Consider the following 109321-nt stretch of genomic DNA (forward strand, 5'->3'; position numbering starts at 1 on the left):
GATGGGCAGATTACGAAACAGGGCAAGGCCGATGACGAGCCAGACCACATGTTCAGCTGGCAGCTTGCGCCTGCGGATTGAGGCTTTACCGGACGATGAGAGGGCTTGTTCGATCCAGTCGGGGTCGATCAGCGTACTGAGTCGATCCAGATTGGTGGGGATCCGGCTCAGGGTATGTGCGAGTTCGTGGTGCAGGGGGGTCATGTAAAAAGAGGGCGTGAATCACGTCCTCTTTTTAACTCAATACCAGCGGCTAGCGCTTAACTGACTGGCATTAGGCCATGGCCGGGTTTTTTGTTTGCTGGGACAGCGTCCTGCGTGATTCATTGCGTCGCCAGCCCCGGTCGCTTTGCATGGGGTTGCCAGGCAGGGTTGCCCACTGAGTATGGTAAATGCCTTTGTCATGAAAGTGGGCCGACGAACGGTAGGGGTGCGAATGGGGTCAATGCGTAGTTCAGCAGGTCGACTTACACACAATGGTGCAAGTTAACGCTGACGCGAGCCAGTAAGGTGCACGACCGCCGTAGCTGCCAGGGCGACAAACGGCGCCCATTTTAATACCACTGACATATGTGGGTGCACCGCAATGGTGCGGCTCAGTCAGCCTCGACGATGACGAAGTCGTGGGTGATCTCGGCCGTCTTGGCCAGCATGATCGATGCCGAGCAGTACTTTTCGGCCGACAGCTTGATCGCGCGCTCCACCTGCTCGGGCTTGAGCCCGCGGCCGGTGACCGTGAAGTGCATGTGGATGCGGGTAAACACCTTGGGATCGGTCTCGGCGCGGTCTGCGTCGACGTCCACCACGCAGTCGCGCACATCGGCACGACCTTTTTTCAGGATGTGAATCACGTCATAAGTCGAGCAGCCGACGGTACCCATCAATACCAGTTCCATCGGTCGCGGGCCCAGGTTGCGGCCGCCGCCCTCGGGGGCGCCATCCATCAAAACCGCGTGGCCAGAGCCCGATTCGGCCAGAAAGCTTACAGCCTCGACCCACTTCAAACGTGTTTTCATCATTGCATCCTCTCGTAAGCAGGGCCGCATTGTAGCTCGCTGAAAGCGCCTACAGCCATGCTGGTTGGTTAACTTGTGTAGAAGGGCTTGCTTAATTGAATAAGCTTTGGGAGAATGAAAGCTGGCAACGGGGCTCACGCCTTGTTGCCGTCTCCTCCATCCTCCTTCTTTGGTGGAATTCAGCGCAATCCGTACGGGTTGCGTTTTTTTTTGTACATCGTTTAAGCATGGTTTGACACGGCCTTGTCGGCTGCGATAGACTTTGCGACTTTCTCAAAATCAGAAACGTGGATTAGCAGTCATGAAAACCTTTTCTGCCAAGCCGCACGAGGTAAAGCGCGAGTGGTTCGTCGTTGATGCGACGGATCTGGTGCTGGGTCGTCTCGCGGCTGAAATCGCCAAGCGTCTGCGCGGCAAACATAAAGCCGAGTACACTCCGCACGTCGACACCGGCGATTACATCGTTGTAGTGAACGCAGACAAGATCCGCGTGACCGGCGACAAAGCACAATCGAAGAAGTACTACCGCCACACCGGCCATCCGGGTGGTATCTATGAGCGCACCTTTACCGAGATGCAAGACAAGTTCCCGGGTCGTGCGCTGGAAAAAGCGGTCAAGGGCATGCTGCCCAAGGGCCCGCTGGGCTACGCGATGCACAAGAAGCTGAAGGTTTATGCCGGCAGCGAGCATCCGCACACAGCGCAACAACCGAAGACGCTAGCTGTCTAAGCGGCCGAACTAAGGAATTGCAAAATGGTAGGTAAATACAATTACGGTACCGGCCGCCGCAAGAGCGCCGTTGCTCGCGTGTTCCTGAAGAAGGGCAGCGGCAACATCGTCGTGAACGGCAAGCCGGTTGACCAATACTTCAGCCGCGAAACCAGCCGCATGATCGTGCGCCAGCCGCTCGTCCTGACTTCCAATCTGGAAGGCTTCGACGTACTGGTGAACGTGGTTGGCGGTGGCGAAACCGGCCAAGCCGGTGCAGTGCGCCACGGTCTGACCCGTGCCCTGATCGACTACAGCGCAGACCTGAAGGGTGCTCTGAAGTCGGCAGGTCTGGTGACCCGCGATGCACGTGAAGTTGAACGTAAGAAAGTCGGTCTGCGCGGCGCCCGTCGTCGCAAGCAGTTCTCGAAGCGTTAATCGCCCGGGATTTGCCGCAACAGAAGCCGCCTTCGGGCGGCTTTTGTGCTTTTTGCGTGCCAAATTGTCGCCAGCGACCAGTGCCGCATTCAAACGCCCGAATCCGGGCGTTTTTCCTTTATGATTGAGCCCTTGTCTCTAGGGGGAATGGAACATGATCAAGGTTGGCATCGTCGGCGGCACGGGTTACACCGGCGTTGAATTGCTGCGTCTGTTGGCAGGGCACAAAGGCGTCAAGGTGCACGCCGTCACGTCGCGCAAGGAAGCCGGCATGCCGGTGGCCGACATGTTCCCCAGCCTGCGCGGCTGGGTCGACGTGGCCTTCTCCACCCCGGAAGAGGCCGACCTGAAGTCGTGTGATGTCGTTTTCTTTGCCACCCCGCACGGTGTGGCCATGGCGCAGGCGCCCGAGCTGCTGGCTGCCGGCGTCAAGGTGATCGACCTCGCAGCCGATTTCCGCCTGAAAGACCCGGCCGAATTCCAGAAATGGTATGCCATGGAGCATAGCTGCACCGATCTGCTGGCCGAGGCCGTCTATGGCCTGGCCGAGGTGAACCGTGAGCAAATCAAGTCGGCGCGCCTGATCGGCATGGCTGGTTGCTATCCCACCTCGGTGCAGCTGGGCCTGTTGCCGCTGCTGGAAGGCGGCAAGCAACTGATCGAAACCAATACCTTGATTGCCGACTGCAAGTCGGGGGTATCCGGTGCTGGCCGCAAGGCCGAGGTTGGTACGCTGTTCTCCGAAGCAGGCGACAATTTCAAGGCTTATGGCGTCAAGGGCCATCGCCACTCCCCGGAAATCAATCAGGGCTTGAGCGCGATCCACGGTGCGCCGGTATCGTTGACCTTCGTGCCGCACCTCACGCCGATGATCCGTGGCATCCACTCCACCATTTACGCACGCATCAAGCCGGAAGGGCGTGATACCGACTTCCAAAAGCTGTTTGAAGAGCGCTTTGTCGATGAGCGCTTTGTTGATGTGCTGCCGGCTGGCTCGTGCCCGGAAACGCGCTCGGTGCGTGGCTCCAATATCGCGCGCATTGCCGTGCACCGCCCGGGCAATGGCGATCTGCTCGTCATTTTGGTAGTCGAAGACAATCTGGTGAAGGGCGCCTCCGGCCAGGCCGTGCAGGTGATGAACCTGATGTTCGGCCTGCCGGAATCGCAGGGCCTCGAAGTCGTACCGCTGCTGCCCTAAGCTGCGATGCCGCTGAAACGGCTGTACCGCATGCAGCGGGCGCGCTTGACGTCGCGACCGCTGAGCCTGAGTCCATCCCTGGGTTGGCGTGCGTATCTGCTGCGCCTGCTGGCTGCTTTGCTGCTGCTGGCGGGGGCCGCTGCCGCTGGCCTGTGGTTTGGCTACGATCAGGGTCTGAAAGCGGCGGGCGAGCGCCTGCGTGCCGAGACACGCGGCCTCGGTGCATTGCAGGAAAAACTCGAGAAGGCCGGCACGCAGGAAGAAAGCCTGCGCCAGCAGCTGATGGTGTCCGAGTCTGCCCGCGCCGCGCTGGCCAGCGCCGTGGCCAATGCCGAGCGCGAAGCCGCGCAGGCGCGCCAGTCGCTGAGTTTTTTTGATTCCCTGCTGACCAGCAATGATCGCAGCCGGCCGGTCAGCTTTGCCGCCTGCGATCTGCTGCCAGGCGACACCGCCGGACGCTGGCACTGGCGGCTGCTGGCCGTGCAGGGGGTGGATCGTGCAACCGAGTTCAGCGGCCAGCTGGCGCTGCAGATTGCATATGCCGAGGGCGGCAAGCCCAAGCGGCTGGACGTGAAACCCATGCCGGTGCGTTTTCGCCACTATGGCCGGCTGGAAGGCGATATCGAATTGCCGGCGGGCGTACGCCCCAACTTGCTTGAAGCCGGCCTTACCATAGACGGGCAGCCGCAGCCGGCCGCCCAGTGCAACAAGAAACCATGACGGGGAGTGCGATGTTCAAGAACAAGAAAGGTAGCCAGAAAATCGACAGCCTGATCGGCCACGGCAGCGTGCTCTCCGGCGACATGAAATTTGCCGGCGGTCTGCGCGTGGATGGTAGCGTGATCGGCAACGTCACCAGCGCTGATGAAAAGAACGGCACCCTCGTGGTCTCGGAAAAAGCGCGTATCGAAGGGCGTGTGAAGGCCAGTCACCTGATCCTGAATGGCGAGATCGTCGGCCCGCTGGAGGTGACCCAGTATGTCGAGCTGCAACCCAGGGCGCGTGTGGTGGGCGATCTGACCTACAAGGTGCTGGAAATGCACCCCGGCGCGGTGATCGAGGGCCGTTTGCTGCCGCTGGCCGGCGCCCGCGTGGTGACGCCGGAAGACAAGCCGGCAGACGCCAAGGATAAATAGGACGGGGGTTGTATCGGGCCTGGCCGGTAAAATGTGCAGTGCGCCTGTGCATTGACCCGGCGACGCATCGGCGCGATAATCCTACTATCTTAGTCAACTATTCAGCGGGAGCCCGATATGACCACGGCCACCATGACCGAAATGCCCAGCCCGTTCAATTTCAGCGATTCCGCCGCCAGCAAGGTGGCCGAGCTGATCGCGGAGGAAGGCAATCCGGACCTGAAGCTGCGTGTATTCGTCACCGGCGGTGGCTGCTCGGGCTTTCAGTACGGCTTTACCTTTGATGAAATCGTCAACGAAGACGACACCACGGTTGAAAAGGGCGGCGTGCAATTGCTGGTCGACCCGATGAGCTACCAGTATCTGGTTGGCGCTGAAATCGACTATGTGGAAAGCCTCGAAGGCTCGCAATTCACCATCAAGAACCCGAACGCGCAATCGACCTGTGGTTGCGGCTCGTCGTTCTCGGTCTGAGTACCGGCTCGGCCCGTCGGCCCCGTTACGGGGCAGGTGAAAAAGGGGAGGCTCATGCTTCCCTTTTTTCTTGCCGTTCATCCCCCCAAGTACCTGTCATCCCGCCATAATGAAGCCGACAGGCGCGGCTTGCAGCCGTGCCATTGCTCACCCTGCTGCCGCCGGCAGCCACGCAGGAGTCCTGGATGTTTGAATCCGCCGAGCTGGGCCATGCCATCGACAAAACCACCTACAAAGAGCGTGAGGCTGCGTTGCGCGAAGCCCTGCTGGCGGCGCAGGTCGAGCTGAAGCGGCGCGGTGATTTTCCGGTCATCATCGTGCTCGCCGGCATGCCGGCCGCCGGCAAGGGCGAGATTGCCAACCTGCTGGCCGAATGGATGGACCCACGGCACATCAGCACCCTGGCGTTCGATCCGCCCAATGATGAAGAAGCGGCCCGCCCGCCGTTCTGGCGTTTCTGGCGCGCGCTGCCACCCAAGGGCACCATAGGCATCGTGTTCGGCAGCTGGTATGCCGACCCGCTATGGCATTGGGATAGCGAGCGGCACCAGGTGCAGATCGAGCGCCGTATCGAACGCATTCTGCGGCTGGAAAAACTGCTGACCGACGACGGCGCACTGGTGCTCAAGTTCTGGCTGCATCTGTCGGAAGACCGCCTGAAAAAGCGCCTGAAAACGCTGGAGGCCGATCCGCTGACCGCGTGGCGCGTCAGCAAGGAAGACAAGCATTTCCTCAAGCACTACGAGCAGAATGCCCAGCATGCGGAACAGCTGCTCACGCGCACCAACCAGGCCGATTCGTCGTGGCGCGTGGTGGAGGGCTGGGATGCCAATTACCGGGCGCTCAGCATCGGCCAGCAAGTGCTTGATGCCGTCAATCATCATCTGGCGCGTGATTCGATCAAACAGCGTCGTGCCGATGCCGCACCATTGCAGCCGTCGATCGATGGTGTACGCCTGCTCGATACCCTGCCGCTCGGCCATGCACCCATCAAGGACTACAAGCAGCAGCTCGAAGCGCTGCAGGGCCGGCTGAACGGGCTGGTGCGTGATTCGCGTTTTGCCCGCCATGCCGTGGTGGCCGTGTTCGAGGGCATGGATGCCGCCGGCAAGGGCGGGGCCATTCGCCGTATTACCGGCGCACTGGATGCGCGCCAGTATCGCGTGGTCCCGATTGCCGCGCCGACCGATGAGGAAAAAGCCCAGCCCTATCTGTGGCGCTTCTGGCGCCATGTGCCATCCTGCGGCCGGCTGACCATTTTCGATCGCTCCTGGTATGGCCGCGTACTGGTCGAGCGTATCGAAGGCTTTGCCACCCCGGCCGAATGGCTGCGTGCCTATGGCGAGATCAACGATTTCGAGGCCCAGCTCGATGATGCCGGGGTGATCGTGGTCAAGTTCTGGCTGGCCATCGACAAGGATGAGCAACTGGCGCGCTTCAAGGCGCGCGAAGCCATCGACTGGAAGCGCTTCAAGATCACCGAGGAAGACTGGCGCAACCGCGACAAGTGGGATGATTACATCGCTGCCGGTAGTGATATGGTCGAGCGTACCAGCACCACCATCGCACCCTGGCACCTGATCGGCGCCAACAACAAACAACACGCACGCATCGCCGTCCTTACCGCACTGTGCGACGCCATTGAATCCCGTCTCAAACGCAAGGATTGACCATGACCACCGCCCTCGACGCCCAGGCGCTCGACCAACTGTTCCGCACCGCCCGCACCTACAGCCATTTCCTGCCGCGCGAGGTCAGCGATGACACGCTGCAGGCGCTGTACGACCTGCTCAAGTGGGGGCCGACGTCGGCCAATGCCTCGCCGGCGCGTTTCGTGTTCGTCAAGTCGGCAGCGGCCAAGGAAAAGCTCAAGCCGGCGCTGTCGGCAGGCAATCTCGACAAGACCCTGATTGCGCCGGTGACGGTCATCGTGGCCTACGATCTCGAATTCTATGAAGAGCTGGACTATCTCTTTCCGCATACCGATGCCAAGAGCTGGTTCGTCGGCAACGAAAAGTCGATCCAGACCACCTGCATGCGCAATGGCAGCCTGCAGGGCGCCTATCTGATGCTGGCCGCACGCGCGCTGGGCCTGGATTGCGGGCCGATGTCGGGTTTTGACAATGCCAAGGTCGATGAGGCTTTTTTTGCTGGCACCAACTGGCGTTCCAACTTCCTGATCAACCTGGGTTACGGCGATCCGGCCCGTTTGCACGCACGCAATCCACGGCTGGATTTTGCCGATGTGTGCCGGATCGAATAAGCTGCGACATCGTACGTAACCATCGGATCGGGAAACCAGCAGGCAATGGCGGAGTGGAGCATCTGGAGGGCCCTGGAAGAGTGGCGCAGCAAAAAGCACGAGCTCAATCCGGTCTTTGCGCGGGCCGGCATATTCAGCGACTTTGAAACGCAGATTAACCGCATCGCGCTGGATCTGCGCCGCGCACCGCCCACGCCGCCGCTGTTCAGCGGTGACGAGCATCGCGACCGTGAAGAACTGGGCCGCTTTCGCGATGGTTTTTACCGCCACTATGACGAAACGCTCTACAAGGTAGAGACGCTGCTGTCGCACGCCTGGGTGCCCGAGGCCGAGCCGATTGCCGGCGAGGTCCGCATGGAGCTGCTGCAGCTGCGCGGCCAGCTGCGCAGCGCGGCGGGCAAGGTGCCGGATTTCTCGCGGCTGGAGCAGTTGTTGTGGCATTACGCGCGGCTGGATCATCCGCAGCACCCGATTCCATCCGAGCTGCTTGCAGAGCGGCGGCGCATGCTGATCGACATTGCCGGCTATCCGCTCACCGTGCAGCATGCGGTCAGCGAACCGTACAACGACACCGTGCCGCCGCTGGCCAGCGATGATTTCCGCCAGCAGTATGCCGAGCATTTGCAGGCTTATCTGGACACACCGTGGCTGCATTGCCAGATCGTGACCAACTGGTTTGTCACACTGGCGCTTGATGCGGCATTGGCCAGCAAGAAGCGTGATGTGGCCGACGAAATGCGTCTGGCGGCCATGCTGCCCAATCGGTGGCCATCGCTGTCACGCTGGGCGAGCTTCGAGCATGCCGATCAGGTGTGGTATCTGCTGATTGCCTGTGTGGCCATCGGCGCATTGTTTGTGGAATGGTGGTGGCTGGCCATTCCGGGCATGGTCTGGCTGGCGCTGTCCAAGGGCGCCCACCGGCGCGAGCGCAAGCAGATCGAGCTCAAGCGCGAGCAGATCGCCTCACGCGCGATGCTGATCAAAAAGGTGCGTGATCGTTTCAAGACCGGCCACACCTCGCTGGAAAAGCTGGCCTACCAGCTCAAGCAGCTGGATGAGCGTGGCGAGTATTTTGACGACAACGTCTACGCCGCACTCAAGCTGCACCATCACGACGCGTGAGCGTTGGCGGGCAGCAAGGGGCGCGGGTGGCCGTCCACGAACATCAACAGCTCGCCCGAAGTCATGGGGCGCCAGTATTCGTTGTCGGTCAGCGGCTGGGTGGCAATGATGGCGACCTGATCCTGCGGCGTGGTCACGGTGGCAAAGTCGATCTGCACGTCGGCATCGGACAGATGTGCGGTCGAGAACGGCGCCTGCCGCACCACATAGTGCAGATTGGTGCTGCAATGCGCGAACAGCGCGCGGCCATCCGACAGCAGGAAGTTGAATGTGCCAAGTGCGGCCAGCTCCCGCGTCAGTTCAACCAGGCGGCGATGCAGTACCGCCAGCGCAGGCATGGTCGGGAATTCGTCTGCCAGATGATTGAGCAACCAGCAGAATGCATGTTCGCTGTCGGTGCTGCCCACCGGCAGGAAGCGGCTGCCGGTGAGTGGCGGCAGCGCGGTCAGGTTGCCGTTGTGCGCAAAAATCCAGTAACGCCCCCATAGCTCACGCTGGAAAGGATGGGTGTTGGCCAGCGAGGTCACGCCCTGCGTGGCCTTGCGGATGTGCGCGATCACGTTGCGGCTCTTGATCGGATAGTTGCGCACCAGATCGGCAACGGGCGAGGTGGCCGAGGCCTGGTAATCGAGGAACATGCGGCAGCCGTGCTCCTCAAAAAATGCGATGCCCCAGCCATCGGCGTGTTCATCAGTCAGCCCGCCGCGACGACGGAAGCCCTCGAACGAGAACACGATGTCGGTCGGCACATTGCAGCTCATGCCCAGCAACTGGCACATCGTCGGCTTTCCCTTTTCAATCATTGACTTGGGGCGTAAAGTGAAAGCGTGGCACGTCAGACTGACGGAGGTTTGCCATGGCCGCTTCCTTGAGCCCTGTAACTGGATTGTACGGCGATCAGCGCGTTTATGCTGCGCAGTCTCAATCTGCAGTGGGCAGCAATCTGGACAGCGTATACGCGCTGCTGGGGGCGGGGGCTGTGCGCTCGGTTTCTCAGTCGGTTGCGCCCGGCAACATCGATGTTGGCCAGCTCTCCAGCCGGTATATCGACAACGTCAGCCTGTCCAGCCTTGGCAAGGCGCGGCAGGCGCTCAGCGACTTCCGCCAGGCCCTGCAGCCCTATGCCGGTGATGCAGCCCGTTATCCGGTGAAGGTGAGCAGCAGTGATGACAAGATCGTCAGCGCCACCGGCAATGCACAGACCACGGTACCGGAGCAGCAAACGGTGATCGTCAACCAGCTGGCAACGGCCCAGCAGGTCGAGACATCCCCTAGCAGCAATGCCGTCGTCGGCACTGGCCGGCTCACCATACAGCTGGGGCGGGTCAGTGCCAGCGGTTTCCAGCCGGCGGGCGATGCCAAATCCATCATCATCAACCCGGCCGATGCCAGCCCGAGCGGTATCGCCGCGCGCATCAACCAGGCCGGCGCGGGCATCAGTGCCAGCGTGGTCAGCGACAGCAACGGCAGCCGCTTGCGCATTACCGGCACGCAGACCGGCGAGCAGGCCGCCTTCCGCATCCAGGTCAGTGATGACGACGGCAGCAACGCCAACAACAGCGGACTCTCGCAGCTGGCATTCACGCCAGGCGCCGCTGCCGGCGGAGCAACCCAGACACAGGCCGCGCAGAATGCCAGCGTGACCGTGGACGGCCGCACCATTGTGGCCGCCAGCAATACCGTCGCCGACAAGGTTGGCGGTACGGTGCTGACACTGAATGACACCGGCAGCGCCAGACTGGACCTGAATCGCGATACCGCCGCGCTGTCCGCTTCGCTCAAGGGTCTGGTGGCGGCTTATAACACCGCGCAAAAACAGCTGGCGCAGGCAGGCGGCGATCAGGCCGGACAATCGCAGGCATTGCTTGCGCAGGCGGCAGGGCAGTTGAGCGGCCTGTCGGCCATTGGTGTCAGCCGGGCGGCAGACGGCAGCTTGCAGGTGAACGAGAAAGCGCTGGCGAGCGCATTGGCCGGCAACCCGGATCAGGTCGGCACGCAACTGGCCACGGCCGAACAAACGCTGGATCAGGCTGCGCAGCGCGCGCAGGGTACCAATCTGGGCATCAGCCTGCGGCCGGTCAACAGCCTGCTGCCGGCCAGCCTGCAAGCCCTGAACGACAGCATCGGCCCGTACTCGCTGCTGCGCGTGGGGGGCTTCAACTTCGCGCTGAACAGCCGCACCCTGTACGGTCTGTCGCAGTACCTGACGGTAGCCGGACTGTAGCGTTGTTGTGCTGCAGGCAAGAAAAAGCCCCGCGTTGCGGGGCTTTTTCGTGGTGGCCTGCCAATCAGGCCGATTCGCCCAGCGACAGTGCGCCGATGCTGTAACCGGCATCGACGTGGACGATGTTGCCGGTCATGCCCGAGGCCAGCGGCGACATCAGGAAGGCGGCGACGTTGCCCACTTCTTCCTGGCTGACGTTGCGCTTGAGCGGTGTGGCGTCGGCAGCGGCCTTCAGCAGCTTGCCAAAGCCCGAGATGCCGGCAGAGGCCAGCGTCTTGATCGGGCCGGCCGAGATGCCGTAGACGCGGATGCCCTTTTCCGAGCCGAGCGATGCCGCCATGAAGCGCACATTGGCTTCCAGCGATGCCTTGGCCAGGCCCATCACGTTGTAGTTGGGGATGGCGCGCTCGGCACCCAGGTAGCTCAGCGTGATCAGGCCGGCGTTTTCGTTCAGCATCGGGCGGGCGGATTTGGCCAGCGCGGCGAAGCTGTACGAGCTGATATCGTGCGAGATGCGGAAGTTTTCGCGGGTCACGGCATCGAGGTAATCACCCTTGAGCGCATCGCGCGGGGCGAAGGCAATCGAGTGCACCAGGCCGTCGAGGCTGTCCCAGTGCGATTTCAGCAGTACGAACAATTGCTCGATCTGCTCGTCGCTGCCTACGTCGCAGGGCAGCACGATATTCGAATCGAAGTCGGCAGCCAGCTTGGCCACGCGGTCTTTCAGGTCTTCGCTCACATAGGTAAAGGCGAGTTCAGCGCCTTCGCGCTTGCAGGCGGTGGCAATGCCGTAGGCGATCGAGCGGTCGGACAGCAGACCGCAAATCAAAATCTTCTTGCCGGCGAGAAAGCCCATCTGTTTCATCCTTGCTGATTCAAAGTGTCGCGCGATTATAGCGAAGCCGGCGCAAAAAACCCGGCTTGTGCCGGGTTTTTCAGCAAACGCTCGTTTTGGGCTGTGTGCTTATGCGACCTCGTAGGGCAGGTCCAGCACCGTCAATGCCGGGCCATCGAGTGCGCCCAGATGCAGGCCGTGTTCGAGCGATGCAATCTGCACCACTGCCAGCGCCTCGATCCCGCCCTGCGGCGCCGGCGCCGTCAATAGCAGCTTGCCGCTGGCCTGACCGTTCATTTCCGCGCTGTAGACGTCATCGCCTGCAGCTGCGCTGGCGGCGATATGCACCCGGTACATGCGGCGCTTGAGCTTGCCCAGATACTGCGTGCGCGCGACGATTTCCTGGCCCGGATAGCAGCCCTTGGTAAAGCTGACCGCGCCGATCAATTCCATGTTCGCCATTTGTGCCACGAACTCTTCCTGCGTGGCAGCGGTAATCCATGGGCTGCCAGCGCGGATTTCACTCAGGCGCCAGGCGTCGTCGCCCGCTGCCACGGCACCGGCCGCCAACAATTGCGCCCACAATGCCGCAGCCTGCCCGGCAGGTAGCGCCAGCTGGTAGCGCTGGCCGGGCAGCGCGATCACGCTGAAGGTATCGCCATGCCAGACCTTGAGCGCGGCATCGGGTACTTCACCACCAACTGCGCGCACCAGTCCGGCGGCTGCGGGGCCGGCCAGTCCGATTTGTGCGATCTCGGTGTTGGCGTCGCTGGCGCGGGTCTTGGTGCGCAGGATGAACATCGACAAGCGCTTCTGGATGGCTGCCTGCAGCTCGGCAGCGATCTGCAGCAGGTAATCATCGCCCTGACGCCAGACCAGAAAACTGGCCTGCATGCGGCCTTTGGGTGTGGAGTAGCTTGAATATTGCGCTTCATCGGGCTTGAGGTTGCGCACATCGCTGGACAGCTGGCCGTTCAGGAAGGCGGCGGTTTCTTCGCCGCTGAAGCGGATCAGTCCGAATTGCGTCAGCGGTGAGGCAATGGCGGTTTGCGCCAGCGCAGTCAACTCGGCTGCAGGGGCGCCGAAATCGGCAATGCGGCCGGCGGCATCGAGTCGTACTGCGGGCAGGGAGGCGGTCCAGGACATGGGCGGATTTCCGGTGTTGCGAATGCCGAACAGATGGGGGCGGCGGGGCGAAATGCAACCGGGCATGCAGACTGGCATGCCCGGCCATGACGTGAGGCGGGTTTACTGCGGGGCTGTTTCCTGGGGGCTGGCCATCGATGCCTCGCCGCCGCGCGGGCGATAAGCTGCGCCGGTGCGCACCTGTGGTCGGCTCAGCTCTCCACCCACCTGCATCTGGTTGGATACCACCAGCGAGCCGCTGCTGACCTGTGCGGCAAAGCCGCCATTGAGCTTGCGTTCCTTGCCAATGGCCAGGCTGCCATTGGCGCGGAACTTGCCGCCCTCAATGGCTATCTTGTTGAACTGCACGGTGCCGGGGCGAACCTGCAGCAGTGTATTCAGTGTGTCGAAACGGGTCTGGCCGCCGCCGTAGTTACCGCCTTGTGATTTGAGCGGGGAGACCAGATCCAGGTTGTGCACGAGGCCGTCCTTGAACTGCAAGGTGGCATCAATGGCAGGGGAGTCGAACAGTTGCGGATAATCCACTGCGTGATAAGCAAACTTGGCCTCGCCGACCATGCGGCCGGAAATGTGCGTGGAATTACTGAATACCATGCTCAGCGGTTCCGACTGCAGGCCGTTGGTGCGCACCACGCCGGACAATTGCCAGCCTTCGCTGCCCCAGCTCACCTGTGCATTGCCGGTGACGATGCCGCTGTACAGATCGCCACGGATGTCCTCGATCACGATGCCGGCGCTGTTGGCGATGCCCTTGAGCAGCAAGCCATCGAACTTGATCGGATAGCCGAACGGCAGCTCCCAGTTGCGTGCATTCAGCGTCAGCGCGAACACAGCATCCTTGGGCTCGATATGCAGTTCCAGACGGTTTTCCTGATCCGACAGCATGACTTCGGCCAGGGCACCGGCTTTGTCGAAGCTGATTTTGCCACTCGCCGGACCCAGATCGCGCTTGCCGACAGCAACGCTACAGTTGACGAGCCCCAAGTCGGCCATGCGCGGGGTGTCAGCTTCGGGTTTGAGGCGTTGCGGCAGGCTGAGTGCATAGGTGGGGCTGAAGTGCCCTCCCTCAATGGTGACATTGCGCAGCGCCTTGCCCCAGTTGAACACGTTGTAGGCATTGACAGGCACAACGATGCGCTCGATCTGGCCAACGGCGGGGTCGCTATCCAGCACGACGTTGCGAATGATCAGCGCGGGGGCCGGTGTATATTCAAAATTGATCTGCCCTGCTTTGACATTGCCGTGCGTCATGCGCTGCAACACGGGGCCAAGGCGTTCTTCATAGAAGCTCGATGGCAACGCCAGTGGCCCCAATGCCACGGCCAACAACAGGAACAGCAGAACCGACAGCACTATTTTTGTTTTTCGCATTAGCCCATCACCATTTTTTAAGAGTTGGCCTTGACACCGTCCCGGCGGCTGCCTATTATACGCAGCTCATCGGTTCCCCGATAGCTCAGTCGGTAGAGCAACGGACTGTTAATCCGTGTGTCCCTGGTTCGAGCCCAGGTCGGGGAGCCACCCAATTCCAAAGGGGCTGCAAAGCAGTCCCTTTTGTTTGAAAGCAGCAGAAAAAGTCTCTATTCCCCGATAGCTCAGTCGGTAGAGCAACGGACTGTTAATCCGTGTGTCCCTGGTTCGAGCCCAGGTCGGGGAGCCAAATAAAAAGCCATGTCCGCTTGGACATGGCTTTTTTCATGTCTCGGCACCAAGCCTCATAGTAGCCAAAAGCGCCGGTCTTTACCCGACCGGCGCGCTGTTGCTTAGTCGCAACGTGGCAAATATGCGTCAAAGCGGGTGCTTTCGCCCGGATAATCGAAATCGGGCTTCTGCTGGTTCAGCCACGGCGCAATGCGCGGCCGCTTGACCACCACGCGGCGCGTGGCCAGCCGGCGTGCCGGGGCCAGCAGCCCGTCGGCATCCACATCGCCGCCGATCAGGGTCTGGAATGCGGCCATGTCCTTTTTGGATTTGGCGCGCTTGCCCGGCTCGGGAAACATCGGATCCAGAAAAACCACCTCGAACTGCTGCGCACAGCCCCGCAGCCATTGCAGTGCATCGGCGTGAACGAGCTGCATGCGGGCAGCAATCGGCGCGGTGGCCTCATCGGCTGCAGCACGTGCCAGACCATCGGCCAGCAGCGCACAGGCCACGGCAGAGCGTTCCAGCAGCGTGACCGTGGCGCCCAGGCTGGCCAGCACAAAAGCATCGCGCCCCTGGCCGGCGGTGGCATCCAGCACCGTCAGCGGCTGGCCCTGCTTGAGCCCGACCGCACGTGCCACCGGTTGCCCCAGCCCGCCGCCGAACTTGCGACGGTGTGCTTGCGCACCAGCGACGAAATCGACGCTGACGCGCGCCTTGTCGCCCGCCTCGGCCAAGGCCAGCATGCCGTTTTCCCACACCAGATAGTGCCCCTGTGCCGGCGGTGCCTCCTGCAGCGGCAGGCCGAAGCGGTTGGCCAGTACTTCGGCCGCGGCGCTGCCGTTGCTGATCAGGCCGGTCATACCCACATGTCCTGATAGGGCACATACACAGGGCCGTAGCTCACCGGCTCGTAGGCCGGGCGGTAGCGTACGCGCGGCAGGCGCTGCAGCGGGTCTTGCTTGTAGAACTGACGCAGTTGTTCGTACACCGCGGGGTAGTGATCGGCAATCGCGTGCGGGGTCTCGAAGAAATATTCGGAGAACACGGCAAAACACTCGGCCGGATTTTCTGCGGCATACAGGTCTATGGGGCTGTATTCATTGCGTTCGGCCAGCCACACCAGATGGTTGTAGGCGTTGCTGAAGGCGCGTTTCCAGGCATCGGCGCTCATGCCCTTGTGCAGCGGCGGGTCGCCATTGGCTGCGCCGTTGCGTTGATCGAGCTTGTGGGCGAATTCGTGGATGACCACGTTCCAGCCATCCAGCCAGGCCGAGGCTTCGGCATCGGCCCACGACAGCAGCACCGCGCCACCGGGGCGCGCCTGCCCGGCCAGGATCTGCTCGCGCTCGTGCACCAGGCCAAAGTGATCGGTGTAGCGGTCCCGTGCGCGGAAATGACCGGGGTAGACGATGACCTCGTGCCAGTCGTCATAAGCATCAAAACCCAGGTGCAAAATGGGCAACACGGCCTGCGCAGCCAGCAGCACGCGCTGCTCGTCACTCAGTTCCAGCCCGTCGATGAGGGTGATGGTTTTCTCGTGCAGAAACCATGCGGCATGCTGGCGTAGGCCGGCTTGTTCGGCCAGGGTCAGGCCGATGAACAGCGGCAGGGCCAGGATGCGATCCCAGATGGCATCGGGGATGGGTTGGCTGGCCAGAAAGCGGTCGCGCCGGTAGCGCTGCAGAAAATTAAACATGACATCTCCTGTGGATAGCCATCAGGTGGGCATGTTGAGGCGGGTTTCAAGATGAGGTCTGACGATCTCCCGGTGCGCGTCAGTCGCGGAAGAAATACAGTCCGGCGCACAGCGCAATGCCGATCAGGTACAGCAGCCAGGTTTGCTCGACGAAGTAGGGATACACCATCAGCAGGATGCCGATGACCATGGGCTGCCACAGCATCTGCTTCTTGCCGTAACGGAATGCCACAAAGCCGACAACGCTGAACACCAGCATGGCGAGCAGGGCGGCAGGGGTGATGGAGAGCATGAGCGGTTCGTTTGCTGGACGGCACAGACCGACCTCACCATTGTGCCTGAGCCCCGCTGCCTTGCCGCGATTACAAAGTACAACGCGCCTGCGGTATGGCAGGGTTGGCAGGGCTGCTTGTTTTCCAGAAGCGCGCTGCTTTCGGGGGAGGGCCAAACACTGCCGACCACGCAGTGGCTGCGGATTATGCTCAGTTCAGCGCCCCGTCGCTTTTCAATGCCTCCGCCATGAAGTCGACAAACGAACGAACCTTGGCTGAACCGTGCCTGCCCTCGCGATGCACGATGTGGATGGGGATGGGGGCGCCCTCGAATTCGCTCAGCACGGTTTTCAGCTCGCCGCTCTGCAGTAGCGCGGCAACCTGGTAGGAGAGCAGGCGCGTGATGCCCGCGCCGGCGCGTACTGCGGCGATGGCGCCGTCATTGCTGGTGACGGTCAGCCGCGGTTTGAGGCGCTGCGACTGGCTGCGGTCACCGTCGCCGAATTTCCATTCCACGGTCTGGGCCGTGTTGGTTGCGGCAACGATCTGGTGGCGTTGCAGATCGTCTGGCGTGTGCGGAATGCCGTGTTGCGCAAGGTAGTCCGGTGATGCGCACAGCACGCGGCGCACCCTGCCCACCCGGATGGCGCGCATGGCGCTGTCCTGCAGATTGCCGATGCGGATGCCTACGTCCACTCCTTCTTCCAGCATGTTCACCACGCGGTCGAGAAACAGGGCCGAGACATCCACGGCTGGATAGCGCTGCAGAAAGCGCACCACGTTGGGCATCACGAACAATTGCCCAAACAACACCGGTGCGGTGATGGCCAGATGGCCGCGTGGCTCGGCGTTCAGCCCGGCGGCGGCCTCGTCGGCTTCCTGCAGCTCGGCCAGGATCCGCCGTGCGTCATCCAGGTAGCGCTGGCCGGCATCGGTCACCCGCACGTGGCGCGTGGTGCGGATCAGCAGCTTGACGCCCAGTTCCTCTTCCAGCGCGGCCACGGCGCGGGTCACGGCCGGCGGTGACAACGCCAGTTTGCGTGCAGCAGCAGAAAAACTCTCGGTTTCGGCCACGGCCACATAGACCGTCATCTGGTGAAAGCGGCTCATCAAATTATTCCAAAATTCGCAATGATTTATTGTGTTTTATATGGATTCTTCTTTCAAGTGGATTTTAGCAGAATGCGCTCATTCGCTCGGCACCGAGTGAACCGATTGAAAATAAAGGATAAATCATGAGCCGCATCCCTCTTGTCACCACCGAAACTGCCACCGCCGAACAACAAGCGTTATTTGATGCGATTCACGCCCAACTGGGCATCGTGCCGAACTTCCTGAAAGTGTTTGCCCACTCGCCTGCGGCGCTGCGCGCCTTTCTGGGCCTGCATGGCATTGCCCGCGAAGGCAGCCTGGATGTGCAAACCCGCGAGCGCATTGCACTGGCGCTGGCCCAGCAAAATTCCTGCGAATACTGCCTGTCAGCGCATTCCGCCATCGGCAAGGGTGCCGGGTTGAATGGCGACGAGATCGCTGCCAATCGCGCCGGCTCCAGCCAGGACGCCAAGGCCGCCATCGCGGTGAAGCTGGCGCGATCGCTGGCCGAGCACAAGGGCGAAATCACCACCGCCGAGTTGATCGAGGCGCGCAATGCCGGCTTCACCGAGGCCGACCTTGTCGAGATCATCACGCATGTGGGCATGAACCTGCTCACCAACATCCTGGGTAAAGCCAGCCGCGTGGAGATCGATTTTCCCAAGGTGGCGCTGACCTGAGTGGCGGTACCGAATTCGTCCAGTGTTCCGGGGCCGGGTAGGCTGATTCGCCAGCCTTCAATTTTTTCTATTTCAAAAACTGAAATGATCAATTGATCTGCGCAGTCATTCTATCCGGGCCGCATGTGGCGCAGACTGACGTCAGTACCGTTGCGGCCCGCGCCGCTCAGCAGGAGAAGCACCATGCCCCGCGCTTTTGCCGCCATTACCTTCACCGACAGCGTCAAGGCTGCACAGACGCGTTACCACAGCCGCGAAAGCAATCTGGGTTTCGAGCTGGCGGAAGACAGCCGCAGCGCGTTGACCGGGCGTGAGGCCGAGTTCATTGCCGAGCGTGACAGTTTTTACATGGCCACGGTCAATGAGGATGGATGGCCCTATGTGCAACATCGTGGCGGCCCGGCCGGCTTTTTGAAGGTGCTGGATGCGCACACGCTGGGCTTTGCCGATTTCCGCGGCAACATGCAGTACCTGTCGGTGGGCAATTTGCAGGCGAACGACCGGGTGTCGTTGATCCTGATGGATTATCCCAATCGCCGCCGCCTGAAAATCTGGGGGCGGGTACAGATCGTGCACGAGATCGATGCCCCCGCACTGATTGCCGCGCTGGAAAGCCCGGCCTATCGCGCTCGCATCGAGCGCGCCATGGTCATCCGGGTCGAAGCGTGGGACTGGAATTGTCCGCAGCACATCACCCCGCGCTATACCGATGCGGATATCGAACAACTGCTGGCGCCGCTGCAGGCTGAACTTGCTGCCAGCAAGGCGCGGGCAGCGCCAGCACCGCTGACCAGCCTGGGGGAGGGTGAGCTGGCGCTGGTGATCAGCGGCATCCGCCAGCTGACGCCTCGCATCCGTGCGTATGAGCTGCGCCACCCGGACGGGCTGGCATTGCCCGAGGTCAGCGCTGGCGCACACCTCAAGCTGCCGGTGTTGCTGGGCAATGGCCAGCCAGGTCTGCGCCACTATTCAATCGCTTCGAATCCGGCGCGGCGCGACATTTACGAAGTCGCCGTGTTGCGCCATGACGATGGCGAGGGCGGTTCGCGGTTCGTGCACGAGCACTATCAGCTGGGCATGACGTTGCGCTGCGCACTGCCGCAAAACGATTTCAGCTTGGCCGAACAAACTGATGAAGCGGCCCCGCTCATCCTGATTGCCGGTGGCATCGGCATTACGCCGATCAAGGCGATGGCGCAGACGCTGCTGGCGCAGGGACGGCCATTCCAGTTGCATTATGCGGCGCGCAGCCGCCGCGAGATGGCCTACGGTGATCGCTTGCAGCGTGATCTGGGCGAGCGGATCCGCTGCTACTTCAGTGAGGAGGGCGCGCGCATGGCGCTGGGCAATGTCCTGGCCGCCGTTCCCGATACACCCGGCATTTACGTGTGTGGTCCTGCCGGCCTGATCGACGCCGTGCGTGGTGCCGCAGCTCAGCTTGGGATTGTGGACGAGCGCATTCATTTCGAGCGTTTTGCCGCCGTCACCAGCGGGCAGGATAGGGCATTCGAGGTGGTATTGCGCCGCTCGCAGCGTGTTATTCCCGTTGCGGCGGATCAGACGGTGCTGATGGCGGTGCAGGCGGCCGGCGTGGACGTCTTGTCCGACTGCGGTGTGGGCAATTGCGGTACCTGTGCCGTGAAGGTGCTCGCCGGCAAAGTCGAACACAGGGACAGTGCGCTCAGCCGTAACGAACGCGAGCGCGCCGGGTTGATGTGCATCTGCGTATCCCGGGCGCGCGGGCCGCGCCTCGAGCTGGATCTGTAACGCATTCCGCCAGACGGCGGAAGTCGACATGAACAATGGCCCGTCGGGGAGGAGGAGACGTGATGATCAAACTGTATGAATTTGCCTTGTCGGGCAATTGCCACAAGGTGCGCCTGTTGTTATCGCTGCTGGGGGTGCCCTACGAGCGCATCGCGGTCGATGGCGCGGCGAAGCAACACAAGACGGCAACCTTTCTGGCGATGAACCCGCTCGGCCAGGTGCCGGTGCTGGTCGATGGCGACGTCGTACTGCGCGACAGCCAGGCAATTCTGGTCTACCTCGCCCGCCGCTATGGCGGTGCGCACGCGCTGCACTGGTTGCCCGAAGCGCCGGCGGCGCTGGCAAACGTGATCGCCTGGCTTTCGGTTGCCAACAGTGAAGTCAGTCGCGGGCCTGCTGCGTTGCGCTTGCTGCACAAATGGGGACGCCCTGTGCCTCAGGCTGAGGCCGAGGCATTGACCCGGCAACTGCTGGACATGCTGGAGAGCCGGCTGCAAACGTCAAGCTGGCTGGCAAGCGAGCAGTTGAGCATCGCCGATATTGCGCTCTACCCCTATGTGGCGTTAGCCCCCGAGGGGCTGGTGGAGCTGGCCCGTTTTCCGGCCATTTGCGGCTGGCTGGCGCGCATTGAAGCACTGGATGGCTACGTGGCCATGCCGGGCATCCTTCCTCAGGTAGCGTGAGCTGCCACATTGTTTCTGATCAGGAGCGCTGTATGACTACCCTTCGTCCCCCTTTGCCACCCTTTTCGTTTGAAACAGCCGTGCAGAAGGTGCGGCTGGCCGAAGACGGCTGGAACTCGCGTGATCCGCAACGCGTCGCGCTGGCGTATACCGAAGACAGCCAATGGCGCAACCGCCATGAGTTTCCGCGTGGCCGGACAGAAATCGTCACCTTCCTCACCCGCAAATGGCAGCGTGAGCACGAGTATCGGCTGATCAAAGAGTTGTGGGCTTTTGACGGCCACCGCATTGCGGTGCGTTTTGCCTATGAGTGGCACGATGATGCCGGGCAATGGTATCGCTCGTACGGCAATGAAAACTGGGAATTCGACGCGCAAGGCTTGATGCAGCAACGCTTCGCCAGCATCAACGACCTGCCCATCAGCGACGCCGACCGCCTGTTCCACTGGCCGCAGGGTCGGCGCCCCGATGACCATCCAGGCTTGAGCGCGCTGGGCTTGTAGCCGCTAAGGGGGCTTGCGCCCCCTGGCATCATTCGCCGGCTTGCCAGGCGGCATCGCTCTGCAGTGCGCGCAATTCCTGTTGCCCATCTGGGGTAAACGGATGCAGATGGTCAAGGAACTGGCGGCTGGCCGCCGCCCACGAGTAACGCTCGGCAAAGCGGCGTACTTCCTCGCGGTCGATTTTCAGTGCGTCGATGCAGGCTTGCTGCAGGTCGTGCTTGAGCGCGCCCGGGCCGTCTTCGCCGATCACGTCGATCGGCCCGGTGACCGGGTAGGCTGCCACCGGGCAGCCGCAGGCCATGGCCTCCAGCAGCACCAGACCGAAGGTATCTGTCTTGCTGGGGAACACGAACACGTCGGCCGAGTTGTAGACCTCGGCCAGTTCGGGCTGGCTCAGTACGCCCAGCCAGCTCACGTTCGGGTACTTGGTACGCAGCGCGGCAGCGGCCGGGCCATCGCCACATACCCATTTGGAACCGGGCAGATCGAGTTCAAGAAAGGCTTCGACGTTCTTTTCCACCGCCACGCGGCCGACGTAGACGAAGATGGGGCGGCGCGTCTGCAGTTTTTCGCGGCCGCCCGGCTTGAACAGATCGAGATCGACGCCGCGCGACCACATCACCACCTTCTTGAAGCCGCGCGCTTCCAGATCACGCACCACCACCTTGGTCGGCGCCATCACGGCTTCGGCTGCGTTGTGGAAATTGGCCAGCCACTTGTAGGTCCACGACAGCGGAATGCCAAAGCGCAGCTGCACGTATTCCGGAAAGCGCGAGTGATACGCGGTGGTGAACGGGAGCTTGTTCTTGAGGCAATACTTGCGCGCAGCCAGGCCCAATGGGCCTTCGGTGGCAATGTGGATGGCATCGGGCTTGAAGGTTTCGATGCGTGCGGCAATTTTTCTGCCCGGCCGCCACGACAGCCGGATTTCCGGATAAGTGGGGCAGGGGAAGGTCTTGAATTCCTTGGGGCTGATCAGGTCTACCGCGTGACCGAGCTTTTCCAGCTCGGCACGTGTTTGCTTGAGCGTGCGTACCACGCCGTTGACTTGCGGTTCCCAGGCATCGGTCACGATCAGGATTTTCATGCGGCAATTCCCACGGGGTTGGTAGCGGTTGGTGTCGCGGCAGCCGGAACGGTCTGCTGCTCGGTATAGAACTTCTGCCAGGTGACGATTTCCAGCTCGCCGCTGGCGTGTTCCACCAGCGCGGTCAGGCTTTCCACCCAGTCTCCGTCGTTGCAATAGAGAATGCCGCCGATGTCGCGCATCTCGGCCTTGTGGATGTGGCCACAGATCACGCCATCCAGATTGAGGTGGCGTGCCTCGGCCGCCACGGCCTCCTCGAACTTGCCGACGAAGCTCACGGCGGTTTTCACTTTCAGCTTGAGGTATTGCGACAGCGACCAGTAGCCCAGCCCCAGCCGGGCGCGGGCGCGGTTGAACCAGTGGTTGAGCTTGAGGGTGAAGCCGTACAGCCGGTCGCCGACGATGGCCAGCCATTTGGCGCACTGCACCACGCCGTCGAATTTGTCGCCGTGCAGCACCAGGAAGCGGCGGCCGTCGGCGGTGGTGTGGATCACTTCGTCCTCGATGCGGATATCACCGAACATCAGGCCCAGGAACTGCCGTGCGCCTTCGTCGTGATTGCCCGGCACATAGGTCACGTGCGTGCCCTTGCGCGCCTTGCGCAGCACCTTCTGGATCACGTCGTTGTGGCTTTGCTTCCAGTACCAGTTGCGCTTGAGCGCCCAGCCGTCAATGATGTCGCCGACCAGATAAAGGTACTCACAGTCGGTATGCTTGAGAAAATCGAGCAGATAGTCCGCCTGGCAGCCCGAGGTGCCCAGGTGAACGTCGGAAATCCAGATACTGCGGAACTTGAGTGGCGTGTCTTCGCTCATGCCTGTCTCGTGGTGGTCAACTCGCTGTAACGTAGCCCAGCTGTGTGACGCTTCCACGACAAATCAAAGTCGATTTGATGACACCCGCCCGCCGGTCGGCGCTCGCCAGCAAACGCGCAGCCCGGTAGGATTCCGGCTTTGCAATCAGCATGTTGTATTCCTGCCCATGTCAGCCAATTCCCGCCCCGATTCCCCCTGCGTTGCCATCTGCTCCACTGCACTGGGTGACGATATTTGCCGGGGTTGCGGCCGTACTTTCTTTGAGGTCGCCAACTGGGTGGCCATGAGCACGGCGGAAAAAGACGAAGTCTGGCAGCGGCTGGAGCAGCACTGGGCCACGCAAGGCCTGCCGCCGCCCTGGCTGGCTCGCGGCCGTTAAACCTGCCCACGATCTGGCTGCGAGGGGCTGATCGGGGATCATGTGCCGCTCGAAATCCTCATGTACCAGAGTACATTCCGGTTTCTGCGCTGCGCTTCACCCCGCTAAGCAGCCTCTCGCCGAGATCGTGAACAGGTTCGCCGCCGCTGGTGCAAGCTGCTAGAATGCGCACCCCTGCCCCGATGGTGAAATTGGTAGACACAAGGGACTTAAAATCCCTCGACTTCGGTTGTGCCGGTTCGACCCCGGCTCGGGGCACCACTGTATAATCAGTGACTTAGCGCAGTTTTTCCTGACGAAACAACTTGCGCGAATATTTTTTTGTTGCAACTTGCAACAAAAATCCGAAAACAGCCCGGCATTGCCGGGCTTTTTCATGCGCGTGGTTTGCAGAAAATGCCCCAAGTTTTGGGCCGCGTGTGAAGCCTTCCCGGGCCTGCATGGAAACTGCATGACTCTGCAAGATTCTGCGTGATTTTCTGGTGCGGAGAATCGGTCGCCTAGCCTGCGTGCTTGCTGGATTTCTCCGGGCCGCCTGACCGCATGAAAAGCATCCCATTTAGCGGGCAGGCGTGGAGGGGAGACGACTGCGACCGCGCGGCGGCGAATCTTACGATTTTTCGCAAAAATGGCTTATTTCTTACGGTTTGGCATGGCCGCGCTGCGCTGCTGATCGAGGTATGAGAGAGCCACAAAGCAAAACGGCGAGCCATGCATGCTCGCCGTTTTCGTTGGGGCGGCCAGGTCAGCCGGTGGGTGTGTCTGCCAAGGCATAAGGCTTGAAGCGGATGACCTCTTCGCCCAGCCAGTCATTCAGCTCCATGAAGCGCGCTTGCAGCGGGGCAATCTCGTTGCGGTTGAATACATCCGCTGCTGCGGCCGGCGAGCCAAAGCCGCCGGTGTTCGTCGGGATGATGCCCATCAGCACGGGCGGCACGCGATGCGCGGCGAGCTGGTCGTCGCGGGTGGTGTTCTTGATGTTCAAGAACTCGTCCTTGGCCGCCACCTCGCTGATGGGGATCAGCTGGATACCGTCCTTCTTGCCGCCCGGGGCATACACCAGCAGGTTGCGGAAGTTGCCCGGCCCCTTGGAGTTTTTCAAGGCGGTGCGCATGTTGTCGATATCGTCGTTGTTCTGCACCGTGTCGGTCATGTACAGAATGAAGCCCGCATGGTTGCCGTTCTTGTAGTACCGGCGACGAAACAGCGTGGCCGACTCGTTCAGCCAGGCAGAGTTGAGCGCGCTGAGGTATTCCGGCAGCCCGTACACCTCTTGATCGATATCGTGCTCCATCAGGTGGAACACCTCGCCGCGCTCGAACTCGTGCTCGTCCCGCCCATTGGGCACGTAAAAGTAACGATCCAGGTCAACGCCCCGGCGCGTGTATTTGGCCAGCGAGCATTTCATGCTGATCGTTCGCCCGGTCACGGCCCGGCGCCGTTCAAGGTAGGCATTGCCGAACACGATGTAATCCAGCGCAGCGCGCGCGAATTCGCCGCGCGGCAGCAGCGGGTGGGGGATGTAGCTGCTCACCAGCACGTTGCGTTTCACGTAGATCGGCGAGCTGTGGTGCGGCGTCGCGCGAAAGCTCTTGGCCAGCCCGTCGAGCGACAACGGCGGTTCGTACCAGCGCCCGTTGCTCATGCACTCCAGGTAATCGAGGATGCCGCGCCGGTCGAGCACCGCCTCGGGGTCGCCAAAGGTGAACATTTCCAGACCACCGCCAGCCCCGACCGGCGGCGGCTCATCTTGGCTTAGCGGGTAATTCGTCATCCTTTCCATCAACACATCTCCATGAAACTTTGGTTGGTCGCCGTCGCGCCCTCAAGCGGCTCATGCAACAGCGCATGCATGCAAGCCCAAGCAAGGTCGGCATGCCCGGATTCATCGCGCCCGGCTTCATAGGTCACCTGCCGGCCGCTGGCAGTCATCGTTTTGCGGATCGCCATGAACGCTTGCGCCAGGTCAGACCACCCGGCATCGAACTCAAGGCGGCCCTTGCTGATGACGTCATACGCTTTGAGCACCAGCCGCCCCTTTACTTCGGGCGAGTAGCTGATCTGCTCGGTGCCCGGGAAGAACTGCCGCACCAACTGGTAAACGCCTTGGCCGATCCCGGTCGCATCAATACCGATGTAGGCCACGTTGTAGCGCCGGCAGATGGCCCGGATGGCCTCGGCCTGCGCCTGAAAATCCATGCCGCGCCACTGGTGCTTTTCCAGCGCACGAAACTTGCCGCCAGGCACCAGCGGCGGCGCCAGCACCACCAGCCCGGCGCTATCACCGGTCAGCGACGGGTCGTAGCCCAGCCATACCGGCCGCTCACCAAACGGGCGCCCGGCAAACGGCTTGAAGTCGCTCCATACGTCCCATGCATCGACCATGCCGCGCTGCAGCAGCGCCAGCGGAAACACCGACGCGGTGTCGTCGATGAAATTGCACATCAGCAGGTTGTCGAACTCATCCGGGCTGTATTCGTAGGCCCGCAGTTCCTCGATGTCGAACAGATCGCACCCGCCGCGCTCGGCATCCAGAATCGTGACCACCTGCCGCCAAATCTTGTCGGCGCAGTGCACACCGTTGGCCAGAAACTGGGGCGTCACATTGAAAGTGGCTTGTTCCCGCTTGGCCCGGCGCTTGTTGAACTGGTCGCCGTTCCAGAACGGGTAGGCTTCATGGGTGATGCTCGAAGGCGTCGAGAAATAGGTCTTGCGCCACTGCTTGTGCAGCGCCATCCCCGATGCCACCTTGTTCAGCTCGGTAAACTTGTTCGTCCAGAAGAATTCGTCGAAGTAGAAATTGCCGTGATAGCCCTGCGCCGTGCGGGCATTGGTGCCAAGGAAATACAGGTGCGCACCGTTGTCCAAAACGATGGGGTCGCCGGTCAGGTCAACGCCGGCGGCTTCGCGGGCAAACTGAATGATGTACTGCTTGAAAACGTGCGCCTGCGATTTGGAAGCGGATAGAAAAATCTGATTCCGCCCGGTCTGGATCGCATCGACCAGCGCCTCACGGGCGAAGTACCAGGTCGCTCCGATCTGGCGGGATTTCAGAATCATGCGGGTGCGCTGGTTGGCGTTGTCGAACCACGCGCGCTGATAGTCGAACAGCGAATCGCGGAACGCATCGACCAGCTTTTCGCCCTGATCCTCGTCGAACACGTTGCGTGCCGGCTTCTGCTTTGGCCCGGCATTGCGCGCCGCGATGTTCGGGTTGAGATCGGTTTCACTGCCGCCGCCGCTATATCGGCGTACCCTCGCCACTCGCTCAATCTGCCGGCCCAGCAAGTCGATTTCCTTGAAGTCACCCCCGGTCTTGCTCTCCTTCATGATGAGCTGGGTCAGCCGTGCCTCAAGGGCAAAATCCACCCGGTCTATGGGGGCGGCATCGTCCCAGCGGTCGCGCTTCTTCCAGCTATCCAGCGTGCCGCGCGGGGTCTGGGTCAGCTCGGCAATCTGCGCGATGCTGAACCCCTGCCAGTACAACCCGCGAGCCTGTCGGCGCGGGTCTGATTCGATGATCGGTTCGGCTATTGTCGTCATGCCCAGATGATGGGGTGCCCCACGCGCGCGGGCAGTCGGCCCGCTGCGTGCCGGCGGGTGGCACAACAGCCCGCGATTGCCCGGCACCCCGCAATGTCACGACCATGCAGCTATCACTTGCGCAACCGCAGAGAGCTGCCAGCATGGCCACAAAGCAAAACCCCAAGTCCAAGAAATTTCGCGTTGCCGTCGAGGGCGCAACCTGCGATGGCCGCGAGATTTCGCGCCTGTTCATCCAGCAGATGGCGGCAACCTATGATCCCGAGGTGCGCGGCGCTCGCGTGAATCTGGAGCACTTTAAATCGGTGCTGCCGGATAGCCCGTTCAAGCGCTTCGGTGATGTGCTGGCCCTCACGGCCGAAGAGATCAAGGGTGGCCCGCTCAATGGCAAGCTGGCCCTCTATGCCGTGATCGACCCCACTGACGAGCTGGTCAGCATGACCACCGCGCGCCAGAAGATTTACAGCTCCATCGAGATCGAGCCGAATTTCGCCCAGACCGGCCAGGCATACCTGATGGGGCTGGCTGTCACCGATGACCCGGCCAGCCTCGGCACGCAAATGCTGCAATTCCGCGCTGGTGCCACCGGCCGCTACGCACTCGACGAGGGCCACCTCTACTCACTGGGTCTGGAAACCGCGATCGAGTTCGAGGAAGAAAGCGGCGCCGGCACCGGTATTCAGCTTTTCACCAAGGTGAGCGAGCTGCTGGGCCGGTTCAGCAAGAAAACCGCTGCTGATGACGCCCGCTTTGCCGACGTCGGCGAGGCCGTCACCCTGCTGGCGCAAAACCAGCGCGACCAAGCCGGGCAGATCGCCGGGTTTGCTGCCATCCCGCAGCAAGTTGGCCAGGTCGAAACCGATCTGGGTGAACTGCGCAAGGAATTCGACGCCTTCGTCACCCAGCTGAACAGTACCGAGGCAGGCAAGCCCCGCCCGGTTGCCAGTGGCGGCAACAGCGGCATCGTCACCGACTGCTAAGCACCCATATAACCCGGAGCACTTCAATGAAGAATGAAACGCGCCTTGCCTTTAACGCATTCGTCGCGCAGTTGGCCAGCCTCAACGGTATCGCCGACGCCACCAAATCCTTTACCGTTGCGCCGAGCGTACAGCAGACGCTGGAAAACAAAATCCAGCTGTCGAGCGAGTTCCTCACCAAGATCAACATGCCCATCGTGGTGGAGCAGGAAAGCGAAAAGCTGGGTCTGGGCGTCATTGGCACCATCGCCGGCCGCACCAATACCAAGCTCAATCCGCGCCGCCCGCGCAACGTCGCAGACATGAGCAGCGGCCGCTATCGCTGCGTCCAGACCAATTTCGACACAGCATTCAGTTACGAACAGCTCGACATGTGGGCACGGTTCCCCGACTTTCAGACCCGCCTGCGCAATGCCATCGTCAAACAGCAGGCACTGGATCGCATCATGATCGGTTTCAACGGCGTCACCGTTGCCCTGCAAACAGATCGCGTCGCAAATCCGCTGCTGCAGGACGTCAATATCGGCTGGCTGCAGAAGTACCGCACGGAAGCCCCGCAGCGCGTCATGAACCATGGCACCAAGGTGGCCGGCAAGGTCACGGTCGGCCCGGGCGGCGACTATGAAAACCTCGACGCGTTGGTGTTCGATGCCGTCAACAACATGATCGAGCCGCAGTTCCGCAAAGATCCCGATCTCGTGGTGGTGATGAGTGACGACCTGTTGGCCGACAAGTATTTCCCGCTCATCAACAAGACCAATGCGCCGACCGAGCAACAGGCGCTCGACATGATCGTCAGCAACAAGCGCGTGGGTGGCAAGGCGGCTGTGACCGTGCCGTTCTTCCCCGACGGCACGATCCTGATTACCAAGCTGGCCAACCTGTCGCTGTACACCCAGGAAGGCGCCCGCCGCCGCAACATGCGCGAAGAGCCGGATTACGACCAGGTTGCCGACTATCAGAGCGCCAACGATGCCTATGTCGTCGAAGCTTATGAAGCCGGCTGCATGATCGAAAACATCCAGATGCTGCCGCAGGTGCATTGATGACCAGCCCGGCAAAAGCGCATTTCCAGCGTACTACCGCCGCGCTTGAGGCCGCCAAAGCCTCGGCCGGCAGCCCGATGCAGGGCGCGACCGGTTACGAGCTGATGCTCGCCCAGCTCGATGGCCACAAGCGCCGGCTCAAGCAGGTGCAATCCATCGCCCGCAAGGTCGAGATCAAGCGCGAGCTGCTGGTCGAGTATGACCCCTATGTCGAGGGCGTGCTCTCCGGCGGTCGTGGCGCTCAGGACGATGTGTTGATGACGGTGATGGTATGGCGCATCGACACCGGCGATACCGCCGGCGCGCTGGCCATCGCGCGCTATGCCATCGCACACGGCCTGACCATGCCGGATCAATACAGCCGCACCACCGCAACCCTCATTGCCGAAGAGTTCGCCGGGGCCGCTTTCTCGGCGCGCGGTGACGGTGAGGCCATCGACGCGCCGCTGTTGCTGGACGTCCTTGCGCTGGTCGACGAGCAAGACATGCCGGATGAGGTCAAGGCCAAGCTGCACAAGGCGATTGCCTACGCGCTGGAGCCGGACAACAAGCCGGAAGCGCTCAACCACCTGCAGCAGGCATTGCGGCTGCATGACCGGGTGGGCGTGAAAGACGACATCAAGCGCATCGAGCGCGATATCAAGAACACGTCGGTATAAACCGACTAACCGGGCGACTCCCGCAGCAAGGCGGCGCGGGGTGGCGAGCGGCTTGCCGACTCAAAGCCCCGCCCACCGCCTCCAGGTGAAACGATGAACGGATTTGTAGCAACCGGCGGTATCCCGCCAGCAACCGGCGCCACGATTCCCAATAGCGGGTTCTGGCCTGACATTTCGATGGATGACGCCCGGGATGTGATGCGGGTGAGCGACACCGCGCCGGATGCACGCCTTAAACACGCGCTGATCGAGGCGATGGTCAGCGTGAACCACGATCTGCGGGCGTACCGCAACGGGCGCGAGGCGGTGGGCGTTACCACACTGGCAGCCGTACCGGCCGAGCAGGTCGACGGCGAAAGCATCCAGCTCTACCGCTACCGCCGCGCTGTCTACTGCATTGCCAAGGCAAATCTGGTCGAGCGTTTCCGCGACGTCGATAGCACCGGCGCCGGCAACAAGCGTGCTGACCAGCTCGATGAATCAGTCGATGACCTGCGCCGCGATGGCCGTTTTGCAATCTGTGACCTGCTGGGCCGCAGCCGCTGCGCCATCGAGCTGATCTGATGCAGGTTTACGCCAAACAGGGCGACACGCTGGACATGATTTGTCAGCGCTATTTCGGCCGCACGGCCGGCATCACCGAACAGGTGTTGGCAGCCAATCGGGGCGTGGCTGAGCTGGGCGCGGTACTGCCGCTGGGCCAGGTCATCCAGCTGCCTGATCAGGCACCACAGGCGCAACGCGCCGTCATTCAACTATGGGATTGAGAAATGGCTGAACCAATCAGTACCACCGCCGCCAGCGCCAGTTTGGGCATTCCGGCATTGCTTTCGCTGGTGCCGGGGGTAGACCCGGCCGTCGTATGGGGCGCATTTGCCGGCGCCGTGGTGTTCGTGCTCGCCTCGGACGAGCTGACCCGCCTCAAGAAAGTCGTCTTTTTCTGCATCAGCTTCGGTGCGGGCTGCCTGTGCGCCTCGCTGGTCACCGGCCTGATTGCGGGGGTCATCCCGCGCACCGTGGAAGTCAGCCGGGGCATCGGTGCCATGGTGGCCGCAGCCGTCATCGTCAAAATCCTGCAGTGGCTGATTCGTCGGGCCGACAACCCGGATCAGGCGCTGAAAGACTGGAGGGCGCCAAAGTGACCGTCATCGAGCTGCTGAACGCAATCGCCTGCGGCCTGATCGCCGTGCGCCTGCTGCTGTATAGCCGCGATGGCGCAGCACACCGGCCGGTCGCCAGCGCACTGGCGTATCTGGTCATCGTGGCCGCTGGCGCCGTTGCCGTGTTTTCCGTTGCTGGCTGGCTGCATTACGTCGGCGCCGCTCAGCTCGTTCTGAATGTCGTGTTGTGCCTTGCCGTGCAGGCCACGCGCGGCAACATCGTCGAGCTGTGCAGCCTGTCCGACGGCAGCGACAGCCTGATTACCCGCCTGTTGAGGAAAGAAACATGGACACTTTGAAAATGGGCGCCCACGGGCTGGCCGTATCCAGCCTGCAGCAGATGCTGAATGCTGCTGGCGCTTCGCTGGTGGTCGATGGCTGGTTCGGCGATGCCACGGCCGATGCCGTGGCCGCTTACCAGCAACGCATTGGCTTGGTGGTCGATGGCGTCGCAGGCCCCAAAACGCTCCAGGTGCTGGCCGCCGGCAGCAAGCCGGCCGGCATGCTGGGCGCTGCCGATCTGCAGGCTGCTGCCGAGAAGCTGGACGTATCCGTGGCGGCAATCCGTGCCGTCAACGAAGTGGAAAGCGCCGGCGCCGGCTTCCTGCCCGATGGCCGCTGCAAAGTCTTGTTCGAGCGTCACGTCATGCATCAGCGGCTGCAGGCGGCTGGCGCCGATGTGGCCGCACTGGCTGCGCGTTATCCGCTGCTCATCAACCCGCAGCGCGGTGGTTATGCCGGTGGTGCCGCCGAATGGCAGCGCCTGACCAATGCCGGGCTGGTCAGCGGTTACCCCGATCTGGCCGTCGAGGCGGCCAGTTGGGGCGCCTTCCAGATCATGGGCTATCACTGGCAACGCTTGGGCTACGCCTCGGCGGCCGAGTTCGAGGCCGCCATGCAGGACAGCGAGGCCGGCCAGCTGGATGGTTTTATGCGCTTCATCGCGGCAGACCCCGTGCTGTTGAAGGCGTTGCGCACCCGCAAGTGGGCTGACTTTGCCCATGGCTACAATGGGCCGGCGTATGCCGCCAACCTCTACGACGTGAAGCTTGCCCGCGCATACGAGCGCTACGCCAGCCAGGCCGAGGCGGTGGCAGCGTGAGTGACGTCATGGTGGCTGTGCGCAAGATCGATCTGCAGGACGGCGATGTGCTGCAGCTGGGCGAGGGCGCATTTCCGCCGGCCGAGCTGCCCAGGTTCATCGACCAACTGCGCCATGTGGTGGGCGAGCGCCGGGTCATGGTCATCATGGGCGACGTGCGCCAGCTCAGCGAGGCCGACATGAACGCGGCAGGCTGGTACAGAAAATGATCGTGCCGCCCATCGTGTTGCGCTGGCTGGTCATTGCCGGCCTGTTCGCTGCTGCGGTCGCCTTCGGCTGGGTCAAGGGCGCCGGCCATGTGCAAGGGCGGTGGGATGCCGAGCGCGCCGCCCAGTCGCTGGCCGTGGCGCATGACACCATCCGGCAGCAGGCCATTTCTGCCAGCGCGGTGACCCGCTACGTGGATCGCGTGCGTGTGGTCTATGAATCGGCCGAGCCGATCATCAAAGAGGTTCCCGTCTATGTTTCTGCAAAAGCTGATGCCGCTGCTCCTGTGCCTGTCGGCTTTGTCCGGCTGTGGAACGGCGCCAACCGTGGCGAGCTGCCCGAACCCGCCGGCGCTGCTGATGAGGCCACCGCCGCTGTTGTCCTCACAGACATTGCAGCACAACACGGCATCGAAGCCCGCCAGTGCCGCGCCGTCGAAGTCCAATTGATCGAGCTGCAGGAATGGTTGCGGCAACAGCTGGCGCTGTCCGATGAAAAAGCCGAATAGCCTGCGCCAGCGCCTGTTGCTGGCCATCCCCACGCTGGCACGCGATCCCGATCAACTGCTCGTGTTCATCGACAAGGGCCGGGTGATTTCCACCGGCACCCCGTCGCGCAGCTACGAATACCAGTACACGTTGAACCTGATCCTGCAGAACTATCAGGGCAGCCCGGATGTGCTCATGCTGGCTATCGTCGACTGGCTGGCCATCAATCAGCCCGAACTGCTCGACAACAGCGAGCGGCGGGCTGATGCCATCCAGTTCGAGGCCGATATCATCGACGAAGAACGCGCCGACCTGTCCATAGAGCTGCCGCTCACCGAGCGGGTGATCTGCCGCCAGGTCGATGGTGTGTGGCAGACCGAAACGGTTGATGAGCCGCCGCCGGTGGAAAGCGATTGGCTCGCCATCTTCGAGCGCCAGCATGCCGGCGGCTGATATCGACGATCTGCACGGCTGGGCCGGCACCTTGCTGGCCAAGCTGCAGCCCGCCGAGCGGCGCAAGCTCTCCCGCCAGATTGCCACGACCCTGCGGCAAGGTCAGGCCGCGCGCATTGCCAGCCAGAAGAACCCGGACGGCACCCCCTATGTGCCCCGCAAGCATCTGCGCCGCAAGAAAGGGCGCATCGCGCGTGTCGTGTTCCTCAAGCTGCGCAAGGCCAGTCACCTCAAGGCCAACGGCAACGCCAGCGAGGCCAGCGTCGGATTCAGCGGGCGCGATGCCGGCATCGCCCGCCAGCATCAGGCCGGCGGCGCCAAGCTGCCACGCCGTGGCCTGCTCGGCTTCACCAAGGCCGACCGAGAGCGCATCAAAGACCAGGTACTCGCCGTACTGGCCCGATAGCACTGGCGTGTGCGGGCGCGGCACAACAGCCACCGCGCGACCCGGCGACGCGCGCGCGGCACGATTGCCGCATGACGAATTCCTCTGCATTCAATCCCTCCGATCTGCCAAGGCGGATCGAAAGCACCATCCGCACCGGCGTGGTGATCGCGGTCGACCATGCCGGTGAGGTGTGCCGTGTATCAAGCGGCGAGCTGGAAACCGACTGGCTGCATTGGCTGACCTTCAGGGCAGGTGCAACGCGCAGCTGGTGCCCGCCCACGGTGGGCGAGCAGTGCATTGTGCTGTCGCCATCGGGTGAAACCGGCGCCGGGCTGGTGCTGCTGGGCTTGTTCAGCGACACCAATCCCAGCCCCAGCCACAGCCCCGACGAGCACCTGACCGTTTACCCGGATGGCGCCCAGGTGCTCTACAACCACGCTACCGGTGCGCTGCAGTTCAGCGGTGTGCAATCGGCGCTGATCGAGGCTGCCGGCACCATCACGCTGCGTGCAGGGGGTGAGATCAAGCTCGATGCACCGCAGACCACCAGCACCGGCAAGCACACCGTCAAGGGGCTGCTCAGCTATCTGGCCGGCTTGGCCGGCTGGGGCGATGGCGGCGCCGGATCGGTCATCAATGGCCCGCTTACCCAGCAGGGTGGCAATCTCACATCCAACGGCATCGTGCTGCACACCCACAAGCACACCGGCGTGCAGGCCGGTGCCAGCAACACGGGCGGGCCGTCAGCATGAGCGCGGGCATGAATGCCGGCAGCGGGCGCACGCTGCGCGACCTGCCCCACATTGCCCAGTCTGTGGCGACCATCATCGGCACGTCGATAGGCAGCAGGGTGATGCGCCGCGACTTCGGTTCACTGGTGCCCGATCTGATCGATGCACCGTCGAACGCAGTGGGCATGCAGTTGCTTCGCGCGGCCATCGTGTCGGCCCTGCAGCGCTGGGAGCCGCGAATCACGGTAACGCGCATCGCTTTCCGTCGCGGTGCAGCTGACGGGCAGATGCTGGTTGACCTCGACTTTGACCGGATCGACGGCGCGCGCCGCGAGGCCGCGCAGCTGCAGGTGCCATTGCGGGGGCTTGCCGCATGAGTGACCTGTTCAATTTTTCCCGCTTGCCGCCGCCTGATGTGGTCGAAGAGATCCGCTATGAGGTGATCTATGCCGACCTCAAGGCGCTGTTTCTCTCCCTCGTTCCGGCCGAGCAGCGCACCGAGGTGGCCAGAACACTCGAACTGGAAACCGAGCCGGTCGCCATCCTGCTGCAGGTCAGCGCCTATCAGGAAATGATCTGGCGCCAGCGCGTGAACGAAGCTGCGCGCGCCGTCATGCTGGCCCAAGCATACGGCGCCGACCTCGACCAGCTGGCGGCCAACAACAAGACACAGCGTTTGGTGGTCACGCCGGCCGATCCGTCGACCGTGCCGCCCACGCCGGCCGTCATGGAATCGGACGAATCGTTGCGCGTGCGCGCGCAGGAAGCGTTTGAACGGTTGAGCGTGGCCGGGCCGCGTGCGGCCTATGCCGGTTATGCACGCGCAGCAGATGGGCGGATTTCCGACGTCAGCGTGGTTAGCCCCAACCCGTGCGAGGTGGTGGTCACCGTGCTGTCGCTGCAGGGCAATGGCTCGGCGCCGGCTGATCTGCTGGCCAACGTATCGGCCGCGCTCTCGGCCGAGGATGTACGGCCGATCAGTGATCTGGTCACGGTGCAGTCGGCGGTCATTGTCGATTACAGCATCGCGGTGCGGCTGTGGCTGTTTCCGGGGCCGGAGTCCGAGCCGATCCTCGCCGCCGTGCGCCAGCGGCTGGCCGCCTACGCCGACGAACAGCGGCGCTTGGGGCGTGATATCCGCCGCTCGGCCATCACCGGTGTGGCCTATGTGCCGGGTGTGCAGCGTATCGAGGTCGACAGCCCGGCGGCTGATCTGGTGATTTCGCCGGTGCAATCCTCCCGTTGCACCAGCATGGCGGTCACCTTGGCGGGCACCGATGAATAGCCTGCTGCCCCCCAATGCAACACCGCTGCAGCGGGCCATTGTCCAGGCATGCGCATCGCACGCGGTGCCGATACCGCTGCGCGATCTCTGGCGCGTCGATTCATGCCCGGTTGCCCTGTTGCCGTGGCTGGCATGGGCGCGCTCGGTAGATCGCTGGGATGAGAACTGGCCCGAGGCTACCAAGCGGGCCGTGATCGCCGCCTCGTGGGGCGTGCATGAGCACAAGGGCACCATCGCCGCCGTGCGCCGCGTGGTGGCCCCGATTGCCGAGCTGCTGGCCATTGTCGAATGGTGGCAGACCAACCCGCGCCAGCAGCGCGGCACTTTCTCGCTGCGCTTGGGCGTCACCGCGAACGGCATCACCGAGGCTATGCATGCCGATCTCGACAGCATGATCGCCGACGCCAGGCCGGTGAGCCGCCACCTCTCATCGCTGCAGATCGAAACGACAGTCGTATCCGACGTGCCGGTCGTGGCTGCCACCACGCTGGCCGGCGAGATCGTCACGCTTTACCCCAAGGAATGACATGCCGGATTTCTATTCACTCGTCACCACCACCGGCAAGGCCCGCTTGGCCGCCGCCATTGCAGCGGGCCAGCCGCTGCAGCTGGTGCAATTCGCCGTGGGCGATGGCGACAACGGCGCCAGCTATAACCCGGACGAGTCGCAAGTCGCGCTCAAGCATGAGGTGTGGCGTGGCCAGGTCAATCAGGTGCTGGTCGATCCCGCCAACCCGGGCCGCGTCATCGTCGAGGGGTTGTTACCAGACTCGGCCGGCCCGTTCACGGTGCGCGAGGTCGGCATTTTCAGCCCGGCGGGCGAGCTGATCGCCATTGGCAAGTACCCGTCCAGCTACAAGCCGGTGTTCGGCGCCGGCGCCAACAAGCAGATGTACGTGCGCATGGTGCTGGCCGTCACCAATACCGCAGCGGTGAGCCTCACCCTCGACCCCTCGGTCGTGATCGCCAGTCAAACCTATGTCGATCAGAAGGTCACCACTGCTCTTAACCAACTCTCGGCCCAGCTCTCGGCCGAGCTGTATTTCTTCGGCCAACTGTGAGGATTCTTCATGGCAAACGGATTGCTGGGCCGCGCGCGGCTCGCTGCGGCCACCATTACCCAACTCGGGCAGCCAGTGGATGCCGGCAAGGTCAAGGTGGTCAACATCAACATGGTCAACTGCGGCGCGACTGATGCACTGGTGCGCATTGCCGTCAGCACCAGCGCCATTCTGCAAGATGCCGACTGGCTCGAATACGATGCCAAGCTCGCCCCGGCCGGCACCAACGCCAACGTGATCGAGCGCACTGCCGTCATCCTTAGCGGCGGCGAGCGCGTGTTCGTCTATGCCAGCACCGCCAACGTCAGCGCCGTGGCCTATGCCATGGAAAGGCTGGCCTGATATGGGGCGCTCGATTCGATCCATGCCGCAACAGCAGTCGCTGGTCTACGGCTATGGCGTGGTCAAGGTGTTGAACAAGCCCGGCCCGGGGCAGTTCATCGTGCCAGCAGGTGTATATCGTTTGCGTGTGACCCCAACCGGGGCAGGCGGTGGTGGTGCTGGGTGGCATTGTGGCTCCAACTCGGCACTGACTGCCGGTGGCGCGCAAGGTGGCGCTGGTGGTGGTTGCGCCATGAAAGAAATCCCGGTGCAGCCCGGTGACGTCATCAACTACAACATCGGGGCTGCTGGTCTAGGCGGCAACGATGCAAACGGCAGCGATGGCGGCACGACCACATTCGGCACCAGCCTGTATGCCACTGGCGGCAAGGGCGGCAAACGTACTGGGCTCCCTGTCGCTGGTGCATTGGGTGGCATGGGGTACGGTGGCGATATCAACACCAAGGGCGGCGACAGCGGCGCATTCACGATCGCGCCCGCAAGCTCGGCAACGGGTGGCGGTGCTGCGGGTACGCCTTTGGGGGATGGCGGTCGCGGTGGCGATATCTCCATCACCGGTGATGCTGCGAACCCGGTTCATGCCACAGGTGGCGGTGCGGTGGGCGGCATTCCCGGGGGCAATATCACCTCCAAGAGCTGCGCCTATTCCGGTGGCGCAGGTACTTCATCGGCGCCTGCAGACAACACCACTACCGGTGGCAATGGCATCCCGGCCGGCGTATTCCCGACTACGGCCGACACCCCGCCTGCAACAACGCTGGTATCAAACCCGACCATGGGCGGCATGACCGGGCGCGGCGGTGATGCCGCCCCGTCAACGTCCAGTGCGACAGCGCCAGGTCGTGGCGCCGGTGCGGGTGGTGTCGCGTCAACGACGATGGCTGTTGCCGGTATCCGTGGCGGTTACAAGGGTGGCGGCTCTGCTGCTGCGGCGACGAATGGCAACAACAATGCCATCGGCGGTGCGGGCAATGCCGGCTCAGGTGGTGGCGGTGGCATGGGCAACGCATCCGGGGTCAACGGTGGCGGTATCGGCGGCCCAGGCGGTGATGGCGAAATCGTCATCGAATATTGATAGGGGAACGCATGAACTTTGCACGTGTAGTTGATGGTGTCGCAGTCGACGTGAGCCGCGAGCCGGCTGTTTATTTTCCGGCGTTGCTCGTTGCCGAATTCGTCGAAGTGCCGGACGAGGTGGCCCCGCAATGGCGGCTGAATGAAGCGGGCGAATGGGTGTCACCAGCCGGCGCCGGTGCGTACCTGCCCGAGCTGGTCATCGTGGCTATCGAGCCGGATGCCGACCACGCGGCGGCAGTGCTGCTGAATGGCCTGCATGATGTGACCTGCCCGGCAGGCACCGTGTTGACGTTTCGTGCCGAGCTGCGCGGCCCGGCCGGCGTGCTGATCCCGGTGTCGGATGTTTTCCGCATGCCGCTGCGCGCCCGCGATGGTCGGGAGCGTATGGTATTGGCGGTCATGGAGGAGGGCGCGATGACCGTCAACGTGCCGCTGCGTGAGTCCGGCGCGTGGGCGGTCGACGAGGCCACCATCAACGAAAGCTTGCCGCTGGAAAAGCGCATGCGCTTTGCCGGCGTCCAAGTATTCGTTGTCGAGGTATGAAAAAATGGGCCAGCATGCTGGCCCGCATTCACGGTTTGGAAGGCTTTGGCTGGTCTCGCTGAGCAACGCCAGCTAGCTTGCCTGCAGGAAGTGAGCTGTAGAAGTTGGCTAGTTGTTTCGGTTCCGCGATCATTTTTTCAACTACCAGGTTCACATATGTGAACAGGTGAAGGGCAATTTCAGGCGTATCGTTCAGATCAATTTCGCCTGGATGGACTGATGAGTTACCGACGATGCGTACCGCATCCAGTGCTTGTTGTAGTGTTGTAGGTAGCCCTTTGGCGACGAGCTTGCCTATATCCTTGTTGATATCGTTGCCGCTTTCGCCTAGGTGCACACATAACTTCTGCACAACTAGTCGAAGCAGGGCTGCAGAGGCTCTAGGTGAATGATGCAGAACGGCTCGCGCTTCCAGAAAGTCCGATGTGCAATCAGCTGGCAGGTCGTCGTGTGGCATCGGTGCTACAGAATGGTCCGGGATCACCATTCGCGCTTGTTCTCGCTCCTCATCAGACAGCCCTGCCGCATACCAATAACTGGACTCCTTGCAGTGAGCACAGACCGCTTCGAAAATTTGCCGGAGATGTCCCGAATACCTTTGCAGGCTGTACCAACTTTGCTGGGCATAGGCATTACAGAGAGGGCAATTAAATGCGTTAAGCAGGCCACGCGGAGAGGTGTAAGTAGACTCTGACATCTTTGGCATATCCCTTTTTTTCGGTGAAGAAAATAGTATCTACTTACTTAAAGGAACTGCAAGGCTGATCGTGCGGGAACCTGCCACAACACCCACCGCAAGACCCGGCGCCGCGCGCGCGGCATGCTGCAAGCACCATAAACCGGAGCATGCAGCATGGCCGAATATCACCACGGCGCACGCGTCATTGAATTGAGCGATGGCACGCGCCCCATCAGAACTGTCGATACCGCCGTCATCGGCATGGTCTGCGTTGCAGAAGATGCCGACCCGGCAATGTTCCCCCTCAATACTCCCGTACTGCTGACCAACCTTCAGGCCGCCATCGGCAAAGCCGGTGTCGATGGCACCCTCGCCAAGTCGCTCAGTGCCATTGTTGCCCAGGCCAACGCGGCCACGGTCGTGGTGCGGGTGGCCAAAGGCACGTCACTGGCGCAGAACATCAGCAACATCATCGGCACTACCACGCCAGACGGTCGCTATACGGGCTTGAAGGCACTACTCAGCGCCGAGGCGCGCTTGAAGGTGAAGCCGCGCATTCTGGCTGTGCCAGGCATGGATGCGCTGCCGGTGGCTACCGAGCTGGCCAGCATCGCGCAGAAGCTGCGGGCATTTGCCTATGTCAGCGCCTACGGCGTAAACACCAAGGAAGAAGCCACAACCTACCGCGCCAATTTCGGCCAGCGCGAGCTGATGGTCGTGTGGCCGGATTTCGTGGGTTGGGACACCACCGCCAATGCCGAGATGCCGGCGTTTGCCACTGCCCGCGCGCTCGGCCTGTGCGCCAAGATCGACAACACCATCGGCTGGCACAAGACCATTTCCAACGTCGCCGTCAATGGCGTGGACGGCATCACCGCCGACGTGTTCTTTGATCTGCAAGAACCCACCAGCGACAGCAACTACCTCAACAGCAATGAGGTCACCACCCTCATCAATCGCGGTGGCTATCGCTTCTGGGGTTCGCGCACCTGCAGTGATGATCCGCTGTTCGCCTTCGAGAACTACACCCGCAGCGCGCAGATCATCGCCGACACCATGGCCGAGGCGCATATGTGGGCTGTCGACGGCCCGCTGACCCCTAGCCGCGTGCGCGACATCATCGAGGGCTTGAACGCCAAGTTCCGCGAGTGGGTGCAGGCCGGTTGCCTGCTTGGCGGCGGCGCTTGGTATGACCCGCTCGCCAACACCAAGGACACCCTCAAGGCCGGCAAGCTGGCCATCGACTACGACTATACCCCCGTGCCGCCGCTGGAGGATTTGACCTTCCGCCAGCGCATCACGGATCGCTACTTGCTGGATTTCGCTACCCAGGTAGCGGGCTAATCCGGCGCAGGAAAGGAGACTCTGACGATGGGCATGCCCAGTAAGCTCAAGAACATGATGCTGTTCAACGACGGCACCAGCTATGCCGGCCAGGTTGATGAAGTGAACCTGCCCAAGCTGGCGCGCAAGACCGAAGAGGTGCGCGCTGGCGGCATGAATGCCCCGGTAGAGGCCGACCTCGGCCTTGAAAAGCTCGAAATGGAATGGACGTGCGGCGGCCTGATGCGCCAGGTGCTGGAGCAATTCGCCATCACCAAGGCGGCCGGCGTGCTGCTGCGCTTTGCCGGTGCCTACCAGCGCGATGACACCGGCGAAGTCGATGCCGTCGAGCTGGTGGTGCGTGGCCGCCACCGTGAAATCGACATGGGCAAGGCCAAGCCCGGCGACAACACCGAGTTCAAGGTCAACACCGCCATCAGCTACTACAAGCTCACCATCAACGGCAGCGTGGTGATCGAGATCGACGTGCCCGGCTTTGTTGAAACGGTTGGTGGTGTCGACCGTCTGGCCGAACAGCGCCGCGCGCTCGGCCTCGCGTAAAGAAAGCGCCCCGCTCGCAGTTGCGAAACGGGGCACTGCCCGACCTGCAATCGGCTACGGGCCAATTCACTCTATCCCAAGGAAACCATCATGGCATCCCCAGTTACCGCAGTTGTCGATCTTGATACCCCGATCATCCGTGGCGAGCAGCGCATCGAGAAAGTCACCGTGCGCAAGCCCGGCTCGGGCGAGCTGCGCGGCGTAGCGCTCGCCAGCCTGCTGCAAATGGACGTCGACGCCCTGCATACCGTGCTGCCCCGCATCACCGACCCGCTGCTGACCAAGCAAGACGTGGCCAACCTTGACCCTGCCGATCTGGTGCAGCTCGGTTCCGAGGTCGCCGGTTTTTTGGTGCCGAAGGCCGCGCGGCCGGATGCATCCCCCACTGTGTCGACGACGCCTACGCCGACATTGCAGTGATTTTTCATTGGGGGCCGGATGTGCTCGACCCCATGTCGTTGACGGAACTGATGCACTGGCGCGAGTTGGCCAGGCAGCGAAGCGGGGTGGATGATTGAGCGGCAATGATCTCAAGCTGCGGGTGTTGATGGAGCTGGCAGATCGGGTGAGCAAGCCGCTCAAGCAGGTCATGGCCAGTAGTTCCGGGCTGGCCAAGGCCGTGCAGGCTACCCGTGAACAGCTCAAGGGGCTGGGCAAGGCCCAGCAAGAGGCGCAGGCGCTGCGCGCCCTATCGGCCGAAGCCAAGGCCACCGGCAACAGCCTGCACGTGGCAGACGCCTACGCCAAGGCGCTGGGCAGCCAGCTTGCTCGCACCGCCAATCCCACGCGGGACATGGTGCGCCAGTTCAAGGACGCCGATAAGGCAGCTGCCAAGTTGCGCGAACAGCACGCCGGGCAAACCAAGGAACTGCTGCGCCTGCGTAGTGCCATGAATGCCGCCGGGGTACGCAACCTTGCCCAGCACGAACAGCAGCTGGCCGGCGCCGTTGCCCGTGCCAATGTCGAGCTGGCCCGGCAAGATGCTGCGCTTGCACGTGCCAACAAGCGCGCCCAGCAGATGCAGTCCATCCGCCAGCGCTACGACAAGACCATTGCCGCGCGCGACAAGCTGGCCGGCGCCGGCGTGGCAATGGGTGCCGCCGGCGCTGGCCTGACCGCGCCAGTGGTGGGCATCGCCAAGGAATTTGCCAATGCCGAGAACGCCGGCATGCGCCTCAAGGTGGCCATGATGGGCGTAGGTGGTGTTGTCGGCCCGCAGTTCGACCAGATCAACCGCCAAGCCATGAAGCTGGGCGACAAGCTGCCCGGCGCCACCAGCGATTTCCAGGACATGATGACCATGCTGCTTCGTCAGGGCATGACCCCGCAAACCATCCTCGGCGGCATGGGCGAGGCCACTGCCTATCTGGCCGTACAGCTGGAAAAGACCCCGACCGCTGCCGCCGAATTCGCATCCAAGATGCAAGATGCCACCCGCACCACCGAGCGCGACATGATGGGCCTGATGGATGTGATCCAGCGCGCTTATTACCTCGGCGTTGACGACAACAACATGCTGCAGGGCTTTACCAAGCTCTCTCCCGCGCTCGACATCATCAAGGCCAAGGGGCTGGATGCTGCCAAGGCGCTGGCGCCGCTGCTGGTCATGTCCGATCAGGCCGGCATGGCCGGTGAGGCTGCCGGCAATGCCTACCGCAAGGTGTTTCAGGCCGGGCTGGATATCAAGAAGGTGGCCAAGGGCAACGCGCTGCTGGGCGGGACTGGCATCAAGCTCGATTTCACCAACGGCAAGGGCCAGTTCGGCGGCATGGACAACCTGTTTGCCCAGTTGGCCAAGCTCAAGGGCATACAGCAAGACACCAAGCGCATCGCGGTCATCAAGCAGATTTTTGGCGACGATGCCGAAACGCTCCAGGTCGTCGGCCTGCTGATCGACAAGGGCAAGGAAGGCTATGCCGAGGTGCAGGCCAAGATGGCTGCGCAGGCCGATCTGCAAACCCGCGTGAACGCCCAGTTGGGCACGCTCAAGAACCTGTGGGAATCAGCGGCCGGCACCTTCACCAACGGCCTCGTGGCCTTTGGCGAAACCATCGCGCCCGAGCTGAAAGCGCTGACCACGTGGCTGGGTGATGTGGCCGAAAAAACCGGTGCATGGGCGCGTGCCAATCCCGAGCTGGCCGGGCTGCTGGTCAAGACCGCCGGCGTGCTCGGCGTGCTGCTGGTGGTGCTGGGCACCCTCAGCATTGCGATATCGGCGCTGCTCGGCCCGCTGGCGGTGCTGGGCGCGGTGTTCTCGTTCTTGGCGGCAAACCCGATCATCATTGCCATCGGCCTGATCGCGGTGGCCGCGCTGCTCATCTACAAGAACTGGCAGCCGCTGGCCGCGTTTTTCAGCGGGCTATGGTCAAGCGTTGATGGCGTGTTCGCCAAGTACCCAATCCTGAACTGGATATTCCCCATCATCGGCATTCCACGCCTCATCGCGCGCCACTGGGGTGAAATCACCGGGTTTTTCGGGCGTGTGTGGAGTGAGGTCAAGGCGGCATTTAGCGGGGGTATCGGCGGCGTTGCCGCGCTTATCGTCAACTGGTCGCCGCTGGGCCTTTTTTATCGCGCCTTTGCCGGTGTGCTCAGCTGGTTCGGCATCGAGCTGCCAGGCAAATTCACCGACTTTGCCGGGCAGTGCATGCGCAGCGTCTGGAACGGCATCACAGCGGCAGCATCCGGCGCATGGCAGGCGGTGGGCGCGGTATGGCAAACCATCAAGGATGCCTTTGCCGGCGGCATTACCGGCGTGTCGGAACTCATCGTCAACTGGTCGCCGGTGGGCCTGTTCTATCAGGCATTCGCTGAAGTGCTCAGCTGGTTCGGGGTAGAGCTACCCGGCAAGTTCACCGAGTTTGGCCGCAACCTGATGCAGGGCATGGTCAACGGTATCACCGGCATGCTGGGCACGGTAAAGGACACGATTACCGGCGCCGCCGACAACACCGTCAGCTGGTTCAAGGAAAAGCTCGGCATACATTCGCCGTCGCGCGTGTTTGCCCAGCTTGGCAACTTCACCATGCAGGGGCTGGATAAAGGGTTGCAGCAAGGGCAGGGCGGGCCGATTTCGTCAGTGATCGGCCTTGGCAAGCAGCTCGCCACCGTGGCCGCGGGCTTCGCAGTGGGCACGGCTGCAGCTGCCGGGGTGCGTGTTGATACGCGCGCGCCGATCTCGTCGGCAGTGGCGGCGCCGGCCGGCACGGGCCAGGTGGTGCAGCTGGGCGGCATTCATATCTACCCGGCGCCAGGCATGGATGAGCGCCAGCTTGCCGAGCTGGTCGAGCGCAAGGTCGCGGCGCTGCTGCGCCAGGTCAACAACCCGCGCAGCCGTCTGGTTGATTCGGAGTAAGCATGGATTTCGACGTACTGCGCGCGCTCTATGATTCGTCGGCCGACCTCACCGAGGGCGAGCCGCCGGCAGCGCGCAACAGCAATTTGCTCAGCCTCGGCATGTTCGTGTTCCAGCTGAAAACCCTGCCGTACCAAGAGCTGCAGCGGCAAGCCAGCTGGCGCCACCCATCCGGTGCCCGTGTGGGTGCCCGGCCGGTGGCGCAATACCTTGGGCCGGACGATGAAAGCATCACGCTCAGTGGGGTTTGCCTGCCCGAGCTGACCGGTGGTGTATCGTTCATCGACCAACTGCGCGACATGGCCGATGCGGGTGATGGCTATCCCATGATCGAGGGCAGCGGCTATGTATACGGCACCTTCGTGATCGAGAAGATCGACGAAACCAGAAGCCTGTTCTTTTGGGATGGTGCCGCGCGCCGCATCGAGTTCACCATCAGCCTCAAGCGCGTGGATGATGCCGCCACGCCGCCGGCCGCCGATCAAGCCCAGGTCGACGCCATGACGGCGCGTGGCGATGCGCTGCGCAACGGCATCAACAAGCGCACGGCTGATGCCGTGGCTGCCGCCAACGGTGCAGGCTGATGACTGGCCAGCGCATACCCCGACCCATCTTCCGGGTGGTGGTCAACGGGCGCGATATTTCCAGCCTGATCGACAACCGGTTGGAATCGCTCACCGTGACTGACAATCGCGGCTTTGAGGCGGATCAGCTCGATCTGGTGCTGCACGATCATGATGGCAGCCTTGCCCTGCCGCCGCTCAAGGCCAAGGTAGCCGTGTGGCTGGGCTGGCAGGATAGCGGCCTGATCGACAAAGGGCTGTTCGTGGTCGACGAGATCGAGCACAGTGGCGCGCCGGACAAGCTCACTATCCGCGCCAGTAGTGCCGACTTTGCCAGCGGCCTGCTCATGCAGCGCGAGCGCTCGTTTCACGGCAAGACCGTGGCCGAGATCGTGGCCACTGTCGCCAAGGCGGCCAAGCTCATGCCCGCCGTGTCGCCGGCGCTGGCCGGCCAGGTCATCAGCCATATCGACCAGACCAACGAAAGCGACGCCAATTTCCTGACGCGGCTGGCCCGTCAGTTCGATGCCGTGGCCACAGTGAAAGCCGGCCGGCTGCTGTTCGCCCCGCTGGGCGCCGGCCTGACCGCCAGCGGCCAGCTGCTGCCGGCAGTGCTGATCGAGCGCCGTAGTGGTGACAGCCACCGCTACAGCGTGGCCAACCGCGATAACTTCACCGGCGTGCGCGCCGAGTACCAGAACACCAAGAAGGGCAAGAAAGGCGAGGTTGTGGCCGGCGAGCGCGACAACCTCAAAACCCTGCGCCACGTCTACGCCACGCAGAAATCGGCCGAGCGGGCAGCAAAAAGCAGCTGGAATCGCATACAGCGCGGCGTGGCCGAGTTCGGCATCACACTGGCCATCGCCCAGCCCGAGCTGTTCCCCGAGCTGCCGGCCACGGTGCGCGGCTTCAAGGCCGAGGTCGACAGCAGCGCATGGATCATCACCAAGGCCACCCACACACTGGCCGACCGGTTCAGCACCGCGCTGGAGTTTGAGTTCAAGCTCGATGATTTGTAAGTATTTTCCTTTGAACTCCGCCTTGAGTATTTTATAAATCTTTCTTAATTTACAAGTTGCAATGAGGGAAAACGCAAATTTCAACTGGGAGATTTCAGAAATGCGTGTCACTAGGCTATCCCTTCTACTCTCTGGCCTTGCTGTGGTAATGACTTTGGGTGCATGTGGCAGCCCATACAACAAAGATTTTTACGTTCAGAAAGACCCTTCCACCGAAGTGCCCAAGCCTGGAACGACCCCTTTACCATATCAACCATATGGAAAAGACGTGCATGCAATTAGTCTGGATATAAAACAACGGATGGTTTTTTTTAAAGATGGGGTTGTTTGCCCGGAGCCAAGCCCTGATGCAATATCTGCGGCCTTTTCCGAGTTGGATTTAAACGGGACGGTGGAAAATGCGGCGGCAAAGGGGATAATTGGTGCGGCATACCGATCAGGGGAAAATGCTGGTTATGTTGGGCTAAGAACAACATCCGTCCAGCTGCTACGCGATAGTTTGACTGGGATATGTTTGGCATATCTGAATACTGGCGATAAAACTGAATATCAAATTCAGTTACGCAGGCACCAGCGCTTGTTGCTTGGGCTGCTTGCGATTGAACAGTACACTCAAGCGGTTAAAGCTGAAGCAGTAGTGCTCAGCGCCATGCCCAAGCCCACTGCTAACCCTTCACCAACGCCTGAAGCTACGCCGGCCCCAACTCCCAAGCCTACTGCTGCACCTACTGCGGTACCGTCGCCTACTCCTACAAAGCCAGCAGATGCGACTAAAGCCCAAGCTCAAAAAGCAAAGCAAGACGCTTCTGCGGCCTCAGGAGAGCAACTGCCAACTCCGGGCCCGACCGCCAAGCCCGCTGCTAAACCGGTGGCCAAGGCGGTTGCCAAGCCCAAGCCAACTGCTACCCCAATACCAACCCCTCGCCCCGTTGCTGATAGCCAGGACAAGACTTCTAATAAAATTGACAAGAATGTAATCGTGCAGCTCGAGCAAGATGTTATCGGTAGTGGTTTTGCTGCTGAAGAATGCCTTAGCTTGTTTCGCGTATGGGTAAATGATCGGCAACCCATCAATGCGGATCTCCAGGTTTTAAGAGATAGCGTGTCAACGTATTGTCAAAGGATTTTGAACGTAGACGCGGTTGCAGTCGAGAATGGTGTGTTGGCGAAAGCAACACCGGCGCAAAGAACGGAATACGAGAGCTCACAGAATTTGCAGAATGGTTATGCTGCCTTGGCTAAGGGGGATGTACAGAGGGCGCGAAAGGAGTTTTCACTTGCTGAAGAGAAAAAGCCGGGTGAAAAATGCACATATGAAATAATAACGATTCTGAAATCGTCTGGTGATTCTCTTGATAAGGGAACCGCAGGTAAGCTATTGAATAAATGTAGATGGTATTTTCCCCAGTCAACAAGAGATGCATTGGAAAATATCTAGAACAAATAGCTACGCTAAGTGCTAAATAGAAGAAGCCCCGCCAAGTGCGGGGCTTTTTGTTTATGGTTGGGCTTGCCGCTGGCGCCAGGCAGCGAGGGCGGCGGGCAGTTGCCTGTTGACTGAATCCACCAACGGCTCAATCCGTTTCGAGATGGTGTAGCGCGCATACTCGCCATTGGTCAGCAGGATGGCTACACCAAAGACAAAGAGCCACCCAAAAATCAATGGAGCGATAATCGCAACAGCTGCGTTGAAGGCCATGCAGGTGCCCATTGCGATGGTAATGCACGTCAGGCCAGCCATCACCAACCAGTAGATCACTGGCGTGCCCGGGAAAATCTTCAAGTCGAACTGGTCGTCATGAAAATACAGGCCCTTTTGCCAGATTTTCGCCAGCGATTTGGCCGAGACATCCTGATGCATCAACAGGTCGAGGCCCACGCGCGCCGGCGCTGAGGCCCATATGCCAGTCTGCTTGGCAAACTGCTGCTCTTGCGCAGCCAGCGTGCTGGCGTGGTCGCTGATGAATTGCTGTTGCAGTTGGCCGACTCGAACATCGCGGCCGGCAACCACGCCGGCGTCGCCGTGAAAGTGCTGCAGATGCATAATGGATTCCTCGCGGAGTTGGTGGAAGCCACATTATGCGGTCGTGCAAAACTACCGTTCGCAATGGAAAGTGACAAATGTCACATTTCTTCGGTTATTCTCTTTTTGAGGTTGGGGTGCCGTTTGATAAATAAATTCCGTAGATCGGGTATTAGATCGACCTTTCCTGAACGTTTAAGAGCTGACCTTTCATAATGGTTGATGATTAATTCGAAATGGTCTTTGCAAAATTCCATGGAATCACCACGCGCATTTACTTTTATGTCGGCCCGTATTTTCAGTGCCAGTTCGCAGGCTCTCTGACCATATAGTGCGATGCGCTGTTTTTGGTAGATCCACATATCAAAGTGGTCTGAAATGTCCCAGACTGATTTCATCCAATATTCAACTGCATTATAATCTCGAAATACATCTTTGACTTCGGCGACAAACTCAACTGGTAGGTTTTTCCATTCTATTTCTCCTTCGAAAGAAATGGAAGGTAGCTTTAGATCATATGATTGCTCTTCGTGGTTTTCGGAGAATTCGGCTAATATTTCTTCTATGCTGGCTAGAGTGTTGCTGCAGTCCTCTGCAAATCGTTCTAGTATGTATGCTATTTCGAGTTTTATAAGCGCATGGACGTGGTTTTGTTTTTTTTTCTCCTTATGGGAGTCAATTAATTTTGCAATGAAATTCCATCCCACGGTGATGGTCGCACTGACCGCCGCACTTGACAAAATAATCAGCAGCCAATTTGGCTCTGTCACTGGTGTTGCACTCATCCTTACCCCCGATAGTTGAACTGCCACGCACCCAGCATCAGCCCCACGGTCAGGCCTGATACGGCCATGGTCAGTATCCATTGCCGGGCGCGGGTGCGTTGGTATTTCATTTCTGCGCGCAAGGCGTGCTCTTTGCAGCGCTGTGCCTTGGCCTGCTCGCCTTCCAGTGCGGTGCGCAGTTGCATGATCTCTTGCCCGGCGGCGGTGTCGGGCGCCGGTGCCATTTGCCAGGTCTGGAACAGGCCAAGCAGCTCGCGCAGCTCGTCCATGCCAAGGTCGAGAAAGCGGGTTTTGCCCCAGCGAATCACGCAATGATCTATGGCGCGGTTCTGCAATGCCGGGTCGTTGCCAATGTGGGCGCGCACCCGGGCCACCATGCGCTGTATTGCTGCGGCTTCCTCGATCTCGTCCAGCATCCTGCCCAGTACGGCCACGGCCGGCGCGTAGTGGGCGCTGCTCATGGCATCCAGCGCGTCGACTTCAATCTCGCGGAACACCCGGCCCCATATCTGGCCGACAGGCAGCCCGGGCCGCAGATTGGATACCTGCAACACCAGCTCCATCAAGTGGTTGCGCTGTGCCTGCAATATCTTTGGTCGCTCGTCTGTTGGCCGAACCAGATGAATGACGCTGCCGTGGTAATTCACATCACCACCGGCCACCACGCCCACATCCTGCCGGAAAACCTGCCCAGTCATACCCGTTGCGGTTGGTACTCAAAAACCTCGTCGTAACCTTCCGCACGGCCGGTGATGGCAAAGCCGGCTTCTTTCAGCCGCACATACTCGCCCATGCCCCAGGCGCGCACCACGCGGTAAACCTCGCCGGCCGGCGTGCGTATGGCCACATCCATGGCATGCGCGCCGCCGCCCCAAGGATCGGCTGCAACTTTGATTGCCGCATCGATCCGGTGGTCATAGGCGGGGCGTTCGTCAATCAGATATTCGTTTTCCATTTGGGTTAATGCTCTGCTGTGGTTTCGCTTTTAGCTTTGAAGTTAACAAGCAGGAAAATAGACGTTGCTGAAAATACCTCGGCAAGGATATTGGCAATTAATTGATAGGTCGGACGGTTTTGGGGTTCGGTTGTGAATTCTGGTGTAATTATATATGCGGCTACAAGCACGATTGAAAAAATCGCGATAATATTTAATGAGTAACCTGGTCGTTCGAAGGTTGCGGCAAAGTACAATAAAATTATTGATGCTAAAATATAGGCGGCGATAGGTGCAGTGTAAATAAAATATTCACAAAGGCGGCTGGGGGGTGAATGCAGGGGCGAAAGAAATAACGTTACAATGAGTGTGAGAAAAATTCCACACGGTAGAGAGACTGCAAAGTATAGAGGGCGGTCTTTTGCATCCTTTGAAATAAGCTCGGCGAGAATATGTCCACAAGGTAAAGCAATTAAAAACAAAGCGAGGGCTTTGATGTACTGTAAGGCCGGTTTTGTTCCTGGGTCGATTGTTAAAGTCGAATTTGCTCCTGAGGCAAAATCTTTTTTGATTGCTTTTATAACTTCTAGTATGTATTCAGTCGAATATTCTGATAAGGCTATGAATAGTATCGGTAAAATGTATAGGAATATGCGAGGACAGAATTTTCTGACATCTGATCCTAATAGTAAAATGGCCCCCAGTAATGCGAAAGGTAGAATGTAGTTAGGAAAGAAGAACTCGTGTTCGATGTGGATGTTTTTTGTAAGGAGGTAAAGGGCATACACCAGAGCAGGGTATATGGCTACCAAAGCAAGGAATGCTGCTGGTGTAAGTGGGAATTTGGTGCGTGGGTTGATGTTTCCAGACATTTTTCGACCCCTTGTTGAATGTGTCTGATTTGATTTTTTTACTGAATTTGAGCGTGTATGTTTGAGTTTATTGGCGAACACGCCCTGATTTTTTCTTGATTGGAATGTTCTGAGCACTGATTGACAGGAAGTTACGCACTCAACCCCAGCGCCCACTGCCGCGCCGGCAAATACTCGCCTGTCTTGGTGGACGTCACATGCCCATCAATCCGTTCGATCAGGAACGTGCGCAGCGCTTTGCGCGTGGTGCAGATCCCTTTCACGTAAATGCCATCTACCGATTGCACCATCACATTGCGGGTGGTGCATTTGCCTGCAGAATCCACGTAATCAAACTCCACTTCATCTAGGTAAACACGCTCGGCTTTGGGCTTTTTGGTACTCGGTGCTTTGGCAGCGGGCTCGGCCGGCGGCTTGGTGGTTTTGATTGAGGGGGTAGGAGCCAAAACCGGTGGCTTGCTCGGCTTGACCGGGAAGGCATCGCGGGTGCCGTCGGCGCGCCATTCGCCAGCGCTGATTTCCAGCAGCAGCTCCAGCAGATCAAGGCGCTCGTCTGCCGCGATGACGCCATCGGCCAGAATATCGGCCACTTTGGCGGCGATTGCTGCACCAGGTAGCGTGCGCTTTACCTCCGCGTGCGTATCGATCCACTTGGCGAGGAAGTGCACTTCGTCATCAAGCAGGGCGCTGTCTGCTACCAGTGCACCGCATACCGTTGTCAGTTGTTCGGCCAGTTGCTGTAGCGGGGTGGTTGGCTGTTGCTGTTCCAGCAGTTGCTTGTACAGCGCTTCGCGTTCGGTCGTTTCGGCCAATCTAACGGCTAGGCTGTCGTTCATGTAGTTGGCGTTGGCGCGGACTGTAGCCAGCTCAGCTTGCAGCGCCCGTATTTCCTTGGCGGCATCTTCCTGCACGTTTTCCAGCGTGGTACGCAACAGCGCTACTTCGTTTTGCTGTGGGGTGCTGGCTTGGGCCGGTTTATTGGTTACCACTTTGGGCGGTAGCTTCTGATCGGCTTTTGCTGGCATCGGGCTGAACCAGCGAGCCGGCCAAGAATCAGGTCTGTGTCGGCGCTGTACCTGTACCCATACAACCAAGATTGCCAGGTAAAGTGCCTCGCCAAACATGGCAAAGCCGGTTTCGGCATTGCCAATCGAACCGCCCACAAGGAACAAGGCCAGACCGCCACAAATGGCGCCAACCAGGTGCGAAACCGGCTTGCTGGTGTTTGCGGCGGTTATCTTCAGATAGAGCACGTTCCAGACCATATAGATGGCCATGACCGTTATGACGAGGATGACGAGTTCTCGCATGGGCGCCCCTACTTTTTCTGCTTGTTGATGCCGAAGGTGAAGTCGGTATTGCCGGTGATGGTGATATCCCCGGTGTTGGATTGCCCTACGTCACCTTTGAAGTTCTGCTGAACCTGTGTGGCCGCCGTGCCGGGCGGTGCCGCGCCGGCGGTACCTGCGCTTGCCGCAGCCACAGCCGCAACCGAACCGAGCGCGGCCGGCTTGAGCTGGGCGGGTATCTGGCGGTAGTGCTGCAGCAACTGTGCTTCGTCATGGGCCAGCGTTGCGCCGCCGGGCTGTCCGGTCAGCACATAAAGCACATCTACACCTGCGGCAGCGATGGCGATCAGGTAGGCCGCGTCGGGCGACCGTTCGTCGGATTCGTAGTTGGTCTGAGTGCGCCGCTGCACCCCGCCGGCTGTTGCCAAAGCCTCTTGGTTCAAGCCTAAGCGCTTACGTTCCGCTTTGATGCGCTCACCGATAGTGCTCATATGTTCTCTAAAAATATTGCATTGAGCACAATCGTGCGCAATACTCTGGTTATGGGCCACTAGACAAGGCTGATCGTAACATGTTGAAAGCAGCATGCAAGAAACGCGCGCACTTCGATGCGAACTCGCCACGCTCTGACAAGCGCGTAAAGCTTTCCCTCTCCGTGATGGAGACAGACCAACTTGCCGCCACGGCGGCCGAGCTGGGCGTAAAGGAATCGTTGTTTGCCCAAACCATGTATCGCATGGGCTTGGCCTGCTTCGTGCCGGATCGGGATGACGGTGTTTTACCGGAAGCCCTGCAGCGCCGATGTGGCCACGGCCACAAAGCCGGTGCGCCGGTGATGGCCAATACACTGGTCCACAACGGAGCTTGTCATGTGGCCTAGACCGCCGTCTTTGGATATGGACGATAGGTGGCTGCTTACCATCAATCATGTCACTGCTTCGGTTCACGCAGGCCGTTACGGTTTGAATGAGCTGCTACCACTGGCGGGCAAACTTGCGGCAGGCCTCGATCAGCAGCAATCCGAACTGTTGATCGCAGTCTTGCTGGAGCGCATGAAAGAACAGGGGCAAGGCGTGATTGCCTGCCGGTGCTGCCATGCCAAGCCTTAATGCAACGCCGGATGCCGCCATGACCAATCAAAAAAATCGTACCAGCTGCCCGCCAGCAATCCCCAGCAGCCGCCACAGCACGCCGCCGGATCAGCAGCATCAACACCCGCGCCGGGCTGAGCGTGTCGCACGTGCGCCGCGCAGCAAGCCCAGCCACGCCACGTGCCCCTACTGCGGGGCCACCCTGAATACCCGATCCAGCCGCAAGCTCAGCGAGCTGAGCACCATGCGCTATCTGCAGTGCGGCGATTTCGCCTGCGGCCGGCGCTTCAAGGCGGTGCTGGAAATCATTAGCGAGATCGTGCCAGACCCTGCGGCGCGGATTCGCGGCAGTTCATCGTTGCCGGTTGAGCACTTGCTTGGCAGCCAGCAGATGACGATGGATTTTGCCCCGGGCTGATCGGCCCGGGCTTCCTTCCCCTGATTTAACCCCCTCCCAATGCGCCCGTTTTCGGGCGTAGCGGGATTCCTTTGCCCGGAGAAATCGCAATGTCGCTGCTCGACCGCATGGCTGTACGCAAGTCCACGATCATTGAACGCCTTTACGAGCTGGAGCGCGCCGCGCTGCAAGCCGGCATGGTTTGCCTGCTGGTGACGCTGAGCACGCCGGCGCGTTTCCATCCGTCCTCGCCGCACTTCGATGGCGCCACGCCGGCCGATGCGCAGGGTTGGTTGCTGCGGGTATGGGCCAGCGCCCGTGCCACGTTGCGGGCGCAGGGCATTGGCTTTGCCGGCCTGCGTGTGGCCGAGCCGCAGCACGATGGCAACGCACACTGGCACTTGCTGCTGTGGGTTGACCCGGCGACGGCGGTGGAGCTGACCCAGGCGATCCGCGATGCGGTGCGCGAGCACTGCAGCGATGATCGCTGCGCCGTTGTGCTGCCGCTGTTGCCGGGCCGGGTGGTGGGCAGCGTCAGCCGCTATTTTGATGCGGCCGAGGCGGGCGACCGCTGGTTTGTGCTGGGCGTGTGGGCGGTGACGTGGCGTATCCGGCTGGCCACGTTCCTGAGCAACCGCAACCCGTTGGCCGCGTGAGGTTGCCATGCCATGGCTGAAAACCAATTACGCCCTGCCGAGCCAGTCGCGCGTGATGCACGCGCGCTACTCTTGGCCCGCGTGGCTGCTTTCCCCGCACTGCCGGGATCGGCTTTCGCTCGACCGCCCGAAGCGAGTACGCAACCAGCCGGGGGCCGTGCGTGGTCGCCAGCATTGCCAATCAGGTCGCTTGATATGCCGATGACCAAAGCGCAGCGCGACATGGTGGCCGAGGTGGCCGCCATCACCGCCGAGATCATGGACAACTGCGGCGAGCGCTTGCACCAACTGGCCGCCGCCATGGAGCTGCAGGGCGTGCAGATCGTGCAGCCCGCCGCCCTGCGCGCCATCGTGGTGGCGTGCTCGATGACCAATGCCCAGGCACACGACCGGCTGGCCCGCGACGAGTGCGCCCGCATGCGTGCGGTGAAGTCGGGCAGTTTTACGCGGCTGGATGAGCCGTTGCGGGCGGCGGCGTGATGAGTTTGAGCACTGTGGCCGTGCTGTTCGCTCGCGCAGACAGCACTTACAAATCGCTGCCCGGGTGTGATGTGTGGGATGCCGCACGTGATGCGCGCTGCTGGAATGGTGGTGCGCCTGTTGTTGCCCATCCCCCGTGCCGCGCGTGGGGCCGCCTGCGCCAGTTTGCCAAGCCGCGTGATGACGAGCGCGACCTCGCTCCGTATGCAATCGAGCGCGTGCGAGCAGAAGGCGGGGTGCTTGAGCATCCGGCGCATTCCAGCTTGTGGGATGTGCTGAGCCTGCCGAAGCCAGGTCAGGGCCGTGATGAATTCGGCGGCTGGACATTGCCAGTCATGCAGCACTGGTGGGGGCATCGTGCGGAAAAGGCGACGTGGCTTTATATCGTGGGCATCAACGCGGCCGAGTTGCCGGAAATCCCCATGGTGCTGGGGTCGTCCACGCATGTGATTGCGCAAAGCAAGACCCGCACGAACGGCCTGCGCCGCCGCAAAGGGCAGGCTGGTTGGCGCCCCGAGGTGAGCAAGGCCGAGCGTGAGGCGACACCCCCCCCTGTTCGCGCAGTGGTTATGCGAGGTGGCGCGCCGCTGCCGTCATGGGCTGCCGTCCGGGCAGGGCGTTGAATGACCGCTGCCAGCCAGATTGCGGCCGAGATCGCATCGCAGATCGCGCAAGCGCGCTTTGCCGCGAGCAACGATGGCCCGGCCACTGACCCAATCCAGCGTGTGCGCTATCGGGTTGAGCGCAGCCAGGTGGCCGACTTTGACCGGCTCTCGATAGGCTTGCCCGACTACCTGAAACGCCCGCTGCGTGCGAGCTGGCACCGGCTGCGCAAGCAGAAAGAGGCCGGGGCGTTGGCCCGTGCCAATACCTTCGTGCGCGAGTTCATGACCGAGTTACCCACCGTAGCCGGTGGTTTGCCCATCGGAATGGATGACGATGAACTCGGCAGCGTTGCCCATGCTGCTGCCAATGACTGCGCAAAGATCATGGCGCAGGCGGAATCGGGCGAGGCCGTGCCCGTGGTGGCGGCCGGTGGCCGCTGCGTGCGCCGGCCGCGCTTTGTGCTGGAGGCATTTGCCAAGGCGCTGGATATGGGCGTGCTGCCGTCGCTGGACGGCTTGACCCCGGCACAGTTCGACACGCTGCAGAAGCGGTTGGCTGATGAGAAGTGGTGGCGCGGGCGCCTCAAGCGCTTTGTCACCCGGGCGGTAGAGCAACTGCTGATCCGCTTGGGCTGCGTGCATCGCAAGCGCTCGCCCTATCTGTCCGAAGGGTCGTTGACCCGTTTGCTGGCCCGCGATGCCCGTAATGAAAAAGCGCTGGCGCTGGCCGAGGCGACGAACGAGCGCGGCCAGACTTACACATTGGCCGAGTTGAGCCGCCGCACGGTGGCCAACCCTGCGATCAGGCGTACCGAGTTGATGGTGAGGGTGCGTGGCACCGAAGAACTGATGAATGCGCTGGGCTACGAGGGCTATTTCATCACCATCACGGCACCGAGCAAGTACCACGCATGTAGCGACAAGTACGGCACCAATGGCAACCCGCGCTATAACCCGCGCGACACGCAGGACTATCTGTGCGCCAACTGGGCGCAGTGCCGTGCGCAGTTCAACAGCAAGCACAACCAGATACCTGTGATCGGTGTCCGGGTGGTTGAACCCCATCACGATGCAACGCCCCACTGGCACATGCTGGTATGGGTGCCGCCGCACCAGGCAGAGAAGATGCTCGCCATCATGCGCGCCAAGGCGCTGGAGGTGGACGGCTGCGAGCCGGGCGCGGCCGACCATCGCATGACGGTGGAGAAGATCGACCCCCGCAAAGGGTCAGCGGTGGGGTACATCGCCAAATATCTGGCCAAGAACATTGATGGCGAGTTTGTGGGCACCGATGACGAATCGGGCCTTGCTGCCGACAGTGGCGCGCGCCGTGTGGCCAAGTGGGCAACGTGCTGGCGCATCCGGCAGTTCCAGATGTTTGGCCAGCCGCCGGTGACGATCTGGCGCGAGCTGCGCAAGGTGCGCGCGTTGAACCCCGAGCACGGCGACGAGCTGATCTTGCGCCCGCTGCATGCGGCTGCCGATGCCGGCGACTGGGCCAGGTACTGCAATGCCTATCGCAGCGTGCAGGGCGGCCTGCGGATCGGCTTCGAGCAGCTGACCGAGCCGAACAAAACCAGCGGCGAAATGCTGATCCCCCTGAACAAGTACGGCGAACCCAAGTTCGTGCGTGCGGCCGTGGCCGTGTTCGACGGCACCGGCGAGGTGATTGAGCGGATTCAGACCCGGCTGCATGAGTGGGATGTGAAGTGGGGTCGCGACCAGACTGTTTCCAACCTCTTGGGCCGCATTGAGGCGGCGCCTTTGGGTGTTGATTTTGAGCGCAGCGGCGCAGCCGCGAGCACTTGGACTTGTGTGAATAACTGTAATCGGTCGGAGCGGGATGACCTCGCGCAGCGGGATTTGCTCCACCGATTGGATCAGGAAATCGCGTCCATTCAGACCGATTCAGCGGCGCAGATTGCGACGCCAGATTTTGCGGCAGCGCTGAACCAGCTTGCTGCCCGCAACCGAACCACCGCCCAGCGCGGCAGAAGCTACAGCCAGGCACTGGCAGACCTCGACGCGACCATAGCCCGGGTGGCCACACACAGCCCGGCCGGTGCCGGGCATCTGCGGGAGCAACGCGCTGTACTCGAATCAATCGGCCCGGCGGCCTATGACGTCCGGCCTTGACCAGCAAAGGAGGCAACACCATGAGTAAAGCCATCGATCTATCCAGCGACCGCGAGCAGCTGGAGCGCGACCAAGCCCTTGCGCGGCTGCGGGCCAATGCCAAACGGGAAACACCAGCGCCGTCCGGCGAGTGCTCGTGGTGCGGCGACCCGACCGAACCGGGGCAAGTATTCTGCTGCAGCGAATGCGCCAAGGACTGGCAGGAACACAATCGCCGCCGGCAGCTGGCTGCCCGCATTGGTGGCCGCGCATGATGGCTACCGTACCGGTGGTCAATCTCGTGCCACCGTCGCCGTGGCTATCCCGCGACGAGCTGCTTGAGCTGGCCGGTGTGCCGGCAGAGCAGGGCGCTGCGGCGAGAATCCGCCGCTGGTTGAAGCGCAACCACATTCCCTATCTTTCCGCCGTCAACGGCTGGCCGCAGGTCAGCCGATTGAAGGTGCGCCAGGCACTGGGCGAAGAGATGGCCGGGCCGTCGCAAGGCGAGCTGACGCTCGAACCGAATTTTGATGCATTGAACTGAGGGCACCATGGGCCGCTTGAAATCGAAGAACCGTGATCTGCCGGCGCGCATGTTTGCGCGTGAAGGCGTGAAGGGCACCACGTACTACTATCTTGCCGACAAGCCAGAGGGCGGGCGCAAGTGGGTGAACCTTGGGCGGGACAAGGTTGCTGCGATCAAGCTATATGCCGATCTCGACAATGTGCAGCCGGAAGCGAAGCCGGAGAATCTGTTCTCCGAGGTGGTGGCCCGCTACAAGCGCGAGGTCTACCTATCCAAGAAGCCGGCCACCCAGCGCGACAACGACCGCGAGTTTGCCAAGCTGCTGGCGGTGTTTGGCGCCTTGCCCATCGACAATATCAAGCCGGTGCATGTGCGCAAATACATGGACATGCGTGGCAAGAAGGCCAAGATTCGGGCCAACCGGGAAAAGGCGCTGTTGTCCCACCTGTTCAACATGGCCAGGTCGTGGGGGCTGACCGAGTCGCCCAACCCGTGCGACGGCATCAAGGGTTTCAAGGAAACAGGCCGCGACAAATACGTGTTCGATGACGAGTTCCGCGCGGTCTATGAAGCAGCCGAGCAGCCGTTGCGCGATGCCATGGATTTGTATCTGCTGATGGGCCAACGCGTGAGCGATGCGCTGAAGCTCAAGCGCACCGATATCCGCGATGGCCGAATCTGGACGCGGCAAGGCAAGACCGGGAAGCTGGTTGGCATGCTGATCGCTGGCGAGCTGGAGGTGGTGATCAAGCGCATCCTCGCCCGCGCCCCGGCCGGCAAGGTGATCCCGCTACACCTGCTGCTGGATGCGAAGGGTGAGGGCATGACGTATGCCAAGCTACGCCGGATGTTTGACCAGGCACGCGAGAAATCCGGTGTGACTTTCCAGCTGCGCGATCTGCGGGCCAAGTCCGCGACCGACGAGGATAGCTTGCTTGTGGCCAATGAGCGGCTGGCGCATTCGAATATGACGATGACCAAGCACTACCGGCGGGCTACGAAGGTGGGGCCGCTGAGATAATATAAAATCGAATTTTTTGCTAAGAACTCAATTTAGGGGCTAGGCAAGCATTGGCGAATAGCCTCCCCATAGAGGTGATTCGAAGAAATTTTCTTTCAATCGAAAATGAGCAGTCAGGGTCTTTTTGAATCAGTTCCTTGATGTCGATCACAAGCTTGTTGTTTTCGAGTTCAGTGTAGTTGCTGGAATCAACGTACTCTAGACCGACAGGGATTTCTGCCAATCCTAGTCGGCACAAATTATCAATATAAACGGGTGTGTTTTCATTGTGTTCTACCCCGGCAAATTCCCCGATTAATGAAAAGTTGCTGAGGATTTCGTGTGTGCCACGTGTTGGCATGGATTGGTTATGCCCTTCGCGTTTAATGGTGATAATTGGGTAATTGATTGGAAATGGAAAGAGGGCGATTATTTTTGCTTCGTCGGAAGTCAATTGCTTGATAATTTCTACAAATGACGGGTGCGCATAATGAGCTGAGTTTTTACTCATTGATGTGGCCAGTAAATTTGCGTAAAGATCGCTTAGGCTGGCCTCAAAACCAGCGTAGCGAAGGGCCTCTAGAGCAGGCCCTGCGATATTAGGCTTAGGGGAGACGATTTCTTCTGGTGGGACGTGTTTGAGCTTTTCTGCCACTTTGCTTGCGACAAAATCCCTGATCTGGTCATAGCCCCATACCAGCATGCTGACAGGGGCTAGCGCGACATTTATCGTTTGAGCAACAGTACCCAACGCCTTGCCAAGTTCTTTGGCTGCCGGTTGTACGGCGTCCTGATAGATCGGAACCGCTTTTACAAGCTCTGTTACAGCGCCAACAGTATCTTTCAGTTTTTCATCACTGCTCATCGGAGATCCTTATATGCAGTACTTGGACACGTTAGGGCAGGTAAGCCCCTTCGTGCCTCTGCAACATTCATTAACACAGGCTAGTTTTCTCAGCGGCTGTAGGCGGCACTTAAAACTTACAAATTGTTGTTAATTGTCTCTATGGTCATGATTGTAAAGGATTTGTGTGTGGACTTAAAATCCCTCGACTTCGGTTGTGCCGGTTCGACCCCGGCTCGGGGCACCACCAAGAATGACGCGGGTACAGCGATGCCCCCGCGTTTTTTCTTGCCCGGACTCTGTTCCGCATTTTTGCGTTTGTTCCGCATCCTGACCGAAAAGCGCATCGGCGGGACGGGCTGACCGTCTTGCCTATCATGTGCCGGATATATGTATCCGTGGTGCGCGGGGCCGAGTGATTTGCAGGCCCTGGGCATCATCTTGTTGCTTTGGTCATGCACTTCCGCCCCTGCTACTGCTGCAATGCCGCGATAAATCCCGACACTTTCAGCGGAACAAAGCGGTTGCGCGGGTAGTTGGCCCAGATGCCATCGGTCATGGTGTAGGCGCCCAGCAGGCTGCGCAGGGCGCCGCTGGCGATGTGCTGGTGCACATAATAATCGGGCAACTGCACCAGCCCGAGGCCGTTGAGTGCGGCGTTGACGAGGGCGGCGCCGCTGTTGCAGCGCAATTTGCCGGCCACGCTGATCTCGCGCATGCGACCATCCGGCTCCTTGAAGCGCCACACATTGACCGTGCCGACCAGGCACTGGTGCTGTTTGAGTTCGGCCAGGGTGTGTGGCTCGCCGTGCCGTGCCAGATAGCCGGGCGATGCGCAAACGTAGTGCGTGCGGGTACCCAACTGTTTGACCATCAACGATGATTCGTCCATCGGGCCCAGCCGGATGCCCAGATCGTAACCTTCGGCCACCAGATCGATCTTGCGGTTATCGAGATTGAGCTCGGCGGTGACTGCCGGGTGATCTTGCAGATAGCGGTGCAGCACCGGGGCAATCACGCTTTCACCGTAATGCACCGGTGCGGTGATGCGCAGGTGCCCGTTGGGCCGATCCAGTGCATGGGCCAGCGCTTGCTCGGCCTGGCGCAGGCCGTCCAGCAAGGGGCGGCAATGCAGGTAGTAGAGCTGGCCGGCCTCGGTCACGCTGACCTTGCGGGTGGTGCGGTACAACAGTCGCGTGGCCAGCCGTTGCTCCAGTGCCGATACCTGCCGGCTGACCTGTGCCACCGACAGCCCCAGCCGTTGCGCCGCGCCAGTGAAACTGTGCGTTTCCACCACGGCAACGAATTCGCTCACCCCTAGCCAATCCATGATTTTTACCTGTATGCAAAAATATCTTTCCATTTAGCCAGATTGTTCGCGCTCTGGTAATAAATAGAATGAGCCATCTATCTACACCCACACCGAGGGATACCCCATGCAATCGATCAAGACCCGTGCCGCCGTTGCCTGGGGCCCGAACCAGCCTTTGACCATCGAAGAAGTGGATCTGGCCCCGCCGCAAAAGGGCGAGGTGCTGGTGCGCATCATCGCCAGCGGCGTGTGCCATACCGATGCGTATACGCTATCGGGCAAGGATTCCGAGGGCGTGTTTCCGGCCATCCTGGGGCATGAAGGCGCCGGCATCGTCGAGGCATTGGGCGAAGGCGTGACCAGCGTGGCAGTCGGCGATCACGTGATTCCGCTCTACACGCCGGAATGCGGCGAGTGCAAGTTCTGCAAATCCGGCAAGACCAATCTGTGCCAGGCCATCCGCGCCACGCAGGGCAAGGGCCTGATGCCGGATGGCACCACGCGTTTTTCCAAGGACGGCAAGCCCATCTATCACTACATGGGCACCTCCACGTTCTCGGAATACACGGTGCTGCCGGAAATCGCGCTGGCCAAGATCAACAAGGCGGCGCCGCTGGAAGAAGTGTGTTTGCTGGGCTGCGGCGTGACCACCGGCATGGGCGCGGTGATGAATACCGCCAAGGTGCAGGAGGGCGATACCGTGGCCATTTTCGGCCTGGGCGGCATCGGCCTGTCGGCAGTGATCGGCGCCAAGATGGCCAAGGCGGGCCGCATCATCGGCATCGACATCAATACCGGCAAGTTCGATCTGGCACGCCAGCTGGGCGCCACCGACGTGATCAACCCGAATGACTACGACAAGCCCATCCAGGACGTGATCGTGGCGATGACCGATGGCGGGGTGGATTTCTCGTTCGAGTGCATCGGCAATGTGCATGTGATGCGCTCGGCGCTGGAGTGCTGCCATAAGGGCTGGGGCGAATCGGTGATCATCGGTGTGGCCGGTGCGGGCGAGGAAATCAGCACCCGTCCGTTCCAGTTGGTGACGGGCCGGGTGTGGCGCGGTTCGGCTTTTGGCGGCGTACGCGGCCGCAGCGAGCTGCCGGACTATGTGGAACGCTATCTGCAGGGTGAGTTCCGCCTGGATGACTTCATTACCCACACCATGGCGCTGGAAGACATCAATACCGCCTTTGACCTGATGCACGAGGGCAAATCCATCCGCTCCGTCATCCATTACGCCAAGTAAGCAGCGGATATGGCCGATACCCTGGAACTGATCTCGAGCAATTGCGCATTCGGTGGCTGGCACAAGCGCTATCGCCACCAGTCTGTCGCCACCGGCACAAGCATGACGTTTGCCATCTATCTGCCGCCGCAAGCGGCCAGTGGCAAAGTGCCGGTGCTGTACTGGCTTTCGGGCCTGACCTGCACCGACGAGAACTTTGCCACCAAGGCCGGCGCACAACGCGTGGCGGCCGAATTGGGCATGGCGCTGGTGCTGCCCGATACCAGCCCGCGCGGCGATGGCATCGCCGATGCAGAGGGCTATGACCTGGGCCAGGGGGCCGGTTTTTACGTGAACGCCACGCAAGCACCGTGGGCGCAGCATTACCGCATGTATGACTATGTGGTGGACGAGTTGCCGGCGCTGGTGGAAACGCACTTCCCGGTCACCACCCAACGCGCCATCAGCGGGCACTCGATGGGGGGGCACGGCGCGCTGATGGTGGCGCTACGCAACCCGGGGCGCTACAGCTCTGCCTCTGCCTTCGCCCCCATCGTCAATCCCAGCCAGGTGCCGTGGGGCCAGAACGCTTTTGCCCATTACCTGGGGGACGATCGCAGCAATTGGCTGGCCTACGACAGCTGCCAATTGCTGGCCGCGGCCGAGACGGAAATCCCCATGCTGATCGATCAAGGCGAGCAGGACAGCTTCATGCCGCTGCAGCTGCAACCGGATGCATTTGCCAGCCTTGCGCAGCAACGCAACTGGCCGCTGACATTGCGCCGGCAGCCGGGCTATGACCATAGCTACTACTTCATCGCCAGCTTCATTGAGGACCATCTGCGGTTTCATTCCGCTCATTGGTGATGATTGCGGGGCTGACTGACTGCCCTTCGGCGCACCGCAGCGCCGGGAAATCATCATTTCTGACAGATTGGACGTCTGTTGGCAGGGGGCAGATCAGGCTCAGAACGGCATCTGTTTGCTGGTGGAGAAAAAGTACTTCGACTTGATCTTCACCAGCGTGCCGTCCTGCTTCATGTCGCGTATCGCCTGCGAAAATTTTTTGGCCAGCTCTTCCCCACGCGCGCCCAGGGTCCTCGAAAACGCGATGTACTGCGGATTGTCCGACAGCACCTGTACCGTTTCCAGCGGTGCCGCCTTGGTCTGATGCACGAAGTACTCGATGACATGCTCATCGGTCGCAATCAGTCGGTAGCGCTGCAGTTGCAGTTTTTTCAGCAGGGCCTGGTTGTCCATGCTCGGGTCGCGGCGCAGCGCAAGGTTCTGGTCGAAGGTGGCGCCATAGCTGTAGCCCAGCACTACGCCGATCAGCTCGTTTTTGACGTCCTCCAGCGAACTGGCGTGCACCCCGGCGCCTTTGAGTGCCATTAGCGAGATGCGCTCATGGCCGGCGGCTTCGTCGGTGAAAAACAGAAACTCGGCGCGCTCCTTGCTGAATACGGGCATGAAGATACCGTCGCTCTGACCGCTTCTGGCCGAAGCCAGCGCCCGGTTCCATGGCATGACGCTGATATCGGCCTCGCAGCCCAGCCGCTTGCACAACTCGCGCACTACATCAACTTCTGCACCGGAAAGCCGCCCTCCCTGCTGGATCACGTAGGGCGGGAATTCAGTCGTCGCAAAAACGAGTTTTTCGGCGTGGGCGGGCAGGGTTGCCAAGATGAGCAGCGTCAGTATGGCAAGGCGGCAGGGCATGTTCATGGTCTATACGGGTAGCAGGCGGTTTTCGAGGCGCTTTGATACATCTTAGGTCGCCGCGTGATGCTTACAAATCGTACGCCCATGGGACATGGTCTGCGCTGTCTTTACGTCGTATCCCTGCCTTGGTGAGTTGCATCACACGCATCGGCAGAAATCGAGTCAACCCGGATCGGGTCGCGCCCGTTTTTAGGCTGCAAAGGCCATGCATGCTTCGGGCCCAGTGGTGAAACAGGGTGATGTGCTAACTGATGTTCCCGATACGGTTTCACTGATCCATATTGGATGTATCGCTTGCGGGAGTTGGCCATGACCAGAGTGCTCGTGTCTGTCTTGCTGTCGGGTTTGTTGCTGAGCGGGTGTGGTGGCGGGGGAGATGGTGCCAGCCAGACAACCACAACGCCCCAGCCTCAGTTGCAGGTGCAGTCGGTGGCTGAGGGGGTAACCCAGTTCATCCGGATTGCCAGCCTGCAGGTGCAGGGCGCTAGCGCCTTGAGCAGTGCCCAGTTCGAGATTGCGCCACGGGCGGGCAGCAAGTCGCGCTCGGTGCTGGTGCAATACGATCGCAGTTATCTGCTGCGGCGCGGCTGGTATGACGAGGCCAGCCACATGTTGCGCCTGCCGCTGTTCGGGCTGTATGCGGGACGTGATAACCAGGTGCAGCTGACCGCGCGTTTTGCCGATGGCAGCCAGGCCACCACGGCGCTGACGGTAACGACGCCGGCCTATGTCGATGCCAAGGGCGTTTACGATCATCTCACCGTGCATACGCCACGCAGTGGCGATGTGCTGGCCTATGACTTCGTGATGCTCAAGCCCATGCTGGGTGCGCCGGTGGTGCTGGATACCGATGGCGAGCTGCGCTGGATGGGGCAACCGCCGGTCAGCACGCTGTCGTCGCAGGCATCCATCTTTACCGGCAGCGATTTCCTGGTGGGGTCGAACACCGATGCGACGCTGTACCGGCTGTATCTGGACGGCGGCTATGATCAGGCGACGGTGCAGGACAGCAGCATCAACAACTTCCATCACGATATCCTGCCCGGCAAGACGGGCTATCTGGTCGAGCTGGATACCCAAAGTGGCGGGGTGCAGAACATCGAGTCGGTGCTGGAAGAAGTCGATGGCAGCGGTCAGGTGCTCAAGCGCTGGGATCTGGCGCAAATCCTGCGCGATACCATACGCGCCGGGGGCGAAGACCCGGCGCCGTTCATCCGCGACGGCGTGGACTGGTTTCACATGAACTCGGCCATTTATGATGCGCGCGACGATAGCGTGATCGTGTCCAGCCGCGAGAATTTCGTCCTCAAGCTCGATTACGCTACCGGCACGGTGAAGTGGATACTGGGTGACACCAGCAAGTACTGGTACACGCAATTTGCCTCGCTGCGCGCGCTGACGCTGGCATTGAACGATGCGCCGCCGGTGGGCCAGCATGCCTTGTCGATCACGCCCTATGGCGACCTGATGATGTTCGACAATGGCAAGGCCAGCCTCAACAACCCCTATGGCACATCGGCAGGCATCAACAATACCGTCAGTGCGGCGATCTCCTACAACATCAACACCCAGACGCGCAGTGCCTATCTGACCTCGCGCTTCATCCATCCCGAGCAGCTGTATTCGCCGTTTTGCTCCAGCACCTATCTGGATGCTTCGGGCGGGCAGTTGATCGGCTATGCGGTGGCCACCGATGCGCAGGGCGTGACGACCATGCGCCTGGTGGGGCGGCTGGCCAATGGCGTGATTGCCTTTGACTACGGCTTTCCGACCGCTGGCTGCGCAACCGGCTGGAACGCACGGGCGATCAATCTGCACGGCATGATGTTGCAATGATGGGTGCAGCTACGCCCAAGAGGGAATAACAAGAAAAACGGCCCGCATCAGCGGGCCGTTTGCTTGCCGGCTGGCGGGGTTGGCCCGCCAGCCATGCCCGGTTTAATGGAGGACCACCGACACCGGCTTGCTGTAGTAATTGATGATCTTGTTCGCCAGCCAACCGTGGTCATCGGTGTTGCTGAAGTTCTTGATCACGTTGGTGGTATTGCCGCCGCCCCACAGGATGGAGAAGACATTGTTGCTGGCCGCCAGTGCCAGCTTGCCGTTGTCGATGCTCCAGTTGTAGTTGCCCGACTTGCCAGCGTATTCCAGCAGGTATTGCTGGTAGTTGGCGCTGCCGCTCAGGCAGTTGTAGGCCGCACTGCCGCACGAAACCTGGAAGCTGCCCACCGCGCTGTTGGCGTTGCTGCTGCTGGCGGTGCCCATGATCAGGTTGCTCAGGTTGGACGTTAGGTTGCTGTCGCCGAAGAAGTACACCGGCGCAGTGCTGAACACATAGCTGCCTGCAGTGCCCTGGAACAACTCGGGGTTGCTTTCCGAAGTGTTGGGCAGGTGCGAGCCGGGAATCTGCCACAACATCATTGGAATGTTGTTGTTGGCCTTGCTCACCTGGCCGACGGCGGTGAGGAAGTTATCCCACGAGCGCGCGTTGTACAGCGTGGCCGAACCCGGCGCGGCGCTGTCGTCCATCTCGTAACGATCAAACAGGAAGAAGTCCGGGCTGGTGGCATTGCCGGTGGTGATGGTGCCCGGCGCGTTGGTCTTCAGCCAGTTGGAAACCGGTGTCGAGAAGGTCGACGCGATTTGCGCGTCGGTCAGCGTGTTGTGCAGCCAGAAGCCCGAGCCGATGGCCCACATGTTCTCCTGCCAGCCGAACGTCACCGTGTTCTTCGGTGCCAGGGTGCGGATCAGCCAGTTGTTGGCTTCCACCCAGCCCGCAAAGCCGGCGGCAAAGGTCGGGGTTGGATACGCGGCGGTGTCATAGGTCGGATTGCTGATGCAAGACTTGAACCACGCGCCCACCTGGCTATCCGTGCTGCCGGTGCCCACGGTGTTGCCGACGTTGGAGTTCCAGAACAGGTCGTTCTGGCCATCCACGCTCCATGCCGGGTAACCGTCATCCAGCATGTTCTGCAGGATCTGCACCGGGTTGCCGGTATAGGTCTTGCCGATATAGGTGGCCTTGCCCACGCCGTTCGGATCACCGGTGTTGGTGTAGCTGCGGCTGGTGGTCATCAGACACATGGCTTGGGCCACGGCGGTATTCACCGCGCCGGCCGGCAGTGCGCTGTTCACCATGCTGATGTAGCTGTTCTGCTGGATGGCGCCGAGCAGGTCAGGATTCATCAGCAGTGAGCCGTAATAGCTGTTGCCGTTGTACGTCACCGGGCGGTAGCGCAGCATCAATGCATCGGCGGCCAGCGTGGAGAAGTGGCGGCCCATGATGTAGCTGGCCGTTGCCATGGCGCTGCTGGCGCCGGCGGGGGCGTTGGTGAAGTCGTCGACGTTCTGGCCGCCGCTCATTTGCGCGGTGTATTCGACGATGGCGACGCGCATCGGATGGTTGTTGATCGCGCTGAGCGCGGTCAGGTCACGGGTCATGCGGTAGGCGTTGCTCGGCGGGTCGATCACGCCCGGATCACCGTTGCCGTTCACGCCGGCGTACTTGAAGACCACGTCGACCGGACGGCCGCCGAAGTCATCGTTGCCGCCGGTCGAGCTGGCAGTCGGTGTGGTGTTGTTCGGGCCACCAATCGCGCCTTGCGCAACGAAGGCCGGCCAGCCAGGCACCGAGCCACCGCTGATGATGGGCAACGGGGTGGGGCTGGGCGTCGGCGTTGCGCCCGGTGTCGGGGTCGCGGTGGTGCCCGGGACCGGTGTCGGCGTGGCGACGGTGCCGCTGCAGCTGCCCAGATCGGTCCAGGGCAGGCCGCTGCCGGCATTGGTATCAGGCTGATTGCCTTGCGTCCACCACTTGGCCTGATAGTTGCGGCCGTTGTAGCTCACTTGGGCGCCGCCCGAATAGGCGGTGCCACTGTTCCAGCTTGTCAGGCAGCCCGAGCCGGATGGCGTCGGTGTCGCGGTCGGTGCCGGCGTAGCCGTTGGCGCCGTGGTGGGGGTGGGGGTCGATGTCGGCACAGGCGTGGTGGTCGGCTTGGGCGTTGCTGTCGGGCTTGGGGTTGCAGTGGCCGCCGGTGTCGGGGTCACGGTTGGCTTGGGGGTTGCGGTCGCTGCCGGTGTAGGCGTGGCCGTCGGAGCGGGTGTCGCGGTCGGCTTGGGCGTTGCCGTGGGGGCGGGTGTTGCGGTCGGGGCCGGCGTCGGTGTCGGCGTGCTGCCGCTGTCTACGCCCAGATAGGTCCACAGGCTGGCGGTGGTCGGGTTCCAGCCGGTGCTGCTGTAGTCGGTCTGATTGACGGTGGCCTTATAGTCGCCGCCGTTGTACGACACGATGGTGCCGGCGGTGTAGTAGGTATCGGCCTGCCATGCGGGGTAGGTGGCGGCCAGCGCATGGGCTGCCAGTAGCGCGGCAGGCAATGCCGCCAGCGCCTTGGGTATTGCACGATGCATATCTCACTCCATTTTCTGTTTTTTGAATGGTTACTTCTGGCTTGGTTGCGACCCTGGCGCTGGCCTTGCGGCCGGGCACCAGCAAAAAGACCCCACCGGGTCGCAGTCCGGTGGGGCTAAGGAGACTTCCAGGCATGCCCGAAAGTTACGCTTCAAGGGTGGGGCCGGCCGAGACCGGCCCCGGCAGCTCGCAGGCAGAACCCGGTACTGCATTGCCGTCCAAGGTTTGTGAGTCCATCCGGCGGGGTTCTGCCCTTGACGCTTACTGATTGACCGTGGCCATCGCGGCGGTCAGCGAGCCGGTTGCATCGTCACCATCCAGCTCCCAGCTGAAGATGCCGTTCAAACCCTTGCTCTTGACGTAGCTGGCCTTGGCTTGGATGTCGGCCGGGGTGTCGTACGACCAGAAGGTGCTGCCGTCATACTTCCACGATGCCTTGGCGGTGGCGTTGTAGTAGACCGTGCCGGCGGCGTTCTTCAGCACCTTGTAGTCCTCGATGCCTGCTTCGTAGGTGCCGGTGGCGGCCTTGGTGCCCGGTTGATACAGGCCGTTGTTGGTGCTCGACACATTGGTCCAGCCACGGCCGTAGAACGGTACGCCCAGGTTGATCTTCGATGCCGGCAGGCCAGCAGCAAGCAACGCGGTAATGGCGTCGTCGATGTTGTAGCTGGCAAGGTCGCCACCTGCTGCCACGTTCGGGCTGGCCGGGTCCTTGTACAGATTGGCCTGGAAGTCGGTCACGGTGCCTGCGCCGACCGTGGTGCCGGTTTCCCATGCACCGTGGAAGTCGTAGCTCATCAGGTCAACCCAGTCGATGTACGGCGCGTACTTGGCCGGTTCGGTCTGGCGGATCTTGTCGGCGCCGGAGCCCACGGCCACAGTCAGCAGGTAGTGGCTGGCGCCATTGGCTGCGGCAGCAGCATCGAGCTGGGTGCGGAATTCCTGCATCAGCAAGGTGTAGTTCTGCTTGTCGGCCGCCGATACGGTGTTGTAGCCAACCCCCTGGATCACCGGGTATTCCCAGTCGATGGTCAGGCCGTCGAAGATGCCCTTGAGCGAGCCGGCGCCGCCGGTGTTGTTGGACGAATCCGCCGGATAGTTGCCGTTGATGTACAGGTCCACGCACGACGACACCAGCGCCTTGCGGCCTGCATCGGTGGCTGCTGCGGCCGAGAACCACTTCGACCAGGTCCAGCCGCCCAGCGCCATGGTGACCTTCAGGTTCGGATACTTCGCCTTCAGCTGCTTGAGCTGACCGAAGTTGCCGCGTACCGGGTTGCTCCACAGGTCTGCCACGCCGCTGACGGAGTTCGAAGCATCGAAGCTCTTCTGGATGTCGGCAAATGCATCGCCGCCATCACCGTTGCCGCTTTCGGTACGGGTGACATTGCCCTGGCACTTGTAGGTGCCGTCGGCCTGTTGATACACGTTGTTGAACGCGTACATCAGATAGCTCAGCTTGGCGGCCTGGCCCGAGGTATCGACGTTGCGCAGCATGTAGTTGCGGCCGTAGATGCCCCACTGCGCGAAGTAGGAGCCGATCTGCTTGCTGCCGGTGCTCGGTACAGGCGTTGCCGTGGGGGCCGGGGTCGCTGTCGGCGCCGGCGTGGCGGTCGGGCCGGACACTGGTGTCGGGGTCACGGTCGGTGCCGGCGTGGCCGTTGCGACCGGTGTCGGTGTTGCAGTGGGCTTGGGCGTTGCCGTCGCAGCCGGCGTCGGCGTGGCGGTCGGCGTGCTGCCGCCGCAAGCGCCCAGGTCGGTCCACGGCAGGCCGTCACCGGTGTTGGACGACGGGATATTGCCCTGGGTCCACCACTTGGCCTGGTAGTTGTGGCCGTTGTAGCTCACCTGAGCGCCACCCGAATAGGCGGTGCCGCTGTCCCACGTGGCATAGCAGCCCGAGCCGGCCGGTGTCGGTGTCACGGTCGGGGCCGGCGTTGCGGTTGGTGCGGTGGTCGGGGTCGGCGTGCTGGTCGGCACCGGCGTAGTGGTCGGCTTCGGTGTCGCGGTGGCTGCCGGTGTCGGCGTCGCGGTCGGCACCGGCGTCGAAGTCGGCTTGGGGGTGGCCGTGGCCGTCGGTGTGGCGGTCGGGGCAGGTGTCGGTGTTGGCGTGGTGCTGTCTACGCCGATGTAGGTCCACAGGCTGGCGGTGGTGGGGTTCCAGCCGGTGCTGGCGTAGTCGGTCTGGTTGACGGTGGCTTTATAGTCGCCGCCGTTGTAGGACACGATGGTGCCGGCGGTGTAGTAGGTATCGGCCTGCCAGGCCGGGTAGCTTGCGGCGAACGCATGGGTTGCCAGCAACGCTGCCGGAATGACGGCGAGTGCGAAGCGAGTCGATTGCAACATTCTAGTGATGCTCCATCCTTGGGTCGGTGCGTGTTGGTATTGTTAGGTGGTGCTCACTGGTCTTGGCGCAAAAGGACAAATCGTAATGCAGCGTACATTTTTTCGTCCTGGCCCGGAACAGCGGTTGCAGCCGCACAGGTCATGCAACGCTGCCTATTAGCGCCAATCGGAAAATCGCCGTCAAATATGTTGTGTATCAACAATTTGACATACTACAGGCTAACGAAAAAGCATCAAATTGGTACTACATACAACGGAGTGATTTGTATTTGTGCAGTGCAGAATATCGTGTAAGAAATTCATGAGAGTTGTGATGTGGTTGCAAATGGACAAATGGTGCGGTGCAAAATCATTATTTGTTGATGTAGTAATTGTTGCCGGAAACGGTATGAAAAATTGCGCTGGCATACAGGCTCCGCAGGCTGGGAAGTGTGTAGTTTTTGCGTCATGTCTGACCGGTGCCGCAGCTGCCCGCACTGTTGCCCGCCCGGCGTGACTTGGCCACGGGCGTGTCAGGCGGGCCTGCATGCCTTGGGCGGTCTGTACTGACCCATAAACTGGTCATGAAAAAGGGCAGACCTTGCGGCCTGCCCTTCAACCCGGTTCAGCCGGGAAGGTGTTACTGGTTTACTTCACGCCAACCGGCAGATCCGGGTATTCCTGCGGCAGTGCGTACTTGGTGCCGCCGATGGTGATCTGGTAGTTGGACGGGCCGGAGATCGGCAGCTGGTAGTTCAGGGTCACGTCGATCGTGCCGCCCGGTGCCAGCGATTGCCAGCTCGGGATGGTGAATTGCGCGTGGTTGTAGTTGGCCGTGAAGCCGCCGATGTTGTTCGGACCACTGTAACCGGCGCTGGTCACCTTCAGCCCCACGCCCGACTGGTCGGTCATGGTGGACGGTGCCGATACCGGGTAGTCGAACTCGACCACGCTGCCGCCCGCAATGGTGGTTGCGGAGTTGTTGGTCAGTACCAGATGCGGGTTGATCGGGTAGTTCTGATCGCCCATCTTCCACTGGTTGAGTACAACCGACAGGTTGGCAGTGCTGGCCGGCATGGTGCCCTCGGCACGCTTGTTGCCATAGGCGCTGGCTGCCGTGAACTTGTTGAACAAGTCCGTGGTCAGCGTGGTGCCCATGAAGTACTCGCCCTTGCCGCCGTTCATGCTGGCGTTCCAGGCGTAGTCACCGGCCATTTCCCAGATCATTGCGCCGCCGATACCGTTGTTCACGATGTAATCGGCCTTGGCATTGATCGACTGCTCGGTTTCCACCGACAGGAAGACCTTCTTGGTGGCGTTCCACAGCCACGGTGCCACCAGCGTGCTGCTGTAGTTGGGCGCGTAAGTGCCGGTGATGGTCTTTTCCGTCACCTTGTAGGCATCAAGGTAGTCCGGAACGATACCGTTCTGCAGGTTCAGCGCGTGCCACAGCGGGTTGCCGCCGCCCGGTACCGGGTTCCCGGTGCTGTCGAGGTCATACCAGATGTTGTCGATGCCGACCGCGCCATCGCCGCAGCTGGCGATGCCCTGGCATGTCACCGTCGAGCTGACCGTGGGCGAAGTGCCCCACAGGCCGTTGGTGCCGCCGGTCACGTTCTTCCAGCCACGGGTGTAGTACGGCACACCGACGTTGATGCGGCCGGCTTGCAGTGCGCCACGGTAGTAGCGGTACGCCCAGTCCACGTTCAGATAGCCGATGTTCTGGAACTGATACGCGCTGCCGGCCTTCAGCTCGGCATCGTTGCCGTCGTCAAACAGCGATGCGTTAGGGCCGACATACTGGTTCCACGCGCCGTGCAGGTCATACGACATCAGGCTGGCGTAGTCCAGGTATTGCAGCGAGGACATGTTTTCTTCGCCACGCAGGATCCAGCCCGATGCCGAACCGGCGATGGTCAGCATGTAGTACTTGTTGTCCTGCACTGCGGCGGCATCCAGCTTCTGGCGCAGCGTCTTCATCAGCACGTTGTAGCTGGTCATCAGACCGGCCAGACGCGGCTGCGACAGGCTGAAGTCCAGCGGGTTACCCGCCTTGGCATTGGTGGTCGGGTGTTCGTAGTCGATATCCACGCCGTCGAAGAACGGGTACTGACGCAGGAAGGCGACGATGGAATCGGCCAGCGTGTTGATGCCCGCCGTGTTTACCGAGCCGTCGGCATTGGTGGTGGCGGTGTAGAAACCGGTGCCGCCAGCCCAGCCGCCGATCGACATCAGCACCTTCACGCCCGGATGCAGCTTCTTCTGTTGTGCAAACAGGTTGAAGTGGCCCTTGTACGGCAGGCTGCTGTCCATGGTTACGCCAGCTACGGCCGGCTTGCCGTCGGAGCCATCCCACACCATGTCGGTATCGGCATTGCCGGCGCCCGAACCGATGGTGATCTTGTAGGTGTTCTGGTCAACCGCAGCAAACGCGTAGTTGATGTGCGATACCTTGTCCCACGGCAGGTTGTTCACCAGGAAGGCCGGGGTGCCATCCTTGCCGGTACGCCAGGTGGCGAAGTAACCGACGATACGGCGGTTCAGGCCGTTGGCCAGCACTTCGCGGCCGTTGGCGTCGTACACCTTGCAGTACGGCACGTTGCTTGCGCCGCTGGTCAAACCATCCGGACGGCAGTTGGTGCCCGGCACCGGGGTGGGGGCAGGTGTGGCGGTCGGCGCGGGCGTTGCCGTGGGGGCCGGGGTCGCTGTCGGCGCCGGCGTGGCGGTCGGGCCGGATACCGGTGTCGGCGTCACGGTCGGTGCCGGCGTGGCCGTTGCAACCGGGGTCGGTGTTGCAGTGGGCTTGGGTGTTGCCGTCGCAGCCGGTGTCGGCGTCGCGGTCGGTGTGCTGCCGCCGCAGGCGCCCAGATCGGTCCACGGCAGGCCGTCACCGGTGTTGGACGACGGGATATTGCCCTGGGTCCACCACTTGGCCTGGTAGTTGTGGCCGTTGTAGCTCACCTGAGCGCCACCCGAATAGGCGGTGCCGCTGTCCCACGTGGCATAGCAGCCAGAGCCGGCCGGTGTCGGCGTCACGGTCGGGGCCGGCGTTGCGGTTGGTGCGGTGGTCGGAGTCGGGGTCGACGTCGGAACGGGTGTCGAGGTCGGCTTCGGTGTCGCGGTGGCTGCCGGTGTCGGCGTAGCGGTCGGCACCGGCGTCGAAGTCGGCTTGGGAGTGGCCGTGGCCGTCGGTGTGGCGGTCGGGGCAGGCGTCGGTGTCGGCGTGGTGCTGTCTACGCCGATATAGGTCCACAGGCTGGCGGTGGTGGGGTTCCAGCCGGTGCTGGCGTAGTCGGTCTGGTTGACGGTGGCTTTATAGTCGCCGCCGTTGTAGGACACGATGGTGCCGGCGGTGTAGTAGGTATCAGCCTGCCAGGCCGGGTAGCTTGCGGCGAACGCATGGGTTGCCAGCAACGCAGCCGGAATGACGGCGAGTGCGAAGCGAGTCGATTGCAACATTGGGATTGCTCCATCCTTGGTTGGTGTCACGCCCTGTGTGGTCCGGGCGCGCTTTGCTTTGCTGGTTGTCTTGCGACAAGGCGTGGCTGCGTGGAAGTGATTGCTGCTCACGCCGGGCCAGCCGTTGCCACCGCGTGCGGCAGCAACATTGCGTATTTATGGCGGTGGATGAATGACCGTCAAATTTGTTGTGTATCAACTATTTAACAAATGAGCGGGCCACGGCCCTGGCCGGGCGGGATGGACATTTTCCATCAATGATGGTGGTTTGTTGCGGTGCGAAACGAGCGGGGATAAAAGCGCCGGAATGAACGTATTGTTCTATTTGGACAAATTGTGCTGCGCAGCATTTCATTGCGCGGGGACGATGCGATGCATGCCGGCTGCGTGGTCTGCCGGGCTGGTTGCCTGGGGTCAAAACGGCCGGCAAGTGTGCGATCCGCGCATCAGTACGCGGGGTGTTGACGCATCCGGCGCAATGCTGCGCCGGGTGGGGGTGGTGCTCTAGGGCCTGTTAACACTTATTTCGCGCTTGCGCTGGGCCGCAAAGAGGTCAGCTACAAGGCACGCAACGCAGGCAATAACCGGTTATTGCCAAGGCGCGTAACGCCGTAGATGGCCTCTTTGCGGCCCAGCCCTGCGGGTGCGGGGTATTTCGGGCGGTTCGCTGCGTTGCAAACCGCCTGCGGTACCCGTACCGCGCGGTACCCGTACCGCGGCGCGTTCTGCGCCTTGCGCTCCATCCCGAACTACCCCGAACGCAAGCGTGAAATAAGTGTTAACAGGCCCTAGCGTGCGGCCGAGGCCGGGTGACGGGCGTCGCGATCGGCCTTCAGCTTGGCCTTGTCGGCCTGCAGCGTGCTGTGGCTGGCCTGCCGGTCTGCTTTCAGGTGTGCACGGTCGCTGGCCAGCGCAGCGCTATCGTGCTGGCTGCGGTCGGCGGCGATCTTGGCACGATCGGCTTGCAACGTTGCCCGTGCAGCGGCGCGGTCGCTCTTGAGTTTTTCGCGGTCCGCGTTGTTGGGGCCGGCCAGTGTGGCTGTGGACAGTGCGCACAGCAGCAACAGTGTCAGGGTGTGTTTCATGGCTACTCCCGCGATGCAGGTTGAGTGGTGCCGGCCATGGCGCAGGCCGGCCGGGGATTACTTGCCGATTTCCTTGCTGACCGAGTTTTCCTGCTGGTTCAGCACTTTCTTCTCGGACTTGGTGATATGGCCGTTGTTCTGGCTGGCCATGTCGCGTTCTTCCTGGCGGATCTGGCGATCCTGCTTGTGCAGCCCGTGCGCCTGCTGCTTGGTGATTTCGCCTTCCTTCACTTCCTTGTTGATGCGGCGATCCTGATTGGCAAGGCGCTGGTTCACTTCGGTGCGGCGCGGGTGGGCTTTTTGCCAGGCGGTTTCGGCCATGGCGCTGGTGGAGAACGCCAGGCCCAGTACGCCAACAAGGATTGCATTGCCGACAAGCATCGTGGTTTTCATGGTGGGGCACCTTATAGTGAATTGAGAACCTGGCTGCGGTCTGGCTTGCGGGCCGGTTCTGAGTGATAAAACGCGCCCCGGCGCGCGCACGACGACACGCGTGTGTTTCCCGCAGTAACCGGATCGCGCACCCGTGTACGACGGCGCTAAAACAGTGAGGCAGACATGTTGCAGCGGCAGATTTCCAGTGAAGCTACCCATGAGTTGATGAAAAGCCTGGTCATCCCGCCCAGGCCGGCGATACTGGTTGCGCTGGAAGAGGCGGCGCGCGCGGCCGAGCCTGATCTTGCCGCGATAGGCCGCATCATTGTCGGCGATCTGGCGCTGTCGGCCGCGGTACTCAAGACCGTCAATTCGCCGCTGTTCCGGCGTGGCGGCAAGATAGGTTCGGTGCCACAGGCGGTGCAGATGCTGGGCCGCGACAATCTCTACAACGTGGTGCGTGGCTTGCTGCTGCGTCACAGCATCAAGGGCAAGGGTCTTGCCCCGGAGCAGCTCGATTCCTTCTGGAGCATCGCGCAGCAGTGCGCGATGGTGGCGGCCTATCTGGCGGCGCGCGTGCCAGGCGTGCAGCCGGACGACGCCTATACCTATGGCTTGTTCCGCCATTGCGGCATGATCCTGATGGCCATGCGCTTTCCCAGCTACGCCAAAAACATGCATGAATCCGAGCGGCTGGCGCGTGCCGAGGGGATTGCGCAAGAGGAAAAGCGCTATCACACCAGCTTCAACGTGATCGGGTATCTGGTGTGCCGCAGCTGGTATCTGCCCGAGGACGTGGCACTGGCCGTACTGAACCAGCACGACTACGCACTATTCGATGGGCCGGGGCGTGACCAGCACCATATCCTGGCGCTGGTTGCACTGGGCAGCCTGGCCGAACACATCGTCAAGATGACGGTGCATCAGTTCGAGCACGTTGAATGGCGGCAGATCGAGCCAACCTTGCTGCGTTTTCTTGGTCTGGATGGTAACGAGTTCGAAGACCTCTACGACGCCATGCAGGGCATGCTGGCGGAACACTGAGCCCACTACTGCAAGTGGCCAGGATACTGGCCGATCCGCGCGCTCCCCGGTACAGTTCATGCGCCCCGCTTAGGCCCGTTTGCGGCCGGGTGAGAGGCAGACAAGAACGAGGAGAGAAATCATGAACCGCACACAGGTGCTGGCCCTGCTGGCAGGTGTGGCGCTGACCGCAATGCTGGCAGCATGCGTGGATGACAGCAGCAGCGTGACCAGCCCCACGCCGGTGCCGACCCAGCCCCCCACCCCGACGCCGCTACCGCCGGTCACCGGCATTCCACAAGCTTCAGTGGCATACCGCTTTGCGCCTTATCTGAGCAGCGGTGGTGCCTTCGATGCCGTGGCGTGGTCCAAAGCCACCGGGCAGAAATACGTCACGCTGGCGTTTTACAACAGCGACGGCACCTGCAAGGGCGCATGGACTGGTGGTGACGATGCGGCTGTACAGGCCGTGGTGAACGATCTGCGCAGCCTGGGCGGGGGCGTCATCATCGCGACCGGTGGCTGGAATGGCGACGACCCGGCGCGTCGCTGCAGCAACGCAGCGGCCCTGGCGGCGGTGTATCAGGGCGTGCTCGATCAATTGGGGGCAGACCATCTCGATATCGACCCGGCAGCGGGTGACAAGTACAACAACCTGGCGCCGGCAGTGGTCGATCTGCGCAATGCAGCGCTCAAACTGCTGCAGGACAACTTCAAGGCGCAGGGCAAGACGCTGACGGTGTCGTACACGCTGGTGTCCCATGCCGATTCCGGCTTCGATGCCGCCAGCCTGTATGTGCTGCAGTCGGCCAAGGCGGCCGGGGTCGAGATCGGTCTGGTCAACCCGATGGTGATGGACTTCTACGATGGTGTGTCCGGCAAGCAGATGGGGGCGCGTGGCGTGCTGGCGCTGCAGAACGTGTTCCAGCAACTGAAAGCGCTGTTGCCGGGCAAGAGCGACGCGCAATACTGGGCCATGATGGGTGCGCTGCCGATGATAGGCCAGAACGATAATGCCTCCGAAGTGTTTACCGCCGCCGACGCATTGACGCTGCTCGACTTTGCGCGCCAGAAGGGCATGGGGCGGCTGGCGTTCTGGTCGCTGGGGCGTGATAACGGCAACTGCGCGGGCAAGACCGCCGCAGACTGGCAATGCAGCGGCCTGGCCCAGCAGCAGTGGGAGTTCAGCCTGCGCTTTGGTGGTTTCTGATCCGGCCGGTGAGGCGCGCGCGGGCCTGTTGCCGGGCATCTCGTGGCATACCTTGCCGCAAACAGCCTGCCGGCAATTTGATGGACTTGTCTTGTGCGGGAGCGTTGGGTGCTTTATCTGCTTGATTTGATCGGCTGCGCTGTTTTTGCCGTTAGCGGTGCGCTGGCGGCCGGCCACGCCGGGCTGGATCTGCTGGGGGTGATGACGATCGCTACCATCACCGCCATCGGTGGCGGTACGGTGCGCGACCTGCTGATGAACCGCCACCCTGTGTTCTGGATGTGCGATCCGCGTTATCTCTATCTGACCTGCATCACCGGCCTGCTGACGGTGCTGTATGTGCGCTACTTTCCGTCGCCTGCTGCGGCGCTGCTGGTGCCTGATGCACTGGGGCTGGCGCTGTTTGCCATTTGCGGCGCGCAGCTGGCCGAGCAAGCCGGCCACCCGCGCATCATTGTGGTGTTGATGGGCATGCTGACCGGCACCGCCGGTGGTGTGGTGCGCGATGTGCTCAGCAACCAGGTGCCGCTGATCCTGCGCAAGGACATTTATGCCTCGGCCGCGATTGCCGGCATCGTGCTTTATTTGCTGCTAAGGGCGTTGCGTGTGTCCACCCTGTGGGCCGGCGCAGCAGGCTTTGTTGCCATTGCCGCACTGCGCCTGCTGGCCGTTGCCTATGGCTGGCAACTGCCGGTGTTCAGGCTGGCCTGAGCCAGTCTGGACACCGGGGGCTCACGCCAGCGCGCGTTTGAGTACCGGTACGCGGCGCAGCAACAGCCAGTCGGCCAACAGCACGGCCAGGATCGACACCCCGACCAGCGGGAAGGCGACGGCCAGCAGCACGAACACCGCCAGTCCGCTTTTCCACGCCGGCATCTGGCGTGACGGCGCCGGTGCGCCCAGCCGGCCGCGCGGGCGGCGTTGCCACCACATCACCGTGCCGCTCACGCTCAGCAGGATCACGAACAGGCAGGCAAACAGCATCAGCAACTGGTTGGCCAGGCCGAAGAACTTGCCCTCGTGCAGTGCCACACCCATTTCGACGGCCTTGGGCACCGCGCCATAATCCCGCCAGCCCACCTGTGCCAGCACCTTGCCGCTGTACTGGTCGACGTGCACGGTTTGTTCTTCGCGCGGATCATTCGGGAAGGCTGACAGCGTGAACACGCCGCTCTCGTCGCCGGGCAGGCTGATGCCATAGCTGGCCGGTAGGCCGATATGGCGCGCCAGGGCTTCCAGCTGCGCGAGTGTGACCAGGCTTGCACCGGGTGCCGGGGTTGCTGCCTCTTCGTGATGGTGATGCGAACCCGATTTGGGCAGCGGTGTGTCCTCTGCCGCCCAAGCCACCGTAGGCTGGCCGCCGACATTGAGGCTGGCCGCGGTGCGATCCGACTTGGGTACGTCATCCCACATTTGCGCCGGAAAGCGGCTCCATACCTTGGCGTATTGCGAGCCCCACACGCCGCTCCACGGCAGGCCGGACAGCAGCATGAAGGCCAGCAGCAATACGCCCCAGAAGCCGCCCACCACGTGCAGATCACGCCAGAACAAGCGCTTGCTGGCGCGCAGGCGCGGCAGCAGCGTGCCCCACACGCCGCCACCACGCGGCCACCACATGTAAAGCCCGGAGGCGACCAGCACCAACGCCCAGCTGGCGGCCATCTCGACGATGAAATCACCCGTCTTGCCCAGCAGCAGCTTGCCATGCAGTTTCTTGGCGATGTGCTGCAGGGTGCGTTCGTCGTCCTGCGCACCCAGCACCATATTGCGGTAGGGGTCGACGTAAACGGTCTGTGTACCCTGTGCCGCAGCCAGCGTAAAGCTGCTGCTGCGGTCGGCGGCAGTGGGCGGGGTGTACTTGCGCACGGTCTGGCCGGGGTAGGCCGCGCGTACCGTGGCGAGCAGGGCATCCGCGCTCGCCGGTGTGCCTTGCGGGGTGACCACCAGCAGCGGCCGGTACATGGCCAGATCGAGCTGGGGTTTGAACAGGTAAACCATGCCGGTCAGGGCCAGCATCAGCATGATGGGTACGACAAGAAGGCCGGCATAGAAATGCCAGCGCCAGGCAAGCGCGTAGAAACGCGGCGGAGTATTCGCCATGATGGGTTCCGGTGTTGCCAGCAGCCACGGGCTGCTGTGCCCGTAGCGGGCATCGTCAGGTCATCACGCAGGGGCGTGATGGGGCAGGGTGACGTTCAGGCGGAACCGGGTGGTGCGCGCGCCTCGCGCAGGCGTGCCAGTGGCGTGCTGGGCTGATCCGGGGCGGCCGGGAGGGCCGTCAATGCGGTCAACCGCGTGGCGGGCAGCGGTGCCACCCAGGGCAGCAGCGGTACACCGGTGCCGCCGGCGATGGCTGCGGTGCAATCCGGGCATGATAGCTGCGGGTGGCCGGGCAGGGGCAGCTCGCGCGGGTTGGACATGCCCTGCGTGCTGCACAGTGATTGCGTCAGCCCGCTCTGGCCCGGCATACCCAGCTCGTGCCACACGCGCAGACTGCCCTGCAGCGTCAGGGCCAGCATCAGGGTCAGGCAAAGCAGGGCAAGGCGGCGCATCTGTGCCATGGTGGCTCACAGCGGGAAATGGCGGATTATAGCCCGCCAGCCACCCGGCCAAGGTGGCGGTTCTGCAGGTGTTGTGCGTTTGCACCGTCCGGCTGGCGAGCCTGCACCATCAGTTGCCGGCACTCGCCGCTTGGCTTGGGGCGCCGCAGTGGCTGGCGCGCTGGCATGGACTGGCGCCACTCAGCCACGCCGCACGGCCAGAAACACGCCGGCCGACATCAGCAGCAGGCCGATCGCCCGCTGTGCGGTGATGGCATGCGTGGGTGCGCCCAGCAGACCGAACTGGTCGATGGCGGCCATGGAAACGAGCTGGCCCAGCAGGACGAACGCCACCGCATTGCCCACGCCGAACTGCGGGGCCACCCAGGTGACGCTGAGTACGTAAAAGGCCACGAACACGCCGCCGCAGTAGTAATACAGCGGTACTGCGGTTTTGGGTGGTGGCTTCAGCCCGCCCTCTACCGCAAACAGGAATACCACAGAGATTGCCAGCGCCAGCAGAAACAACACCGAGGCTGCAAACGCCGGGCTGGCGTAGCGCGCGCCCAGGTTGGCACTCAGCGCTGCCATGACAGGAATGCCGATGCCGGTGGCCAGCATCAGACATGCAAAGAACAACTGGTTTGCCATTCCGCCTGTCCTCCCGCCTTTGCCCGGGCACCACATGCCCGCAGCACATCAACGATCACGCATGCCGGGCGGTGCCTGTTGCCGCAGCGCACGAGATTAATGGAACGATAGCTTCTGGACGCTGTTTTGTTGTGACGGTTGATGCACGGTCGCCCAAGTGCAGCGCGGCCCAGCCGGATTGCGCTTCACTTGGCCTGTCGGCGGGGCCGGAAATACTGCTGATCGGCATAAAAGGCATCGTCCTGCTCTGGCCACCAACCGGGCACGCCCAGATAGGGCAGCGGCGGCAGCTGGCGTGGCGTGGTGAGCATGCCGGCATCGAGCTGGCGGGCAATTTCACCATCCAGCCAGGCCAGTCGATCAGCTTGCGGCAGCGCGAAGTAATCGGCGGGTACGGCCAGCTGCCAGCTCTTGCCGGTCAGGCCCTTGAATGGCTGCAGCAGTGCTTCGTAATTGGCATGGCCGAACGAGATGGCCTCGATGCGCAGGCCCCAGTCGGCACGGTGCTCAACGAACAGCGCCTGCCACTGGTGCTCGCGCTGCAGGGCGAGTAACGCCGGGTCGCAACTGGCGACGATCAGCCCGCATTCATCGAACAAGGTCGCAGCATCACGTACGGTACCGCGTGCCTTGCCAGCGCTGGCGGCCATTTCACGCAGGTGCAGCGCATTGAGCGCGGCTTTGGCGCGCGGGAAGGTGTGCCACACCAGCGCATTGAAGGTGTCGTGCCAGTTGGGCCGGGTCGCAATGCGGCCCAGCTCGGCGATTTCGACTTCGTAGTAGTGGGTGAGGCTGTCCGAATCGACACACTGCAACGGCAGGCCGCGCTGGGTGCGTGGCGCGGGCTGCAACCGTGCCCAGTCGGTCAGTGCGGGGAAGCGTTCAAGCTGCAGCAGCAGCGGCAGCATGGGGGCGTAGGCAGGGTGGCCACTGAAGTAATCCAGCGGCCAGTCAGGCGGGCTCACCGGCGATCAGAGCTTGCCGAGGTCAAGACGGCCTTCGCCCAGTACCTTGCTCTTGCTGGCGTCCAGTGCCTTGACCTGCAGCACGTAGCGGCTGCCCTTGTTGCACGGTGGCAGATAGGCACCCGCACCGCCGCCACGCTGGGCAGAGATCAGCTGGAAGCCGCCGGGCAGGCCGGCTTGTTCGCCCGGGACGCTGGGCACCTGGGCATTGGTGGCGCCGCTGGGCAAGGTATACAGCACCACGCCGTGGCCGCCGTTGTCGAGCGCGCCACCGCGTTCGGAAAACTCAACCTGCAGTGCGGCGGTGCCGGCCGGTAGGTCGTACACATTCAGCGCCGGGCTGGCGCCCTGACCACCCAGCTTGGCACATTGCTGGCCGGGCGGGATGGCGACGCCATTCCAGGCGGGATTGGCAAAACGGACGGTCAGCCGCACCCCTTCGGCCAGGGCGGCCGGGGCGGCGAGCGAGGCAAACAAGGCAAGGGCGGCAAGGCGTTTCATGGTATGAGCCAAACGAAAAAGGCGAATTCGCCACGGATATTGTAGCGAATTCGCCCCGGGGTCAGGGTGAGCATGCTCACCCTGACGGTGTAACAATTAACTTCGGCGTGTTGCAGTGCTGAGCAACCAACCGTGCCGGCAGGCGCTTAAGCCAGTGCCTTCAGTGCCGCGTCGTAGTTCGGCTCGTCCTTCACTTCGGCAACCAGCTCGGTGTGCAGCACCTTGTCGTTGGCATCCAGCACCACGACGGCGCGCGCAGCCAGGCCAACCAGCGGGCCGGATGCGAACTCAACACCGTAGTCGGCCAGGAAGGCGCGGCCGCGCTGGGTGGACAGTGTCACCACATTGTCGAGGCCTTCTGCGCCGCAGAAGCGCTTTTGTGCGAACGGCAGGTCGGCCGAGATGCACAGCACCACGGTGTTTTCCAGCTTGGACGCAGCCTGGTTGAAGTGGCGCACCGAGGTAGCGCAGGTAGGGGTGTCGATGCTCGGGAAAATGTTCAGCACCTTGTTCTTGCCGGCAAAGCTGGCCAGGGTGACGTCAGACAGATCGGCGCCGACCAGCGAGAACGGCTTGGCCTGGCTGCCGACTGCCGGCAGGGTGCCGTTGACTTCAACCGGGTTACCGCCGAGGGTGACTTGCGACATGGGTATGCTCCTGTGGTGACTGCCAATGAAAAACCGGGCTGGATTGTCGATCCTGCCCGGTGGGTATTGCAAGCACTTTACAGGCGCGCTGCGCGCCGGTGCCCTGTGTTCATGCTTCCGCTTCGGGCTCGCGCGGTGGTGGCGGGGGCAGCAGCGCCTGGGCGGCTTCGTCGAAATCGGGTTCGCTGTTCAGCTCGCGCACCAGCTCGGCATAGACCACCACATCGTTGGTGTCGAGCGCGATCAGTGCGGTTGCCATCAGGCCGGACAGCGGCACATCGGTGATCATCACGCCGTAGTCCTTGTGGAAATCGCGCCCGCGCAAGGTACACAGCAGCTGGATTTTCTTGAACCCCTCGATCTGCACCGTGCGTGCCAGCGCGTACGGCGTATCGACCGAGACCACCAGCACGGCGGTGTTGTCGAACAGGTCGGCCATGGCTTCCAGCCGGCGCGCAATGGTGAGGCCCACGGCAGCGTCTATGCTGGGCACCACGGCGATCAGCTTGCGGCGACCATAGAATTTGGACAGCGGCACATCCTGCATGTGCTGGTCCACCAGCATGAAGCTGTGCGCGTCTTCGCCTACGTGGGGGAAATGTCCGCCGACGCTGATGGGGGTGCCGTTGAGCAAGATGGTGGCCATGGCAGCCGTCCTGTCAGGTGTGAAGAGTTTCAGTATGGATGGCTTGCGCCCAAAAACAAGGCGCTGCGGGGCTTGCCGCTACCATTGCATCGATTTGGAGTCGTGCATGCCCGCTGCAGGCGTGAAAGCGCAAGCGCTACGGGTAGTACCAGAACAGCGAATAGCCGGTAGAGCGCAGGTTGCCCAGCTCAAGCTGCAGGAAGGCATGCACTTCGTCGCCGGCCGGAAACTGGCTGCGGTTGCGTTCGGCCGGCACCAGATACTCGTGCGGGCTGAATGATTTCTTGGCGACTACCTGCTCGTGTTCATCGGTCAGCGTCAGCTCCAGCATGGGCAGCGCCTGTTCGTACGGGGCCAGATTGCGCACGCTGGCATTGACCTGAATCATGCTGTCCTGCCCTGGTACATAGGTCAGCTCGGAGTAGTCCGAGCGCAGCAGGTCGGCCTGGGTGGGCAGTGCCAGCGTGCAGCCCAGCAACTGGCATACGCGCTGGTAATGCGGGTGCAGCCACGGCAACTGGGCAATGGCCTCGGTGCGGTAGGTAAACGCCAGCTGGCCGATCAGCGCGATCAGTGCGAGCAGTGCCAGCGGCGGCCACGCCCAGCGCCACGGCGACGGCGGCGGTGGCGGGGTCAGCAGCGCTTCGTCTTCCAGCGTGCGGATCGGCTGATAGCGGCCACTGCGCTCGCCATGTTCTTCATGCTCTTCGGCGGCGGCGGTGGGCTGGGCGGGTGATTCCTGCTCCAGTTCGGCAGCGGCCGGTGTGGCTTCTATCTCGATGCCTGTTGAGGGCTCATCATCCGGGGCCGTTTCGTCCGCGTGGACGATCTGCGCGGTGTCAGGGGCTGGCTCGATCACCGGTTCGGCTGTCGCTGCCTGTTCGGCCTGGACCGCAACGGCCGCTGCGGCGACGGGCGCTGCCGGTTCGGGCTGCACGGCAGGCGCAGGCGCAGGCGCCGCCTGGCTGGCCGGCGGCGTGGCGACGGGAGCGTGGGCCACCGGGGCTGGTGCGATGCCCACTTGCGCGTGAGCAACATCCGGCGCGGCAACTGGCTCGGGCTTTGGCGCTGCAGTTGGTGCTGCGGGCGGAGGTGTCTTGGGTGTTACTGTCGGTTGTGGTTCAGGCGGTTGCGGTGCGTGCGCCGCTGCTCGGGTCGTCGTGGCCGGGGTTGCCACTGCCGGTGCATTGCGTGGCGCTGCATCGGCTTGTGGAGCCACGGCGGCGGGTGGGCGCGTTGCCTGATTGCTTGCAGCCGCACGGGCTGGTGCGCTGGCTGGCGCGCTTTTCGCACCGCTAGTTGCCGGCGGCGGTGTCGGGCCGCTGGTGGCTGGTTGCGTGACTGGCGGGGTGGTGGCCACTGCCGGTGCAAGCGGTGCCGCTGCTGCAGGTTTGCCAGCAGCGGGGGCAATGGCCGGTGCGCTGGCGGGGGCCGGTGCTGCTGCCGCTTCGGCAGGGGTTTCAACGCAGTCGAGTGCGTTGAATACAAATGCGCATTTACCGCAACGCACCTTGCCCCGGTGCGCAGCAAGCTGCGTATCGGTGACCTTGAAGGCGGTCTGGCAATTGGGGCATCGGGTGACGAGCGGCATGGCGGGGATTCTAGTCGATTTGGCGCTGCCGACAAAACCTTGCTGGCCGCGTTGCGCTCACGTGTGGCATGGCTTGTACGGCTCGCATTCCGCGTATCTTCCCGGCGGTGTCGCGCGGTGGATGCACGGCCACCCGGGCCGTGCGGCGATCAGGCGTGCTTGCTGCCGGACAGGCACACCCAGCCGTCTTCTTCTGCCTTGGGTGCAAAGTTGAACCACTGGCCGTAAATGGCGATCACGTCGTCCGCCTGTTCGGACAGGATGCCCGACAGCGCAATGCGGCCACCGGCACGCACGCGGCCGGCCAGCATGGGGGCCAGTGCCTTGAGCGGGTTGGTGAGGATGTTGGCGACCACCACATCGTATTCGCCGTCCGGCAGCGCGTCAGGCAGGTAGAAGGCGATCTCCACACTGTTCTGCTCGGCATTCTGGCGGCTGGCCACCATGGCCTGCGGGTCGATGTCCACGCCGTCGGTGCGGCCGGCGCCGACCTTGCGCGCGGCAATGGCCAGAATGCCCGAGCCGCAGCCGTAGTCGAGCACGGTTTCACCGGCCCGGATATTGGCATCCAGCCACTGCAGGCACAGCCGCGTGGTGGGGTGGCTGCCGGTACCGAACGCCAGACCCGGATCGAGCGCGATATTGATCGCGTCGGCATCGGGGGCTTCGTGCCACGTCGGGGTGATCCACAGCCGCTTGGAAATCGGGATGGGGTCGAACTGCGCCTGCGTCAGCCGCACCCAGTCCTGCTCTTCGACCGTGACGGTCTGATAGCTCGGGGCGGCGATGCCGATGGCGTTGGCGGCGGCGGCCACGGTCAGCGCCGGGTCCATTGCGTCGTCCAGGTGCGCCACCACGATGCTGTGATCCCACATCTGGTCCACTGGCTCGCCCGGCTCGCCGAAAATGGGTTTTTCCTCGGCTGTGCCGGCGGCGGCATCCTCGATGCTGACCGACAGCGCGCCCAGATCGAACAGCGCGTCGGACAGCGCTTCGGCGTGTTTGGAATCGGTGGTGATGCGCAGTTCGGTCCAGGGCATGGCAGGTCTTCCGGTAACAAGGCCGCCATTGTCGCACAGGCGTGCTGGCGGCGTTGCCGCAGCCCAAACAAAAGCCGCCCGGAGGCGGCTTGTGCATGGCCCGCTGTAAGGGTTAACGCAGCAGCGACAGAACCTGACCGGCCGATGCATTGGCCTGTGCCCGCACGGCCAGATCGGCCTGATTGCGGATTTGCGACTGGATCAAGGTCGAGCTGGCGCTGGCGTAGTCGGTATCACCGATGCGGCTCTTGGCGGCAGAGAGGTTCTCGTTGCTGGTCAGCAGATTGTTGGCGCTGGCGCTCAGGCGGTTGCTGATGGCACCCAAGGTGGCGCGGCTGCTGTTGATGCTGGTGACGTCGTTATCCAGCGCTGAAATGGCGTTGCCGGCCGATGTCGGGCTGGACAGGTCGAGCGTGCCGCTGGGGCTGGACAGCGAATTCAGGCTGGTGCCGGGTATGGCAATGGTTTCGTTGGCATTGGCGCCTGCTTGCAGCGTAAAGCCGTTGCCTTGCAGCAGTTGCTGGCCGTTGAACTGCGTATTCTTGAGGATGTCCTGGCTCGATTGCGACAGTGCATCCGATTGCGCCTGCAGTGCCGCGCGGTCTTCCGGCGACAGCGTGCTGTTGCCGGCGGCCACGGCCAGCGTGCGCTGGTCGATGGCGTTGTCGGACAGCTGCGACAACGCGCCGTCGGCCACCTGGGTGAGCGAGATGCCGTCCGACAGATTGCGCACCGCCTGGCCGTTGCCGGCGATCTGCGCGGCAAACTGCTGGATGATGGCCGAGCCGGCCGCGTCATCGGCCGCGCTGTTCACGCGCTTGCCGCTGGATAGCTGGTTCAGCGTGCGGTTGAGCGTGTCGGTGTTGCGGTTGGCGGGTACGCTCGAAAGCGTGTTGGCATTGTTGCCGATGGAGGAAATCATGGGGGCCTCCCCGTCCTGCATTGATACGTCAGCCTCCAGCTTACGCCCGGAGTTTCAGCATCCGCTAATCTAGATGACGAATGGCGCCCGCCCGCCGCGCATTAAAAAAGCCACGATATGCATCGTGGCTTTTTTGTCTGCCTGCCGTACAGATCAGAGCGGCGGCAGCTGGTTTTCCAGCACCGTGCGGATCTCGGGCATGCGCGCTTCCAGATAATGGATGCTGGTGCCGCCCTTGACGAACTCTGCGTCCAGCAACAACTGCTGGTGCAGCGGAATGTTGGTGCGGATGCCCTGCACCACCATTTCCGACAGCGCGATGCGCATGCGGGCCATGGCCTGCTCGCGCGTATCGCCGTAGGTGATGATCTTGCCGATCATCGAGTCATAGTTGGGCGGTACGAAGTAACCCTGGTACACGTGCGAATCCACGCGCACGCCAGGGCCACCCGGGGTGTGATACGTGGTGATGCGGCCGGGGCTGGGCACGAACTTGAGCGGGTCTTCCGCATTGATGCGGCACTCGACGGCGTGGCCCTTGAGCTTCACGTCTTTCTGCGTGTACTGCAGCGGCAGGCCGGCAGCCACGCGGATTTGTTCCTGCACGATGTCGATGCCGGTGATCAGCTCGGTGACCGGATGCTCCACCTGCACGCGCGTGTTCATTTCGATGAAGTAGAACTCGCCGTTTTCGAACAGGAATTCGAACGTACCGGCACCACGGTAGCCGATGTCACGGCAGGCCCGCGCGCACGATTCGCCGATTTTCTTGCGCTGTGCGTCGGTAATGCCCGGTGCCGGTGCTTCTTCGATCACCTTCTGGTGACGGCGCTGCATCGAGCAATCGCGTTCGCCCAGATAGATGGCATTGCCATGCTGGTCGGCCAGAATCTGGATTTCCACGTGGCGCGGGTTCTGCAGGTACTTTTCCATGTACACGGTGGGGTTGCCGAACGCGGCGCCGGCTTCCGATCTGGTCATTTCGACCGAGCGCAGCAGCTCTTCCTCGTTATGCACCACACGCATGCCACGGCCACCGCCGCCGCCAGCGGCCTTGATGATCACCGGGTAACCGACCTTGCGGCCGATGGCGATCATTTCCTTGGGGTCGTCCGGCAGTGCGCCGTCCGAGCCCGGCACGCACGGCACGCCGGCAGCCTTCATCGCATCCTTGGCCGAAACCTTGTCGCCCATCAGGCGGATCGATTCGGGGCGCGGGCCGATGAAGACGAAGCCCGATTCTTCGACGCGTTGCGCGAAGTCGGCGTTTTCGGACAGGAAACCATAGCCGGGGTGGATGGCGTTGGCATTGGTGACTTCGGCCGCCGAAATCAGCGCCGCCATGTTCAGATAGCTCTGCGGCGACGGGTTGGGGCCGATGCAGACCGATTCATCGGCCAGCTTCACGTATTTGGCTTCGCGGTCGATCTCGGAATGGACCACCACGGTCTTGATGCCCATTTCGCGGCAGGCGCGCAGGATGCGCAGCGCAATTTCGCCGCGATTGGCGATAAGGATTTTTTCAAACATGTCTGTTAATGCCTGTGACGGGTAAGGCGCGGGCGGGCGTGTTCACGCCGGCAGCCTCACGGAATTAACCAATAACAAACAGCGGTTCGCCGTATTCCACCGGCTGGCCGTTCTCGACCAGGATGGCCTTGATCACGCCAGCGTGATCGGCTTCGATTTCGTTCAGGAGCTTCATCGCTTCGATGATGCACAGCGTGTCGCCGACATTGACCGATTGGCCCACTTCGACGAAGTTCTTCGCATCCGGGCTCGGTGCGCGGTAGAACGTGCCGACCATCGGCGACTTCACTACAAAGCCTTCCGGCAGGCCGGCAGCGGCAGGTGCTTCACTGGCTGCTGCGGCAGCGGCGACGGGTGCGGCAACCGGGGCTGCAGCATATTGCACCGGGGCCGGCGAGTAGTAAGCCGGGGCGGCATTCTGATTGACGCGGGTGATGCGGACTTTTTCTTCGCCCTCGGTCACTTCCAGTTCGGCAATGCCGGACTCTTCGACCAGGTCGATCAGTTTTTTCAGTTTACGCAGATCCATACGGCAATCCTCCGGGATATTTTGCTGGTGCTGATTTAATCGGGAAGACGGCGTCCGATCAGGACGCCTTGTAGTCGAGCGCGAACGAGAGGGCGTATTCGTAGCCCCTGGCGCCCAGACCGCAGATCACGCCGACGGCGAGATCGGAAAAGAACGAGTGATGCCGGAAAGCTTCCCGTGCATGCACATTGGAGAGATGGACTTCGACGAACGGTTTCTTGACCGCCGCGAGTGCATCGCGCAGCGCCACGCTGGTATGCGTGAACGCAGCAGGATTGATGACGATGAAGTCAGTCTGATCTGCAAATGTGGCATGGATGCGTTCGATCAGTTCGTATTCACGGTTGGACTGGAATACCTCGACCTTGGCACCTGCTGCCTGCCCCTGGGCAATCAACCGGCCATTGATGGCGTCGAGGGTATCGGCGCCGTAATGCTGTGGTTCGCGCAGGCCCAAAAGGTTCAGGTTCGGGCCATGCAACACCAGGATATTGCGGGTGCCAGACATTGCTCACCTCTCGTTATCGACTCCTGTAATCGGCCGGAGTTTGCCGCCGCCATGTCGGCGTTGTCCAGTAATTTCGGCGAAAATCACTGCAAAATTCCGTCAAAACGCCTGTTTGAAAATGCGCTGCCGCCAAGTTTTTCGGGCGTTGGCGGCGGGCCGGGCTGGTATACTGACACCCATTCTCATACTGACCGCTGGGCGCATTTTTGGCCCGGTTTTGCGCTCGAACATGCAAGTTGCCGATTTTGACTACCACCTGCCCGAACACCTGATCGCCCAGTTTCCGCCCGAAGTGCGCGGCGCCAGCCGCCTGCTGCATGTCGATGGCGCAAAACTTGCCGATGGCATGTTCGCCGATTTGCCCAAACTGCTGCGCGTCGGCGATATCCTCGTCTTCAACGACACCAAGGTGATCAAGGCCCGCCTGTTCGGCGAAAAAGCCAGTGGCGGCAAGATAGAGGCGCTGGTGGAGCGCGTACTGGATGAACACCGCGCGCTCGCACACGTACGTGCGAGCAAGGCCCCAAAGCCCGGCACCGTGCTGCACTTCAACGGCGGCGCCAGCGCCGTCATGGTGGAACGGCGCGGCGACCTGTTCCTGCTGGAGTTCGCCGGCGAACAGACGGTGCTGGAGCTGCTGGAGCACGCCGGCGAGCTGCCACTGCCGCCCTACATCACCCACACGCCCGACGACGACGACGCCAAGCGCTATCAAACCGTCTACGCCCGCGACCCCGGCGCGGTGGCTGCACCCACCGCCGGCCTGCACTTTACCGAAGACCTGCTGCACACCCTGCGCGGGATGGGCGTGCACACCGCCTTCCTCACCCTGCATGTCGGCGCTGGCACCTTTCAGCCCGTGCGCGTCGACGACGTGGCCGACCATGTGATGCACCACGAGCGCTACAGCATTCCCGCCGCCACGGTCGACGCCATCAAGGCCGCCAAGGCCGCTGGCGGTCGCGTGATTGCCGTGGGCACCACCAGCCTGCGCGCGCTGGAAGCCGCCTCGCAACACGGCCTGCTGGCCGAGCCCGAGGGCGATACCGACATCTTCATCACTCCCGGCTACCAGTTCCACGCCGTGGACCGGCTGATCACCAACTTCCACCTGCCCAAATCCACCTTGCTGATGCTGGTATCGGCCTTTGCCGGCTACGACGTGATGCGCAGCGCCTATGCGCATGCAGTGGCGCAGGGGTACCGCTTTTTCAGCTATGGCGATGCGATGTTGCTGGAGCCGGCACAGAGCTAGTGTTCGGCGCTGGGTCGCCCAAAGCAGATTATGTAAAAGGCTGGAGGTTTTGGCATGTTGTTGTTTCAGTGCACTAAAGACGCTTGCGCAGCGCTAACTTCGACCCGCAAGGGCGTGACCGAGTCTTGGATCTGTGATCACCCGCTGCCTTCAGATGACCCGGCGTGGGTGTGGCAATTGCACGCCGTCAAGATTGCCCGTCATCCCGTCTTGGTTGCAATGCATGCCGATACACGATTTTCGATGGTGTTTTGGGGCGTCAAAAAGGGAGATGGTGAAACCCTGATTCAACTTTTTTTTGAGCGCATGCTTAATCATGTGGCCTGGCTGGCCAGAGACTTTGCGCTGCTGGATGCATCCGGCTTGAAAGCAATGGCGGACCGATTGATTGACGTTCATCAGCAATGTACTTTCCGGGCCGGAGGTGATCGCAGCGTTCAGACACATCTCAATGAGGTGGTTCGTTATTGTCGAGATGCCGTTGCGGATAACGGAGGGTTGCCTGACAATCAAGAGCAAGCAGCCGGTTTCGACGCATATCTGAATCAGGCACCGCGTGGAGCACGTGGTCGCCCGCACTGGTTCCCCGATGACGAAATGTTGTGCGCATGTCTGCGCGATTTTGCCGGTGTTGATGAGGCTGGACTGCTACACGCGCGTGAGCGCATGCGCACTGCAAGATATCGGGACATTGAGCAACTCCTGCAGCAGTCATAAATCACGCTGCTTCCGGGTAGAGTCCCGCCGGAGGAGCTTGAGAGCCGCCACAAAACCCTGCTGATGGCGTTAGGCTCACTTGCCGTACAGCTTGTACCGTCTGCGTTCAGGTGCCTTGCCAGTACCGCTGCACCGGGTTTTGTTAGCGGCTCGAAAGCGCTATTGCCCCGGCCGTCTGGCCAGCAGCCCCGGCAACTCTGCCGCCAGCGCATCAATCAACACCCGCATCCGCGACGGTAAATGCCGGTTGTGCGGCCAGACCAGGTGCATGGGGATGCCGTAGTCGGGCAAATGGTCCAGCAGCGGGATCAGCGCGCCGCTGCGCAATTCGTCGCGGATCAGCCAGCGTGGCATCCAGATCAGGCCCATGCCGGCCAGGCCAGCGTCGCGGATGGCTTCGAGGTCGTTCAGCGTGCAGCGGCCGCGCATGCGGATTTCTTCCAGTTCGCCATCTTCGCGGTAAAAGCGCCACGCTACTTTTTGCCCGGAGCGGGTATAGGCGATGCCCTCGTGCGCTGCCAGGTCGGCCAGCGTTTGCGGGGCGGGGTGCTGTGCCAGATAGGCGAGACTGGCGCACAGCACCATGTATTGCATGCCCAGTCCACGCGCCTGCAGGCCGGGGCTGTCGCCCAGCGGGCCGCCGCGTATGGCCAGGTCTATGCCCGCCTCGATCAGGTTGGTGACCTGGTCGCTGTACAGCACTTCCATCGATAACTCCGGGTAGCGCTGCGCCAGTGCCAGCAGTATCGGTGTTGCGCAGCGGCGGCCAAACAGCACTGGCGTGCCGATGCGCAAGCGGCCGGCCGGTGCGCGGCGGCCGTCGTCCAGCGCGGCTTCGCCGCCTTCCAGTTCGGCCAGCGCACGCAGGCAGGCGTCGTAATAGGCCTGGCCGTCATCGGTCAGCCGCTGGCTGCGTGTGGTGCGGTGAAACAGTCGCGCGCCTAGTCTTTCCTCCAGCCGGGCAATGCTTTTGCCCACCGCCGAGCGGGTCAGGTTCAGCCGCTGTGCGGCCAGTGCAAAGCTGCCGGCTTCCACGACTTCGACAAAGGTGCTCACGCCATTCATGCGGTCTACCATTCTTGCGCCCAGATTGGTGAATTCAGTTCCGTAATCATACGAAATCTTGCCGCCACTGCGGAATCTGCTTCGCCTTTATGCTGGCGTCACTGGTTCAAAACGAACCGACCAACCTCAAGGAGCAACACCATGGGCAAGACACTGCAACGCTGGGCAATGAAGGATTTTGGCGCCGCACATCTGGTGCAGGAAACAGTGGCGCTGCCGCAGCCGGCCGCCGGTGAAGTGCTGGTGCAGGTGAAGGCGGCCGCGCTCAACTACCGCGATGTGATGGTGGTGGAAAACGGCATGGGCATGGCGCTGGACTGGCCGCAGGTGCCGGGCTCGGACATGGCCGGCGTGGTGGTGGCCGTGGGCAGCGGTGTAACGCGGGCCAAAGTGGGGGATCGCGTGGTCAGCACCTTCTGGCATGGCTGGCACGATGGTGCTGCGCCGGCCGGCATCGCCGCGCTGGGTGGCCCGCTGCCGGGCGTGCTGGCCGACCATGTCGTGCTGTCGCAGGAAGATATCGTGCTGGCGCCGGCCACATTGAGCGATGCCGAGGCCGCCACCCTGACCTGCGCCGGCCTGACCGCCTGGACCGCACTGGTCGAATCGGGTGGCCTGCGTGCCGGCCAGACGGTGGTGGTGCAGGGCACCGGTGGTGTGGCGCTGTTTGCGCTGCAGCTGGCGGTGGCACAGGGCGCCGAGGTGATCGTGATCTCGGGCAGTGACGACAAACTGGCGCGGGCCCAGGCGCTGGGTGCCAGGCATGGCGTCAACCGCAGCAAACATCCGGACTGGGCGGCCGAAGTACTGCGGCTGACCGATGGCCGTGGCGCCGATCATGTCATCGAGCTGGTCGGTGGCGACAATGTGGCCAAGTCGCAGGCGGCGCTGGCGCAGGGCGGGCGCTTGTCGGTGATCGGTTTGCTGGATGACATGGCCTTCAATGGCTCCATCATCCCCTTCCTGCAAAAGCGGCTGACCGTGCAGGGTATCGGCGTGGGCCATCGCCACGCGCTGGAAAATCTGGTGCGCGCCATTGACCGTGCCGGCATCAAGCCGGTGATCGACACCGAGTATGGTTTCGACGAGTTGCCACAGGCCTTGGCGCACCAGGCACGCGGGGGCTTTGGCAAGATCGTGCTGCGGGTCGGCTGAGCGCCTGTCATTTCGCGGCTCTGTACGGGCAAACAGCATCAAGGGCCCGGCAGAGCCGGGCTCTTGCCAGCGCAGGCAGGCGAAGCTGCGCCTCTTCTTGTTTGATTCCACTCCCCCCGCCCTCGCCGCTGCGGAGGTGGCCTCGCTTTGCTCGTCAGTGGCACCCGGAGGATGGAAGTCTGCCGTGCCGTTCGCCGGCCATCTGCCCCGGCAGCCGCCGGGGCGGGCTGCTTTCTGCTAATCTTGCGGCCGCGCCGGACTGTTCTCCGGTTGCGCTACAGGACGATACAGATGCAATTCCAGCTTAAAACCACCAGCGGCGGTGCGCGCCGTGGCACGCTCACGCTCAATCATGGCGTGGTCGAAACCCCCGTCTTCATGCCGGTCGGCACCTACGGCACCGTCAAGGCCATGACGCCGCGCGACCTCAACGAGATCAACGCGCAAATCTGTCTGGGCAACACCTTCCACCTGTGGCTGCGCCCCGGCCTTGATGTGATCGGCAAGTTCGGCGGCCTGCATGACTTCATGGGCTGGCACAAACCCATCCTCACCGATTCGGGCGGCTTCCAGGTATTCAGCCTGGGGGCGATGCGCAAGATCACCGAGCACGGCGTTACCTTCCAGAGCCCCATCAACGGCGACAAGCTGTTGCTCACGCCGGAAGAATCGATGCGCATTCAGACCGTGCTCAACTCCGACGTCGTGATGATCTTCGACGAATGCACGCCGTACCCGGCCACGCGCCAGCAGGCGGCCGATTCGATGCGCATGTCCTACCGCTGGGCGCGCCGTTCCAAGGACGAATTTACCGCGCGCGAGAACCACAACGCGCTGTTCGGCATCGTGCAGGGCGGCATGTATGAAGACCTGCGTGACGAATCGCTGGCGGGTCTGAACGATATCGACTTCCACGGTATGGCCATCGGCGGTCTGTCGGTGGGCGAACCCAAGGAAGACTTCGCCCGCATCCTCGCCCATACCGCGCCGCGCCTGCCCGAGCACAAGCCGCGCTACCTGATGGGCGTGGGCACGCCCGAGGATCTGGTCTATGGCGTCAGTCAGGGCATCGACATGTTCGACTGCGTGATGCCCACCCGCAACGCGCGTAACGGCATGCTGTTCACGCGTTTTGGCGACATCAAGATCAAGAACGCCAAGTACAAGCTCGACCAGCGCCCGCTGGATGAATCGTGCGAGTGCTATGCCTGCCGCAACTTCAGCCGCGCCTATCTGCACCATCTGTTCCGCGCTGGCGAAATCCTCGGCTCGCAGCTCAACACCATCCACAACCTGCACTACTACCAGGTGATCATGCGCGAAATGCGCGAGGCGATTGAAGCTGATCGCTTTACTGCGCACGTGGTGCAGTTTCATGCGGATCGGGCGCGTGGGGTGGATTGAGCTGTTTGTTGTCGGGGCGTTAGCTGAAACGCCTTGCATTTCTTGAGGTTAGCGCCTGCGGCGCGGTGTTTATAGGGGCCGGTTCCGCCCGGCAGGCAGGTTAAGGGGGCGTCTCGCCACCCCCTTAACAATCCCGGGCGACCCTACTTGTGCGTTCCACGGCTTTGCCGTGGAATACCCTGCGCTGCGCGCCAGCCCCGGCGGGTCGGTAACTCGGCCCTGCGGGCCTCAGACATCCCTCCCCTTCATCCGGGTCTGGCTGTGCTGCTCGGCGCTTCAGAAGGGGAGAGGGTGGTATGCGGTCGACCGTGACAAGAGCCCGGTGTTGCCGGGCTCTTGGTTCAATTGCAAACCATCACGGCTGCCAACAGGCCATCAGCGCGGTATCAACTGATCGTTCTCAAACTTGATCTTGTCGCCGACGCGGAAGCCGTGTTCGGATGAATCGAAGGCCACGGTTTTGCTTTCGCCTGAATCGAGCTTGAAGGTGACCTCGTAATACTTCTTCTTGGTGACCTGCTTTTCGATTTCATTGCCGGCCAGTCCGCCGCCGATGGCTCCAATGACGGTGGCCACGGTGCGGCCATTGCCCTTGCCAACCTGGTTGCCCAGCACGCCGCCCACCACAGCGCCGCCGATCTTGCCCAGCAGCGAGCCCTCGCCGGGTTTTTCCACCTCGTTCACGGCGGTAATCACGCCACAGTTGGGGCAGGGCGGGGCGTTCTTGTTGGCTAGCGCCAGCTTGAGCGATGCCTTTTGCGCATTCAATGCTGCCTTCTGGCAAGTGCCGGCATCGGGTTTGTCGAGCTGGGTACAGAAAGCCACGCGGGCCTTGTAGTCCTTGTCGATCTGCGCCTTGGCGCTGGCATAAGGGGGCGGGTAGACCTGCGCCGACGTCGGCGCCTGCCACGCCTGCCAGGCTGTCTTGTAGGCCGTCTTGCGCGTGGTGGCGGCATCCTTTTTGCAGCCGGGCTGCTCGCTCTTGCCCAGCTCGGCGCACACGGCCAGATCGTTCTGATAGTCGCTTTCGATGCGTGCCTTGGCCTCGACCAGCGTTTCGGCGTGAGCCAGTGCGCTCGTCAGAGCGAATGCGGCGGCGTATATCATCATCTTCTGCATGACGCTTACTCCTTGAATTGCGGCGGTTTTTTCAGCATAGCCAAGCCGCGCGACAAAGCGGTGAAAACGGCCGCTAGTCGCAGTGGATTTAGCGAGAGCCGCGGGCTAGAATGGGCGGCTTTGTTTTTTCACCCAGGGTCTACCCATGTTTATCAATACCGCATACGCCGCTGACGGCGCCGCTGCCGCTTCGCCTGCTGGCGGCATCGTCAGCTTCCTGCCGATGGTCGTGATCTTCGTGCTGTTCTACTTCATGCTGATCCGTCCGCAGCAGAAGAAGGCCAAGGAAGCAAAGGCCATGATCGATGCGCTGGACAAGGGTGACGAAGTCGTTACTGTTGGCGGTATCGTCGGCAAGATCACCAAAGCCGGTGAAACCTATCTCACGCTGGAGCTGTCCGCCGGTGTGGAAATCCTGGTTCAGCGCAGCGCCGTGTCGCAGCGTCTGGAAAAAGGCACTCTGAAAAACAACAAATAAGCGCAGCCGCCCGGCATGACCGGGCGCGTGTGCTGGATGGTCCCCTCATGAACCGCTATCCGCTCTGGATGTATGTTTCCATCGTCGCGCTGTTGGTTGCCGCGACGCTGTTCACCCTGCCCAACTTCTTCGGTGAAAGCCCGGCGGTGCAGATTTCTGCCGGCCGCAGCACGGTCAAGGTCGATGAATCGCTGCAGGCCCGCGTGCAGACCATTCTGGCTGCTGCCAAGCTCAGCCCGGATGCAGTGCTGTTCGAGAACGGCTCGGTCAAGGCCCGCTTCAAGGACGGCGATACTCAGCTCAAGGCTCAGGATGCGCTGAAGAATGCGCTGGACGATGACTATGTGACTGCGCAAAACCTGTTGCCACGGACGCCGAACTGGCTGACCAGCATTGGCGCCAAGCCGATGTCGCTGGGTCTGGACCTGCGCGGTGGCGTGCACTTCCTGCTGGAAGTGGACATGAAGGCTGCCGTCGACAAAGACCTGGAGAAGACCGCCGGCAACATCCGCCGCGAACTCAAGGACAAGAAAATCCGTTTTGGCCGTGTGGTGCGCGAGCGCGATACGGTTGAAATCCAGCTGCGCGATGCGGCAACCGTCGATGCGGTTGATCCGGTGGTGCGCAAACTGCTGCCTACGCTGCAGGTAATTGACGTCAAGGACGGCAGCAACAACAAGGTGGTGCTGAGCTACACCGAGGCCGCGCTGTTGACGCTGAAGGATCAGGCCGTCAAGCAGAACGTGACCACGCTGCATAACCGCGTGAACGAACTGGGCGTGGCCGAGCCGGTGATCCAGCAACAGGGCCAGGGCCGTATCGTGGTCGAGCTGCCGGGCATCCAGGACACAGCCAAAGCCAAGGACATCCTCGGCCGTACTGCCTCGCTGGAAGTGCGCATGGTCGAGGACGACGCGGCCAAGCTCTCTGACGCCCGCAACGGCAACGTGCCGGCCGGCTACGAGCTGATGAACGAGCGCTCGCGCGACGGTCAGCCGCGTCAGATTCTGGTGAAAAAGGAAATCGAGCTGACCGGTGAAAACATCACCGATGCTCAGGCCGGCTTCGACGACCATAACGAGCCTGCCGTCCACATCACGCTGGACAGCAATGGCGCCACCATCTTCCGCGACCTGACGCATGACAATGTCGGCAAGCGCATGGCCATGATCCTGGTTGAAAAGGGCAAGGGCGAAGTCGTGACCGCACCGGTGATCCGCGGTGAAATCGGCGGTGGCCGCGTGCAGATTTCCGGCGCAATGAGCACGGTTGAATCGACTGATACTGCACTGTTGCTGCGCGCCGGCTCGCTGGCTGCGCCGATGAACATCGTTGAAGAACGTACCATCGGCCCGAGCCTGGGCAAGGAAAACATCGAGAAGGGTTTCCACTCGACCTTGTACGGCTTTCTCGCCATTGCCGTGTTCATGCTGATCTACTACCGCATTTTCGGCGTGGTGTCGGCGCTGGCCCTGGTGGCCAACCTGCTGCTGTTGCTGGCTGCGCTGTCCATCCTTGGTGTAACGCTGACCTTGCCGGGCATCGCGGCGATTGCGCTGACGCTGGGTATGGCCATCGACTCCAACGTGCTGATCAACGAGCGCGTGCGCGAAGAACTCCGTAACGGGGTATCGCCGCAGCTGGCGATTACCAATGGCTACAAGCATGCGTTGGATACCATCCTCGATTCCAACGTCACCACCCTGATTGCCGGCCTGGCGTTGCTGATCTTCGGTTCGGGCGCGGTGCGCGGCTTTGCCTGGGTGCATTGCATCGGCATCGTCACGTCGTTCATCAGCGCGGTATTCGTGTCGCGCGGCATCATCAACCTGATTTATGGCTACCGCCGTCGTCTTACCTCGCTGTCCATCGGCCAGGTCTGGGTGCCGGAAGAGCAAAAGGCATAAGGGGCCGAATCATGGAATTTTTCCGCATCAAACGCGACATCCCGTTCATGAGCTACGGCCGTCTGACTACGGCCATCTCGCTCATTACTTTTGTCGTTGCCGTACTGTTCCTGGCCATCAAGGGCCTGAACTTCGGCGTTGAATTTACCGGTGGTACCGTGATGGAGCTGCGCTACGCGCAGCCCGTCGAGCTGAACCAGGTGCGTACCCAGGTCGATGCCCTCAAGTATGGCGAGGCTCAGGTGCAGGCGCTGGGCACCACGCGCGACGTGATGGTTCGCTTGCCCAACATCAAGGGCAAGACCAGCGCACAGCTGTCCAATGAAGTGCTCACCACCCTGAAAACAGCGCGCCCGGACGTGGAGATGCGCAAGGTCGAGTTCATCGGCCCGTCGGTGGGTGATGAGCTGGTCAGCCACGGCCTCACTGCCATTGCGCTGGTCTGCGTCGGCATTGTCATTTATCTGGCCATCCGCTTTGAATGGCGTTTTGCCGTGTCGGCCATCATTGCCAACATGCACGACGTGGTGATCATCCTGGGCTTCTTTGCCTGCTTCCAGTGGGAATTCAGCCTGACCGTACTGGCTGCGGTGCTGGCGGTGCTGGGGTACTCGGTCAACGAATCGGTGGTGGTGTTCGACCGGATTCGCGAGAACTTCCGCAAGACGCAGATGCGTGGCCGTTCCGTGCCGCAGATCATCGACAACGCGATTACCGCCACGATGAGCCGTACCATCATCACCCACGGTTCAACCGAGGCGATGGTGTTGTCCATGCTGATCTTTGGTGGCCCGGCGCTGCACGGTTTTGCCACCGCGCTGACCATCGGCATCCTGTTCGGTATCTATTCGTCGGTGCTGGTGGCCTCGCCGCTGCTGCTGATGCTGGGTGTGACGCGCGAGAACATGATCAAGCCGGTCGTGGTCAAGGAAGAGGCGGTCGTTTAACTCATAGTTCATGCAACCTGCGATGCGCCGGCGTGTCCTACGCCGGCGTTTCTGCTTGATTGCCCACCCACACCCGGACCCCAGCCATGGATCTGATGACGTTTGTAGACATATTCCTGCACCTTGATACCCATTTGACCGACTGGGCTACCCAGTACGGCACGCTGGTTTACCTGCTGCTGTTCGCGGTGATCTTCTGCGAAACCGGTCTGGTGGTGATGCCCTTTCTGCCGGGTGATTCGCTGCTGTTCGTCGCCGGGCTGGTGGCCGCGCTGGGCAAGATGGACCCGTTTGCCGTGGCAGGTGCCATGGGTGCTGCCGCCATTCTGGGTGACAGCACCAACTACATCATCGGTCGCACGCTGGGTGAAAAACTGTTCACCAACCCGAATTCGAAGATATTCCGCCGCGATTATCTGGAGCGCACGCATGCCTTCTACGAGCGCCACGGCGGCAAGACCGTCACGCTGGCGCGCTTTTTGCCCATCGTGCGTACCTTTGCCCCTTTCGTGGCCGGCGTGGGCGAAATGCCTTATCTGCGTTTCCTGGCCTTCTCGGTATTCGGTACCGTGATCTGGGTGGGTGGCCTGGTCACGCTGGGTTATTTCTTTGGCAACGTCGAATTCATCCGCAAGAATCTGTCGGTGCTGATCATTGCCATCATCGGCATCTCGTTCATTCCCGTGGTCGTGGCCGCGTTCAAAGAGCGTTTTCGCAAGCAAGCGGCATGAGTCAGGCCAGTAACGAATCGTTTTACACCGACAAGTCGGCCATACGCGCCAGCTTTGACGCCGCTGCGCAGCATTACGATGCGGCGGCGGTATTGCAGCGCGAAGTGGCTGATCGCATGGCCGAGCGGCTGGATTACATCAAGCTGCAGCCGCAGGCCGTGCTCGATGCCGGCTGCGGCACCGGCTACATGGGCAAACTGCTGCAGCAACGCTACGGCAGCGCGCAGCTGATCGAACTCGATCTGGCGCCGGCGATGCTGCAGGTAGCGCGTGGCAAGCACGAGGCTGGCGGCCTCAAGGGCTTGTTCAGCCGCCTCAGCGGCAAGCGTGCGCTGCAGGTGTGCGGCGACATCGAGTCGCTGCCGCTGGCCGATGAATCGGTCGACCTGATCTGGTCCAGCCTCACCCTGCAGTGGTGCAATACGCCGGATGCCGCATTCAGGGAATTCAACCGCGTGCTCAGGCCCGGCGGCCTGCTGATGTTCTCCACCTTGGGGCCGGATACGCTCAAGGAATTGCGCGCGGCGTTTGCTGGCGTCGATGGCTACAGTCACGTCAACCAGTTCATCGACATGCATGATCTGGGCGATGCCCTCAGCCATTGCGGCTTTGCCACGCCGGTGATGGACATGGAAATGCTGGTGATGACCTATGCCGACGTGCGTGGCGTGATGGATGACCTGAAAGGCATCGGCGCGCACAACCTCACGCATGGCCGGCGTCAGGGCATGATGGGCAAGACCGCGTGGCAGCGTGTGCTGGCGCAGTACGAGCGCTTCCGCAATGCCGATGGCGTGTTGCCGTGCAGTTACGAGGTGGTCTACGGCCATGCGTGGAAGCCGGAAGCCCGCCCGGCCAAGGTGCTGGCCGACGGCAGCCAGGTGATCGAATTCCGGCCGCGTCCGGGTACTGCAGGGCGCTGACATGGCGGCGCAGCGCTTCTTCATTACCGGCACCGATACCGAGGTCGGCAAGACGGTCGCCACCTGTCAGCTGTTGCGGGCGTTGGCGCGCGATGGTTTGCGTGTGGCGGCCATGAAACCGGTGGCTTCCGGCTGCGAGTGGCGCGGTGGCGTGTTGTGGAACAGTGATGTGGCTGCGCACCGCACCGCGATGAATGTGAGCGTGCCCGAAGACTGGGCCAATCCATACCGCTTTGAGCCGCCGATCTCGCCGCATCTCGCCGCGCGTGAGGCAGGCATTACGGTCTCGCTTGACCACCTGAGCGATTGCGCCGACCGGCTGGGTGAGCTGGCGGATGTGCTGCTGATCGAAGGGGCGGGCGGCTGGCTGGCGCCATTGTCCGAACAGCACAATATGGCCGATCTGGCGCAGCGGCTGGCTGCGCCGGTGATCCTGGTGGTCGGTTTGCGACTGGGTTGCATCAACCACGCGCTGCTCAGCGCTGCGGCCATCCACGCCGCGGGCCTGCCGCTGGCCGGCTGGATTGCCAACCGGGTCGATCCGCACATGGCGCGCGCAGATGACAATCTGGCTTATTTGCGTACCAAGTTGAACGCGCCATTGTTGGCGGAAATCCCGTATGCTGCTGACGCAGTACATCAGGTAATGTTGTTGAACGCGGTCAGCCTGACTGGCGGTGCAGCTTGCACAACGCCAGATACACCACCAAACTGACGATAGCACTGCTGTGCTAAGCCGAGCCCATGATGAAACGGATACTGTGCGCATTTTCCTGCCTGTTGTTGCTGGGCCTGCTTTTGGGCTGCAGCAAGGCATCCTTCCAGGGCACCGATCTGACCGGTGCAGCCTTCGGGGGGGATTTTCAGCTCACCACGCATACTGGCAAACAGAGTAAGCTGTCTGATTATCGGGGCAAGGCGGTTGCGTTGTTCTTTGGCTACACCAATTGCCCGGACGTGTGCCCCACCACAATGAGCGAGCTGAAGGCCGCCATGCAGCAGCTCGGCCCCAAGGCCGATCAGGTGCAGGTGCTGTTTGTCAGCGTTGATCCCGAGCGGGATACGCAAAATGTGCTAAGCCACTATGTACCTGCATTCGATCCGCGTTTCGTCGGGCTGACCGGTACGCTGGCGCAAGTCGAGAAGGTGGCGGAGCAATACAAGATCATCATACAAAAACAGGGTAGCGGTAGCAGCTACACGGTAGACCACAGCGCAGGCACCTATCTGCTCGACAAGGAAGGCAAGCTGCGCGTGCTGGTCAACTACGGCGCCGGCCCCCAGATACTGGCCCATGATCTGGGCGTGCTGGTCAATGAATAGGCAACACGAGCATGAGTGAGAACGTGCCGCCCGCCGGGCAGGCAAACGAAACGGCCGCAGGGGCCAGCAGCCCGATACCGGAAGGCGATGAAATCGCGCCTTACCGGTTGCAGAACCCGCTGGAAATCGGTGCGGTGTTGCGGCAGCTGGTCAGCCGGGGCGACTTCGTTACTGTCTACTTCAACGAGGGGCAGCGCTTTCTGCTGTCGCGCATTCTTGAAGTGGACATCAAGGCCAGAACCTTCTGTTTTGACTGGGGCGGCCACGAGGCAACCAACCAGGCGCTGCTCAACGCCGGCCGCAAGCTGTTCGTGGCCGCGCCCGACGGCGTGAAGGTGCAGTTTTCGCTCAGTGATGTCAGCAAGCAGGAGGTGGAGGGGCGGCCTGCCTTTGTCGCACCGTTTCCAGCCGACCTGATCAAGTTGCAACGCCGCGAGTTTTTCCGCCTGGCCACACCGGTCGGCAAACCCTACAAGGCGACATTCACCCTGCCGGATGGCAAGCGCCATGCCATCAACCTGCACGATCTGTCGCTGGGCGGCGTCGGCCTGTCGGCCACGGCGCAAGAGGGCGAGGTGATCGAGCTGGGTCTGGTGCTGCCGCAGGCACAGATGGACCTTGGGGCTGGTGGTGTGCTGGTGGCCGATCTGGAGGTGCGCTCCAAGCGCCCCTACCGCACCAATACCGGCGAGCATTTCCATGTGGGCTGTCGCTTCGTCAATCTGTCCCGCGCGGCAGAGGCCAATCTGCAGCGCTTGATGGCGCAGCTGGAGCGCGAGCGCAAGGCGCTGACCGGTTGAGCACCGCCGCCAAGCAGCTGATCAGCCACGTAAAACAACGCCACCTTCAGGTGGCGTTGTTCGTTTGGGCGGCCAGCCAGTCGGCAGCGGTGGGCCATTGCAGGCGCACGCGCAGTTCGTATTTGAGCCGGTCATTGCGGATGCGGCGCGATTCGTTCAGGTAGCTGAGCAGCCCCGGCGAAATCAGTTGCTGCGCCTCGGCGCGGCTGACGCGCGGCGAACGCGGCAGCTGCACGTGGTCGGCCACCATGTCGAACCAGTCACCCATCTTGTGCGGTTCGTCGTCGCAGGCGTTGTAGCTGCGCAGCGGCCGGCCGTGGAACAGCGCCATGCACACCGCCTTGGCCAGATCATCGGCATGGATGTGGTTGGAATAACTGTCCTCGGCGGCGGCAATGGCTGCTTCGCCGCGTTGCAATCGCGCCGTTGGCAGCCGGTCGGCAGCGTAGATGCCAGGCGCGCGCAACAGTGCCAGTTGCACCTGCTGGCGGCGCGCCCAGCCGCGCAGGCTGGCTTCCGCATCGGCACGGCGCTGCGCGCGCGGGCTGTCCGGCGCCAGCGGGCGGGTTTCGTCCACCCAGTCGCCATTGCAATTGCCATACACGCCGCTGGTGCCGATATACACCGCCCGGCCGGTACTTCTACCGCCGTTGCGCGCGGGCCGTTTTGCCGGCTGTGCTAAAATTGCGGCTTGGCCTGACAGTGCCGCAATCAGGCGATGGGTGCGCGGGTCGCGCTGGCCTTGCGTGGCTGGCGGCGTACTGTGTATCAGCCACTGGGCAAGCCCGCCCAGCCGGCGCAGACTGTGCCGTTGATCGAGGTCTGCCCGCACGGGGATGACCCCCAGCCCGCGCAGTCGCTGCGCCGATTCGTCAGAGCGTGCCGTGGCGTAGATGCGAAAGCGTCGTTGCAGCCAGGGCAGTGCGCGGGCCAGCACGTCGCCACAGCCGACGATGAGCAAGCGCGGCTTGCGGAAATGAATTTGTTTAACCACTGTGTGAATGCGATAGCGTCGATGTCCAAGCAACTTACCATCCAGCCCTCCGGTCAGCAAATCGTCATGGACGAGCACGAGTTCATTCTCGATGCTGCCGTGCGCAGCGGCTTCAGCATGCCCTACGGCTGCAAGAACGGCGCCTGCGGCGCGTGCAAGGGCCAGGTGTTGTCGGGTGAGGTCGAGCATGGCCCGCATGCCGAGTCCGCGCTGTCGCGTACCGAGATGGAGCGCGGCATGGCCTTGTTCTGCTGCGCCAAGCCGCTGGGCGACGTGGTGATCGAATGCCGCGAGATCGCCGCCACCAAGGACATCCAGATCAAGACGCTGCCGTGCCGGGTCGAGAAGATCGACAAGGTATCGCACGATGTGGCCGTGCTGTCGCTCAAGCTGCCTGCCACCGAGCGGCTGCAGTTCCTGGCCGGCCAGTACATCGACATCCACACCAAGGATGGCAAGAAGCGCAGCTTCTCCATCGCCAACGCCCCGCATGATGGCGAGCATATCCAGCTGCACATCCGCCACGTGCCGGGTGGCGCGTTCTCCGAATACATCTGGAACCAGATGAAGGAGCGCGAAATCTTCCGCTTCACCGGCCCGCTCGGCTCGTTCTTCCTGCGTGAAGACAGCGACAAGCCCATCATCTTCCTTGCCACCGGCACCGGTTTTGCGCCGGTCAAGGGCATCATCGAGCACGCCATTGCCAAGGGCATCCAGCGCGAAATGATCTTGTACTGGGGCGCGCGCAATCTGGCCGAGCTGTACATGCCGCAACTGGCCGCGCAGTGGCAGGCGGAGAACCCCAACATCACCTTCATCCCGGTGCTGTCCGAACCGCTGCCCGAGGACAACTGGCAGGGCCGTACCGGCTTCGTGCACGAGGCAGTGCTGGATGACTTCGCCAACCTGTCGGGCTGGCAGGTCTATGCCTGCGGCGCGCCGGTGATGGTCGAGGCCGCCTACAAGACCTTCGTGGCGCGCAAGCTGCCCGAGGACGAGTTTTTCTCGGATGCCTTTTTCACCGCCAAGGATTTGGGCAAAAAATAGAAATTGGACTACGGTGATGCCGCTGCTGCGGCAGCCTGTTTGGTGGCGCCCCCGACCTGTAATCAGGGAGTCGCGAGGCTGATTCCTTACCACCAGTAGCGGGAACGCAGAACAGCTCACAGCGATGTGAGCTGTTTTTTTTTGCTGCCGCTTGACCCTGACCCAAGGTCAGGCCCTAACTTTCCTCAGGCGCACTTGAACGGAGGTTTGCATGCTGTTGAAAGTTGGAGAACTGGCCAAGCGTTGCGGGCTCACGGTCCGCACGCTGCACCACTACGACAGGATCGGCTTGCTCACGCCTTCGGCGCGCGCCGACAACGGTTACCGCCTGTATGGCCGCAGCGATATTGCCAGGCTGCATCAAATCCTGGCGTTGCAGCGCTTTGGTCTCTCACTGGCTGAAATCGGCGCTTGTTTCGCCCAGCCCGGTACCTCACTCACCACCATCCTGACGCAGCAGATTGCCATGCTCGACCAGCAGATCACACAGGCATCCCGCCTGCGTGCCCAGCTGGCCGGCTTGCAAGGTTCGCTGCTGGATGGGGTGGAACCGGAACTGGCCGATTGGCTGACCACATTGGAGCTGATGACCATGTACGACAACTATTTTTCCCAGGATGAACTTGCCCGCTTGCCTATGCTGGGCAACGGCGAGGCTGCCGAGGCGCAATGGCGCGCCCTCGTTGGTCAGGTGCGCGGTTTGATGGAGAGTGGCGTAGCGCCGGAACACGAGGCCCCACGGCAGCTGGCCGTGCAATGGATGAGCATGCTGGTGCGCGATACCGGCGGCGATCCCCGCCTGGTGGCCAAACTCAACCTCATGCACGAGCAGGAGCCGGCCTTGCAGACACGCATTGGTATCTCGACCGCATTGCGCGACTATGTGCTGCGGGCGTTTTCTGAAAGCAAGATGCTCATCTATGAAAAGTACCTGTCGGCCGAGGAGGCGCGCTTCATGCGTGCCCACTATGTGCAGACGGCGCTGGATTGGCCGCCGTTGCTGGCCGAGGTGCGCGACGCCATTGATGCTGACGTCGCACCCGCATCCCCGCAGGGCATCGCGCTGGGGCGGCGCTGGCTGGCCTTGTTCCAGCGCTACGCGGGCGATTCGCCGGCCACCCAGCTCAAGTTCCGCACCGCGATGGAGCAGGAGCCCGAGTTGCTGGCCGGTACCTGGGCGGATGACAGAATGTTCGCCTTCATCCGCCAGGCCATGGCCGCCATGATGCAGCAGCAATCGTAAGCGCTGTTGCTTTTTGCACCGACTGCCGGCTGTTTCATGAAAAAACAGTTGGCGTGGTTTTTATGGTTTGCTATAGTGCTGTTCTTCGCCGATGTAGCTCAGTTGGTAGAGCACCTGACTTGTAATCAGGGGGTCGCGAGTTCGATTCCTGCCGTCGGCACCAGAGTTAAAAGGCCAGTCCATCCGGACTGGCCTTTTGCTTTTTACGTCTGCCGGAAGCGGGGGTAAGGCTGCAGACTGGCTCGCGGCCAGCTTCCCGGTGCCGCGCTCTACTGCGCGCGGCGCGCGCATCCTCAGTGGGCGTCTGTGCCGCGCCACATGAGGATGTCGTCGTAATGGCGGCCATCCACCAGCAAGGCACGTGGCTCCCTGCCGTACTCCTTGAAGCCGGCCTGTTGATACAGCTGCAGCGCCTCGCTGTTGCCGTCGGTGACCACCAGCGTGATTTGCGCAACATCAACCCATGCCCGGGCGATGGCCAGCGCTTCAGCAATCAGCCTTTGCCCTATGCCTTGGCGGCGGTATGACGATGCGACGTACATGCTGCGTATGAAGGCCTTGTGGCGCAGCTTCAGTGAGCCTTCCCGGCCGATGCCCACCACGCCGATCAGTGTTTCACCATCGAAGGCGCCAAGCACTACGCGATCGGCAGAACCGCACAGAAACCCCCGGATCTGCTCAACGGATCGGCCTGCTTCCTCTGCATGGCTGGATGCAAAGGCGGCGGGCTGCTCTGCAAGCGCAAGCAATCTGAGTGCTTGATACGCCCCGGCATCCGGATTGCCGAGTGGACGGATGTTCATGCCCCTGTCTCCATGCTAGCTGTGGCCTGTCAGCATATTGTCATGGTGTGATCCCGGCAGCGCTTGTCTGGTGAAAATGCCAGGTATAGCGGCACGGCGCCGTTCAGCTGCCAGCAGGCAAGGCATAAAAAAACGCGCATCACCATAGAGGGAATGCGCGCCCAAGGGGTATGCGGATCAGGGTTGCTGGGCCGGGTGCTTCAGCGCGTGGGCGGCTTCGGCCAGCTCCTGCTTGTAATTGGCCGGGTCGCGTTTCAGGCCCATTTCGCCGTGCTGGTAAGCCATCGCCATGGCCTGGATGGCGGGCGGGTATTCCAGGTCGGCGCTCTTGCGGTACAGGGCCAGCGCCTTGGCATCGTCATTGGCGACGCCATCGCCGTAGCGATAGGCATTGGCCAGCATGAACAGCGCTGCCGGTTCGTCGTTGCGCGCGGCCACTTCAAACCAGTGGGCAGCGGCCTTGGCATCGGCAGGGATGCCGTAGCCGTTTTTCAGTTGTATGCCCAGATAGTAGGCCGCGCCGGTATGGCCGGTCTTGGCGGCGGCTTGCAGGGCGGTATGGGCTTGCGGGTAGTTGATGGCCAGCCCGGGGCTGCCCAGCAACCACGCCTTGCCCAGTGCGGCATAGGCATCGGCATCGCCCGCCTGGCCGGCTTGTTGCAGCCAGCGAACGCCAGTGAGCGCGTGCTCGCTGTCGCCGCGTGCCAGCAGCACCTGGCCCAGCGTGCGCTGGGCATCGGGCGTGCCTTTGTCGGCCAGCCGTTGCAACTCGGCCAGTGCATCATCATCACGACCGCTGTCGGCCATCACGCGCAATTCGGTCAGCGTGTTGGCGCGCAGGGCGGGGTCCGGGGCATTGCGGTGCTGCGCTTGCCAGAACAGCCCGCCGGCGGTGGCCAGAGCCACCACCGACAGGCTGATCAGCAGGCGAGGGTGCCGCTTTGCAGCGTGCAGTATCGCCATGAAACGTCCTTACTTCGACAGATCGATTGCGTACAGCGCCAGTGCCTTGCCGCTGCCGTCATCGGCTTGCAGCTGCGAGACATTGCTCAGGCCGGCCGCCTGCGCCACGCTCAGCGCATTCTGTGCCGAGTGGAACACCACGGCGCCCTGTGTGGCTACCTTGGTAAAGCGCCAGCTGCGGTCGCTGCCATGCACCGAGCGCTGCAGGTTCGTGGCGTTCTTGATGTAGGCAATCAGCACATCGCGGTTGGCATCCGGCGAGGCGAAGATGGTCTTGCTGCCATCCAGACCCGGGAAGTTGCCGCCACCGCTGGCGCGGTAGTTGTTGGTGGCAACGATGAACTGCGCGCTGTCCGAAATCGGTGCACCCTTGTACTGCAGGTTGCCGATACGGCTGCCCACCGGCTTGGTGACATCGATTTCGTAGCTGATGTCCTTGCTGGTGAACATGTCGAAGTTGTAACCCGGGAAGGAGCTGATCAGCTCTTGCTGGGTAGTCTTGGTCGGGTCGATCTGGTTGAAGCGCTTGGCAGCGGTTTCCAGCCAGTTCTTGATGTCGGCACCGCTGACCTTCACCGCGTAGATGGTGTTCGGGTACAGGTAGAGGTCGGCTGCGTTGTTGATCGCCACATTGCCGGCGGCCACGTCGGTGTAATCGGTACCACCGCCAAAACCGCTCTTGAACGGCGCGCTGACCGACAGTACCGGCAGCGATGCGTATTGAGGCAGGTTGTTCTTCACATAGGTGTTGATGTAGTCGGCCTGGGCCAGGTTGACCACTTCAATTGCGGTCGGGTCACCCACATCGGCAAAGAAACTGTTCATGCGGAAGTTGGTGCTGCCGACCGGTGTTTTCACGTAGTTGATGG

124 protein-coding genes and 4 tRNA genes (1 of these 128 cut by a window edge) are annotated in these 109321 nt (G+C 62.0%); 78 read left to right on the forward strand and 50 right to left on the reverse strand.

The features are described from left to right. On the reverse strand, positions 1–204 hold a 204-nt coding region (locus B9A19_RS23285), incomplete at its 3' end, for a transposase domain-containing protein (protein ID WP_176216858.1). 392 nt (positions 205–596) lie between these two features. Further along, positions 597–1016 (reverse strand): OsmC family protein, encoded by a 420-nt coding sequence (locus B9A19_RS08680; RefSeq protein ID WP_084090402.1) that lies wholly within the window; start codon positions 1014–1016, stop codon positions 597–599. Between the two features lie 301 nt (positions 1017–1317). On the opposite strand from B9A19_RS08680, the gene rplM reads away from it, so the two are divergent. The 9 genes from rplM (at position 1318) to B9A19_RS08725 (ending at position 8356) form a co-directional block, all read left to right on the forward strand. Beyond that, positions 1318–1746 carry a 50S ribosomal protein L13 gene (rplM, locus tag B9A19_RS08685; protein ID WP_084090403.1) on the forward strand — a complete coding sequence of 143 codons (429 nt, stop codon included), beginning with the start codon at positions 1318–1320 and terminating at the stop codon, positions 1744–1746. Between the two features lie 24 nt (positions 1747–1770). Next, on the forward strand, positions 1771–2163 hold the full coding sequence (gene rpsI / locus B9A19_RS08690) for a 30S ribosomal protein S9 (protein ID WP_084090404.1): 393 nt from the start codon (positions 1771–1773) through the stop codon (positions 2161–2163). A 154-nt stretch (positions 2164–2317) separates the two neighbouring features. After that, the gene (gene argC / locus B9A19_RS08695; protein ID WP_084090405.1) at positions 2318–3361 is read left to right on the forward strand and encodes an N-acetyl-gamma-glutamyl-phosphate reductase; all 1044 of its coding nucleotides are present in this window, start codon (positions 2318–2320) and stop codon (positions 3359–3361) included. 45 nt (positions 3362–3406) lie between these two features. Next, positions 3407–4081, forward strand: a complete 675-nt coding sequence (locus tag B9A19_RS08700; protein WP_139798747.1) for a DUF6776 family protein — start codon at positions 3407–3409, stop codon at positions 4079–4081. Between the two features lie 11 nt (positions 4082–4092). Further along, on the forward strand, positions 4093–4497 hold the full coding sequence (locus B9A19_RS08705; RefSeq protein ID WP_084090407.1) for a bactofilin family protein: 405 nt from the start codon (positions 4093–4095) through the stop codon (positions 4495–4497). Between the two features lie 141 nt (positions 4498–4638). Beyond that, positions 4639–4971: an iron-sulfur cluster insertion protein ErpA gene (gene erpA / locus B9A19_RS08710; protein ID WP_373278004.1), complete on the forward strand. Its 333-nt coding sequence runs from the start codon at positions 4639–4641 to the stop codon at positions 4969–4971. Positions 4972–5156: 185 nt separating this feature from the next. Continuing rightward, a complete protein-coding gene (gene pap, locus B9A19_RS08715; RefSeq protein WP_084090568.1) occupies positions 5157–6641 on the forward strand; it encodes a polyphosphate:AMP phosphotransferase in 1485 nt (494 codons plus the stop codon). Between the two features lie 2 nt (positions 6642–6643). Then, the gene (locus B9A19_RS08720; protein WP_084090409.1) at positions 6644–7234 is read left to right on the forward strand and encodes a malonic semialdehyde reductase; all 591 of its coding nucleotides are present in this window, start codon (positions 6644–6646) and stop codon (positions 7232–7234) included. Positions 7235–7279: 45 nt separating this feature from the next. Then, positions 7280–8356, forward strand: a complete 1077-nt coding sequence (locus tag B9A19_RS08725) for a hypothetical protein (protein WP_084090410.1) — start codon at positions 7280–7282, stop codon at positions 8354–8356. Here the strand turns inward: B9A19_RS08725 and B9A19_RS08730 are convergent. Then, a complete protein-coding gene (locus B9A19_RS08730; RefSeq protein ID WP_084090411.1) occupies positions 8344–9135 on the reverse strand; it encodes a class II glutamine amidotransferase in 792 nt (263 codons plus the stop codon). The genes B9A19_RS08725 and B9A19_RS08730 overlap by 13 nt on opposite strands. A gap of 77 nt (positions 9136–9212) precedes the next feature. Between B9A19_RS08730 and fliD the strand changes: the two genes are divergently transcribed. Continuing rightward, positions 9213–10580 (forward strand): flagellar filament capping protein FliD, encoded by a 1368-nt coding sequence (fliD, locus tag B9A19_RS08735; protein ID WP_084090412.1) that lies wholly within the window; start codon positions 9213–9215, stop codon positions 10578–10580. 64 nt (positions 10581–10644) lie between these two features. Here fliD and B9A19_RS08740 read toward each other — a convergent pair whose 3' ends face one another. The 3 genes from B9A19_RS08740 to B9A19_RS08750 form a co-directional block, all read right to left on the reverse strand. Next, positions 10645–11436, reverse strand: coding sequence for an enoyl-ACP reductase FabI (locus tag B9A19_RS08740; protein ID WP_084090569.1), 792 nt, complete (start codon positions 11434–11436; stop codon positions 10645–10647). A gap of 108 nt (positions 11437–11544) precedes the next feature. Continuing rightward, positions 11545–12561, reverse strand: a complete 1017-nt coding sequence (gene ygfZ / locus B9A19_RS08745; RefSeq protein WP_176216859.1) for a CAF17-like 4Fe-4S cluster assembly/insertion protein YgfZ — start codon at positions 12559–12561, stop codon at positions 11545–11547. A gap of 102 nt (positions 12562–12663) precedes the next feature. After that, entirely contained in the window at positions 12664–13914 is a 1251-nt protein-coding gene (locus B9A19_RS08750; RefSeq protein WP_084090414.1) for a hypothetical protein, read from the reverse strand. 92 nt (positions 13915–14006) lie between these two features. Between B9A19_RS08750 and B9A19_RS08755 the strand changes: the two genes are divergently transcribed. Both B9A19_RS08755 and B9A19_RS08760 read left to right on the forward strand, forming a co-directional pair. After that, a tRNA-Asn gene (locus B9A19_RS08755) sits at positions 14007–14082 on the forward strand. A gap of 63 nt (positions 14083–14145) precedes the next feature. Continuing rightward, positions 14146–14221 (forward strand) — tRNA-Asn (locus B9A19_RS08760). A 103-nt stretch (positions 14222–14324) separates the two neighbouring features. Here B9A19_RS08760 and B9A19_RS08765 read toward each other — a convergent pair. From B9A19_RS08765 to B9A19_RS08780, 4 genes are all read right to left on the reverse strand, one after another. Further along, positions 14325–15065, reverse strand: coding sequence for a class I SAM-dependent methyltransferase (locus B9A19_RS08765; protein ID WP_084090415.1), 741 nt, complete (start codon positions 15063–15065; stop codon positions 14325–14327). Beyond that, positions 15062–15901 (reverse strand): M90 family metallopeptidase, encoded by an 840-nt coding sequence (locus B9A19_RS08770; protein WP_084090416.1) that lies wholly within the window; start codon positions 15899–15901, stop codon positions 15062–15064. The genes B9A19_RS08765 and B9A19_RS08770 overlap by 4 nt, the downstream gene beginning before the upstream one ends. A gap of 79 nt (positions 15902–15980) precedes the next feature. Then, the gene (locus tag B9A19_RS08775) at positions 15981–16193 is read right to left on the reverse strand and encodes a hypothetical protein (RefSeq protein ID WP_084090417.1); all 213 of its coding nucleotides are present in this window, start codon (positions 16191–16193) and stop codon (positions 15981–15983) included. A 190-nt stretch (positions 16194–16383) separates the two neighbouring features. Further along, positions 16384–17283 (reverse strand): LysR family transcriptional regulator, encoded by a 900-nt coding sequence (locus B9A19_RS08780; RefSeq protein ID WP_084090418.1) that lies wholly within the window; start codon positions 17281–17283, stop codon positions 16384–16386. A gap of 125 nt (positions 17284–17408) precedes the next feature. Here B9A19_RS08780 and B9A19_RS08785 point away from each other — a divergent pair, with 125 nt between their 5' ends. The 4 genes from B9A19_RS08785 to B9A19_RS08800 all read left to right on the forward strand — a co-directional run bounded on the left by B9A19_RS08785 (position 17409) and on the right by B9A19_RS08800 (position 20898). Further along, positions 17409–17945, forward strand: a complete 537-nt coding sequence (locus B9A19_RS08785) for a carboxymuconolactone decarboxylase family protein (protein ID WP_084090419.1) — start codon at positions 17409–17411, stop codon at positions 17943–17945. Positions 17946–18128: 183 nt separating this feature from the next. Next, positions 18129–19712 carry a 2Fe-2S iron-sulfur cluster-binding protein gene (locus B9A19_RS08790; protein WP_084090420.1) on the forward strand — a complete coding sequence of 528 codons (1584 nt, stop codon included), beginning with the start codon at positions 18129–18131 and terminating at the stop codon, positions 19710–19712. A gap of 62 nt (positions 19713–19774) precedes the next feature. Continuing rightward, positions 19775–20395, forward strand: coding sequence for a glutathione S-transferase family protein (locus B9A19_RS08795; protein ID WP_084090421.1), 621 nt, complete (start codon positions 19775–19777; stop codon positions 20393–20395). 32 nt (positions 20396–20427) lie between these two features. Then, positions 20428–20898 (forward strand): nuclear transport factor 2 family protein, encoded by a 471-nt coding sequence (locus tag B9A19_RS08800; protein ID WP_084090422.1) that lies wholly within the window; start codon positions 20428–20430, stop codon positions 20896–20898. A 28-nt stretch (positions 20899–20926) separates the two neighbouring features. On the opposite strand, the gene B9A19_RS08805 is transcribed toward B9A19_RS08800, so the two are convergent. Both B9A19_RS08805 and B9A19_RS08810 read right to left on the reverse strand, forming a co-directional pair. After that, the gene (locus B9A19_RS08805) at positions 20927–21985 is read right to left on the reverse strand and encodes a glycosyltransferase family 4 protein (RefSeq protein ID WP_084090423.1); all 1059 of its coding nucleotides are present in this window, start codon (positions 21983–21985) and stop codon (positions 20927–20929) included. Then, positions 21982–22800, reverse strand: a complete 819-nt coding sequence (locus tag B9A19_RS08810) for a UDP-2,3-diacylglucosamine diphosphatase (RefSeq protein ID WP_084090424.1) — start codon at positions 22798–22800, stop codon at positions 21982–21984. Before B9A19_RS08810 ends, B9A19_RS08805 begins: the two co-directional genes overlap by 4 nt. A gap of 166 nt (positions 22801–22966) precedes the next feature. On the opposite strand from B9A19_RS08810, the gene B9A19_RS08815 reads away from it, so the two are divergent. Together B9A19_RS08815 and B9A19_RS08820 are read left to right on the forward strand one after the other, a co-directional pair. Next, a complete protein-coding gene (locus B9A19_RS08815; RefSeq protein ID WP_084090425.1) occupies positions 22967–23179 on the forward strand; it encodes a DUF1289 domain-containing protein in 213 nt (70 codons plus the stop codon). Between the two features lie 176 nt (positions 23180–23355). Beyond that, a tRNA-Leu gene (locus B9A19_RS08820) sits at positions 23356–23440 on the forward strand. 16 nt (positions 23441–23456) lie between these two features. Here the strand turns inward: B9A19_RS08820 and B9A19_RS22530 are convergent. The 3 genes from B9A19_RS22530 to B9A19_RS08830 form a co-directional block, all read right to left on the reverse strand. Continuing rightward, complete coding sequence (locus B9A19_RS22530) at positions 23457–23621, reverse strand: hypothetical protein (protein WP_176216860.1); 165 nt, start codon at positions 23619–23621, stop codon at positions 23457–23459. Positions 23622–23924: 303 nt separating this feature from the next. Next, on the reverse strand, positions 23925–24962 hold the full coding sequence (locus B9A19_RS08825; protein ID WP_084090426.1) for a phage portal protein: 1038 nt from the start codon (positions 24960–24962) through the stop codon (positions 23925–23927). After that, positions 24962–26722 (reverse strand): terminase ATPase subunit family protein, encoded by a 1761-nt coding sequence (locus B9A19_RS08830; RefSeq protein ID WP_084090427.1) that lies wholly within the window; start codon positions 26720–26722, stop codon positions 24962–24964. The genes B9A19_RS08825 and B9A19_RS08830 overlap by 1 nt, the downstream gene beginning before the upstream one ends. A gap of 143 nt (positions 26723–26865) precedes the next feature. On the opposite strand from B9A19_RS08830, the gene B9A19_RS08835 reads away from it, so the two are divergent. The 20 genes from B9A19_RS08835 to B9A19_RS08930 all read left to right on the forward strand — a co-directional run bounded on the left by B9A19_RS08835 (position 26866) and on the right by B9A19_RS08930 (position 38244). After that, positions 26866–27702 carry a GPO family capsid scaffolding protein gene (locus B9A19_RS08835; RefSeq protein WP_084090428.1) on the forward strand — a complete coding sequence of 279 codons (837 nt, stop codon included), beginning with the start codon at positions 26866–26868 and terminating at the stop codon, positions 27700–27702. 26 nt (positions 27703–27728) lie between these two features. After that, positions 27729–28748 (forward strand): phage major capsid protein, P2 family, encoded by a 1020-nt coding sequence (locus B9A19_RS08840; protein ID WP_084090429.1) that lies wholly within the window; start codon positions 27729–27731, stop codon positions 28746–28748. Next, positions 28748–29407, forward strand: a complete 660-nt coding sequence (locus tag B9A19_RS08845) for a phage terminase small subunit (protein ID WP_084090430.1) — start codon at positions 28748–28750, stop codon at positions 29405–29407. Before B9A19_RS08840 ends, B9A19_RS08845 begins: the two co-directional genes overlap by 1 nt. 93 nt (positions 29408–29500) lie before the next feature. Further along, the gene (locus tag B9A19_RS08850; RefSeq protein WP_084090431.1) at positions 29501–29971 is read left to right on the forward strand and encodes a head completion/stabilization protein; all 471 of its coding nucleotides are present in this window, start codon (positions 29501–29503) and stop codon (positions 29969–29971) included. Beyond that, positions 29971–30174, forward strand: a complete 204-nt coding sequence (locus tag B9A19_RS08855) for a tail protein X (protein WP_084090432.1) — start codon at positions 29971–29973, stop codon at positions 30172–30174. Before B9A19_RS08850 ends, B9A19_RS08855 begins: the two co-directional genes overlap by 1 nt. A gap of 3 nt (positions 30175–30177) precedes the next feature. Continuing rightward, complete coding sequence (locus tag B9A19_RS08860; protein ID WP_084090433.1) at positions 30178–30549, forward strand: phage holin family protein; 372 nt, start codon at positions 30178–30180, stop codon at positions 30547–30549. After that, on the forward strand, positions 30546–30866 hold the full coding sequence (locus B9A19_RS08865; RefSeq protein WP_084090434.1) for a phage holin family protein: 321 nt from the start codon (positions 30546–30548) through the stop codon (positions 30864–30866). The genes B9A19_RS08860 and B9A19_RS08865 overlap by 4 nt, the downstream gene beginning before the upstream one ends. Next, positions 30854–31669 carry an N-acetylmuramidase domain-containing protein gene (locus B9A19_RS08870; RefSeq protein WP_084090435.1) on the forward strand — a complete coding sequence of 272 codons (816 nt, stop codon included), beginning with the start codon at positions 30854–30856 and terminating at the stop codon, positions 31667–31669. Before B9A19_RS08865 ends, B9A19_RS08870 begins: the two co-directional genes overlap by 13 nt. Next, positions 31666–31878, forward strand: a complete 213-nt coding sequence (locus tag B9A19_RS08875) for a hypothetical protein (protein WP_139798748.1) — start codon at positions 31666–31668, stop codon at positions 31876–31878. The genes B9A19_RS08870 and B9A19_RS08875 overlap by 4 nt, the downstream gene beginning before the upstream one ends. Then, the gene (locus B9A19_RS22535) at positions 31875–32384 is read left to right on the forward strand and encodes a hypothetical protein (RefSeq protein WP_084090437.1); all 510 of its coding nucleotides are present in this window, start codon (positions 31875–31877) and stop codon (positions 32382–32384) included. The genes B9A19_RS08875 and B9A19_RS22535 overlap by 4 nt, the downstream gene beginning before the upstream one ends. Next, positions 32368–32817 carry a phage tail protein gene (locus tag B9A19_RS08885; RefSeq protein ID WP_084090438.1) on the forward strand — a complete coding sequence of 150 codons (450 nt, stop codon included), beginning with the start codon at positions 32368–32370 and terminating at the stop codon, positions 32815–32817. The genes B9A19_RS22535 and B9A19_RS08885 overlap by 17 nt, the downstream gene beginning before the upstream one ends. Continuing rightward, entirely contained in the window at positions 32804–33223 is a 420-nt protein-coding gene (locus B9A19_RS08890) for a phage virion morphogenesis protein (protein ID WP_084090439.1), read from the forward strand. Before B9A19_RS08885 ends, B9A19_RS08890 begins: the two co-directional genes overlap by 14 nt. Positions 33224–33294: 71 nt before the next feature. Continuing rightward, positions 33295–33957 carry a phage baseplate assembly protein V gene (locus B9A19_RS08895; RefSeq protein WP_084090440.1) on the forward strand — a complete coding sequence of 221 codons (663 nt, stop codon included), beginning with the start codon at positions 33295–33297 and terminating at the stop codon, positions 33955–33957. A gap of 8 nt (positions 33958–33965) precedes the next feature. Then, positions 33966–34313 carry a GPW/gp25 family protein gene (locus tag B9A19_RS08900; protein ID WP_245804312.1) on the forward strand — a complete coding sequence of 116 codons (348 nt, stop codon included), beginning with the start codon at positions 33966–33968 and terminating at the stop codon, positions 34311–34313. After that, positions 34310–35221 (forward strand): baseplate assembly protein, encoded by a 912-nt coding sequence (locus B9A19_RS08905; protein WP_084090442.1) that lies wholly within the window; start codon positions 34310–34312, stop codon positions 35219–35221. Before B9A19_RS08900 ends, B9A19_RS08905 begins: the two co-directional genes overlap by 4 nt. Continuing rightward, positions 35214–35747, forward strand: a complete 534-nt coding sequence (locus tag B9A19_RS08910) for a phage tail protein I (protein WP_084090443.1) — start codon at positions 35214–35216, stop codon at positions 35745–35747. The genes B9A19_RS08905 and B9A19_RS08910 overlap by 8 nt, the downstream gene beginning before the upstream one ends. A 1-nt stretch (position 35748) precedes the next feature. Then, positions 35749–36282 (forward strand): phage tail protein, encoded by a 534-nt coding sequence (locus tag B9A19_RS08915; RefSeq protein WP_084090444.1) that lies wholly within the window; start codon positions 35749–35751, stop codon positions 36280–36282. A gap of 9 nt (positions 36283–36291) precedes the next feature. Beyond that, a complete protein-coding gene (locus B9A19_RS08920; RefSeq protein WP_139798750.1) occupies positions 36292–36624 on the forward strand; it encodes a hypothetical protein in 333 nt (110 codons plus the stop codon). A gap of 22 nt (positions 36625–36646) precedes the next feature. Next, a complete protein-coding gene (locus tag B9A19_RS08925; RefSeq protein WP_084090446.1) occupies positions 36647–37699 on the forward strand; it encodes a hypothetical protein in 1053 nt (350 codons plus the stop codon). A gap of 11 nt (positions 37700–37710) precedes the next feature. Next, entirely contained in the window at positions 37711–38244 is a 534-nt protein-coding gene (locus B9A19_RS08930; protein WP_084090447.1) for a hypothetical protein, read from the forward strand. A gap of 28 nt (positions 38245–38272) precedes the next feature. Here the strand turns inward: B9A19_RS08930 and B9A19_RS08935 are convergent, their stop codons facing one another. Continuing rightward, positions 38273–38941 (reverse strand): DUF4145 domain-containing protein, encoded by a 669-nt coding sequence (locus B9A19_RS08935; RefSeq protein ID WP_084090448.1) that lies wholly within the window; start codon positions 38939–38941, stop codon positions 38273–38275. A gap of 156 nt (positions 38942–39097) precedes the next feature. Here B9A19_RS08935 and B9A19_RS08940 point away from each other — a divergent pair, with 156 nt between their 5' ends. The 8 genes from B9A19_RS08940 to B9A19_RS22780 all read left to right on the forward strand — a co-directional run bounded on the left by B9A19_RS08940 (position 39098) and on the right by B9A19_RS22780 (position 47182). Then, entirely contained in the window at positions 39098–40267 is a 1170-nt protein-coding gene (locus B9A19_RS08940; RefSeq protein WP_084090449.1) for a phage tail sheath protein, read from the forward strand. 27 nt (positions 40268–40294) lie between these two features. Next, the gene (locus tag B9A19_RS08945; RefSeq protein ID WP_084090450.1) at positions 40295–40807 is read left to right on the forward strand and encodes a phage major tail tube protein; all 513 of its coding nucleotides are present in this window, start codon (positions 40295–40297) and stop codon (positions 40805–40807) included. 90 nt (positions 40808–40897) lie between these two features. Next, on the forward strand, positions 40898–41227 hold the full coding sequence (locus B9A19_RS08950) for a phage tail assembly protein (protein WP_084090451.1): 330 nt from the start codon (positions 40898–40900) through the stop codon (positions 41225–41227). 32 nt (positions 41228–41259) lie between these two features. Then, positions 41260–41325: a GpE family phage tail protein gene (locus B9A19_RS23440; protein ID WP_281249555.1), complete on the forward strand. Its 66-nt coding sequence runs from the start codon at positions 41260–41262 to the stop codon at positions 41323–41325. Beyond that, entirely contained in the window at positions 41322–44162 is a 2841-nt protein-coding gene (locus tag B9A19_RS08960; RefSeq protein WP_084090453.1) for a phage tail tape measure protein, read from the forward strand. Before B9A19_RS23440 ends, B9A19_RS08960 begins: the two co-directional genes overlap by 4 nt. A gap of 2 nt (positions 44163–44164) precedes the next feature. Beyond that, entirely contained in the window at positions 44165–44746 is a 582-nt protein-coding gene (locus tag B9A19_RS08965) for a phage tail protein (protein WP_084090454.1), read from the forward strand. Next, entirely contained in the window at positions 44746–45744 is a 999-nt protein-coding gene (locus tag B9A19_RS08970) for a phage late control D family protein (RefSeq protein ID WP_084090455.1), read from the forward strand. Before B9A19_RS08965 ends, B9A19_RS08970 begins: the two co-directional genes overlap by 1 nt. A gap of 61 nt (positions 45745–45805) precedes the next feature. After that, a complete protein-coding gene (locus B9A19_RS22780) occupies positions 45806–47182 on the forward strand; it encodes a hypothetical protein (protein ID WP_217807020.1) in 1377 nt (458 codons plus the stop codon). Between the two features lie 60 nt (positions 47183–47242). Here the strand turns inward: B9A19_RS22780 and B9A19_RS08980 are convergent, their stop codons facing one another. The 7 genes from B9A19_RS08980 to B9A19_RS22100 all read right to left on the reverse strand — a co-directional run bounded on the left by B9A19_RS08980 (position 47243) and on the right by B9A19_RS22100 (position 52138). After that, the gene (locus B9A19_RS08980; RefSeq protein ID WP_139798751.1) at positions 47243–47755 is read right to left on the reverse strand and encodes a hypothetical protein; all 513 of its coding nucleotides are present in this window, start codon (positions 47753–47755) and stop codon (positions 47243–47245) included. 113 nt (positions 47756–47868) lie between these two features. Further along, positions 47869–48633 (reverse strand): hypothetical protein, encoded by a 765-nt coding sequence (locus B9A19_RS08985; RefSeq protein ID WP_176216861.1) that lies wholly within the window; start codon positions 48631–48633, stop codon positions 47869–47871. Further along, the gene (locus B9A19_RS08990) at positions 48555–49250 is read right to left on the reverse strand and encodes a hypothetical protein (RefSeq protein WP_084090459.1); all 696 of its coding nucleotides are present in this window, start codon (positions 49248–49250) and stop codon (positions 48555–48557) included. The genes B9A19_RS08985 and B9A19_RS08990 overlap by 79 nt, the downstream gene beginning before the upstream one ends. Continuing rightward, on the reverse strand, positions 49247–49507 hold the full coding sequence (locus B9A19_RS08995; protein ID WP_084090460.1) for a hypothetical protein: 261 nt from the start codon (positions 49505–49507) through the stop codon (positions 49247–49249). Before B9A19_RS08995 ends, B9A19_RS08990 begins: the two co-directional genes overlap by 4 nt. 5 nt (positions 49508–49512) lie before the next feature. Continuing rightward, entirely contained in the window at positions 49513–50358 is an 846-nt protein-coding gene (locus tag B9A19_RS22095) for a hypothetical protein (RefSeq protein WP_139798752.1), read from the reverse strand. Positions 50359–50489: 131 nt separating this feature from the next. Then, the gene (locus B9A19_RS09000) at positions 50490–51668 is read right to left on the reverse strand and encodes a hypothetical protein (RefSeq protein WP_139798753.1); all 1179 of its coding nucleotides are present in this window, start codon (positions 51666–51668) and stop codon (positions 50490–50492) included. 8 nt (positions 51669–51676) lie between these two features. Further along, positions 51677–52138: a helix-turn-helix domain-containing protein gene (locus tag B9A19_RS22100; RefSeq protein WP_139798754.1), complete on the reverse strand. Its 462-nt coding sequence runs from the start codon at positions 52136–52138 to the stop codon at positions 51677–51679. 80 nt (positions 52139–52218) lie between these two features. On the opposite strand from B9A19_RS22100, the gene B9A19_RS22105 reads away from it, so the two are divergent. From B9A19_RS22105 to B9A19_RS09040, 10 genes are all read left to right on the forward strand, one after another. Beyond that, complete coding sequence (locus tag B9A19_RS22105) at positions 52219–52527, forward strand: hypothetical protein (RefSeq protein WP_139798755.1); 309 nt, start codon at positions 52219–52221, stop codon at positions 52525–52527. A gap of 10 nt (positions 52528–52537) precedes the next feature. Then, the gene (locus B9A19_RS22110) at positions 52538–52756 is read left to right on the forward strand and encodes a hypothetical protein (protein WP_139798756.1); all 219 of its coding nucleotides are present in this window, start codon (positions 52538–52540) and stop codon (positions 52754–52756) included. Between the two features lie 19 nt (positions 52757–52775). Next, a complete protein-coding gene (locus tag B9A19_RS09010; RefSeq protein WP_176216862.1) occupies positions 52776–53156 on the forward strand; it encodes an ogr/Delta-like zinc finger family protein in 381 nt (126 codons plus the stop codon). An 89-nt stretch (positions 53157–53245) separates the two neighbouring features. Further along, complete coding sequence (locus B9A19_RS09015) at positions 53246–53791, forward strand: replication endonuclease (RefSeq protein WP_084090464.1); 546 nt, start codon at positions 53246–53248, stop codon at positions 53789–53791. A gap of 201 nt (positions 53792–53992) precedes the next feature. Then, on the forward strand, positions 53993–54271 hold the full coding sequence (locus B9A19_RS09020; RefSeq protein ID WP_084090465.1) for a hypothetical protein: 279 nt from the start codon (positions 53993–53995) through the stop codon (positions 54269–54271). Next, positions 54271–54894 carry a hypothetical protein gene (locus B9A19_RS09025; RefSeq protein ID WP_217807021.1) on the forward strand — a complete coding sequence of 208 codons (624 nt, stop codon included), beginning with the start codon at positions 54271–54273 and terminating at the stop codon, positions 54892–54894. The genes B9A19_RS09020 and B9A19_RS09025 overlap by 1 nt, the downstream gene beginning before the upstream one ends. Further along, entirely contained in the window at positions 54895–57012 is a 2118-nt protein-coding gene (locus B9A19_RS09030) for a replication endonuclease (RefSeq protein ID WP_084090466.1), read from the forward strand. Between the two features lie 20 nt (positions 57013–57032). Next, complete coding sequence (locus B9A19_RS22115; RefSeq protein WP_139798757.1) at positions 57033–57266, forward strand: DUF2116 family Zn-ribbon domain-containing protein; 234 nt, start codon at positions 57033–57035, stop codon at positions 57264–57266. Further along, entirely contained in the window at positions 57263–57535 is a 273-nt protein-coding gene (locus tag B9A19_RS09035) for a DUF4224 domain-containing protein (protein ID WP_176216863.1), read from the forward strand. The genes B9A19_RS22115 and B9A19_RS09035 overlap by 4 nt, the downstream gene beginning before the upstream one ends. 7 nt (positions 57536–57542) lie before the next feature. Continuing rightward, positions 57543–58538 (forward strand): tyrosine-type recombinase/integrase, encoded by a 996-nt coding sequence (locus B9A19_RS09040; protein WP_084090468.1) that lies wholly within the window; start codon positions 57543–57545, stop codon positions 58536–58538. 19 nt (positions 58539–58557) lie between these two features. Here B9A19_RS09040 and B9A19_RS09045 read toward each other — a convergent pair whose 3' ends face one another. Beyond that, positions 58558–59382 (reverse strand): DUF4393 domain-containing protein, encoded by an 825-nt coding sequence (locus B9A19_RS09045; RefSeq protein WP_084090469.1) that lies wholly within the window; start codon positions 59380–59382, stop codon positions 58558–58560. A gap of 451 nt (positions 59383–59833) precedes the next feature. Next, positions 59834–60691 (reverse strand): LysR family transcriptional regulator, encoded by an 858-nt coding sequence (locus B9A19_RS09050; protein ID WP_217807022.1) that lies wholly within the window; start codon positions 60689–60691, stop codon positions 59834–59836. 106 nt (positions 60692–60797) lie between these two features. On the opposite strand from B9A19_RS09050, the gene B9A19_RS09055 reads away from it, so the two are divergent. Together B9A19_RS09055 and fghA are read left to right on the forward strand one after the other, a co-directional pair. Continuing rightward, positions 60798–61922, forward strand: a complete 1125-nt coding sequence (locus tag B9A19_RS09055) for an S-(hydroxymethyl)glutathione dehydrogenase/class III alcohol dehydrogenase (RefSeq protein WP_084090470.1) — start codon at positions 60798–60800, stop codon at positions 61920–61922. Between the two features lie 21 nt (positions 61923–61943). Continuing rightward, positions 61944–62768: an S-formylglutathione hydrolase gene (gene fghA / locus B9A19_RS09060; RefSeq protein WP_176216870.1), complete on the forward strand. Its 825-nt coding sequence runs from the start codon at positions 61944–61946 to the stop codon at positions 62766–62768. A 99-nt stretch (positions 62769–62867) separates the two neighbouring features. On the opposite strand, the gene B9A19_RS09065 is transcribed toward fghA, so the two are convergent. After that, the gene (locus tag B9A19_RS09065) at positions 62868–63626 is read right to left on the reverse strand and encodes a substrate-binding periplasmic protein (RefSeq protein ID WP_084090472.1); all 759 of its coding nucleotides are present in this window, start codon (positions 63624–63626) and stop codon (positions 62868–62870) included. A 306-nt stretch (positions 63627–63932) separates the two neighbouring features. Between B9A19_RS09065 and B9A19_RS09070 the strand changes: the two genes are divergently transcribed. Then, on the forward strand, positions 63933–65459 hold the full coding sequence (locus B9A19_RS09070) for an aryl-sulfate sulfotransferase (RefSeq protein ID WP_176216864.1): 1527 nt from the start codon (positions 63933–63935) through the stop codon (positions 65457–65459). 102 nt (positions 65460–65561) lie between these two features. Here the strand turns inward: B9A19_RS09070 and B9A19_RS09075 are convergent, their stop codons facing one another. From B9A19_RS09075 to B9A19_RS09100, 5 genes are all read right to left on the reverse strand, one after another. Continuing rightward, complete coding sequence (locus tag B9A19_RS09075; RefSeq protein ID WP_084090474.1) at positions 65562–68030, reverse strand: carbohydrate-binding protein; 2469 nt, start codon at positions 68028–68030, stop codon at positions 65562–65564. Between the two features lie 262 nt (positions 68031–68292). After that, positions 68293–70377 (reverse strand): glycosyl hydrolase family 18 protein, encoded by a 2085-nt coding sequence (locus B9A19_RS23295; protein ID WP_084090475.1) that lies wholly within the window; start codon positions 70375–70377, stop codon positions 68293–68295. Between the two features lie 627 nt (positions 70378–71004). After that, on the reverse strand, positions 71005–73815 hold the full coding sequence (locus B9A19_RS09085) for a chitinase C-terminal domain-containing protein (protein ID WP_281249553.1): 2811 nt from the start codon (positions 73813–73815) through the stop codon (positions 71005–71007). Between the two features lie 788 nt (positions 73816–74603). Further along, on the reverse strand, positions 74604–74900 hold the full coding sequence (locus B9A19_RS09095; RefSeq protein WP_084090478.1) for a hypothetical protein: 297 nt from the start codon (positions 74898–74900) through the stop codon (positions 74604–74606). A 57-nt stretch (positions 74901–74957) separates the two neighbouring features. Next, positions 74958–75293: a hypothetical protein gene (locus tag B9A19_RS09100; protein WP_217807023.1), complete on the reverse strand. Its 336-nt coding sequence runs from the start codon at positions 75291–75293 to the stop codon at positions 74958–74960. A gap of 207 nt (positions 75294–75500) precedes the next feature. On the opposite strand from B9A19_RS09100, the gene B9A19_RS09105 reads away from it, so the two are divergent. The 3 genes from B9A19_RS09105 (at position 75501) to B9A19_RS09115 (ending at position 78219) form a co-directional block, all read left to right on the forward strand. Continuing rightward, positions 75501–76319: an HDOD domain-containing protein gene (locus B9A19_RS09105; protein ID WP_176216865.1), complete on the forward strand. Its 819-nt coding sequence runs from the start codon at positions 75501–75503 to the stop codon at positions 76317–76319. Positions 76320–76440: 121 nt separating this feature from the next. Then, positions 76441–77508, forward strand: coding sequence for a chitinase (locus tag B9A19_RS09110; RefSeq protein ID WP_084090481.1), 1068 nt, complete (start codon positions 76441–76443; stop codon positions 77506–77508). A 108-nt stretch (positions 77509–77616) separates the two neighbouring features. Then, the gene (locus B9A19_RS09115) at positions 77617–78219 is read left to right on the forward strand and encodes a trimeric intracellular cation channel family protein (protein ID WP_084090482.1); all 603 of its coding nucleotides are present in this window, start codon (positions 77617–77619) and stop codon (positions 78217–78219) included. Between the two features lie 21 nt (positions 78220–78240). Here the strand turns inward: B9A19_RS09115 and B9A19_RS09120 are convergent, their stop codons facing one another. The 13 genes from B9A19_RS09120 to aroQ form a co-directional block, all read right to left on the reverse strand. Then, on the reverse strand, positions 78241–79608 hold the full coding sequence (locus B9A19_RS09120; RefSeq protein ID WP_084090483.1) for a PepSY-associated TM helix domain-containing protein: 1368 nt from the start codon (positions 79606–79608) through the stop codon (positions 78241–78243). A 95-nt stretch (positions 79609–79703) separates the two neighbouring features. Further along, the gene (locus tag B9A19_RS09125; RefSeq protein WP_084090484.1) at positions 79704–80069 is read right to left on the reverse strand and encodes a hypothetical protein; all 366 of its coding nucleotides are present in this window, start codon (positions 80067–80069) and stop codon (positions 79704–79706) included. 180 nt (positions 80070–80249) lie between these two features. Beyond that, the gene (locus B9A19_RS09130; RefSeq protein WP_084090485.1) at positions 80250–80699 is read right to left on the reverse strand and encodes a DMT family transporter; all 450 of its coding nucleotides are present in this window, start codon (positions 80697–80699) and stop codon (positions 80250–80252) included. A 185-nt stretch (positions 80700–80884) separates the two neighbouring features. Next, a complete protein-coding gene (locus B9A19_RS09135; RefSeq protein WP_084090486.1) occupies positions 80885–81664 on the reverse strand; it encodes a DUF3025 domain-containing protein in 780 nt (259 codons plus the stop codon). 6 nt (positions 81665–81670) lie between these two features. Continuing rightward, positions 81671–82165: a YbhB/YbcL family Raf kinase inhibitor-like protein gene (locus B9A19_RS09140; protein ID WP_084090487.1), complete on the reverse strand. Its 495-nt coding sequence runs from the start codon at positions 82163–82165 to the stop codon at positions 81671–81673. A 146-nt stretch (positions 82166–82311) separates the two neighbouring features. Continuing rightward, positions 82312–82812 carry a thiol peroxidase gene (tpx, locus tag B9A19_RS09145; RefSeq protein ID WP_084090488.1) on the reverse strand — a complete coding sequence of 167 codons (501 nt, stop codon included), beginning with the start codon at positions 82810–82812 and terminating at the stop codon, positions 82312–82314. Positions 82813–82921: 109 nt separating this feature from the next. After that, positions 82922–83458: a thiol peroxidase gene (gene tpx / locus B9A19_RS09150; RefSeq protein WP_084090489.1), complete on the reverse strand. Its 537-nt coding sequence runs from the start codon at positions 83456–83458 to the stop codon at positions 82922–82924. Between the two features lie 136 nt (positions 83459–83594). Next, positions 83595–85049, reverse strand: a complete 1455-nt coding sequence (locus B9A19_RS09155; RefSeq protein WP_084090490.1) for a DUF3426 domain-containing protein — start codon at positions 85047–85049, stop codon at positions 83595–83597. A gap of 149 nt (positions 85050–85198) precedes the next feature. Then, positions 85199–86089, reverse strand: coding sequence for a 50S ribosomal protein L11 methyltransferase (gene prmA, locus B9A19_RS09160; protein WP_084090491.1), 891 nt, complete (start codon positions 86087–86089; stop codon positions 85199–85201). Between the two features lie 112 nt (positions 86090–86201). Next, positions 86202–87011 (reverse strand): flagellin N-terminal helical domain-containing protein, encoded by an 810-nt coding sequence (locus tag B9A19_RS09165; protein WP_176216866.1) that lies wholly within the window; start codon positions 87009–87011, stop codon positions 86202–86204. Positions 87012–87164: 153 nt separating this feature from the next. Continuing rightward, on the reverse strand, positions 87165–88541 hold the full coding sequence (accC, locus tag B9A19_RS09170; protein ID WP_084090493.1) for an acetyl-CoA carboxylase biotin carboxylase subunit: 1377 nt from the start codon (positions 88539–88541) through the stop codon (positions 87165–87167). A 64-nt stretch (positions 88542–88605) separates the two neighbouring features. Next, the gene (gene accB / locus B9A19_RS09175; RefSeq protein ID WP_084090494.1) at positions 88606–89070 is read right to left on the reverse strand and encodes an acetyl-CoA carboxylase biotin carboxyl carrier protein; all 465 of its coding nucleotides are present in this window, start codon (positions 89068–89070) and stop codon (positions 88606–88608) included. 58 nt (positions 89071–89128) lie between these two features. Further along, positions 89129–89578 carry a type II 3-dehydroquinate dehydratase gene (gene aroQ / locus B9A19_RS09180; RefSeq protein WP_084090495.1) on the reverse strand — a complete coding sequence of 150 codons (450 nt, stop codon included), beginning with the start codon at positions 89576–89578 and terminating at the stop codon, positions 89129–89131. Positions 89579–89629: 51 nt separating this feature from the next. Here aroQ and B9A19_RS22120 point away from each other — a divergent pair, with 51 nt between their 5' ends. The 3 genes from B9A19_RS22120 to B9A19_RS09190 are packed head-to-tail and all read left to right on the forward strand — an operon-like array spanning position 89630 to position 91550. Continuing rightward, positions 89630–89827 carry a hypothetical protein gene (locus B9A19_RS22120; protein ID WP_139798758.1) on the forward strand — a complete coding sequence of 66 codons (198 nt, stop codon included), beginning with the start codon at positions 89630–89632 and terminating at the stop codon, positions 89825–89827. Beyond that, positions 89808–90833 (forward strand): tRNA preQ1(34) S-adenosylmethionine ribosyltransferase-isomerase QueA, encoded by a 1026-nt coding sequence (gene queA / locus B9A19_RS09185; RefSeq protein ID WP_084090496.1) that lies wholly within the window; start codon positions 89808–89810, stop codon positions 90831–90833. The genes B9A19_RS22120 and queA overlap by 20 nt, the downstream gene beginning before the upstream one ends. 54 nt (positions 90834–90887) lie before the next feature. Then, positions 90888–91550 (forward strand): DUF6933 domain-containing protein, encoded by a 663-nt coding sequence (locus B9A19_RS09190; RefSeq protein WP_084090497.1) that lies wholly within the window; start codon positions 90888–90890, stop codon positions 91548–91550. Between the two features lie 159 nt (positions 91551–91709). Here the strand turns inward: B9A19_RS09190 and B9A19_RS09195 are convergent, their stop codons facing one another. Then, on the reverse strand, positions 91710–92615 hold the full coding sequence (locus B9A19_RS09195) for a LysR family transcriptional regulator (RefSeq protein WP_245804313.1): 906 nt from the start codon (positions 92613–92615) through the stop codon (positions 91710–91712). A 141-nt stretch (positions 92616–92756) separates the two neighbouring features. On the opposite strand from B9A19_RS09195, the gene B9A19_RS09200 reads away from it, so the two are divergent. Continuing rightward, positions 92757–93770: a zinc-dependent alcohol dehydrogenase family protein gene (locus B9A19_RS09200; RefSeq protein ID WP_084090499.1), complete on the forward strand. Its 1014-nt coding sequence runs from the start codon at positions 92757–92759 to the stop codon at positions 93768–93770. A 291-nt stretch (positions 93771–94061) separates the two neighbouring features. Continuing rightward, positions 94062–95174 (forward strand): tRNA guanosine(34) transglycosylase Tgt, encoded by a 1113-nt coding sequence (gene tgt, locus B9A19_RS09205; RefSeq protein ID WP_084090500.1) that lies wholly within the window; start codon positions 94062–94064, stop codon positions 95172–95174. Between the two features lie 375 nt (positions 95175–95549). On the opposite strand, the gene B9A19_RS09210 is transcribed toward tgt, so the two are convergent. Further along, the gene (locus B9A19_RS09210) at positions 95550–96293 is read right to left on the reverse strand and encodes a glycine zipper 2TM domain-containing protein (protein ID WP_084090501.1); all 744 of its coding nucleotides are present in this window, start codon (positions 96291–96293) and stop codon (positions 95550–95552) included. Positions 96294–96438: 145 nt separating this feature from the next. Here B9A19_RS09210 and yajC point away from each other — a divergent pair, with 145 nt between their 5' ends. From yajC to B9A19_RS09250, 8 genes are all read left to right on the forward strand, one after another. Next, positions 96439–96771 (forward strand): preprotein translocase subunit YajC, encoded by a 333-nt coding sequence (yajC, locus tag B9A19_RS09215; protein WP_084090502.1) that lies wholly within the window; start codon positions 96439–96441, stop codon positions 96769–96771. Between the two features lie 47 nt (positions 96772–96818). Next, complete coding sequence (gene secD / locus B9A19_RS09220; RefSeq protein ID WP_084090503.1) at positions 96819–98678, forward strand: protein translocase subunit SecD; 1860 nt, start codon at positions 96819–96821, stop codon at positions 98676–98678. A gap of 11 nt (positions 98679–98689) precedes the next feature. Beyond that, on the forward strand, positions 98690–99625 hold the full coding sequence (secF, locus tag B9A19_RS09225; RefSeq protein ID WP_084090504.1) for a protein translocase subunit SecF: 936 nt from the start codon (positions 98690–98692) through the stop codon (positions 99623–99625). Positions 99626–99711: 86 nt separating this feature from the next. Next, positions 99712–100356 carry a DedA family protein gene (locus tag B9A19_RS09230; RefSeq protein ID WP_217807024.1) on the forward strand — a complete coding sequence of 215 codons (645 nt, stop codon included), beginning with the start codon at positions 99712–99714 and terminating at the stop codon, positions 100354–100356. Beyond that, complete coding sequence (bioC, locus tag B9A19_RS09235; protein WP_084090505.1) at positions 100353–101279, forward strand: malonyl-ACP O-methyltransferase BioC; 927 nt, start codon at positions 100353–100355, stop codon at positions 101277–101279. Before B9A19_RS09230 ends, bioC begins: the two co-directional genes overlap by 4 nt. A gap of 1 nt (position 101280) precedes the next feature. Continuing rightward, complete coding sequence (bioD, locus tag B9A19_RS09240; RefSeq protein ID WP_084090506.1) at positions 101281–101994, forward strand: dethiobiotin synthase; 714 nt, start codon at positions 101281–101283, stop codon at positions 101992–101994. Positions 101995–102023: 29 nt separating this feature from the next. Then, on the forward strand, positions 102024–102602 hold the full coding sequence (locus tag B9A19_RS09245; RefSeq protein WP_217807025.1) for an SCO family protein: 579 nt from the start codon (positions 102024–102026) through the stop codon (positions 102600–102602). Between the two features lie 11 nt (positions 102603–102613). Then, the gene (locus B9A19_RS09250; protein ID WP_084090507.1) at positions 102614–103402 is read left to right on the forward strand and encodes a flagellar brake protein; all 789 of its coding nucleotides are present in this window, start codon (positions 102614–102616) and stop codon (positions 103400–103402) included. A gap of 46 nt (positions 103403–103448) precedes the next feature. On the opposite strand, the gene B9A19_RS09255 is transcribed toward B9A19_RS09250, so the two are convergent. Further along, the gene (locus tag B9A19_RS09255; RefSeq protein WP_217807026.1) at positions 103449–104396 is read right to left on the reverse strand and encodes an NAD-dependent epimerase/dehydratase family protein; all 948 of its coding nucleotides are present in this window, start codon (positions 104394–104396) and stop codon (positions 103449–103451) included. A gap of 21 nt (positions 104397–104417) precedes the next feature. On the opposite strand from B9A19_RS09255, the gene B9A19_RS09260 reads away from it, so the two are divergent. The 3 genes from B9A19_RS09260 to B9A19_RS09270 all read left to right on the forward strand — a co-directional run bounded on the left by B9A19_RS09260 (position 104418) and on the right by B9A19_RS09270 (position 106849). After that, positions 104418–105443 (forward strand): CDP-6-deoxy-delta-3,4-glucoseen reductase, encoded by a 1026-nt coding sequence (locus tag B9A19_RS09260; RefSeq protein ID WP_084090508.1) that lies wholly within the window; start codon positions 104418–104420, stop codon positions 105441–105443. A 211-nt stretch (positions 105444–105654) separates the two neighbouring features. Beyond that, positions 105655–106686 (forward strand): MerR family transcriptional regulator, encoded by a 1032-nt coding sequence (locus tag B9A19_RS09265; RefSeq protein WP_084090509.1) that lies wholly within the window; start codon positions 105655–105657, stop codon positions 106684–106686. Positions 106687–106773: 87 nt separating this feature from the next. Continuing rightward, positions 106774–106849: transfer RNA gene (locus tag B9A19_RS09270), tRNA-Thr, on the forward strand. 130 nt (positions 106850–106979) lie between these two features. Here the strand turns inward: B9A19_RS09270 and B9A19_RS09275 are convergent. The 3 genes from B9A19_RS09275 to B9A19_RS09285 form a co-directional block, all read right to left on the reverse strand. Beyond that, complete coding sequence (locus B9A19_RS09275; RefSeq protein ID WP_084090510.1) at positions 106980–107489, reverse strand: GNAT family N-acetyltransferase; 510 nt, start codon at positions 107487–107489, stop codon at positions 106980–106982. 177 nt (positions 107490–107666) lie between these two features. Beyond that, entirely contained in the window at positions 107667–108452 is a 786-nt protein-coding gene (locus B9A19_RS09280) for a tetratricopeptide repeat protein (RefSeq protein WP_084090511.1), read from the reverse strand. 9 nt (positions 108453–108461) lie between these two features. Beyond that, positions 108462–109321 carry the 3' portion of a bifunctional 2',3'-cyclic-nucleotide 2'-phosphodiesterase/3'-nucleotidase gene (locus B9A19_RS09285; protein WP_084090512.1) on the reverse strand. The gene runs 1210 nt beyond the window's last position, so 860 of the gene's 2070 nt are visible here — the last part of the coding sequence; its start codon lies beyond the right edge, outside the window; the stop codon is at positions 108462–108464.

The organism is Andreprevotia lacus DSM 23236, assembly GCF_900176275.1.
Classification (GTDB): domain Bacteria; phylum Pseudomonadota; class Gammaproteobacteria; order Burkholderiales; family Chitinibacteraceae; genus Andreprevotia; species Andreprevotia lacus.

Coding starts and splice junctions, on each gene's coding strand:
- B9A19_RS09095 (WP_084090478.1), bottom strand. CDS start 74,900: ATGAAACACACCCTGACACTGTTGCTGCTGTGCGCACTGTCCACAGCC.
- B9A19_RS08810 (WP_084090424.1), bottom strand. CDS start 22,800: ATGAGCGAAGACACGCCACTCAAGTTCCGCAGTATCTGGATTTCCGAC.
- B9A19_RS09130 (WP_084090485.1), bottom strand. CDS start 80,699: ATGGCAAACCAGTTGTTCTTTGCATGTCTGATGCTGGCCACCGGCATC.
- accC (WP_084090493.1), bottom strand. CDS start 88,541: ATGTTTGAAAAAATCCTTATCGCCAATCGCGGCGAAATTGCGCTGCGC.
- B9A19_RS08835 (WP_084090428.1), top strand. CDS start 26,866: ATGGCCACAAAGCAAAACCCCAAGTCCAAGAAATTTCGCGTTGCCGTC.
- B9A19_RS22780 (WP_217807020.1), top strand. CDS start 45,806: ATGAGGGAAAACGCAAATTTCAACTGGGAGATTTCAGAAATGCGTGTC.
- B9A19_RS08915 (WP_084090444.1), top strand. CDS start 35,749: ATGCCGGATTTCTATTCACTCGTCACCACCACCGGCAAGGCCCGCTTG.
- B9A19_RS08845 (WP_084090430.1), top strand. CDS start 28,748: ATGACCAGCCCGGCAAAAGCGCATTTCCAGCGTACTACCGCCGCGCTT.
- B9A19_RS22530 (WP_176216860.1), bottom strand. CDS start 23,621: ATGCAGGCCCGGGAAGGCTTCACACGCGGCCCAAAACTTGGGGCATTT.
- B9A19_RS09110 (WP_084090481.1), top strand. CDS start 76,441: ATGAACCGCACACAGGTGCTGGCCCTGCTGGCAGGTGTGGCGCTGACC.
- B9A19_RS09195 (WP_245804313.1), bottom strand. CDS start 92,615: ATGAATGGCGTGAGCACCTTTGTCGAAGTCGTGGAAGCCGGCAGCTTT.
- B9A19_RS09275 (WP_084090510.1), bottom strand. CDS start 107,489: ATGAACATCCGTCCACTCGGCAATCCGGATGCCGGGGCGTATCAAGCA.
- B9A19_RS08830 (WP_084090427.1), bottom strand. CDS start 26,722: ATGACGACAATAGCCGAACCGATCATCGAATCAGACCCGCGCCGACAG.
- B9A19_RS08925 (WP_084090446.1), top strand. CDS start 36,647: ATGCCGCAACAGCAGTCGCTGGTCTACGGCTATGGCGTGGTCAAGGTG.
- B9A19_RS08785 (WP_084090419.1), top strand. CDS start 17,409: ATGAGCCGCATCCCTCTTGTCACCACCGAAACTGCCACCGCCGAACAA.
- B9A19_RS08780 (WP_084090418.1), bottom strand. CDS start 17,283: ATGAGCCGCTTTCACCAGATGACGGTCTATGTGGCCGTGGCCGAAACC.
- B9A19_RS08885 (WP_084090438.1), top strand. CDS start 32,368: ATGAAAAAGCCGAATAGCCTGCGCCAGCGCCTGTTGCTGGCCATCCCC.
- erpA (WP_373278004.1), top strand. CDS start 4,639: ATGCCCAGCCCGTTCAATTTCAGCGATTCCGCCGCCAGCAAGGTGGCC.
- prmA (WP_084090491.1), bottom strand. CDS start 86,089: ATGCCCTGGACCGAACTGCGCATCACCACCGATTCCAAACACGCCGAA.
- B9A19_RS09210 (WP_084090501.1), bottom strand. CDS start 96,293: ATGCAGAAGATGATGATATACGCCGCCGCATTCGCTCTGACGAGCGCA.
- B9A19_RS09260 (WP_084090508.1), top strand. CDS start 104,418: ATGTCCAAGCAACTTACCATCCAGCCCTCCGGTCAGCAAATCGTCATG.
- B9A19_RS22535 (WP_084090437.1), top strand. CDS start 31,875: ATGATCGTGCCGCCCATCGTGTTGCGCTGGCTGGTCATTGCCGGCCTG.
- B9A19_RS08950 (WP_084090451.1), top strand. CDS start 40,898: ATGGCATCCCCAGTTACCGCAGTTGTCGATCTTGATACCCCGATCATC.
- B9A19_RS09140 (WP_084090487.1), bottom strand. CDS start 82,165: ATGAAACGCCTTGCCGCCCTTGCCTTGTTTGCCTCGCTCGCCGCCCCG.
- B9A19_RS09030 (WP_084090466.1), top strand. CDS start 54,895: ATGACCGCTGCCAGCCAGATTGCGGCCGAGATCGCATCGCAGATCGCG.
- B9A19_RS08860 (WP_084090433.1), top strand. CDS start 30,178: ATGGCTGAACCAATCAGTACCACCGCCGCCAGCGCCAGTTTGGGCATT.
- B9A19_RS09230 (WP_217807024.1), top strand. CDS start 99,712: ATGGATCTGATGACGTTTGTAGACATATTCCTGCACCTTGATACCCAT.
- B9A19_RS09125 (WP_084090484.1), bottom strand. CDS start 80,069: ATGGCACAGATGCGCCGCCTTGCCCTGCTTTGCCTGACCCTGATGCTG.
- accB (WP_084090494.1), bottom strand. CDS start 89,070: ATGGATCTGCGTAAACTGAAAAAACTGATCGACCTGGTCGAAGAGTCC.
- B9A19_RS09070 (WP_176216864.1), top strand. CDS start 63,933: ATGACCAGAGTGCTCGTGTCTGTCTTGCTGTCGGGTTTGTTGCTGAGC.
- B9A19_RS08680 (WP_084090402.1), bottom strand. CDS start 1,016: ATGAAAACACGTTTGAAGTGGGTCGAGGCTGTAAGCTTTCTGGCCGAA.
- B9A19_RS08850 (WP_084090431.1), top strand. CDS start 29,501: ATGAACGGATTTGTAGCAACCGGCGGTATCCCGCCAGCAACCGGCGCC.
- B9A19_RS08725 (WP_084090410.1), top strand. CDS start 7,280: ATGGCGGAGTGGAGCATCTGGAGGGCCCTGGAAGAGTGGCGCAGCAAA.
- yajC (WP_084090502.1), top strand. CDS start 96,439: ATGTTTATCAATACCGCATACGCCGCTGACGGCGCCGCTGCCGCTTCG.
- B9A19_RS09055 (WP_084090470.1), top strand. CDS start 60,798: ATGCAATCGATCAAGACCCGTGCCGCCGTTGCCTGGGGCCCGAACCAG.
- B9A19_RS09265 (WP_084090509.1), top strand. CDS start 105,655: ATGCTGTTGAAAGTTGGAGAACTGGCCAAGCGTTGCGGGCTCACGGTC.
- B9A19_RS09190 (WP_084090497.1), top strand. CDS start 90,888: ATGTTGTTGTTTCAGTGCACTAAAGACGCTTGCGCAGCGCTAACTTCG.
- B9A19_RS09165 (WP_176216866.1), bottom strand. CDS start 87,011: ATGATTTCCTCCATCGGCAACAATGCCAACACGCTTTCGAGCGTACCC.
- B9A19_RS08995 (WP_084090460.1), bottom strand. CDS start 49,507: ATGGAAAACGAATATCTGATTGACGAACGCCCCGCCTATGACCACCGG.
- B9A19_RS09075 (WP_084090474.1), bottom strand. CDS start 68,030: ATGCATCGTGCAATACCCAAGGCGCTGGCGGCATTGCCTGCCGCGCTA.
- B9A19_RS09035 (WP_176216863.1), top strand. CDS start 57,263: ATGATGGCTACCGTACCGGTGGTCAATCTCGTGCCACCGTCGCCGTGG.
- B9A19_RS08900 (WP_245804312.1), top strand. CDS start 33,966: ATGAATGCCGGCAGCGGGCGCACGCTGCGCGACCTGCCCCACATTGCC.
- tpx (WP_084090489.1), bottom strand. CDS start 83,458: ATGGCCACCATCTTGCTCAACGGCACCCCCATCAGCGTCGGCGGACAT.
- B9A19_RS08940 (WP_084090449.1), top strand. CDS start 39,098: ATGGCCGAATATCACCACGGCGCACGCGTCATTGAATTGAGCGATGGC.
- B9A19_RS08825 (WP_084090426.1), bottom strand. CDS start 24,962: ATGGAAAGGATGACGAATTACCCGCTAAGCCAAGATGAGCCGCCGCCG.
- B9A19_RS09050 (WP_217807022.1), bottom strand. CDS start 60,691: ATGGATTGGCTAGGGGTGAGCGAATTCGTTGCCGTGGTGGAAACGCAC.
- rpsI (WP_084090404.1), top strand. CDS start 1,771: ATGGTAGGTAAATACAATTACGGTACCGGCCGCCGCAAGAGCGCCGTT.
- B9A19_RS08815 (WP_084090425.1), top strand. CDS start 22,967: ATGTCAGCCAATTCCCGCCCCGATTCCCCCTGCGTTGCCATCTGCTCC.
- B9A19_RS09015 (WP_084090464.1), top strand. CDS start 53,246: ATGTCGCTGCTCGACCGCATGGCTGTACGCAAGTCCACGATCATTGAA.
- B9A19_RS08905 (WP_084090442.1), top strand. CDS start 34,310: ATGAGTGACCTGTTCAATTTTTCCCGCTTGCCGCCGCCTGATGTGGTC.
- rplM (WP_084090403.1), top strand. CDS start 1,318: ATGAAAACCTTTTCTGCCAAGCCGCACGAGGTAAAGCGCGAGTGGTTC.
- B9A19_RS22105 (WP_139798755.1), top strand. CDS start 52,219: ATGTTGAAAGCAGCATGCAAGAAACGCGCGCACTTCGATGCGAACTCG.
- B9A19_RS08945 (WP_084090450.1), top strand. CDS start 40,295: ATGGGCATGCCCAGTAAGCTCAAGAACATGATGCTGTTCAACGACGGC.
- B9A19_RS09020 (WP_084090465.1), top strand. CDS start 53,993: ATGACCAAAGCGCAGCGCGACATGGTGGCCGAGGTGGCCGCCATCACC.
- B9A19_RS09280 (WP_084090511.1), bottom strand. CDS start 108,452: ATGGCGATACTGCACGCTGCAAAGCGGCACCCTCGCCTGCTGATCAGC.
- B9A19_RS08740 (WP_084090569.1), bottom strand. CDS start 11,436: ATGGGCTTTCTCGCCGGCAAGAAGATTTTGATTTGCGGTCTGCTGTCC.
- B9A19_RS09105 (WP_176216865.1), top strand. CDS start 75,501: ATGAAAAGCCTGGTCATCCCGCCCAGGCCGGCGATACTGGTTGCGCTG.
- B9A19_RS08765 (WP_084090415.1), bottom strand. CDS start 15,065: ATGACCGGCCTGATCAGCAACGGCAGCGCCGCGGCCGAAGTACTGGCC.
- argC (WP_084090405.1), top strand. CDS start 2,318: ATGATCAAGGTTGGCATCGTCGGCGGCACGGGTTACACCGGCGTTGAA.
- B9A19_RS09025 (WP_217807021.1), top strand. CDS start 54,271: ATGAGTTTGAGCACTGTGGCCGTGCTGTTCGCTCGCGCAGACAGCACT.
- queA (WP_084090496.1), top strand. CDS start 89,808: ATGCAAGTTGCCGATTTTGACTACCACCTGCCCGAACACCTGATCGCC.
- B9A19_RS09085 (WP_281249553.1), bottom strand. CDS start 73,815: ATGTTGCAATCGACTCGCTTCGCACTCGCCGTCATTCCGGCTGCGTTG.
- B9A19_RS08790 (WP_084090420.1), top strand. CDS start 18,129: ATGCCCCGCGCTTTTGCCGCCATTACCTTCACCGACAGCGTCAAGGCT.
- secD (WP_084090503.1), top strand. CDS start 96,819: ATGAACCGCTATCCGCTCTGGATGTATGTTTCCATCGTCGCGCTGTTG.
- bioD (WP_084090506.1), top strand. CDS start 101,281: ATGGCGGCGCAGCGCTTCTTCATTACCGGCACCGATACCGAGGTCGGC.
- ygfZ (WP_176216859.1), bottom strand. CDS start 12,561: ATGTCCTGGACCGCCTCCCTGCCCGCAGTACGACTCGATGCCGCCGGC.
- B9A19_RS08775 (WP_084090417.1), bottom strand. CDS start 16,193: ATGCTCTCCATCACCCCTGCCGCCCTGCTCGCCATGCTGGTGTTCAGC.
- B9A19_RS08855 (WP_084090432.1), top strand. CDS start 29,971: ATGCAGGTTTACGCCAAACAGGGCGACACGCTGGACATGATTTGTCAG.
- bioC (WP_084090505.1), top strand. CDS start 100,353: ATGAGTCAGGCCAGTAACGAATCGTTTTACACCGACAAGTCGGCCATA.
- B9A19_RS08895 (WP_084090440.1), top strand. CDS start 33,295: ATGACGAATTCCTCTGCATTCAATCCCTCCGATCTGCCAAGGCGGATC.
- B9A19_RS09245 (WP_217807025.1), top strand. CDS start 102,024: ATGATGAAACGGATACTGTGCGCATTTTCCTGCCTGTTGTTGCTGGGC.
- B9A19_RS08795 (WP_084090421.1), top strand. CDS start 19,775: ATGATCAAACTGTATGAATTTGCCTTGTCGGGCAATTGCCACAAGGTG.
- B9A19_RS09045 (WP_084090469.1), bottom strand. CDS start 59,382: ATGAGCAGTGATGAAAAACTGAAAGATACTGTTGGCGCTGTAACAGAG.
- B9A19_RS08985 (WP_176216861.1), bottom strand. CDS start 48,633: ATGGATACTGACCATGGCCGTATCAGGCCTGACCGTGGGGCTGATGCT.
- pap (WP_084090568.1), top strand. CDS start 5,157: ATGTTTGAATCCGCCGAGCTGGGCCATGCCATCGACAAAACCACCTAC.
- B9A19_RS09250 (WP_084090507.1), top strand. CDS start 102,614: ATGAGTGAGAACGTGCCGCCCGCCGGGCAGGCAAACGAAACGGCCGCA.
- B9A19_RS22120 (WP_139798758.1), top strand. CDS start 89,630: ATGTCGGCGTTGTCCAGTAATTTCGGCGAAAATCACTGCAAAATTCCG.
- B9A19_RS23295 (WP_084090475.1), bottom strand. CDS start 70,377: ATGTTGCAATCGACTCGCTTCGCACTCGCCGTCATTCCGGCAGCGTTG.
- B9A19_RS08990 (WP_084090459.1), bottom strand. CDS start 49,250: ATGACTGGGCAGGTTTTCCGGCAGGATGTGGGCGTGGTGGCCGGTGGT.
- tpx (WP_084090488.1), bottom strand. CDS start 82,812: ATGTCGCAAGTCACCCTCGGCGGTAACCCGGTTGAAGTCAACGGCACC.
- B9A19_RS08935 (WP_084090448.1), bottom strand. CDS start 38,941: ATGTCAGAGTCTACTTACACCTCTCCGCGTGGCCTGCTTAACGCATTT.
- B9A19_RS09000 (WP_139798753.1), bottom strand. CDS start 51,668: ATGCGAGAACTCGTCATCCTCGTCATAACGGTCATGGCCATCTATATG.
- secF (WP_084090504.1), top strand. CDS start 98,690: ATGGAATTTTTCCGCATCAAACGCGACATCCCGTTCATGAGCTACGGC.
- B9A19_RS09065 (WP_084090472.1), bottom strand. CDS start 63,626: ATGAACATGCCCTGCCGCCTTGCCATACTGACGCTGCTCATCTTGGCA.
- B9A19_RS22115 (WP_139798757.1), top strand. CDS start 57,033: ATGAGTAAAGCCATCGATCTATCCAGCGACCGCGAGCAGCTGGAGCGC.
- B9A19_RS22100 (WP_139798754.1), bottom strand. CDS start 52,138: ATGAGCACTATCGGTGAGCGCATCAAAGCGGAACGTAAGCGCTTAGGC.
- B9A19_RS08970 (WP_084090455.1), top strand. CDS start 44,746: ATGACTGGCCAGCGCATACCCCGACCCATCTTCCGGGTGGTGGTCAAC.
- B9A19_RS09010 (WP_176216862.1), top strand. CDS start 52,776: ATGACCAATCAAAAAAATCGTACCAGCTGCCCGCCAGCAATCCCCAGC.
- B9A19_RS08870 (WP_084090435.1), top strand. CDS start 30,854: ATGGACACTTTGAAAATGGGCGCCCACGGGCTGGCCGTATCCAGCCTG.
- B9A19_RS08910 (WP_084090443.1), top strand. CDS start 35,214: ATGAATAGCCTGCTGCCCCCCAATGCAACACCGCTGCAGCGGGCCATT.
- B9A19_RS08720 (WP_084090409.1), top strand. CDS start 6,644: ATGACCACCGCCCTCGACGCCCAGGCGCTCGACCAACTGTTCCGCACC.
- B9A19_RS08930 (WP_084090447.1), top strand. CDS start 37,711: ATGAACTTTGCACGTGTAGTTGATGGTGTCGCAGTCGACGTGAGCCGC.
- tgt (WP_084090500.1), top strand. CDS start 94,062: ATGCAATTCCAGCTTAAAACCACCAGCGGCGGTGCGCGCCGTGGCACG.
- B9A19_RS09155 (WP_084090490.1), bottom strand. CDS start 85,049: ATGCCGCTCGTCACCCGATGCCCCAATTGCCAGACCGCCTTCAAGGTC.
- B9A19_RS08730 (WP_084090411.1), bottom strand. CDS start 9,135: ATGTGCCAGTTGCTGGGCATGAGCTGCAATGTGCCGACCGACATCGTG.
- B9A19_RS08890 (WP_084090439.1), top strand. CDS start 32,804: ATGCCGGCGGCTGATATCGACGATCTGCACGGCTGGGCCGGCACCTTG.
- B9A19_RS08840 (WP_084090429.1), top strand. CDS start 27,729: ATGAAGAATGAAACGCGCCTTGCCTTTAACGCATTCGTCGCGCAGTTG.
- B9A19_RS08705 (WP_084090407.1), top strand. CDS start 4,093: ATGTTCAAGAACAAGAAAGGTAGCCAGAAAATCGACAGCCTGATCGGC.
- fliD (WP_084090412.1), top strand. CDS start 9,213: ATGGCCGCTTCCTTGAGCCCTGTAACTGGATTGTACGGCGATCAGCGC.
- B9A19_RS08770 (WP_084090416.1), bottom strand. CDS start 15,901: ATGTTTAATTTTCTGCAGCGCTACCGGCGCGACCGCTTTCTGGCCAGC.
- B9A19_RS08920 (WP_139798750.1), top strand. CDS start 36,292: ATGGCAAACGGATTGCTGGGCCGCGCGCGGCTCGCTGCGGCCACCATT.
- B9A19_RS08800 (WP_084090422.1), top strand. CDS start 20,428: ATGACTACCCTTCGTCCCCCTTTGCCACCCTTTTCGTTTGAAACAGCC.
- B9A19_RS22095 (WP_139798752.1), bottom strand. CDS start 50,358: ATGTCTGGAAACATCAACCCACGCACCAAATTCCCACTTACACCAGCA.
- B9A19_RS09100 (WP_217807023.1), bottom strand. CDS start 75,293: ATGAAAACCACGATGCTTGTCGGCAATGCAATCCTTGTTGGCGTACTG.
- B9A19_RS09200 (WP_084090499.1), top strand. CDS start 92,757: ATGGGCAAGACACTGCAACGCTGGGCAATGAAGGATTTTGGCGCCGCA.
- aroQ (WP_084090495.1), bottom strand. CDS start 89,578: ATGTCTGGCACCCGCAATATCCTGGTGTTGCATGGCCCGAACCTGAAC.
- B9A19_RS08805 (WP_084090423.1), bottom strand. CDS start 21,985: ATGAAAATCCTGATCGTGACCGATGCCTGGGAACCGCAAGTCAACGGC.
- B9A19_RS09040 (WP_084090468.1), top strand. CDS start 57,543: ATGGGCCGCTTGAAATCGAAGAACCGTGATCTGCCGGCGCGCATGTTT.
- B9A19_RS09120 (WP_084090483.1), bottom strand. CDS start 79,608: ATGGCGAATACTCCGCCGCGTTTCTACGCGCTTGCCTGGCGCTGGCAT.
- B9A19_RS08965 (WP_084090454.1), top strand. CDS start 44,165: ATGGATTTCGACGTACTGCGCGCGCTCTATGATTCGTCGGCCGACCTC.